Genomic DNA, 115,343 nt, shown 5'->3' with positions numbered 1-115,343 from the left:
CAGGCTGCCAGGTGTACCGCTAAAAACCTGGAAAACATAATAGGCGGGAACAGAGGTAGGCGGCGTCAGAATGATTTTTGCGGTGTTGGTTGTAGGCACAAAGGAATACCAAATATCATCCGCCAGGTTGCCGTAATCGGCGCAGGGAGGCTGGGATTGGGTCGCACCGGCCAATGTAAAATGATAGAGGGTATCGGTCTTGATCGCCTTAGCGCCTGTGGCCTCGTCATTGGAGGGAGGGGCCACGGCCGTTACATAGGTTTTTATATCGGGCATCGCTGTATTACCCCCGGCAAGATATACGCGGTAATAATACCTGGTTCCTACCGTCAGGCTGGACAGCTCTACTTCTCCGTTGGCATGGCTATCACAGGCCAGCGAGGTGAGGCTGCCGCAACTGCCCTGGAAGACCTGTACCACGACCGGAAGGCTGTCGGTGGCTGTCGCCCATATTTTATGCCGGGTGCCGGTCGCCGTAAATGTAAACCAGATATCGCTGGCAGCGGTGCCGGTGCAGGCCGGCATGGACAAGGTAGCCCCCTCAAGGGTATGCAGCGAATCATAGGACGTTCCACCGGTAGAGATGCTGATTGCTCCGGTACATTCGTCATTCACGGGTGGCAAAATAGATTTGACCTCCAGCCCAAATGGATAATAGTAGGGTATAGCATAGCTTACGCTGGCATATACCCGGATATAGTAGGTGCTGCCCGGGGTAAGACCGGTTATGAGGGAGGAGGTATCTGCGACGCAGGCCAGCGAAGTCAGATTTCCGGGCGTACCACTGAAAACCTGGAAGACATAATTGCCGGCAGCGGGAGGGGTCAGCACGACACGTGCCTCTTTGGTCTTAGGAACAAAGGAAAACCAGATATCATCCGCCAGGCTGCCGGTGTTGTTGCAGGAAGGAAGGGATTGGGTCGAGCCATACAATGATGCGTGATAGAGGGTATCCGTTTTGATCGACTTGGCTTCCGTGACTTCGTCATTGGGGGAAGGGGTCTCGGTCATCACAAAGGTTTTGATATCGGGCTGTGCGATATTCCCCCCGGCAAGATATACGCGGTAATAATAAGTATCCCCTACCGTCAGATGTGCCACCTCTGCCTCTCCGTTAGCATGGTTGTCGCAGATCAGGGAGGTGAGGCTGCCGCAACTGCCCTGGAAAACCTGTACAACAACGGGAAGGCTGTCGGTTGCTTGCGTCCATATTTTATGCAGGGTGCTGGTCGCCGTAAATTTGAACCAGATATCCCGGGCGGCGGTGCCGGTACAGGGGGTCATGGATAAAGTCGCCCTGAAAAGGGTGTACAGCGAATCGGATGTCGATCCGTTGGTAGGGATATTGATCGCCCCGGTACATTCATCATTCACCGGCTTTGCGCTTTGTCCGATCCCAGGTTCCACCTGTAACAAGCACAACAAGGTCCAGGCAAAAAGCAACACTTTTTTGTGCATACAATAGGGTTATGGCTTTGAGTATAACTTATAAAAAGTCAGCGGCCCGCTCGTCACCGCGCTCCCGTAGGAATTCCCCGGTGCCGTGAAGTAATAAAGCGCGCCCCGGCTGTCCATCCCGCAGAAATAGGTGGCGCCCACCTGCGCAAAGTTGACAAATTTGGCCCTTCCGGTCAGATTGTCCTGTGCAGCGGGAACACCGGACAGCAGCCCTTGCTCCGTACCGGCATAGCAAAAGCAGGTTTCGTTCAGGATATTGTAAGCGATCACGGAGGGGCTGCCGGCCCAAAGGAGGTTGCCGTTGGGTAGGTAGAAGGTGGTGTGCGGGGCATTACCATAGAAATTAAAGTAAACCGGAATGGTGATCGGTGTCGACCCCGCCCCTGTCGCCAGACTGGTGTCATACGATATAAACCGGTATTGGGCCTCCGCAGGGGGCGAGCTTAGGGCTACCTGCAGGTTTAAGTCATACACCGCTACATTGACAGAATAGGTCGCGTCACTGGCGGCTTTGTTGTGAACGACGGCCGTACTCCCGTCCGGGGAAATAAGCGTCTCCGTGATATCCGCAACCGGATAGCCGGGGGCATTGAAGAGTGGAGGGTTTGATGAAAGATTGGAAGGGGGTTTGTAGCTAAAGAGGGATTTGAGCTTTCCATCTGTCCCCAACCGGCAGACGTTGTCCAAGACATTTTGACTGCCTTCGAGGGAGAAGCGGGTGACGACAAAGTTGGTATACCACGAACTCATCGGAAAGAGGGTGTCCGGTACCGCGTACCCATTGGTAAAATACCAGTTGCCGTTGTAGTCGGCGCTTACAAACAATGCCACCATGTTCACCGACGCGGCCGCGCCCTCGAAGGGACCTGGTCCGGCGAGGTGGGCGGGCGCGGCCATGGGCTCCAGGGTCCGGTTGAGGGTGGTTACGGTATGCGTATTTAGATTCATCGTACAGAACCGGAATACATAGTTGCCCGCCGTGTCGGTATTGTCTTTTACTTCGGCGGAAAAGCCCAGCGTCTGCCCGTCATAAGAGATGGCGCTACCCAGTATGTGGCGGATCGTAAAGCTGCCGGAGGCATCCGATAGCTGCGTACCTCCCTGTATGACCGCCTGTGCAGCCCCCCCCTTGATGGCAAATATGCCCAGGGGATTGTCGAAGTAGACGTCCCCTGCGGCATCCACGCTTGCCCCCATGATCAATGGCGCCGACTGCGTTTGATAGTCAGCCGGGTTGGTGGGCTGCCAGGAGGCCACCTGGTCGACCCAAAGAGTGGTATCCGTACGCTCCAGCAATCCGGAGAAGGCGTGGATGGTGATGGCCGGGGCCTGGATGGTGATCCCGTTGGCCGTCACTGTCACAGGGATGTTTTTACCGATGCCCATATTCTTGGTGATGAGGAAACGGACCTGGTCGAGAGAGTCAGCCGTAGGGCCGGGCACTTTTATCTTCGATACAAACACAGGACTGACGGTGTCTACACGGATGTACCCCCCCTTGTCCAGGAACATCTTTCCTTGCATCGTCATCGTATCGCCCACATAAAAGGTGGTGCCGCTGGTCGTCACCCAGGGTTGATTGTTGACGAGATCATAGTGCTGATCTACCTTGTGACAGGCCGTTATGATCAGGCAAAACGCCGCAAAGGTTATAATAAATGGTTTCATCTGCTCTAATAATTTTTATAGACCAATACGGAAAGGCCGCCGGTCGGGGTTTCATAGTTGCCGGTGAGGGGATCCGTGTATCCGGGGGACGTGTTGACATACCCTTGCAGCGCAAACGTATACGCATGGCCGGGATCGGCCTGCAGAAAAAGACGGGCGATGACGTCGACGGAATCACCCGCCTGGTAAAAGTTGATGCGAAGGGAGTCGCTGACCGGGTTGGGATAATTGATAAAGGCGCTGTTGTGCCCATAGGCGTAGGTCGTATCAAAACCCTGCACCGACGCCGGTTTTTCATCGATAGAAAAAAATATCCGACCGGCGTCCGGGCTGAGGTCGATAAACCGGACATTGACCTGGCCGTCCTGGGTATTAAACGAATCGCGCAGGACCAGCGACCGGAAATAACCCAGGCTGTCCGTATAGTACACGCTGGTGGGCGCATTGGCGGGTAGGTTCAGGGTGTCGTGTACCCGGGGGCGAAGACCGGTATCCAGTAGGGTAAAGGTGTGTGCGCCGGGATGGAGGTGCATGTAATAAATCCAGGGGATGCTTTGCGTCTGGTTATACGCCGTGGTAGGGTACGTATACTGGGAGCCCTTGGCAAAACCCGGTCCGCTCTTTATGTTCGTCGTTGCCGACGAATCGATCACGACATAGGACGGGATGCCGGTCGACATGTCGTTGATCAATTGGGGCGAGGTACAAATAAAACTAATCAGGGCGTCATCACTGGTACTGTCCGGCTGCACCGTCTTCCGGCAGGCGGAGAGTAATAAAAATAATATCGATAGTCTGACTATTCTTTGCATGGAAGGTCTTTTTAAAAGGCGTAGGTCAACTGAAGAAGGTAATAGCGGCCTGGATTATACTTGCTGAAGAGGTCGTCGCCCTTGTAGTAATAATAAATCTTGTTCGGATCGAGGTTGCCGTTGGTGACACCGCCCTTGATGCCTACGGGCTGCTCTTTCACATACTTTTCATTGTAGTTGTAGTCTTCCGCGATCCGGAAGGGTTGCGCCAGGATATTCTGTATGCTCAACTTCAGGACCAGGGATTTGACGATGCGTTGGCTCACGGACAGATCGACCAGGTGGCGGGCCAGTTCCAGGAGGTCGGGGCGAATGCTCAGAAAATTACTGGAGTCGGCTCCAGCGACTTGTTGATTGGAATGGGGGTTGGCCACCGACTTGGCATAAATGCGGGGACCGCTGACGTTATAGGTAAGGCCGATCTTGGTTCCCCATCCCGGGTTCTCATAGAACAGGCCCGCATTGAACACATAGGGAGATTGTCCCTGGAGGGGCCGTCCCTGGACGCTGACAGCGGTATCGCGTACATACCCGTTTATGTCCAGGACGCGCTGAACGGTGGTGCTTTTGATAAGCGCCCCATTGACGAGGAGAGAAACGTTTTTGAAAAGGTTCTTTTTGACCTCCGCCTCCACCCCATAGATTCGGGCGCTGGCGGCATTGTCATAGGTGATCTGGGTAACGCTACCGGGATCGGTCAGGCCGTTGCGGGAAATGCGTAACCGTTCTATGGGGTCCTGGAGATTTTTATAAAAGACACCCGCATTCAACACTTCGTTTTGGGCGGCGCTGCGGGGGTAGAACTCCACCCGTGCATCGTAGTTGTCGATGGTCGCGCTGACCAGGCCCGGGTTTCCGGTAATGTCCTCGTTGTTTTGATAGTCGTGGTCGATGTAAGGTGTCAGCTCCCGGAATTCCGGCCGGTTCACCGTGCGCCCATACCCTGCCCGCAGCACCCACCGGGTGTCGGGTCGCCAGGTGAGGTTGACGGAGGGGAGCACCTCTGTTTTTTTATGGTCGGTCAATATAGGGACGATGTTGGCGCCCATACCGTTGTCGGAACCGCCGGCCAGCCGCTGGCGATCGTACTCCACGCGAATGCCTGCGTTCAGGGTAATGGGCTTCCCCAGCGGGTTCCAGTCCCCCATCAGGTAACCGGCGTTGTTTTGTTCGCTGGCTACATAGCTGTCCGTCACGTTGGTGACGTCATAGATGCCCAGCCCGCTGCCATCATTTGGGAAATTGGCGGGGTTCCAGATGGTATTCAGGTACTGCTGCCGGAAAAAAATGAGGTTCGGATTGTTACTGCCGTATCCCTCCGGCCATCCATTGTAGGCTTGCTCGCTGCCCGGCGGAGCCAGTGTCTCTCCCGGCTGCAAACCACCCCGGTTGACGAGGAAAATGCGGCGGCCGACTTCCCGTAACTTGAACAGCTGATAGGTACCTGCTTTCAGAGAAAAATCGTGGTGCAGACGCAGCGTATAATCCAGGGAAGCATTGTAGACATTCTCCTTTAGCTTGATAAACGTCCGGGAGATCATTCCCTGGTTGCCGTCCGCCAAAACGCCGGTGTTCGTTCCCGCAGTTATAAACCCCAGCCCGGATGGTTCCCCCTGTATCTGGTTGGGGTATTGCCCCGTATAAAAGGTGGAATTGCGCTGGTCCGGGACGTTTTGCCCGCTATACGTATAGCCTATATTCCATTGGAGCGTCTGCGCGCTGTCCTTACGGAGGAAGTGCTCGCCGGTGAGGTTGCCGAAATACAACAGCCGCTGCTGGAACGACAGGTTGATCGTGTGCTGCTCGGGAGCGCCGTACCCGGAGTCTATCTGGGGTAAGATGTTGTCATGGACATCGTTTACCGTGGTGATCACCCGGCCTTCGTTGATAAAAAAGTTTTGCAGCTCCAGGCTGTTCCGGGGGTTCCATTTCAGGGTGAGGTTCTCCAGCGCGTTGATTTTGCCGATCTCCGTGGTCTGCCAGCTCTGCATGAGCTGGTTGTTGGCGCCCAGGGCATCGGCGGCGGCGATGCCAAATACCGGTGCCAGACCGTACGCATAAGTATTGCCGGTCTGGCGGTGTATATCGTAGAAACGGGTCTCATGTCCATAGGTTATCGAGGTCAGGTCGTATAGACGGCGCTGCCCTCCCAAACGCCAGGCATTGTAATAGTTGAGGTACACCTGCATGTCCGGTGCGCTTTGTTTCTGCCCGTCATCCAGAATGGGAGAGAATCCTTTGACCATCGTTTGCTGATCGACGGCTGCCTGTTTGTTGGATTGAAAATAGCTGGGGGACCAGGATGGCAGCTTCCTGCTACCGTCGTCAAATCCCAGGAAGTCATATTTACCACCGGTGTAGCTGTTTACTTCGCTGAGGGTGGAACCCGGCCGGTGCGCCACCTGTACACCGATGTCGAGGTGTCTCACGGGCATGGCGTTTTTGGTATACACCTTGATGGCGGCTCCCGCGTAATCCGCCACCATGTCGGCTACCGGGGACTTGTACACGAGAATTCTATCGATCACGCTGCTGGGCAGGAGGTCGTAGGCAAAGGCCTTGTCGTAAAGCTCGGTGGAAGGAGCCACGTTGCCGTTCAGGTACGTCAGGTTGTAGCGCTCGTTCATTCCCCGGACGATAATAAACCGGTCGTCCACGACCGTTACCCCGGCGATCTTTTTGACGACCTCGGCCGCATTGCGGTCGGCCGTTTTACTGATCAGCTCGCTCGATATACCCGAAACCGATCCGGTGGCATTGCGGATCTCGCCGATCAGGTCCTTTTCCGTGGTGTGGGTGACCGCCCGCAAATGCCGGACACCGGCCTTCACCACGACCTCGGTGAGTACTTTACCGGCGGGCATTTTGACGTCTTCTGTTTCCGTACGGCCGCCCGTAAGCCTTACGTTCGGGAGTATCGTCTTTTGATAGCCGCTATAGCTGACGACCAAGGTTACCTTCCCCTCCTGCAAATGATTGAACACGTAGTAACCGTCTTCGTTAGAGGCGACGGTCTCCCCGGTCTCCAGGATGCTCACGGTGGCGCCAGGCAGGGGCTGTGCCGTTTCAAAATCCACGACGCGGCCTTTTAAAATAGTTTTTTGGGGGGCGCCCTCCTTTTTAGCGATGATGACGATCATGTCCCCCTTGATCACAAAATCCGCCTGGCTGCCCGCCAACAACTGACGCATGACCGTGGTCAACGAAACGTCGGTCACCTGGATATCCACTTTCCTGGACACATCCAACACGTTATCCTGGTAATTGATGGTCCAACCGGTTTTCTGCTCTATTTCCCTGAAAATATCTTTTAACGACCGTCCTTTGGCCGAGAGGGTCACCAGGGGTACGTGCATATCCTGCGCCTGGCTGAAGGTGGGCAAAAAGGTGGATAAGGTCCATAAGAACAGACCGGCAACAAACGGAACAATGCCGCGCATGGGCAATATGGTTTTAATGTTTACAATGTCTATCGACAGGCCTTGCCCGTCACTTCGATACGGTCATCTTTTTTGGTGAAATGCACTCGTCCCATAAGCGTCAACGTTTCGAGGATGTCGTCGGGGGATACGTTTTTGAACGTAGTACTATATGTACAGGACAGTACGTCCGGATCGATGATGTTGAAATGAAGGCCATACACCGTTTCCAGGTCGCCTAAGATGTCTTTCAGGCTTGCACGGTCATAGTAAAACCGGTGTTCTTTCCAGGATCCGATGGAGGCAATATCGACGGTTGATTTTCGAAGGCTGTCCCTGATCAGGCTGACCTGTTGTCCGGGCGTGGCGAATGATCGCTGGCCGCCTGCGTCGATCCTGATTTTACCCGTAGCAACGGCCACCCTGGAAATGGCTTCGCGGCTACGGGAGCGGATGTCAAAGGACGTGCCCAGCACGGTGGTGGTGAAGGAGGGTGAATGAATGACAAAAGGCCGGAGGCTGTCCCTGGCGACGTCAAAAAAAGCTTCGCCGTCGAGGTATACCTCCCTGTTGTTTGTTTTAAGCCAGCGCAGGATACTGCCGCCGTTGAGGGTGAGATGTGTCCCGTCGCCAAGCACGATGTTTTCAAAATGTCCTTCGCCGACGGCGACCGAATCGTACAACATCGCTGTGGGGTGGCCTCCGGTGTTCGCCTTATATAGAAAAAAACAAGCGGCCACGAGGGCAGCAGCCGCGCCAGCGGCGGCCAGGCGCCTGCCGGAAAACCATCTTCTGCGCAAGGGGACGACCGGCGCCTGCGGATGCAGGATCGCCTTTAATACCCTTTGCTCCACCCCTCCGGGCAGCGCCTTTTCTTCCTGGTCCCAGAATTCCCCGGCAGGAAAAAGGGTGGCCACCAGGGCGTCCTTATCGGGTTGCCCTTCGATAAATGCGCGCAACCCGGCGATTTCTCCGTGCGTTGCGTTGCCTTCCAGAACCTTTTGAACGATGACCTTTGCTTCCAGTATATCCATACAAGAGAGAAGTACAGTATACCAGGCGGCTACCCGTAATGGGTTATGTTACCAATTTATGAACAACACCACCAGGAGGATCCATTCCACCATACGGGTGCGCAGGGTCTGGAGGGCAGCGGAGATGTGTTTTTCTACCGTCCGGGGCGCAATGCCCATCTGGTCGGCAATCTCCTGGTAGGACAGGTTGTAGTCGCGGCTCAGTTGAAAGGCCTGGCGCCGCTGGGGGCTGAGTGTATCGAGGATAATCCGGTAGTGCTCCTTCTTTTGTCTTTCGGACAAATATTCTTCGACGTGGGTATACGCGGTGTCGGCACCGGGGGCTTTCTTGTCCCTGACCGACTTTTCGAGGTAATTGTATAAATGATTCCGGGTGGCCACAAAAAGATAGGCGCCGATCCCCGCAGGCAGGATGTCGTCCACCAGCAAGCTGTCTTTTCTTCGCCAGATACTGGCGAATACTTCCTGTACCAGGTCTTCCGCCACGTCTTCCCGGCGGACATGTTTTTTAAAATAATAGAAGATCCGGGGAGCGTATTCCCTGAACAATTGTGTGAATTGTTGCTCCTGCCGGGCAATGTTGCAGTCAGTCGACATCTACAGCGGTGATCATCGGTGATCCTGCAAAACTAGCCGGAAGGGCAGGAAATGACGCATTAAAAAATTGTTAGGCGAATATTTGGAGAGCCCCCCCTTAAAATGTATATTTGGTTGTATCCATATCCCTTGAAAACATGTTCCTTAAGAAACTATTTACCAAAGACGGTATTGACAACCGTGATGTCCAGCACCCTGGACATCAGCGCTTCTTCCAGGAAGCCAAAAACGACGTCCTCCCGTGGATCAAAGTGACTTACCCTTTTACCCGGGACAACTGCCGCGATTCGGTCAAACAACTCTTCCAAGGCGAGAATATGCCGGTGTTCCAGTTCTGGCTGGATGACCTGTGCATTTTTTATGCTGTGGAAAAGAACGATCGCTATGAGTTCCTCTTGCAAAAAGACCTGCCCAAGGGCATGACGGTGGAAACCTTGCACACGCTGGCGGCCAGAAACCTGGACCGGGATGTCAACTTCGAACTGGGGAGAGCCCATTTCGGAGGGTACGCCCTGATGTCCGGGGGGTACCACGAGTCTGCATCCATCTGCCTGCCGCACGTATGGGAGTGGGTCTGCGGGGAGCTCAACGACAACGTCATGGTCAGCATTCCTGCCAAAAACCAGGTCTTTATCTGCCCGGAGCATGACGTCGACAACATCGCCAACATGAAGATCCTCGTACACGAGTACTTCAAAAAGGGAGACCGGTTGCTGACACGGAATATTTTCCGTGTGGACCGCAACACCCTGGAGTGGACCGTGGAGGACACGGTGGGGATGGCGTTGACGCACTAAGCCTCGGCGGCCCGTTTAAGGAGGCGAATGGCCTCCCGGATCTCTGTGGTCGTCAGCGACGCAAACCCCATCCGAATGCCATTTTCGGCGGAACCTACCGTACGATAGGCCGACCCATCTCCTATGAGCAACCCCAGTTCCCCCGCCCGGGCGGACAGACGCGGTATCGAAAACCTTTTGGGGAACCGCGCCCAGACGGCCATTCCCCCGTCCGGTTTTTTGAAGTCGACCAGGCCGCCCAGTTGCCCGGTGAGCAGGTCGCAAAACACATCCCTGCGCTCCTTAAATAGCTTATTCGTCTTTTTGAGGTGACGGTCGATGTCGCCGTTATCGATCAGCCCCGCCAGGGCTTCTTCTACCAGGTTGTCTCCCCTGAGGTCCAGGAGACGTCGAAACCGCGCGGCTTCTTCTACAAAAACGGCGGGCGCCACCAGGAAACCGATCCGGATCGACAGCGCCAGCGATTTGGTCATCGAGCCGGTATACAACACATTGCCCCCGTGATCCCCGCTGGCCAGCGGCAGGATAGGCCCCGATGCATAATGAAAGTCATAGTCGTAGTCGTCTTCGATGACGGCGAGGTTTTGGTCCCGGATCAGCTCCAGAAGGTGCATCCTTCGCTCGGCGCTGAGGGTGACGGTGGTGGGATGGTGGTGGTGCGGGACAACATAAAGCATCCGGATCCTGGTGCGCTTGCAGACGGCGGCAACGGCCTGTACGTCGATCCCTTGCTCGTCAACGGGGACGCGGACCAGTTGGGCACCCAGTTGTTCAAAACAAAGGTCGGCGTAGTGATAATTTGTCGTACCTACGATCACCTTATCCCCCGGCCGGATGAGCAGGGCCGCCGCCAGGTAAATGCTCATCTGGGCTCCCCGGGTCACCAGTACATTTTCCGGCCCGATGGCAAGCCCCCGGGAGGCGGACAGGTGGGTAGCCAGGGCTTCCCGGAGGTGATCCGTACCGGAGGGCCTTCCATACATGAGGCGGTGGGCATAGGCCCGCGTTTGACTGACCCGCCGGCATTCCCTCAAGAGCAAGGCCAGGGGGGATTCCCGTACATCCGGGAAACCATCATTGATCACCAGCCGGAACCGCGGAGAGGCGATGAGCGGAGGAGGTTGCGTTTCCTGGTGGGTAAAATCAAACCCCGTACCACCCTTATAGGCCCCCGTCCCCTTCCCCGGCTGAAAGGTCCGGGGTTTGACTTCCGGCAGGTCCGGGGATACCAGGACGCCCTTGCGGGGGATCGTTCTGATCCAGTCCTGGCGCTCCAGCTCTTCATACGCCGCGACCACCGTTTTCCGGTGCAGCGTCAGCAGCGCCGCGAGCTCCCGGGTACCGGGCAAAAAGGCACCCGGCTGGATACGTCCTTCCTGGATGAGGCTCACCAGCCGGTGGGCCACTTGTTTGTACACGGGCAATGGGGCATTCCGGTCGATCTGGACCAGTGTAGCGTAGGGCAACATAGCTGGACTACTTGAAATAGTAAATCTGGACTATAAAGATAGACCAAGGAACCGGTAGTTTTGGGGGCGAAAAAAAACACCATGAACGAAAGAATCAGGATCAAGGAAGTCGACCCCGCCGCCTACAAGCCCATGCTGGCCCTCGAAAGCTACGTGGCCTCCGTCAAAGACGTCTCCCCTTTGCACAAAGAGATGATCCGGATCCGGGCCTCCCAGATCAACGGTTGCGCCTATTGCGTCAATATGCACACGGCAGACGCCCGCAAACTCGGCGAAACCGAACAACGTATTTACCTGATGAGCGTTTGGCGCGAGTCACCGCAGTTTAGCGAAGAAGAGCGCATTATTCTCGCGATGACCGAGGAGATCACCCTGATCCACAAAGAAGGCCTTACCGACAACACCTATGCCCGCGCCGTTGACGTCTTCGGCCCTGCGCGGACCGCTGCCATCATCATGATGATCATCACCATTAACGCGTGGAACCGGATTGGCGTATCCACCCGGATGAAACCCGAATAAAAATTATGACGATAAGACCCCTTCTCACCGACCAAGACATCCTCCTCGCCTGGCCCGCCGTCTACGCCCTGCGTCCCCACCTCCGCCACGAACATTACCTGGCCCAGGTACGGGCGCAGATGGCCGAAGACGGGTTTCGTATGATCGGCGCCGTTGTCGAAGAAAACGGCGCCGAAGTGATCGCCGCGTTTTCCGGCTTCCGGAACATGCACAAGCTGTCCTCCGGACCCGGTATCTATATCGACGACCTGAGCACCCTCCCCACCTACCGGGGCAAGGGATATGGGAGTGCCCTCCTGGATTATATCCACGCGCTTGCCAAAGCAGAGGGGAAGACCAACGTGCAATTAGACTCGGGGCATCATCGCAAGGATGCGCACCGGTTATATCTCAATAAAAAATACGTGATCAGCGCGCACCACTTCACGAGGGAGGTTTAAAGCGCCGCCGCCGGGAACTCCTCCTTCAGGCGGCCCAATATCGTCTCGCCCAGCTCCATTTTCGCAAACGGCAGGGGTGCGTCCGGCAGCTTATTGACGGCAAGCTGCATCAGGGGATGTGTATAGTTGCCCGGATTGCGCAGCCCCTTCCTATCCCGGACGGACAGCCAGGCCAGGACTTCATAGACGTAGACATATTCCTCCAGGTTGCTGAACTCGGGGGAATTGTCTTCGTTGAAATAAGCCTGGCTCAGGTGATAGTCGCAAAGGGTGGAAACCATCTTGTCGACGATCTCCGTGTCGGCCGTGTCCCAGTTGTCCAGCACATTCCGGTATACACCCATATCCTTGGGGTAGTTGAATTTGGCCGTGTCGATGGTTAGACCGAAGCCTTTGTTAGCGACCTGTACGATAAACCAGCCGGCTTTGGAAAAGTTCAGCCCGCCTTTTAAGAATTTGGTCCCCAGCTCCCGGTCGATGGCGCGGATCAGGCGGCCGCTTTCCTCATACCACCGGGCGTGCAGACAAGCGGCCAGCCAGAAGGTCATATCCGTGAACTGGATCTTGGGGGGATTCCCGGCATAGCCCTGCGCAAATACGGCCGCGATCGCGGCGGTGTAGTAGGCATTGCCGGCAAAGTTCGTTTGGTCGCCGTTCACCTTTGCCCCGGCGAGGGCGTTGTATATGAAGTGGTACCCGTACCAGGTATTCAGGGACATGAAGTCGACCAAAATGCTTTTGAGCAGCTTGGGCTCTTCCAGAACCTTTCGTACCTCGGCTACGGGTTCGTTAAAATAAAAATCCGTCGCGTTGGGTTTCTTCAGCCATTCATCGAGCTCGTGGGTGACTTCGCTTACTTTTTGTTCGGTACTGTTCATTTTCTATTTTTTTAATGATCGCCGGCGGAACCTGCGCCTTGTGGCGCCTCCACCGCATCGCCGGTTGCGTCGCCGCCCGCGCCCGTCGCATCGCCGCCGGTGCCCTCGCCTTCCGGCTTGGGCGCGTCCCAGGGCGACACCTTTATATTCCCTACGTTCCCGTTTGACCGGTCTACGTCGACACGGTGCACCTCGTAATCCACGTTGGGTGCATTCTGTATCCATCGCTGGGCCAGCTTTGCGTTGGTGGGCAGGTCCGCGGGGTTGGGGGGTACCCTGTAATACGGAGCGCCGCTGGCGGCTTTTTTCAGCCGGTCGTTGACGTACCATTCCCCGCCTTTCGCCTGGTCTGCGCTGAGCTGGGAAGTATTGGCCTTGACCTCGATACACTTGACGTCCCCGGTCTTTGAATTCCTGCCGATCACGTCCACCCCGTGCCCGGAGTTGTTCTGGATCTGCAGGATTTCGTCGTATCCTTCCTTCTTGAGCTTGTCGATGACGGCCGCTTCCCCGGCATCGCCGGTTTGCTTATCATTCAGCTCCTTATTGTCCTCAAACGCTTCTCCGTTCTTGCCCTCGGCCGGGGTTTCGGCTTGCGGCCCCTCGGTCTTCGGTGCTTCTTCCTCCGAGGGCTTATCTCCTTCCGGTTGGCCTTTGCCGCCACCGCCCTCTTCCGCGGGAGCGCTTTTCGGTTTTGTCGATTCATGGATGGGCGTCATCCACAACGCCAGACCCAAGTAGTCCGAAGCGGTACCCTGCCCCGTAAACACATTTTTGGCAGACTGAACGGTACCGGTTTCCATGCTCACGGCGCCCGAGGCGAAGTCCCCTACCCCGGCCTGCCCGGTTTCACCATAGGTGGCGGCGACATTCTGGGCACCGAGGAGCCCGCGGAGCCCGAGCCCCATGCCGGTGGCCCAGGAACTGACGACATTGCCGACGACGTTTCCGGGCAGCGACTTTACGAGCTGTAAAGCGCCCCGTCCCAAGCCCGAAACACCGCCTTCTGCGAGCGCAGCCACGCCGCCCTGTATCAGTGCGGCGCCGCCACCCACGGCAGCGCCCACCATCGCCCCTTGCAAAACACCCCCGATAAAATTGGCCGCGCCCAAGGCGACGGCCTGCCACCAGCTTTTGATGTTCGGGGCAAAGGTGATCTCCTCGTTAAAGATACTGCAAACCATCTTATGCGCACCCGTCACCGTCGGCGTCCCCAGGATTTTGAGGTTGTCTTTTTGCCCGATCCAATGCCGTGCCATGGCGGCCTTTTGCCCGCAAATCAGGCTGCCGACGACGGCGCCAAAAACGGCGCCGGCAGCACCCGCGATGGCCCCGATGGCGATCAGGGCGGCCCCCCCGGTGGCGACCACACACACCGCAATGACGGCGGCCACCAGGGCCATCAGCCACATCAGTTTCTTACACGCAAAGTCGACAAAGCTCTGGGTCGATTTGTCGTTGATCGTAATATATTTATGGCCGTCCTGTTTCCTGGCGACCAACTGGGTCGATTGCATAGGGGCGGGCATGTTCCCGCCGCTGCACTGCCAGAAGTCTTTTTCCGTGATAATTTTTGCTCCCATAGGACTAGGTTTGGCTCGTCAGGGTGTATTCCATTTTTGAAAAAACCAATTGCGGGTCCGCCACTTCCTCCTTCAGGAGGTAAGCTTCCTTCAGTCTTCCGGTCTTTGGCTCGATCGCGTATTTGCCCAGTTCCGACAACCGGGGCTGAAGCCGCTCCAGGTCTATATTCTGAAAAGCCCCATAGGCTTTTTTGATCCACGTCTTGTCCAAACGCGTCAGGGGATACCCTTTTACGTCCACGGAAACGGCGTGTACATTCCCCGCCGCGGGTAGCGGGGTGTCCGCGCCCAGGTCATATCCCCATTCCACCTTGACCTGTTGGAATTGATTCCATTTGGTCTTGGGGGGCGTCTCCCCGGGTATCCGCCGGCCATATACCTGGTTGAAGTAGAGGTCGAAAAACTCGTTGTGCTGGACGGCTTCCACGATCTTCTCCGGGCTTGTAAAAATGTCGTCGTTCATCTGAACGATCCCGCGGATGGCGTTCGATTGCTGGTCGATGGCTTCCATTTCCCGCTTCGTGGCCGCCCATTTTTTCCGGATCACCTCTTCATTCAACACCCGGATCACCTGGCCGCTCCGGTCGACGGTGACGCGGATCTCGCTGTACATGCGGGCAAAGGCCTGGTTCATCCGGGCCAGGTCGCGTAAGTAAGGGTTGTTGGTCTCGATCAGTTCGTTATCCAACGTCAGTACCTCGATCTCCGTCTCTTCTTCCTCCACCCGCAGTACGCGCAGGTCCCACCGGATCTCGGTGACGGTTTGAATAGGCAGCGACCCCGCCATCACGTCGGTGCGGATGGTCAGGGTGTATTTCTGGGAAAAGGGCTCCCGGAAAAACAATTGCTTGTCTACAGTATTCTTGATCCCAAACGTAAGCATCCGTCGCTGTTTAATTTATGAATACGTTGCCCCCGTCCAGCTTCGACTCGCCTTTGATATGGTTGTTCTTGGCCTCGACGGTGACGATTTCTCCCTTGATGGAGATGGTGCCATCCTTGTGAATCGTGATGGAACCCTTCCCGGAAGTCAGCGTGATCGTCGTGTCGGCGGTCAGGGTAATGGAATTGTCCTCGCTATGGACAAGGATGGTATTGTTCCCCGACTGGTGAAGGACGCTTTTGGCGGCCGTGAGCGACATGGCCCCTTGTTGCTCCAGGATCTGAAGGGTGTTGGCGGCGGTTGTTTGAAGGTTAAGCGCGTGGGAAGCGTCGTTAAATGTCAGGGTGCTTCCTTTCCGGGAGGTCATCGCCTTGGTATTGCTGTTGGTGAAGCCGCTGCTGTCTACGTTGTTCCCGTGATAGACGCAACCCAGTACAACCGGCCGGGCGATGTTGCCCTCTTCAAAACCAATCACGACCTGGTCGCCCACTTCGGGGACGACCATAAATCCGCGGTTACTCCCGGCGTCTCCCTTGCCGGCGTTGGGGCTGGCCACCCGCAACCATTCGGTCGGGTCGTTGCTGGTGCAGTCCCACTTGAAGGTTACTTTTACCCTGCCTTGGTTTTTCGGGTCGTTGTTGTCCAGGACGATGCCCAACTGTAGATCGGGCTCGGGTTTTTGATAGGATCGCACGGGGATGTGCTGCGTATCGGCCACGACGGCCTCAAAGCTGTTGTAATAGTGGCCCAGCCCGTCGAACTGGTGAAAGACCGTGGTCACCAGGAAGCGACCCAGGTTTTGGGTGGTAAAGTCGGCATCCTGCCGGACGCTCATGTCCACGTTGACCGTTCCCCCCAACTGGACGAGGGGATTGTTCCCGCCCCCGCTGATCCGGAGCAGGTCGCTGACCAGGGCGCTGGATTCGTTTTGCACATGGCTGTCGATGTCCGACTTGGAATCGATGCGGATGGGGGTGGGCTGGCTGTACACCTTGCTGTATACCGTGTTGCTTGCCTGCACGGCGTAACTCAAATCCGGTTGTCCTCCTTGCGGCGCGTTGCTTTCCGAGCTCAGCAACTGATCTTCCAACGGCTGGTAGGCAAACTTTTTATACTTCAGCGGCGCCACCTGCATGGCGTATTGCAACGCGTGCAGGTCCCGGCCATAGGTCAGCTGCACATCGTTCGCCTGCTGGGCAGGTTTGCCAAAGTTTAACTGGACACCGTCATAGTAAAACCATTCGAAGTATTCGGCCGAAAGCCGGTTGATAAAGTCAAAGTCGCTTTCCCTATACTGGATGATGTAGTCGATGGGGCCGGTCCTGGATGGATTCAAACTGATCCGGAGGTCGTTGGAGGGCGCGTCCTGTGTTGCCTGGCGGACAATGGTCGACAGGTCCTTGGCCAGGTAAGAACCCATATCGGGCCCGCGGTCGATCAGGATGGTCGGACTAAACCCACTGACGATGATGATCCCATGATAGCCGTGGCTTTGCGCCAGCTCCACTTTTGTCACCTTCCCCGTAAAGGTTTGCTGGGCCCCTCCCCCATCCACTCCAAACTGGATGGTGAGGTTCTTGCCCATAAATCCCTTGGAGTCCTCCAGGGTGATCATCCCCGGCTCGCCCATCTGGTCATGGTTAAACCGGAGCTCGAAATAGTGGTGCTCGTTAAACGCCTGTTTCAGGGTAAACGAGTTGAAATGCGCTATGGTGGTTCCCTCTATGCTCAGGTCTATATTCATTTTTGTATCCATGGTCGGAATTTTTTTATGTTACGGGCCATTTGGCGTAATAGCTGATCACCTTGTACGTTCCCCCAACCCGTCCAAAGACAAACCCGAAATAACCGTCGGAGTATTGCATGTACAGCTCGTACAGGTGGCTCCCGGGATCGGTCTGCCGGGCCAGTCTTTTATAATAATCCTCCTTGGTATCCGGCGCGATCTCCGCCAGGCTGTTTTCACCTGCCTTTGGCAACAGGCGGCGTACGTCCCGGTGAAAGATCGACCCATACAGCCGCGAAAAGTCAGTGGCGTGGATGACGCCGCCCGAGGTATCGGCGCTGCGGTCGCGGAGGTCGTCGTTTGTCCATTGCGGGGAGGTCAACAGCGGGAAGTGCAACAGCCCGCGGATCGCCGCGGTGTCGTTACTGGCGACGGCCGCCTGCAGGTGGCGGAAGGCCTGGCGGAAGAGGGTTTCGTCGGGGGCGGAGTGGGCGGAGACGGCGCTAGACGCTGGCGCGCCCCCCGGCGCAGCCGCAGTTGCGCTGGACGCGGGCGCAGCCGTAGCGCCGCTTGTGGCCGCGCCCTCAGGCCGCGCCTCCGGCGTCACCGCCTGGCAGGCGATTTGTCCGAGGAGCAACGCCGAAGAAACAAGGATAATATGATGATGCTTTCTCATGATCTGGGTATGCTGATCAGCCCTCTTTCTTCCATCCGCTTCAGGATTACCGCTGTTCCCATCTGCTTGCTCACGGCGTTGTCGTCGAATTTACCATCGGACACATACAGTCCCTTGGTGTAGAGGTTGGAATATCCCCAGAGATACGGGGACGGGATTTTGTGGATAGACGTATACCCAAACCCGTTGTAGGCCTCCAGCTTGCGGAGGATGACGGGGAGCGGCCACCCGGCGATCTTGTCGAACTTCATTAGTTTGAGGGCATCCACCGCGCTCTCTTCAAAGGTAAAGGGCGGCGGGTGACCTACCTGTGGCCGGTTGGCGGGGACATGGGTCGTATAGGCGGTGAGGGGGTCGCCGTTGTGCAAATGTTTTTTGAAGCTAAACCCGCATTCGCGGTAGTGGACGCAGGCGATGAAATACCAGGGGATGCGGCCGCTGGTGTTGTAGGGCGAGGGAGGGAGGCTAAAGCTTTTGCCAAAACCGGGCAGGCCCTGGGTGAGCGCGGGTAGACCAAGGCTGGAAAAACCAAAGCCCGAAGGTTCATTGAGCGCCGACCACCGGGAATCGAATGAGGGTGGGGTCGTGTGGATCACACCGGAGCCCAGGTCGGAAAGCCCGCCCGTGGACGGCGACGTCGGCGAAAACATCGGCAGCGGAGACAGCGACAGCGAAGGCGTGCCGGCCGCCGGGGCGCCCCCCACGAGCGCTGAAATATTCTGGTAGCGGGGTTTCCCCGGGATGATTTTCCCGTCGATGGTCTTATCTATTTCCGGCAGGCGTTCCTTGTGGATCTCACAGGTGTCGAAAAAATGGATGTATTCCAGATCGGTGGGCTGGGCGACGGCCGCGCGCTTGGTGAGGGGGGCGTGGACGGGGCCCTGACGGTGTATGGATCGTTTGCGTTGCATAGGAAGACGCGTGCAGGAGAAAAGGCGCCCCGGCAAAAACCGGGGTCGCCCTTTATAGGTGTAGTCAGCCAAAAACTTATTTAGGCCAGTCGTTGACGTGTTCCGCGTTGCCCATTTTGAGCTTGCGGGCGCTGATCACGAAGCTCAGCGTCATGGGATAGTTGCCCACGACATTGATACCTTCGTTGTACTGGATAACGTATGCGTCCTCGAACTGGAGTTCTTTCATCTTGGCGTCTTCCTCGCTCTTCTTAAAGACGATGCTGCCGCTGACGGGTTTGAACTGGCTGTTGACCATGCCTTCGATCACCGAAGTGTCTTCGGTGGATTCGACTTCTATATTGACGGTACCGCCGTATACACCGGAGGACGGGCGGCCTTTGGCGTCCACGTCCCTATTCAGGGAAAAGCTGGCCTGGAGAACGTCGAACTTCTTTGACCCAATGGTCAGTTGTGCTTTAAATGCCATATTGAACAGGTTTTTAAGGTAAGGGATTATTTCTGACCGGGCCAGTCGTTGACGTGTTCGGCATTACCCAGCTTGACCTTGCGGGCGCTGATCGTAAACGTGTACGTCATCGGGTCGTTGCCGCTGGCGGTGATGCCTTCGCTGTACTTGACGATGTAGGCGTCGTCGAAATTCAGCTCCTTCATTTTGGCGTCTTCTTCGCTCTTTTTGAAGGTAACGGAACCGGAAACCGGTTTGTACTGGTTGTTCACCATAGCCTCCACGACGGAGGTGTCTTCGGTAGACTCGACCTGGATGTCGATGGTGCCACCATAAACGCCCGAAGCGGGTCTGCCTTTCGGGTCCACATCCCTGTTCAGGGCATAGCTGCAGCTGAGGACATCATACTCCTTGCCGCCCATGTTTAATCTTGCTTTGAAAGCCATAAAACATAGTTTTTATGAAGTGAATAAAAAAATACGTACAGGAGGAAATTGGATCCGGAGGATCATTTTGAGGGGAGAGAGGTTAGCTAAGCGCAGATGGCGCCGTTTACTGTGATAAAAGTAAGGAATAATACCAAAGTCCTATATTAATTTACGACCAAATTCCGTCATTTTTCCTAACCATTTCTTCGCATACTCATTATCGAGCGCCTGAAGGTATCCCACCGTCGACGTCCGGACCGGCCGGAAACCGCGGTGTTCAAACACCACGCGTTTGATGGAATGATAAGCGGGGAGTTTTGTTTCCTGCCACCATTCCCACGCGGCCTTGTCCAGTACCGATACGATCCGCGCCGACTTACCCGTGAAATCATTCTCCGCGCCAAACAGCTTCTCCGGTGTAAAGAGCCGGTCGAAAAATCCCTTTAGCCGGGATGGTATCGTCTCCTGTGACACGGAGCAGAAAAACGCAACATGGTCCGCCCATCGCAACTGCTCCAACGCTCCGGCAAGGTCTTGCTCCAGGTCCATCGTCCGTGCCCCCAGCGGGGCCACGGGGCTGAATTTCAAGTCGGTGATCGTCAGGGTGCGTACGACCGCGCCGGATTCCGCCGCGCCGCTTGCATATTGACCGCCCAGTGCCCTCGTGCCTTCCTCTTCGACCGGTCCCCCATACAGTATCAGCAACTTATTCATGCCCCTAAAGATAGGGGAACCCGATCACTCGCCAACAGCGGGCGGGGCCGCACCCCTATTTCGGCTGCAACGCGTACTCCGTATTCCAGCTCGCCGTCGCGTCCTCCTCTCCTTTATGTCCGTCCAGTTTGACGATAAAGCTTTTCGCGGGGAAGTACGGGGTAATGTTGATATCCAGATGGATCCGGTCCTTTACGACTTCGTCGCGTTCGAAACGGGTGATCCGGAAACGTTCGATCAGCCGTTCGGGACCCTGGATGCTGTCCAGGAACTGCACGATCTGGCTCCGCAGGTTTTGTTCGGTTTTGGAATTCCAGTTTTCGAAGGCCCTCCGGTTGAGGAAGTCGAACAGCACCTTGGTCACATAGTCGAACACACGCACGACGGAATAGGTTTGCAAACCGATGTTATCACCACTGAAAAGGGTTTTGGCCGAAAACGCCATGACCTTCCCATATTCGTACACCATCGGGACCAAACCGATCCGTTCGAGGTGGGCGATCTCGCTTTTTTTGAGGTCGAAGCGAACGGCGTCGGCTTCGTTCATGCCGCCGTGTTTTTTACCGGCGGTCACCTGGGACATAAGGGTGTAGTACATTTTCCCCGCAAGAGCGGCAGAGCCTGGGACATAAAGCGCGTCTTTTTCCCCTGCCTCTTCCACTCGCCCCCTACCTACCAGCCAGTTGCAGGTCATGATGACGTTGGAGCGATAGGCATCGCCCCCGGTGAGGTTGGCGGTGCTGAACAGGTCGATGACGTCGTCGGGCTGGTCCAGGTTGGCAAAGTCCGTCACGAGCATCACCTTATTATTATGGGCGATCTTGGCCCAGCGTTCCACGACCTTGTTGGAGCCGAGGTACCCGGGGATGACGAGCAGGGAATAGTTGTCCCGGAGGTCGAGACGGTCGTAGTTTTGTTTGAGCTCGTCCGCCACGTGTTCGATAAAACGGGGATTGTCAAGGTCGGTCAACTGGTCCATGGATGCATTGAGAATGACCACGTTGCTCAGCTTGTCGGCCTCGGTATTTTTGTAAAACAGGTGGAGGGAACGGTAGGCCTGTTCGAGGTCTTTGGTGGCCTCCAGGGCAATACCGATATTTTTGTTGAGGGTCGTATCCACGGACTCGGTCCTCTCCTGGACATTTTCCAGGATAGCGCCCACGGAATCGGAAGACTCCACGAGCTCCTGCCACAGCCGGATCTTTCTCAGCAGGGCTTTCCGCTCGTATTGTTTGTCTTCTTCTTCGAGGAAAATCTTTTTGCGGGCCTTCCGGTCCGGGTTGAGGTTTTGAACGCCGTCGATCACGGCTTCGAGGAAGTCAAAGCCACCGGCCTTGACCAGTTTTTGCAGGCTTTCTTCGAGGGTAAGCTCCTTATCCTGGGTAAGCGCTGCGGGCTTGGCCGGTGCGGCGCCCCTTTCATTTGCGGGTGTCATAGGTTACTTTTTAAATATTGGCTTCCAGTTCCCCGGCCAGTTTGGCAAGAGCGGATGCAAAGGCTTTTTTGGTTTCGGGGTTTTCCAGCATGGCCTTCAAGGTCTTGTTGGACTTTAGCTGGCGGGCAATGGTCAGGCAGGTGTCCCGCTCGACGCTGAGGTCGCGGAGGTGGTCGCTTTGTTGAACGATCGCCTTGACACCGAAATCAGATAACTGCTGAAAATGAAGGACTTCTCCCTTAGGACTGCCATCGGCCCGTTCGTAATCCACGTGGACGGTGGGCTTGAAGTGTTCGAACACGTCCTCGACCGTTTTTAACCCCTCGGTCAGCTCGGGTCGAAGGGGTTCCCTGTCCGTAAGTTGCTGAATAAAAAGTGTTTTGTTGGGAGAAATGTCGGCAAATGCCTCGTGCACGTCGACCTTTCGTTCATTCCCTCCGATTTCATAGTTAAACATAGTGGTGCTTTAAATGAGGTATTCTTTCAACATAGCAAAAACTAGGCCTTTTTAGTAGTAATCCTCTTCATGCCCCGCGGTGACGTCATTCTTTTTCTTCACCGCCCCCGACGGCAACACAGGAAGCCCCTTCCTTCCGCCCTCCATAGACCAGTCCTGGTAAAGAACGTAATAGTAAGGAATACCGTTGGCCACGAAAAAGTCGTCCATCTGCAATTGCACCTTAAGTGCCTGGTTACAAGCCCTCAAGTAGCGAACCAGGGTTTCGAACTCCTCGGTGGACAGGTCTCCCCGGATGTCCCGGACCGTATGCCCTTTTAGAAAGGGGGCCTGTAACGGCATGCCGGACAGGGTCTCCAGGTAGGTGGCGAGGGGCATGCTTTTGATGTCTCCCCGGCTAAACCGGTGGTGCCAGAGGCTCCGGCCGGTGTTGACATAGACGTGAAAAAGCTGACGGCGGAAACTCCCCTTGTCTTGTTCGAGGTTATCCCCCGACAGACGGGAGAGCTGATCGGACAACTGCAACATCTCCTCCTGGCTCAGCAGAAGTGCGTACTGCCAGGGAGATCCTTTGGTCGCCAGGGACATAGGCGCCTTGACGTCGAGGTAAAACTTAAAGGTATTGTCGGGCAGCGCCTCTCCTAAAAAAGGTTGCAAGGGCACCGAATCCAGGCGAAGGAGGGCGTCTTCCACGGGCGGGTTGATCAATTCCCGCAACCGCCCCGCTTTCCGGAAGGCACTGTCGAGGGAACGGATGACTTCTTTATTGTCCTGGTCGACCTCCCCGACAAAACGGTTGAGGGCCGCGTCCATTTCCTTGTTGGTCTTGACCATGCCCCTGGCAGGAAAAACCACCGCCCCGGGGATCAGGCTGCCCTCGGGATAATTGAGGTAATAAGACATGGAATCGGTATACGCGGTGTTGAACTGCTGGGTGGCGGCCAACCCCTCCCCCCGGACCATGCGTTGTTTTTTCTGCTCCGCCTGTATCTGGGCGGCCTTTTCCAGGAGGTCCCTGCCCTGCAGGACGAAATTATTAAACGACGCATCGAACTTGTTGTATACCTGGAGTACCAGCAGGCGGGCGTCGGTCATCACCAAACCGCGGACGAGGTCGTAGCCTTCGGCGGAGGGGACCGCCGGGTCGTCCCCGGCGCTCCCGCAAAGGATGATGAGGTTGGTTTCCAGCTCGTGTCCTTTCAGGAGGTCGAGGGCGCCCTGTACGCCTTTGAAAAAGGGTTGCTGGTAAAGGCCACCCGTACACTGCCCGGTCACCACCGCCTGGGTGTTCAGGAAGTCGACCACCTTGCTGAAGTTGGGGCTCAGCGGAAATGAGACCAGGGGATCCGAGGTCCCGCAGCCTTGCGGATTGCGATAGACCACCGCCCCGTACCGGTATTTATACCCGGCAAACCGTCTTTGCAGGAATACCCCTTCAAAACCCTGGATGGTATTGGTCAGCCCGGCCATATAATTCCGCATGCTGCTGCCCCCGTCCACGACAAAAAGGACGTTAACCTGGCCGGACAGTTTCCGGAGCCGGAGGTACTGGGGATACGTAATGCGTGTGCCCTTTATATTAATGACCACGTCTTTGGACTTGTCAAAAACGTCTTCCGCCACCCCGGAGGTAAAAAAGCCATCCGCCGCCCGTTGCATCACGGGGAGGGAACGAAGCGTAGGATCGCTGTGCAAAGACAGGGGATCGTAAGGGTAGGACGGCGCCCGGGGACCGCCGACGTTCATGGCCCGGTTGGCATATTCCGACGCAGTGGAATCGGTGACGTCGTCTCCTCCGCGGGCGATGCCCATATACAGCCGGCTGCCCCAGGGGTGAACCACTTCCGTGGATACCCAACCCAGCACTGCCTCCCTGGCGCTGTCGGCGGTCAGTTGTGGCGCCAGGCCCACCAGGTATTTTTTCCCATCCTCAGACTTCTTGTAGATATACACAAACTGGTGGAGCCGGAGCTCGCGGTCCACCTGCTCCTGGAGGTCGGGGGAACTAAAGACGCGGATGGAATCGCTGCTGAAAAAATTCCCCGGCCGCGCAATGGGGGACCGGCCGGTGATCACGCCAATGGCCTTTTCGGGAAAAAGGGTCTGGGGATCGACCAGCGCTTTGCGCCACAACAGGAGGCGGTCCTGGGAAATCCATCCAAAGCTGACAGCCCGGGACTTGTCCTTGATCCTCCGGCCGTTGAGCAATCCGGGGTCGTACTGGATGAGCTTGACATAGTTGCCCTTGACGTCGGACACGAAAAAGGGCTGCATGTAGGCCGTTTTTTTATACACCAGCGTACCGCCCGCGCTTGTATAGGTATAGTTGTCTACACGGTCGGAAAAAACGATCCAGGGGGTCGAGGTATGGCCGCTGCTTTCGCTACCCGTTTCGAGGGTAGGGTTTTCAAAATTGGCGGGCAGGCTGCGCACCAGGTGCCCGCCGAAAAGGCCGGCCGAGGCAGGTAGATAAGCGGCCAGGCAAAGAACGATCAATGCTTTATACATAGGTTTAGTGAATGGCGTTGTCAATGGGTCGCCGTCCTGTGCTGCTGCACCGTCACCAGGTTGGCGCAGTGGGTATGGGGCACGATGGACAGGGTCACCTGGTCTATCACGATATTCCGGGTGAACGTCAGCCCTATGGTATAGGAATAGAAATCGGACCGCTTCTGTCCTGTTTCGTCGGAAGCCTGTACGGACGTCTTTTCCCCGTTACATAGGTAGTGATGCACCAGGTAATAATAATTGGTGTTAAAGTCCTGACCGGAAGCGATGGCTTGCAGGTGTACCCTGAAGTCGTTTTCGATCTTCATTTCCCCCTCTCCCGGTTCAAGGAGCTCGCCCGGATCTTTATAGGGCTCCGTCACGGTCACGATATGGTATACCGGGATGACGGACTTGTCGGTCCGTAAGGAGACCCGGTATTCCCCGGGCAGGTGATAAGCGTAGAACACTGTCGGACCGGCGGCGTCGACGCGCCCGGTTTCTCCAAAAGCCCATTGATAATCATTCGCGTCTCCATCGGCTTCAAGACGGATCTGTTCCCCCACGGCCGCGACGGAAGGACCGGTGATATGGATGGCGGTATCCCGGATGACCGCAACCGTGTCCAGGACGGTCACCGGGAACTGTTGCCGAAGGTCCCCATCAATGGTGACGCGTACGATATACCGGCCCGATTTGTGAAAGTGATACGTCCCACCGGGAGAAGCGCTCTGGTCCCCGTTTCCGAATTCCCACAACCAGGCGTGGGCGCCCGCGGTATTGTCGGTGTACACCAGGGGTTCGTTCAGGTAAATCTCCTGACGCATCAGGTGCGCCTCGATGTCGCGTTTCCGGAAGACCTGGCGGGCAAGGACCACAAGCCCGGCCAGGACGAGGATCCCCACGCCTAAGTAAATGATCACCCTGTTGAGGCTACCTGTCTTGACCGGCCGGTTTTGAATGTTTGCTTCGTTCATACCCCCTCGTTTACCGGCCCCGGCGGCCTTGGTTCATCAATGCCTCCTGCAATCCCCGCCTGGACAACTTACAATCGTCCAGGGACTGGCCAAGGGTTTCCATGTCCTTATAGTTCCCCCTCAACTCCTTACGGTCGTTGAAGAGCATTTCCAGGAACTGGGCCTGCTGCCAGAAACACTTGTAGCGCGGATCATACGCGCGTCGCTGGTACAACGCATTGATCGCACCTACCTGGTTGCGGATGTCGCTTTCCAGGAAAACTGCTTGTACCCCCGGATCGTATTGCTGTATCTTCCGGTACACGGAGTCCACGGCAGGACGGGCCTCCCCGAGCGCGGCCCGGAAAAGCTCTTCCTCCCGAATCCGCTGGGTCAGTTTGGCTTTCAGGGCGCTGGTGTCGGTCCCGTAACCGGAAAAAAGGACCCATCCAAAGAGACCTCCCACCGCCAATGTCAACAACAATAAAAGGACGAACTTCTCCCGCCTTTCCTTTACGCTTAAGCGCATACATGATTAGTTTATGCCAGACAACGTCCTGGCAGCCTCCTGGGTAGTCGTGCTGCAGGCCTTCAATTGATCCCTCAGGCTTTCGATCTGAAAGCGCGTTTGGGACAGGGAATCCTTGAGCGTTGTCAGGAGAACGACGTGGCCGGCCATCCGGCGATACAGGTCCGTGGCAGGATCTGCCAGGCTGTCGCCTTCTTCCTCCAGCATCCCCCGGATGCGCTCGTCACCGGTCTGGACGTCGTTCATGAGTACCGCCTGGTTGCTGTACTCCTGTGGGTCCGCCTTGACGTATTGCGTCAACGCGCGCAAACGCCAAAGGACGTCATCAAAACGTCCGGTGATTTCTTCCCTGTTATATTTGATCTGGTCATACTCGCGGGCTCTTTTGGAAAGCAGCTCCATTTCCCGCCTTGAGGTGGCGAAATAACTGACCGTACAAAGAATGATGATGGATAATAGCCAAAGGAAATGAGTGAGGAAGCTCAAGTAAGCGTTTTTCAGTTCACGGGTATTGACTGGTTTCATTTCAGTAGGTTATAAAAAGAACCTCAATTTTCGTTCCAATTTTGTATTATTGTTCATCCTAACGATATGAACACCACCTATTACAAACGACCCCTGGCGTTTCGCCGGTTGTTCGACCGGCAGTACCTGGAAACGTGCTCCCTGGGGATGTCGATCTCCCAACACATCGAACTGATTATCTTTACCCGTTTCGGCGAACACCGCTATGATCCTGCGTTTGGATGCGAGGTCTGGGAACTGGACTTCGAGCTGATCACCAGCCGGGCGCTTTGGGAAGATAAAATGCAACAGTCGCTGCACCGGGCGCTGGCGGAAAGGGAGCCCCGGATCTACGATATAGAAGTTACCATCGACGTGACCGATGTGGAAAAGGTCTACCCGCTTCGCCTGGTGACGGAAATCAAAAAACGCGTTGCCGTTGCTGTCCGCGCAAAGGTGACGGCCACCGGCGAACGGTATTCCTTTCAAACCTCCTTGTTCCTTAGTCCTTTATCTTCCGAATAGTTATGCAGGAACTCCGTTACCATTCTTCCAAGGAACAAATCCGCGGCCGTTTGCTCCGCCACGCGGCCGACTTTTGGAACCTGCCGTCGGCGACCGATCTGGACCCGCTGGTCCAGGTGCTGATCGAGGGGCTGGCGTCGGAATTGTATAATGTATCCGCGGACATGCAGTATACCGAGAGCCGGTTGCTGGAAAAACTGGCAGGGCTCCTGACACCGGACCTGATGACCATGCCGTTGCCGGCGCATGCGCTGGTGCAGGCACGGCCGGTCGAAAACGTGGAAATCCTGGAGGCGGGGTTTGCGCTGCGTCGCCAGACGGCCGATAAAGGCGCCGACGCCTGGTTTACCCCCGCCCGCGAAACCCCGGTGTATAACGCAGGGATCGTCCTGCTGGCCTCGGGGAATAAAGTTACCGGGCCCAGCGGCCGCCCCCTCCGCGCCCAGCCCGGAAAACGGCTGGAGCCTTATACCCTTTGGATCGGGTTGGACTTGCCGAAGGACATCGATACACTGCCGCCCCTTTCATTTTATATACATTCCCGGTATGAGGCACTAACCGAGGATTGGTACAGGCTTCTTCCGCTCAGCGGGTGGAAGATCCAGGGACATTCCCTGGACATGCGGGCGGGGTTGCCCGGCGATGATCCCGATGAATGGCTCCGGGCTTTCGATCCGCTGGCGGTACGGCTGCGCGACATCGAACGGTATTACCAGGCCCATTTTTTACACGCGACCCCGCTGCCATTGGAAGGAGGTCCCCTGCCCTACCCGCCCTCCTGGAAAGACATTTTTCTCGCGGCCGACCTGGCCACCCTCCGCGACCCGCTTTGGTGGATAGAAGTGACGTTCCCTTCCTCCATCGGTCTCCAGGGACTGGAAGAACTGGAGGTGCAACTCAATACTTTTCCCGCGGTCAACCGCAGGCTTCATAAAATCCACCACCGTTTTAAGGGGATAGGCCACATCATCCCACTGCGACCGGAACCCGGGTCTCTTTTTTTAGGGGTGCACCGGTTGACGGACAGCAAAGGCCGGGTATATGAACCCGTGCCGCTTCATCCCGAAGGCGGTCAGACCCCGGGGACATACAGCCTCCGCAGCGGGGGTGCGGAGCGCTTCGACCAACGCAACGCACGGGAAATCATCGACTACCTGTTCGAGCTCCTCCGGGATGAAAGCGCCGCCTTTTCCTCCTATGGATTCGACTTCCTGACACAGGCGCTCAAAAGCCTCCAGCAGGGGTTGACGCTGGTGGAGCAAAAAGCCCGGCAGACCTTGTCGGACATCACGGAGGGCACACGGTATATCGTGGTCAAACCGCTTGATCCCCATGAAACCATGCACCTGGAATACTGGACGACGCAGGGGTATCTGCCCTTGCAGTTGCAAAGCGGTACACCGCTTACTCAGTCCGAAGGGAGCCGTCTTCGCGCGGGCAGCATCCGTCTGGTTACCCGCCCCGTGGGCGCGCGGACCGCGCCGGGACCGGCCGACCGTCTCCAGGCCTACAAGTACGCCCTTATGACCCGGGACCGGATCGTCACCGAGGAAGACATCCGGCTTTTTCTCCGGCAGGAGCTGGGGGAACGGCTGGGAACCGTCGTGATTCGTAAAGGGGTCATGGTCTCCCAGCACCCAAAGGAAGGGTTGCGAAAAACCATAGACGTCATCCTGACGGATGCTGCGTTTTCCGATGATGAATGGCCCCACCTGTCCAGGGACCTGGCCGAAAAACTGGCGGCCAGGAGCGGAATCCAGCAATACTATAGGATCTTACTCCAATAAGGTCCACGTCTGGCGTGCCTGGGCAGGCCGGACGAGCTGTTGCTCGGCCACCACGATGTTTTCCTTCCGCTGACCGATGAATTCCAGGGAAGCCAGTTTCCGCCAAAGGGCGGACAACACCTCCAGGAAAACCCGGACCTGTTCCATGGCTTCCTGGATCCGGTAATGGCTGTAGGCGATGTCCATGGTCTTGGTGAGGAGTTCTTCAAAATTCCCGGGTGTGACATCCCTCCATTCGTAGAAATAAGTCAACACTTCTTCTTTTTCCTTTGCCCCATTCAGGTGGAGGGCCGTAAAAAAGAGGTGGGCCAGGTTGGAAAAACAGGCGGCCAGGTATATGGGCGGTTGTTGGTACCCCATATTTCTATATTCGAAGTAGGTGCGGGCGATAAAATCCAGCAGGTGGCTGCAAAGCCCCCGCACATTTCTGGGCAGGACCCCGCTGTGGTCGCGCTGGGCGATCTTTTCAAGTATTTTAAAGCTGTTGAGCTGTACTTCGTTGAGCATGCTCCCAAAGGTCTCGTAGTACCGGACCAGGGCGGGATGGCTGACGACCGCCGTGCAGGGCGGGATATAGGCGTCGTTTACGGAAAAACGCCCGTGCCGGCGAAACAGTTGTCCCACCACTAAGTGGTGGAGCCCCATATCGTCCGGGTTCATTTGGCTGGCCGGCAACACCAGGAGCTGGTACCGGGGTTCCGAAAAGGGATGCCGGGGAGGCGTTTCTTCCGCATCCGGCACGCCGGCCGGCACCCGTTCGAACGGGTCTACTTTCAGGAGAACATAATACGGCACCGGCTGGTCGTCGTCCTGGCCGGACTCATACGTATGGGTAAACACCAGTTCTTTCCCGTATTCCGCCGGTTGCCAGTCGATCCTGCTCCCCCCGGCGGTAATCGCATTGCATTGTCTCAGCCGGATGTCGACCTGGTTGGTCACCCGCTCCAGGATCTCCAACTGGTTGGACGGCCGCCCTCCGCGAAACGGGGGCAGCAGCCCAAAGTCATAGGCGTGCAGACCCAGGGCCGCCCGGTCCCTTAGGGCATCATTCACCCAGTCATCGGACTCCACAAAATGCTTCCGGGATATTTTCATGCCGTCCACCCAATGGACCGGCCGGTGTTGAACAGGGAACAACATAGGTTAATATATTTTACAGGATCACCATTCTGTCTTCTCCACCCGCTTCGGCCGTCTGGAGGACCACGCGGCGGGCATAGATCTGGTCTTTTTCCGTCACCCTATTGTCTTCTACCGACAAAGAAGGGTCCATAAACGTCCGGCGGGCAAAGAAAGATCGTTTGACGTAAAAGATCCAGCCATAGGTTTCCCCCGTTTCCGAAACGTAGTGAATCCCGCTGGACGGGAACTTTTGGTTGTAGTCGTCGATAAACTTACGGAACCAGGCGCCGAATTCCATATTGGGAGGTGCCTTCACCTTTACCTTCAGGGGGGAGGCATTTTCCGGCAATTTGTACAATTCGATTTCCAGGACCTTCATGCGGTCGAAATCCAGGTGTTCGATGTCGATCCGGGCTTCGTTTTTTGGATAATACCACACGTCATAGATCTCCGAGGGGATGGACGCCAGGGCCATGTAGGTCCACCAGAAAACCGGGGGGACCAGGAAAGCCACCACAGACGTCGCGGCCAGCCATCCATACCCCAGCCCGTTGACCCAGTTAAAGGCCAGCCGGAAAAGGTACGCGCCCAGCAAACAAGCGATCAACCCCATAAAAAAAACCAACCCTTTGCGGGCGTCCTTATAGTGAAGCGACAATTGGTGTACCGCCAGCGCCCCCAACGCCAGGTAAATGACCTCGCAGGCCAGGAAACCCCAGGGAAGGAAGAAGAAATTCAGGGCGCCCAGGAAACCGGGGATCCCCAGGCAAAGGGCAGTCAACAAGACAAAAATGATGATCCTGCGGTTGTTTAGTAAGCGGTTGCGTTTGTTCAACACGCTCATCACCACCATAGCTATGGCGGCCATCAGTGGTAGGAGGAGGTACCCTGTAAAAAGGGATGGGATATCCATGGTCAGCACTGGGCAAAATTAGGACCAAAAAGCGTCACCCGGCACTTTTTTTGTGCGGCAATCCTAACATGGATCAAGCCGACTTTAAAGCGGTGGTCATCGCCGCCGCCCTCATCGAAAACGGCGTCTCCCCCACCGACATCGTCATCCGCCCCGCCGGGGGCGGCATCCGCAATTATTCGAAGGATGTCATCAGTGTCAAACCCGCGCCCGAGGGAGACTACGTCATCATCCAGACCAGCCGGGAAGGATTATACGACATGTTGCCCGAGGGCCTTTTTCACCGGCCCGATCCCTATTCTTCCGTGACAGGCACGGATTCCATACTGGATGCGATCAAAAGGCGTAAGCAGGAGGAAAAGGAGGCTCGTCAATTTTTCCTCCCCTTCGAGTCCGAGATGTATTTCCTTCGGATCATGTCGGAGTTGTTCGAATACCGGGTCGACAAACGGAACCTCTATGCCGACCTGATCCGGTTGTTTACCCCGGAATGGGCGGTGCTGGAATATATGGAGCTCTGGCAGGCCAATGTGTTCCTCCAGTTTGTGCCCCACCTGCACAATACCCGGGGGGACCTCACTTTTCTCCAGCGGTTGCTGGAGCTGATCTTCCAGGTACCCGTACGGGTCGGGCTGCGCAAACAACGCAGCGGGTCCTTCCCTGATGCGCTTCCTTTGGGAGCGTGCCGGCTGGGGGTCGATTTTGTCGCAGGTTCGGCCTGGGATGACGGAGAGGACGAAGTATATATTGCGCTCGGGCCGTTAACCGCGTCCCAGGCAACGGGGTTGTTACCCGGGACGCGGGATGCGACCCTGCTGGATCAGCTCACGCGGTACGTCGTCCCCGCGGGGATGGACATACAGATTTCCCTGGAGCTGCCGCCGTCGGAACGGAGGATGGACTTCGGGGAGGCGCCGGTGCTCAATTACACGGCGTACCTGCCGGCCTAGCCGACCTCCTGGCTTTGAAATTTCGTAAACATCGCGCACCACGTATCATCCGATGGATAGTGGATCAAAGTAGCGCCGTCCTGGTATGGCCCGTTTTCCCTTTTGAAGGAACCCGTGCTTCCCTGGTTCATGTGGATGTTGTGGATTCCATAAGCCGGGGTAAACCCGAAAAATTGATCCGCCGTCGTATCCATGTAACAGCTCCCCAGGAAATACACCAAGGCCCCTTCGGTTTGCGCGCGTCCGAAACGCTGGTTCATAATGTCGTCCAGGTCCCGGCCGTTCGGGCCGTCCATGGGGGGAATGATGGACATCTTGCTGATGTCAAAAAGGTTTTCCTGTACGTAGTCCAGGGCGCCGGTACCGGGTTTGGACTTAAGGGTGAACAAGCCGGGCGTAAAACCTTTGACCAGTTGCAGGATGGGATGCGTGTAATTGTCGTCCATGTAGAACTGCAGGTCGGGGGGATTGTCGTCCGACAATACGTTGATCGCGGCGCGGTACAAGGCGCCGGAAACATTGACTTCCACCATGTAGTGGGGTTTGCTGTTGGGGTCTTTCTCCTGGGCAGCCACGCTGTCCATAAGCGCCGAGATCTTGCCGGTCAGAGCGCCATAAAGCTTGATGGGCATATAAAGAACGATTTTTTTAGAGGTCGGCAGTTTTTATTCTGCGAAGCATGATCCAATAAAACAGCGCCATGTACACCGCGCTCCCCAGGAGAAGCACATACACAGGCGGCGGGGAAGGCAGCTTACCCTTCAGCGCCGGTTTTAGAAACGGGAATGATAACAAGGTGTCCGATATACTTACCGGCATGTAGTCCCCGAGCTGGAACTCACCGGTATAGTGGTTGAGCGTGAGGGACAACACGTATTTGAACACGAACAGATATAAAAAGAACATCCCGATGGCCAGACCGGACCGGCGGATAAGCGTCCCCATCAACAAGGCCACCAACATATAGGTCAGCGACTCCACAAACAAATAAACCAGGCTTTGCATCCCGGCGACGGTAAAAGAAGTGCCGCCAAAAGCCCCAAACAACAACACCGATAACAGGGCCGACAGTACCGCCAGAAGCGACAGGACCACTACCCAAAGGAGTTTTACCGTAATGAACTGTGTCCGCGTCCAGCCATCCATGATGTTTTGGCGGTGGGTGCGGAAGGTGTACTCGTTGGTCACGATGGTGATGACGATCAGACCGGGGATGAACAAGAGCCAACCGGACATCCAGCAAAGCGTATTCCATACATCAGGGTAGTCGAAGGGGCCGCCCAGCAAGGCCTGGCCAACTTCTTTCCCGGTCTTTTCACTCACGGAGGCGTGTATCGCAAAGGCAATGTAATTCAGCCCGAACACGCACACGACAAAAAGCCCGGCGAGAATCCAAAACGCCCTGTAGGAGCGCACTTTCATCCATTCTATGTAGAGTATCTTTTGCATGACGGTCTAGTTTTGGGTGAGTTCAAGGAAGCGGGCCTCCAGGCTTTTGCGTTTGAGGGCCAGGTGTTCCAGGATGATCCCATGGGAAAAACAATACTCGTTGATCCTGCCAAGGGAGACCCCTGTTTCCGCAAAGACCAGCTCCAAAAGTCCATCCTGGGTCTGTACGGCCTGTACACCGGGAAAGGCGGCCAGGACGTCCCGGGCGCCGGCCGGTGCCTTGCATTCCACGATATCGCCCTGCGCCAGGATGTCGCTCACCCTGCCCGTGGTCAGCAGCTCTCCCTTTTTGAGCAGGGCCATGTGCGTACACACCTTTTCCACCTCGTCCAGCAAATGGCTCGCCATGAGGATGGTCTTGCCTTCCCTGCTGAGCGATTTGATCAGCTCCCGGATCTCCGCGATGCCGACCGGATCCAAGCCATTGGTCGGCTCGTCCAGGACCATGACCTCCGGGGACCCCAAAAGACTGGCGCCAATGGCCAGGCGTTGTTTCATCCCCAGGGAAAAAGTACTAAAGTCCGTGTCTTTCCTCGACAAAAGACCGACCCTGTCCAGCACGGCGTCGATCTCTCCAAAGCCGTGCCCCTTGATGGACGCGGTGATCTCCAGGTTCCGGCGGGCGGACAGGTAGTGGTAAAAGTTGGGGGTTTCCAGGAGACAGCCGATCCGCCGGCGGTCGTCCGCCGTAGGGACGTGGCCAAACCATTGAAACGTCCCTGCATTTGGCTTCAGGACGTCCATCAATATCCCGAGGAGCGTGGTCTTTCCACTCCCGTTGGGCCCCAGGATCCCGAAAACGGCGCCCTGCGGCACCTCGAAAGAAACATCCCTAAGGGCGGTGATGGCTCCGTAACGTTTGCTCAATCCGTTGACACTAAGAATGGTCATGCATTTCTTTTTTATACGCTTCGAGCGCCCCCACGATGGAACGATCGCCACCCTGCAACAAGGTCGTCGGGATGACGAAGGGACTGCCCGTCATGTTTTGTCGTAACCTGTAGAGCCATGACCTCACCGGGTTTTTGACCTGGTCCAGGAATTCCTGGTTGTCTGTAAGGTCCACCCGTATGTAGTTGCTGCCCCTGCCCACATGGATCAGGGCGAAACCTTCGATATTCCCCCACGTGATCCGGACCCCCTTGATGTTGTCCTGCAGCCCTTCCGGTGTCAGCTCCAGGGCGGGTTCTCCCTGCACCGCGGGCCACAACAGGCGGCGTACAAGGTAATAAAGGATCACCAGCAAAAAAAGCGTGATCACCGGAAAGGGCCAGCCTCCGCCCTCTTTTTTCCAGTAGAATGCGCACACGATGGCGGCGGCGGCCCAGAAAAAGGTTAAAAACCCGATAAGCCAGCGGTTATAGGGTATTTGGAACGTCTGCGTCATGGCTACCAGATATGGGCCCTCAGGCTGTCCGGGCGATACATCTTGTCCGACGGTTGCACGTTATAGGTAGTGTAATAAGCATTCAGGTTGGACACCGGCCCGTTGACCCTGAATTGAGGCGTCGAGTGCGGGTTGGTCATGACCTGCGTCCTCAGCACTTCGGGACGGGACTTGACCTTCCAGACCTGTGCAAACGAACGGAAGAACCGTTGATCCGGTGTCAGACCGTCGATCAGCGTGGTATCCTTTCCCTGAGCGGTCTTTTTAAAGGCACCATAGGCCAGCGACAAACCCCCGACGTCCGCGATGTTTTCGCCCAGCGTAAGGTTCCCGTTGATGTGGAACGTATCGACAGCAATAAAGCCATTGTATTGTTGCACCACCAGGTTGGCCTTTTGTTTGAACCGCGCGGCGTCTTCCGGACTCCACCAGTCTTTCAGGTTCCCGTCGGCGTCGTACAGACGGCCCTGGTCGTCAAAACCATGGGTCATCTCATGCCCGATCACCAGCCCGATCGCCCCGTAATTGAGGGCATCGTCCCCGTCCTTGTAGAAAAAAGGCGGCTGAAGGATCCCCGCCGGGAAGTTGATGTCGTTCGCCGTCGGATTATAGTACGCATCCACCGTCGGCGGTGTCATATACCATTCGGAACGGTCCACCGGCTGTCCGATCTTTTTGAGACCGCGCTGGTACTCATACTGGCCGCACTGCCGGACGTTGCCCACGGCGTCGCCCCGGTCGATGGTCACGGAAGAATAGTCCTTCCATTTATCCGGATAGCCGATCTTTTTGGTAATGGCGTTCAGCTTGACCAAGGCCTTCTTTTTGGTGGAATCCGACATCCAGTCCAGCGACTGGATGTGCTCTGCGTACGTCGCCTGGAGGTTGTTCACCAGTTCAAGCATCCGTTGCTTGGCTTCGGGCGGGAAATATTTTTGCACGTAGAGCTGTCCAAGCGCATCGCCCAACAGCCCGTCCACCAAGGACGAAGCCCTTTTCCAACGCTCCTGTTGCTGGCTCTGCCCGCTCAGGAGGTGGTTATACGCAAACTGGGCATCCTGGAATTCATGCCCCAGCACGGGTTCATAGTTATCGATCAGGTGGAAGGTCAGGTAGCTTTTCCATTCCTCCAGGGGAAGACGTTTCAGGGCCTCATTCAGCCCCTTGTAGAATTCGGGTTGCCCCACCAGCACGGTATCCGTTTTAGCCCCCAGCTCCTTCAACAGGTCGTTCCAGGGCAACCCGCCCGTCATACCCGGGAGGGCGCTGACGGCAATCCTGTTGTAGTTGGCATTCGGGTCGCGTAACTGTACCGGTGTCCGGGAGACTTTTGCCAGCGCCATTTCCGCATCCAGGACCCCGCCCGCTTTTTTTGCAGCCGTCGCCTGGTCATCCCCCGTCAGGCTAAACACTTTTTCTATATAAGTTTTGTACGCATCCCTGACCTTTTGTATAGAAGTATCCTTGTTAAAATAATAATCCCTGTTCGGAAGTCCCAGCCCACCCTGGCTGAAGTGAACCACATTCATACGGCTGTTCTTGTCATCGGCGCCGACCCCAAAAGAGAACAGCGTTCCATTGCCTTCTTTATACTCCCGGCCTGCTTCCGCCCATACTCCAGGTACGTCTTTTACCGCGTTGATCATCCCCAGCTCGTCCTTTAACGGGTCCAGCTTTTTGGCCTCGATCACCGCGGAATCCATGATACTCCCATAAAGATCCGCGACCTGCTGGGCCACCGTCCCTTTTTGCAAACCCGACACCTTCGAAAGAGAGTCCAGGATGGTGCGCATATTGCCCAGCGCCTGGTCGCTCAACGAAAAAATAGCCCCCCAGGCAGGCTGGGAAGCCGGTATTTCCGTGTGTTTGATCCATCCCCCATTGGCATACGTAAAGAAGTCGTCCTGGGGACGCACCGCCGAATCGACGGCCGTTTGATCGATGTAGGCCTTTGCGGTTCCATCCGGCTTTTGGCGACAGCCGGCGGTGAGTAAAAGTCCTCCTGCCAGGAGGCTCAGGGCAAAGCGGTGGGTTCCATTCATGGACTTGAGTGGTTTGGTAGAGGGCTAAATGTATTGTTTTTCCGGGGAAAGGAGAACAACGGGGCGGGGTTCGTGGGGAAAACGGGCCCAGCCTACACGAGTTTCGTGTATAAAATGTTGGTAATTAAGTAACTAAATGCACGATCGCACGGGTTAGCGGGATTTCTTCCGGCGTTTGAGGTTGGTTTTTACTTCGAGAATGAAGGCTTCCGGCACGCCCGCAAGGTTCGCAATCTCTTTGTCCTCGAACATTTTCAAGGCTAGAAGTTTTTTCACGACCTCACGACTTTTTTCGGCCTTGCCTAGTTCCTCCCCTTTCTGATACAAAGGGTCCGTTGTGATGTCCGTTTCTTCAAGAATGTATCTCGTGATTTCTCCCCACAACATGTTGGATGAATTTAACGATACTAATTTACGCAGTTTTGCTAAAATGCGCATTTGCTGCAAATACCTTTGCCTGTTCAAACTCCCTTCGGTTGCACCTATGACCTGACGAGCGATCTCGTTCGTAACCTCTGCAGAGTCTTGGCTCCCGAAATCTCCCAGAAGCGCCATCATTTTCTCCTCCGGCCGCGGGGACTCCAGGAACAGTCTGTAATCCACCGATAAAAGCGATAAAAGATGATACCGAAAGTAAAAATTCTCCAGGCTTAACTCCTCTGGCATGTCGAGTTTTCCCTCCGAAATGTAAATAACATATTGCTTTGCAGGCAACTTATATTTACGCCAAAGTACGATGTGGTACTCCGCCATCCGGCACACCATTTCCGGATCATTTCTGGTCTGAAACTCGATCTGAAGTATAAACGTATTTCCCTTACGATCCGTCACTTTTCTCAATACATCCGGTCTCCGCTCCCGGGTGTGTTGCACCCCGTCCGGTAACCCCTCGACGGTCTCAGGCTCTACACCAACGACGTGCTTCATAATACCCGGCAGGATTACCTCGATGTTTTCCTTGAGTACCTTGTCATACTGGTTGACCTGTTTCGGCTGCCGCCCCTCCAATCCCATCCCCACGTGTTGTATTTTCTACAAACATCGGGAAATTTTTGTTAGAAATACAAATATTTTTTTGCCCATTCTATATGCTTTTACAATTTACCATATCAGCTAAAAACCGCTAGTGGAAAAGGTTTCATCGCTTAACGCACCCCATATTTCTTCGCAATAGGCAGATACAAATCCAGCAACAGCGTAGCCTTCCCCGACCGGTCAAAAAACGACTCCCACGTACTTAACGGTTCCCAAATAAACGTACCCAATGCGTATTTCCCCGGAGCAGTGAATGCGATGTCGTTGACGACGGTCTTGAGCTGCGAGTATTCGGCCACCATCACGTATTTATGATACCGGTGCGCGAGGTCGGTCATGTTGGCCTGGAGGTCGTCGGGGGTGCCATGCCAGCGGGGATAGTAAGAAAGGCCTATGACGTCGAAGGGAACCTTTCGGGCAAGCATGTTGTCGATAAAAAAACGGGCCTCCCTGTTTTGGCCGCCTAACGCGATGTGCAGCATGATGGTGGTTGAAGGCGAGGCATCTTTGACACCCCTGATCCCGGCGTACAGCAATTGCGCCAAGCTGTCCAGGTTGGTGATGCCGCCATCTGGCCACAGCAGACCGTGGTTGATTTCGTTGCCGATTTGGACCATGTCGGGCGGGGTGCCTTGCTGTGCAAGGGCTGCTACCAAACCCTTAGTATAGGCATACACCGAATCCTTGAGGGTTGCAAAGTCAAGGCCGCTCCAAGCTGCCGGTTTGTTTTGCTGTTGCGGATCCGCCCAGTAGTCACTGTAGTGAATGTCCAGAAGAAATTTCATCCCCGCGGCCTTGATCCGCTGTGCCATAGCCGCGGTACGTCCGTAGTCGCAAAACCCTTTGCCGGGGGAATAACCCTTTGGTTGCTCCGGATGGTCGAAGACGCGGAGGCGGATATAGTTGAAGCCGTGGGCATGCATTATTTGCAACACGTCCCCGGGCTGACCGTCCTTATCGTAGAACTTCATACCCCGGGCTTCCAGTTGTGGAAGGAAAGAAATGTCGGCGCCGATGATTTTTTCTCTTATGATCGCGTTTCCCGCGATGGGCGGCCCATCCGTTACAGGATGCGGACGCCCGGGATGGATGGTATGAATTTCGGTAGAACCGGGTTGGAGGCTGTCGCCCGTGACTTTGAAGCGGACGATGCCGTTGGCTGTGCCGGCCTGGAGGACGACCCATAGCTGGCCGTTCATGAGGTGGGCAGCGGTGTCCGGACGTTGCCCGTCGACACTCCGGATTTGCGCGTCCCCCGTCAGCGAAAAACGCACCACGTTATTCGCGGCGAGGGGTGCCCCCTGCCTGTCGAGCAGGCTGATCTTCAAAAGAGCCGTATCCTTCCCACCCGCCACAATCGTGGTAGTATAGGGCGTAACGACAATCTCGGGAAGAGTGCTCCGGTTTTGCGCGGACGCGAACAAAGGGACGAGGACCGCCCCGGTCAGAAGCCTTTGTAAACACATAGTGCATCGCTGTTTTATCACCCGAAAGGTAGACAAAGACAAGACGATGCACTAGTGCTATTGTACAAATTAATGGTCCGGGCGTGCCAAAAAAAGGCAACGTTTTAGATAAACCTGTTCACCAGGTTCTCGATATACTCCTGCCGCCCGCTGGTCACCGCCGGCTCTCCGTGGGCCACCGCATACGCGCGGAGCGCCGCAAGGTCCAGCTTCCCTTGTTCAAAAGCCTTCCCATCCGCACTGTCGAAGGAAGCATACCGCGCCGCGCGCAGCTTTTGGTACTCGCCGTTCGCCAGGATACGATCGGCGACCACAAGGGCCCGGGCAAACGTATCGGCCCCGCCTATGTGGGCGTAGAACAGATCGGCAGGGTCGGTGGAGTTGCGCCGGATCTTGGCGTCGAAGTTGATGCCCCCGCCCTGGAAGCCACCGGCTTCGAGGATGATGAGCATGGCCTCGGTGAGTTCGTTGATGTTGTTGGGGAACTGGTCGGTATCCCAGCCATTCTGGTAGTCGCCGCGGTTGGCGTCCATGGAGCCTAAGAGACCGGCGTCGGCGGCGACCTGCAGTTCATGCTGGAAGGTATGGCCGGCCAGGGTGGCGTGGTTGACTTCAAGGTTGAGCTTAAAGTCGCCCAGCAGGTCATACTGTCTCAGAAAGCCGATGACCGTGGCGGCGTCATAGTCGTACTGGTGCTTGGTGGGTTCGCAGGGCTTGGGTTCGATAAAGAACGTACCCTTAAAGCCCTGTGCACGGGCATAGTCTTTGGCGGCGTGGAGGAAGCGCGCCAGGTGTTCCTGTTCACGCTTCATGTTCGTGTTGAGGAGGCTCATATAGCCTTCACGCCCGCCCCAGAATACATAGTTCTCTCCACCCAGGGCAATGGTGGCGTCCAGGGCTGCCTTGACCTGGGCCGCGGCATGGGTCAGGACGTGGAAGTCGGGGTTGGTCGCCGCGCCGTTCATATAGCGTTTGTGGCTAAACAGGTTGGCGGTGCCCCAGAGGAGCTTTGCACCGCTGGACGCCTGTTTGGCTTTTGCATAGTCCACCAGCGCCTGGAGACGGCGGTCGTTTTCGGCAATGTCGTTGCCATAATCCACGACGTCCACGTCGTGAAAGCAATAGTAGGGAAAACCGATTTTGGTGATAAACTCAAAGGCGGCGTCCATCTTATCTCGCGCCCTGGCCACAGGATCGGCCTGTGTGTCCCAGGGAAAAATATGGGTAGGTCCCCCAAACGGATCGGACCCGTTACCCACAAAAGAGTGCCAGTACGCCACCGCAAAACGCAGGTGTTCCTTCATCGTCTTCCCGCGCACGACCTTGTTCTCGTCGTACCAGCGGAAAGCCAGGGGATTGTTGGAGTCCGGGCCTTCATAGGCGATACGCCCGATGCCCTTGAAGTATTCTTGCTGCCCCAATACAATGTTTGCCATATTCGATAGTTGATATTTTTTGAGGAAAAATAGGCGCGGCGGCGCCGGCGCGTTTCGCGGATAACCCTAGGTGCCGCGGCGCGGCCGCCCCAAATGGCGCGGCCGCGCCGCCCGCTACACGACAACCTGCGGCTCCAGGAGCGCAAGCCACTCCTTATACGCCTGCTCATAGGCCCTCGCCCCCGTGGGCTTCACCTGTTTCACCGGCACCGTATGGCTAAACGCCTCCGCTTCCGTAGCAAAGGCCCCCGCCCCGATCCCCGCGCCCAGTGCCGCGCCAACGCTTCCGTCGTTGCGGTAAAGATCCACGGGCACGCCGGTGATCTCCACAAAAGCATCGGTAAAAACCTCGCTGAGGAACAGGTTGGCCATTCCAGCGCGGATGCGTGAGGGGCTCATCCCGTTTTCCCGCAGGATGTCCAGCCCATAGCGGAAGGCAAACGCAATGCCCTCCTGGCTCGCGCGGAACAAATGGGCCCGTGTGTGCTTATTGAGGTCAAGGCCTTGGATTTGGGCCCCCGGGATGCGGTTGCCCAGCATGCGTTCGGCCCCGTTGCCAAAAGGCAGGATGCGGACGCCTTCGCTCCCGACGGGAACCGAAGCCGCCTCGCGGTTGATGGCCTCGTAGGACAACCCCGCCCCCACCTGTTCGCGGACCCAACGGTTAAGGATACCCGTCCCGTTGATACACAAAAGGACGCCCAGCCGTTTGACATCAGGCAGGTAATTGACGTGGGCAAAAGTATTGACCCTCGACGCCACGTCGACCAGCAATTGATCCGTGACCCCGTAAATCACTCCGGAGGTGCCTGCGGTTGCCGCCACCTCACCGGGTTTCAAAACATTTAATGAAAGGGCGTTATTGGGTTGGTCGCCGGCCTTATAGGTCACCGGCACACCGGGCGTCAAACCCAGCAGCCTCGCTACGTCCTTACTCAAGCGTCCGTGCTCCGCAAAAACAGGCCGCACCTCTGGAATGAGCCTGGTGTCGAAACCGAAGTACCGAAAAACATCCTCGCTCAACCGGTCCTCCTTAAAATCCCAGAAGATCCCCTCCGACAATGCGGAAATGCTCGTGGTCGCCTCCCCTGTCATCCGGTAAGCAATATAATCGCCGGGCAGCATCGCCTTGTCAACGCGCGCATATACGGCCGGTTCGTTATTTTTTACCCAACCCAGCTTGGAGGCCGTAAAGTTCCCGGGGGAATTGAGCAGGTGGTTCAGCGCCCGGCCGCGCCCGATGGCCTCCAGGGCAGCATTGCCCGTTTCCACCGCCCGGCTGTCACACCAGATGATGGAGGGACGAAGAACCGCGCCGGCCTTATCCAGGATCACCAGGCCGTGCATCTGGTAGGCAATACCGATGGCCCCGATGGCCCCGGGGTCATACGCCTTTTGCGCATGGACCCGCTGGATGGCCGCGCAAACGTGGTCCCACCACATGGCGGGGTCCTGTTCAGCCCAACCCGGGGCGGGCACGTCAATGGGAGATTCGGTGTCCGGATATTTGGCCGAAGCCAGGCACTCCTGGGTGGAAGCGTCCACCACCGACACCTTAATAGAAGAAGTTCCTAAGTCGATTCCAAGTAAAAGCATACAATCGTTTCGAGGCCAGGGTGTTTATGCCAACGTTGGCATAAAGATAGCGGTTTTTGGTTTCCGGCCAAGGCTTGTGGAAAAAAACTACATTTGTCCGGAACACTGGTCTTTTTGAAAAAAGTCACCATACAGGATATTGCAGAGGCACTAAACATTTCCTTCTCGACGGTTGCCCGGGCGCTCAACGACCACCCTGCCATCAGTCCCGCCACCAAAAAGCGGGTCAGGGAGGCCGCCCGCAAAATGCACTACCGGCCCAACAAGCTGGCCTCATCCTTGCGCTCGGGAAAGACCCATGTAGTGGGCGTGATCGTCCCCAACCTGCACGTCAGCTTTTTCAGCTCTGTCGTCCACGGCATCGACACGGTGCTCAACGAACACCAGTACAGCCTGCTCCTGTACCAGTCCAACGAATCCCTGGGCCAGGAGGTGAAAGGCATTGATACCTTTCTGAGGTCCCGGGTAGACGGGATCATCGCGTCGATTACCCGGGAGACCTCGCACTATGAACATTACGACGAGATCCGAAAACGCCATGTCCCGCTCATCCTCTTCGACCGGGTCGCAGAGAGCTTGCGCGTGCCTTCCGTCCGCATCGACGACTACAAGGGAGGCTTTATGGCGACGGAACACCTGATTGCCCAGGGTTATACGAACATCGCGCACATCACGGCGGAACAAGACCTGGCCATTGCCACCGAACGGCTCAGGGGTTACCGGGATGCACTGATCCGGCACGGTTTGCCGGTTCAGGAGGAACTGATCTGCAAAGGACCCTTTTCCGCAGATTTCGGAAGGGCCTGTGTGGCAAGCCTGCTGGATAGAAAGGTGCCCTTCGACGCCCTCTTTGCGCTCGAAGACTTCACCGCTTTAGGCGCCCTGCAAGAGCTGTTGGAACGAGGCGTGCGGGTACCCGACGAAGTAGGCGTCATTGGATTTGCCAATGAATCGTTCGGAACACTGGTAACCCCCGGTTTGTCTTCCGTGGACCAGCAAACGGTCCGCATGGGAGAGATCGCAGCGGAACTTTTTCTCGGCACGGTATCCGGCAACACCCCGGCTTCGGTCATGCTCGACCCTATCCTGGTGCCCAGGGCATCCTCTCTCAGGATACGTTAGGACATTTTAACATTAACAGGAACTAACGGACTATTAGCAGGGATTAATCCCTGCCGCGCTATCATTACGGCCGATTCAACGGCTTGCCATGATACGCACAACAACACTGCTGCTCCTTGCACTTTTATGCACCGGATTTCTTCCGGCGCGCGCTCAATATGCCCGGGTCGTGCAACATCTCAAAAGAATGGGCGCGGACTACCCTGCTCTTTATGCGGAGAACCATCTGGATTCCCTGGAAAGCTTTTTAAAAGGTGAAGACGATCATTACGTGTTCATATTTGCGTTACAAAAACTGGCGGAGATCGAAGCCGGGAATTTCGCCGCAGACCGCTTGCCCTGCAATGTGCGACGGCGCCTATGCCGTCTTTCTTACTATTTCAGAGGTTTGCAAAAGGGGACGTTTGCGTTTAACATAGACGCCGGGAAGAGGGAACCTTCCGACATGACCCGGTATGTCAAACCTTTGTTCCTCCTGTCTGCACGCTGGGCAAACGACCTGCTTGCACGAAGAAACGGCCTGGATTCCACCGAGGTCTTTATGCTCCGGGTCTTCTCAGGGGATATACTAAGGCCACGCCAATTTTTGAAAGGAGACAAAGCGCTCGATTCGGTGATCCACGCGGTAGAATTACATTGCCTCTCCAGCATGCGCCGCTATCCATCAGGCCACGGGCGATATGCCTTAGAGGGAGGCTCTGGTGCCTGGATACCCATCGGGCCCCTGAGCGTAGTAGGCACGCACCCGTCACTGGACTGCCATTTCGGTGGAGGCAGGGCGACGTATGAAATTGCCATAGACTTCGGCTTCCGTTTTTTTTCAACCCCTCGCCCCTACCAGGTATTTAGGGATGATTCCTTGTGGTCGTGCACAGATTTCTTTGGCGGTCATATCGGCGCAACCTATACCCGTTATGTTTTCCGTCATCCGCACTGGGAACTTGGGCTGGTAACCGGGATTGCCTATGAAGGGTTTGACATTACCGAGAACGATACAGGTATATACAAACGGCTCGATCCTGCGGATATCAATTCGGCCGACTGGATGAATGGCCTCCGGTTCAATTGGTTTTCCCTCGGAAGATCGCATATCGGCCTGGAGGCTGTCTATCACCTCATCCACTACGACAATCCCAAGGGCACCGATCTGAGCGGCGATGCCTTTACGGTTCGGGTTCTTATAGGTGGAAACTAAAAACTGTTATCGTTATGAAACGCTTGCTTTGCATCCTCCTTGCGCTGCCGCTCCTGGCTCACGCGCAAAATCCCGCCAAGCTTACGGAGTGGGTGGTCTCCCGGCATTTCGATTCCCTTCAAATGTACCTGGAACGAGGGGGGCCGGGCTTGAACAATGCCTATCCTGAACTTTATTTCGCCTTACAAACCCTACTGGCCACGGAGAACAATACCTGGTACAAAATGGTATTCCCGCCCAGGTTTATTCAAAACCTCCTCGATTCCTATGCACGGGGGGCGTCGCCCATGCATGGTCCGTTGGCTGCATGGGCGGACAGGCTGCTCAAGGAAAAGCAGGACAGCATGGATATTTTGCAGCGGTTTTGCTGCGAGGTGTACGCGGGCCGGATCGCTTATCCCTCGGAGTATTGTAACCGTCATTCGGACCTTAGCATCCTTGTCTCGCCATCGGAGAATTCAAGGAGGCTGCGATCTTTTATGTTATGGACGGAGGAAGCCAGCCAAAAGGCGCCCCGCTGGTATGCCGAAAGACAATTCGACTCACTGGCGCATTTCATGCGGATAGACACGGACTGTCACTGCCCGGCCGTAGATACCGGATTCAACTACAATGCCGTACAGACTTCCCTGCGGATCCTATGTATGATCGAATCGAAAACTTTTTCCCCGTTTCGTTTGCCCTGTGACCTCCAATGGGTATTGTCTGCATATACGTACAGCATGGGAGACATCGACTATGAAACTTTTTTCACCTATCATCTACCGGTGGCAAAACACGTGTACCTGGATTTGACCCGGTATATGTACCCGCTATTTATCGTCGCAAGGGACTGGGCCAAAGACCTGTTGCGCCGCGAAAATCCGATGAGCCCCCTGGAGCGTTATTTGTGTAATGTCTTTGCCGGTAATGATGCGCAGTCGGTTAGGACGTGGAAAAAAACAAAAAGAAACCTTCCTGTCCTTGACACCTTGAGCGACAAATGTGCTGCCATCGAGCGAACCTATCCGAAAGGCCTTGGCAGGGTAATGATCGAGGCATCGGCCAGCGCCTGGATTCCTACCGGTCCCCTCTCCAGGCTAGGGGTGCATCCCTCCCTCGACTTTGTTATCGGCGGGGGCAACCGGAAAAATGAATATGCCTTTGCTTTTGGTTTCCGAATGCTACGAACGCCTACGCCTTACTACGTCTTACGGGACGACACCTTAAGGGCGCGTACCTACTACTCAGGCACTCACTTTGGCTTGGAATACACACGGTTTTTTGTTCACCGGACGCAATGGGAAATTGGATGGAATACGGGAATCAGTGTTGACAATTTCGCCGTTGCGCCCCTGGACACGAGCCAGGATAAAATCCTCAACCCCAAAGTGATCTCGTCGGCGGACTGGAGCAACGGCATACGCGTTAATTATTTCTATTCGAGACGCGGCCACCTGGGGCTGGAGGGCGCTTTTCACCTGTTCCATTACGCCAACCCGGGGGGAAGCAACCTGGATGGAAATGCCTTTACCCTGAGGGCATATATCGGCGGAAACTAGCTTACACCCCGAACTGCCGTAGGTGATGATCCAGGTGTTTATACATAAACATCGCCCATTCCTCCGGCGCCATCGCGCCGAAAAATGAATGCGGGTATTGGGTGCACTTGTCGCGTCCCCCCTCGAAAAACTGGCTGACCAGCGCCGTCAGGCGGTTCTTTTCTGTGGCAAAATCGGGCTCATGCAGGATGACAAAGTCCTTATCGGTCGGGCTGTTTTTGGGCCACCCGCGGTGCTCGTCGAGGATGCGTTTTTTGATCAGGGGGCCGAACAGGTAGCTTAGCCAGGGGCGGGGGTTTGGCTTTTTACCACAGGCTACTTCGAGGGCAAGGGAACAGTGGGCCAGCATCTGGGATACGGTCATCTTGCCCCATTGCCGGACGCTTTGGGGCGTCAGGCTGCCGATACGGTCCAGGATAAGGGCTACGTCCGTCCGGTTAAACAGGCTGTGCATAGGCACCATAAATTTAGCGAAAATAAAAGACCCCCCAAAGGGGGTCTTTCGCGGGGCGCGCCGCCTCTGGCGGCGCCAAAATGGAAAGCCCCCTTTCGGGGGCCTTCATTGGATGGGTTGAATGTTGCCGAAGCAAACTATTTAAGACCTACGACCAGCACCTGGAAGGACCCGGGCACGGTGTTCGGACGACGCTGACCGGGAGCCGTAGTGGCTTCGAAGTCGGCGGTAGGCGTATAGATCTTGTGCGTGGATTCGTCCACGGTACAGGTCCGCGCGCCCCGTTTGGTGGGTACATTGGCTAGGACCGTAAAGGTGGAGGCGTCCTTTTCCTGGATAACCGTGAGGGTGCCTTCCCCGTTGGAAGAGTAGACCCGGCGCAGTTTCGAGTCGAACCCGACACCGTCGCAACCATCCCCGATGGGCACCTGGGCCACGACAGTCCCCTTATCGGCATCCAGGACGATCAGGGTTTTGTTGTCACAGCCGGCAAACAGGCGGCGGGTTTTGCGGTCGATGGCCAGACCGGAAGGGGATTCACCCGGGGCGATGGACCAGCGGTTGACGACCTGGAAGGTCTTAGCGTCCACGGCGATGATCTGGGCTTTGTCTTCGATGTTGACAAAGATCTTCCCGGCCCCGTCGCTGACAGCGGTCTCGGGCTTGCCGCCCACGGGGACCGTGGCAACGACCTGGTTGGTGGCCGGGTCGATGATGGACAGGTCCTGGCTGCGGCCGTTACAGGTCACTACTTTGCCAGAGTAGTCGTCATAGAAAATGGCATCGGGGTTCTGGCCGGCCGGTATTTGCGCTTCGACGGCCAGGCTCTTCTGATCGAATACGGTGACGGTGTTGATGCGCCCGTTGCTCGTATAGCCCTTGCCGTTGGGCGCAATGGCGATACCATGGACACCGGTGGTGTTGGGGATAACCCCCAGGGAATCGCCGGTGGCCTTGTCCAGGATGTTGACCTGTGTGCCATGGGATACATAAAGGTGGTTGGATTGGGGATCCACGAATATGTAGTCCCAGCCACCGGAACTGGCGATATGGAACGTATTCAGAACGGCATAATCCGCGGGTAGGACTATGCCCGACATCGAAAGAAACAGGATTAGCTTTTTCATATCTACTGTTTTGGTTTAAAGATGAGGTGGATGAGGCTGGGGAGGACGACCAGGAGCAAGGGAAGAGCGATGATAAAACCGCCGATCACCGCGATCGCGAGGGGCTGGTGGAGCTGGGCCCCCGTACCGATCCCCAGGGCGATGGGCGCGAGCGCAATGATCGCCCCCAGGGCGGTCATGAGCTTTGGCCTCAGCCGGGTGGAAATGGAATAGATAACCGCCTGGTCCACGTCCCCGCTTTCCCGGAGGGACTCCCGGAATTGCCAGAAAGTGAAGATCGCGTTCTCGCCGATGATCCCGACGATCATGATCAGACCGGTATAGCTGCCCACGTTCAGGGGCGTGCCCGTCAGGTAGAGCGCCAGGTAACTCCCGGAAATACCCAGCACGGAGACCAGGAGGATGACAAGGGCGACGCGGAAGTCGCGGAACAGGAACAGGATGACCCCGAAAACGAGGAGACTCGCGGTGATCAGGATGATCAACAGTTCCTGGAAAGACTGTTGCTGGTCGGCATACGCCCCGCCGTAGGCGATGGAATATCCTTGCGGCAGGGAGAGTTTGGCGGACACGGCCTGCTGGATCTCTTTCATGACGCTGCCCAGGTCCCGTCCTTCGAGACGGCCGGTAACCACGCCCATGGACTGGAGGTCCTGCCGGTTGATCTCCGCATCCCCGGGGTTCAGGTGCACGTCTGCCAGGGTCGTGATCGGCTTGAGCTTACCATCGGGCAAAAACACCTGGAGCTGCCGGAGGCCGTCCACGCTCAAGGTCCGGTTGCCCGGGTACACCATGCGTACGTCCGTGAGCTGGTCGCGGTCGTAGACCGAACCGACGACGTTCCCTTCCAGGGCGGTCTGCAACTGGAATTGCAGGCTGGAGGGCGTGACACCGTATTGCGCCAGGGCCTCCGGGCGGGGCGTCACGTCGACGGAGGGGCCCGCAATGACGATCCCATCAAAGACGTCCGCCGTGCCGTCCACGTGGGAGACGATGCTGTCCACCTGCCGGGACAGCTGTTGCAAACGCGCCTGGTCCTCGCCAAAGATTTTTACTTCGATCGGTTGCACCGACGTCATCAGGTCGCCCAGCATGTCCCCGATCACCTGGCCGAAGTCCACCCGGAGCGCCGGTTGCGTCGCCTGGATCTTGTGCCGGAGGTCGGCGATGACCTCGTCGGTACTTTTATCCCGGCTTTTCTTTAAGGATATCAGGTAGTCCCCGGTATTGGGTTCCGTGATAAAGAAGCCCATCTGCGTCCCCGTCCGTCGCGAATACGCCTGGACTTCCGGGGTGGTCACGATGATCTTTTCCACCTCCCGGAGCATGCGGTCCGTTTCTTCCAGGGAGGTACCCGGAGGAGACGTATAGTCCATCACAATGCTGCCCTCGTCCATTTCCGGGAGAAAACCCGTTTCCAGTTGGGGAAAAATCAGGACGATGGAGACGATCAGCCCCGCGATGATGACGAGGCTGATGTATGGACGGCGGATAAAGAAGGCGACCCAGCGCTGACGGTGTACGGCATGCGGAGGCGGGATCTTGGTGGCTGCTTTGGCGCCGCCTTTACGCGACAGCAGCAGGTAGATCACCGGAAGGATCAGCCAGGTCACCGCAAAAGAACAGATCAGTGTGATGATCATGGTATTGGTCATCACCTTGAAATAGGCGCCCGCCACCCCTGTCATCAACACGAAGGGTAAAAAGATCACGATGGTGCTCAGCGATGACCCTACCATAGCGGGGAACAGGTAACGGATGGCCTTTTGCACCAGCGACACCGAGGCTTCATCGGGGTGTTCCTCGTGGGTCCGGTGGATCTGCTCCACCACCACGATGGCGTCGTCGATGATCAGGCCGATCGCCGCCGCGATGGCACCCAGTGTCATAATGTTAAACGTCTGGCCGGTGGCGTACAAACAGATCAGCGTCAGGCAAAGCGTAGCGGGGATGGTCAGCAGGATGACGCTGCTGGCCTTGAAAGAGCGCAGGAAAAGAATGGCCACAAAAATGGCCAGTGCCAAACCGATCCAAAGACTGTCCGTCACGCTTTTGACGGCATCCCTGACAAAATCGGCCTGGACATAAAACGGTTGTATGGACACGTCCGGCGGAAGCGTCTTGCGCAACTCCGTCAGCTTGGCGTTCATAAGATCGGACACGTCGACGAGGTTGGCATTGGGCTGTTTGATCACCGCCAACAAGATCCCCTCGTGCCCGTTGGCGTTGATCTTGACGTACTCTTTGGCCTCCTGGATCTGGACGTCGGCGATATCCCGGAGAAGGATGATCCTTTTGCCGTTGTTGCTCAGGACGATCTGGCCCAGTTGTGTTTTATCCGCCACGGACGCGTCGGTCAGGGTCAGGTAAAGCAGGCGGTAGTCGGCTAAGTAGCCATTCGACCGGACGAAGTTGGTCTGGGCCAGGATGGCGCTGACGCTGTCCGGGGTCAGGCCAAGGGTGCTCATTTTTTTGGTATCCAGGATCAGCCAGTACTCTTTTGTTTTTCCCCCGATCACGCGCACCTCGGAGACCCCGGGGACCTGCGATAAAAAGGGTTTGATCGTGTACATGGCCAGGAGCTTCATGTCTATGGGCGAACGCGTCTTGCTCTCCAGCGAGTACCCGATGACGGGTAGGATAGACGGGTTCATCCGCTCCACGGTAATCTGTACATCGGGGGGCAGGTTGCCCCGGATCTCGTTGATCTTGGATTCGATGCGCTGCAGGCTGATGTCTATATCGGCCTTCCAGTCCATAAAGGCGGATATTTCGCAGGTGCCCCGGCTCGTCGTGCTCCGGATCATCTGGAGGTCCGGTACCTGCTTGACGGCGTTTTCAAGGTCGCGGGTCACCGTAATCATCATCTTGCGCACCGGCATCTGGCCGGCGTCGGCGATAATCTTAATCTTTGGGAACGTGATCTCCGGGAAAAGGGAGGTTTGCATACGGCTGTACGCAAAACCCCCACCGAGGAGGATGATCACCAGGATAACGGTGATGGGACTTTTGTATGTGGTAAAAAAACGGTCCATTTCTTATTGGTTCGCGGTCGTGTCAACCGATACTTTTGCGGTATCGCCAAGTCCATAGTTCCCCGTCAGCAAGACATTATCGGTCGCTTTCAAAGACGGTGACAGGATTTCCACCCGGTCTGTGGTCTCCAGCCCCTTTTGGACAGGCACCTTGACCGCCGTAGCGCTGTCGATCATTTTCATGATCCAGTACTGGCTTTGGGTTTCGTCGGTAAGCACGGCTGCCTTGGGAAGCGATACCGCCCCTGTCTTTGCCTGTTTGACCAGGGTCACCTTGGCGATCAGGTTCTCCGGCAGGGATTGCCTGGTTTGCACCCGGATCACGTACGGCTGTGTCTGGCTCGCCGGGTCGACCGACGGCAATGCCTCGGATAACGTCCCCGGGATCACGGTTCCGTCCGGCAGGTGGAGCTGAAGCTGGCGGTTTTCCGACAAGTAAGGTTTTAGTTCGTAGGGCAGGTTCAGCAAAAACACAAAGCTGGTTTCATCGCTGATCACCGCCAGTTGCTCGCCGTCCTGGACATAGTCGCCGGCATGGTAGGTCAGCTGGGTGATGTACCCATCCCCAGGCGATTTGAGATGGATCGTCCCTACAAAGTGCAGCGAGGTATCCAGGGCCGTGACCGTATTCCCCAGGCTTCGGGCCTCTTTGGTCTGGAGGATAAACAGGTCTTCCCCCTTGTGCACGTACTTGCCCAGTTGCGCATTGACAGTGACCAGGTATCCCCCCGCATTGGCCTTGACATAGTACTTCAGCAGGAAGGAAGACACCGCGTTGACTTCCACGGTTTCGTCCATGCGCCCGACGGCGGGATGCGTAAGGGTCACCGGAGTGACGGCGTCGGCCGGGTTGGCGTCCGCCTCTTCGTCAGAGGCGGCATGCTTGCAGGCGGCAAGACCAAGACCAAGCGTCAGCATTACAATGTATCGTAGCCTCATTTGCGGTTCCAGTAATTGATTTGGTTAATGATTTGGAGCTTGCCCACGGTATTTTGGGTAATGACGTTCTGGGCGGCCAGGTAGTTGCCGATGGCGATGATATAGTCCGCGATCTTTACGTCCCCGGTGGCCAGCAGCTTCCGGTTCGCGTCGATGAGGGCGCGGGTATACCGGGATTGCTCGGTGGCCTGATCGATCACACCCTGGGTCGCCTGCAGTTGTTGGATCAGTTGGGCTACCTGCTGCTGGTATTGCGTCTTGAAAAAGTCCCGGTAGTTCGCCCGGGTCATTTCTTCGATGGAGACTTTGTCGTGTTGCATCTTGCGCTGCCTGCCGTCGTAGATCGGTACGGTGATGTTGACGCCCACACTGAAACCAAAGTTCTGATAAGGCGTAAATGCCAGCGAAGACACATAGCCGGCATCCGCATACAGGCTGACCTTGGCTTTATAGCCGTAGTCTATCAACGCATCACTGTTGCGCAGGACCAGGCTGTCCACCACGAATTTCCGGTAAAAGACCGTGCTCTCGGGGTCGAGCCAGCTCACGGAATCCAGGGCGGGCGCCGGGAGCTCGCCGAATGACGTATCCGCGAGTCCGCAGGTGTAATTCAGCGCGGCGAAGTCCACCTGGAATTGCACCCGGGCCTGGGTGAGCGTCAAGGCTTCCTGCTGCAGGGTCACCCGGAATGTAAGATAATCGGTCTGACGGTAGACGCCTTTTTCCGTCAGCTGTTTGAGCAACCCCTCCTCATCCGTCAGGAGTTTCAGCACATCCTGGTTGAACTGGTATTGCTGCCAGTCGCCATACGCCGTGATGTACTGGGTGGCGACCGTCTTTTTTAAGTCCTGTTCGCTGATTTTCCCCGTCACCGAGAGCGACTCGTTTTGGAGCCGGAGGGCGTCGTACTGGTTTTCAAGGTTGCTTTTTCCAACCAGGCGCTGGTTGAAGGTGATCAGTTCACTGAAATTCGCGCCGTTGGTGATGGCATTGTCGTATCCCCACCCATTGACCGTGGGTGCATAGGTATTGCTGCTCACCCCGTTGATCTGCGGTTTATACCCCGCCCGGATGCGGGCGCTGTCGATCTGGTTGGACCGGGCCTGGTTCCGGTAGTCTTTCAAAAGCGGGCTCCCCTTCAGCGCCTCGCCGACATAATAGGAAAGACCCTGATGGGGACCCTGGGCACGGGCGGTTCCCCCGACGATCAAACCCAGCCCCAGGAGCCATCGAATTTGCACACCTTTGAACATGGAGGCAAAGGTGCGGAAAGATTCTGGGGAAATTCTGTGCCCGCCGGGGGGGAGGAGCAAAAAAAAAGGCCCGCCGGAAGCGGGCCTTTGGGATGGTATTGTGCAATTATTTCGACGTGTCTTTGGTCGTGTCTTTGGTGACCTGCTTCCCGCTTTCCAGGGACGCGGCCTGTTTGGAGAACTGCGTCTTCAGACCCTGGAGCTGCGATACAATGGCCTTGGCGGTCTGGAGGTCTTCCTGGAATGCCGTGGCGTCGTTGTCGGAAAGGGAACTATAGTAGTCCACTTGCTGGCGGCAGTCGCGGATCACGGCGTCGGCTATCTGCTGACCCTTCGCGGTATCCCCGGCGAGGTAGAACGCGTAGGCGTACTGCATCGAAGTGATGTCTTCCTGGTTCCGGAAGGATACCATGCCCCAGGGAAGAGAAGCCGCCTTGATCTTGTCGTACCCGTAGTTGAGGACCTTGAGGGCGGTGTCTTTTTGGGACTTCGTCGCCAGGACCTGACCTAAGGTAGAGAAGGCGCTCCGGATGGAGAGAAGGACGCGGCGCCCGTTCTCGTCGAAGTAGACGTCGGATTTTTCCGCGCCGCCGAACTTGAACTTATCCATCAGGTTATGATACATGGTGTCCGTATTGACGGTGGGCACCCCTTGTTCGGGACGGAGGGGAACCAGGCGGTAGGCGATCCCGTCTTCCTGGACGAAATTGGTGATCCCCAACCCGTAAGGCTGCGAGAAATATACCGGTCGATTCCATTTATTGGCGGCGATGATGTTGAACTCCATAATGTCGTTCTTCAGCAGCGCATTGCCGGGGAAGGTAAAGTTGATCTTGTCGAGGATGCGGGCGCTGTCTTTCTCCACCACAGTCCCGTTGGCCAGGACGGTTGTCTTGTCTACGGGCAGGGAGAAGTTGTGCGTCGGGAAATAGTTCAACGCGCCCCCGCCCTGGGTTTGCAATTGATTTTTATCGTCTCCGATAAAGGCCATGAGGTCGTTCAGGTCCATATACCCGTCCTTCGGGAATTTGCCCTGGTCGGAATAAGGTACGTAGTTGCGGTTATCCCCCAGGTATTTATCAGGCGTCCAACTCATGGGGATGGGCGCACTTTCGTTGATCTTGCTGCGGAGCTGGTTGATCATCCAGTCCGTTCCCAAAAGGCTGGTCACGATGACACGGACGTCGGGCCGGACGTTTTCCACTTCCTGGGCGTACCAGAGCGGATAGGTATCGTTGTCACCGCCGGTGAACAGGATGGCGTTGGGCGCACAGGAGTTGAGGTAATCGGAGGCGGCGTCACGGGCCAGGGTCTTTGCGGACCGGTCGTGGGCCTTCCACTCCTGGCAGGCCATCAGCAGGGGAACCGCGGCCAGGCAAAGGACCGTGGACCCGGCGGCAGCGGAAAGACCCGCTACTTTCTGACGCTTCAACAGGTCATATACAAAAAGAACACCCAACCCGATAAAGATCGAAAACGCGTAAAACGATCCTACATAAGAATAGTCGCGTTCCCTCGGTTGCGGAAGGGCCTGGTTGAGGTAAAGGATGATGGCGATGCCGGTAAAGAAGAACAACAGGAAGACGACGACCGCATTGGTCTTGTCGCGCTTGTATTGGAATATCAACCCCAGCACACCCAAGAGCAACGGCAGCATGAACAGCGGGGCGTGGGCCTTGTTGTGTTTGAGGGACTCGGGGAGCTTGCTTTGGTCACCCAGCCTCAGGTTGTCGTAGAAGGGTATACCGGAAATCCAGTTCCCGTCCCGGACATTGCCCAACCCCTGGAGGTCGTTCTGGCGGCCGGCGAAATTCCACATGAAGTAGCGCCAGTACATCCAGTTGAACTGGCGATCCCACAGCCATTTGATATTGTCCCCGACGGTGGGCTCTTCACCGTCTGCAAGACCTGCGTAGTTCTTATAATAATCCACGTGTCCCTGGCTGTTGTCGGAATCCCACATACGCGGGAACAGGTGGATGTCAGCAGGGTCGTATTCGTATTTGAGTTTTTTGCCTACGATCTCGTAGCGTCCGGTGGTTTCATCCTTATAATAGATGTTCCCCGTTTCGGCGGAATTGATAGGCCGCGCTGTAAAGTATGCCCCCGAAAGAACAGGCCAGTCGCCGTACTGGGACCGGTCCAGGTAGGCCACGAGCTCGATCGGGTTGTTGACGTTCTGCATGTTCACCGCGGGATTCGCGTTGGCGCGGATCAGGATCACGGCATAGGAAGAATACCCCAGCAGGATAAAGATCAGGCCGTATAACCCAATCTCCAGGTAGCGCTTGCCCCGTTTGATGGACCACCGGATACCCCAGATCACCAGCCCCAGCATAAGGGCGATGAAGAAGTAGCAACCCGAGTTGAAAGGCAGACCGAAGTCGTTCACGAACATCAGCTCGAACGCCCCCATCAACTTGACGCTGTATTGGATGAGCACGACCTGGACCACGCCGGTCAGGACGCAGGCGATCAGAAATGCCAGGAGCATCCCCTTGCGGGAGAACTTATAGCGGCGGAAGTAAATCGTCATGACGATGGCGGGTATACTCAGGATCGAGAGCAGGTGGACGCCGATCGACAAACCAATGATATAGCAGATGAGGATGAGCCAGCGGTCGGAGCCGGGCTGGTCGGCCTGCTCTTCCCATTTCATGATGGCCCAGACGGTCATCGCGATAAAGAGCGGGGATACACCGAACACGATGGCTTCCACGGCAGAGAACCAAAAAGAGTCGGAAAAAGCAAAGGCCAGCGCCCCTACGGCTCCGGCCCCTAAGATGGCAATGGTTTTTTCGCGGTTGATCTCTTCCCCTTTACCGACCACCAGGCGTTTGGCCAGGTGGGTAATGGTCCAGAAAAGGAACATGACCGTAAACCCGCTGGACAGCGAACTCAGGAGGTTCACCTGGACGGCGGCGTGGGCATTGGCCACGGTGGCGTCCCAGCCACCCCCGAAAAGGATGATAAAGATGCGTCCCAGAAGGATAAACAGAGGGGCACCGGGTGCGTGTGAAATTTGCAGTTTGTAAGCGCAGGGGGTGAATTCCCCGCAGTCCCAGAAGCTCACGGTGGCCTCACGGGTCATCACAAACACGGTGCAGGCAATGGCACAGATGATCCACCCGAAGATGGTATTGGTCTTTTTAAAACTCATGCGGCAAATTAGGGAGTTTATGGGAATCCAGCGGAAATGATAGGTTTTTTTTAACGTTCTGGCGTCAGTTTCCCGGAATCGTAGGCTTTCTTGAAGTGGGCGTAGTCCCTGCGCACCTTCCCGGCATATTTGGAAGCATAGTCCGCAACGTATTTTTTCCATTCATCCGCCTTCCCGGCAAAGGCGATCAGTTCGTCAGCCGTGGCCGATCCCTGGCGCCCACCGGAGCGCAGCGCGCCCCAGGCGCAAATGGCCCCTACTTTGTCGATAAATTGGCTGCAGCGTTTGGTTTTGCCCCCGAAGTGAGCGAGGTTGAGTTTGTCTTCCATGGGTTGGAGTTCCTTGACCACAAAGTGCCGGCCGTCTATTTCCATGGTGCTGAGCAACGCCGGGGCGGCAGCCTCCACGCGTTTTTGGATTTCTACGATCCGTTCCGCCTGGGAGGTCCAGGCGGGCTGCCGGAAGTGGTGTCTCAGGAGCAGGCTGGGTGCCTGGGCTTCCTTGATATCGATCAGGGCATACCGGCCCTTGCCGGAGTGGCCTTCCACAAGAACAGCGTACCGTTCCATCCCCAGGCTGCCGGTGCCGGCTATGCGAAAAGCGATGTCCTTGATGGCAAAAAATTCGGGATTGCTCTTGTACAAGGGGGTCTTGCAAAAAGCGTCGCTTACGCGCTTCTGCTCTTCCTCACTGATGGCGATATAGTGGCCTGTCCCGGTGACCAGGCGGGGTTTCTTTTTCCCCTCTACCCTACCCGTCAGGAATTCCTTCCGGGTCCGGTTTTGCACGGTTTGAAGGAGCTGGCGGATGACCCCCACGGCTGTTTCCTTTTCCAGCACCCGGATATACCCTTTTTGCAGGGTCGTCGCAAACTGGTCCAGGAATGCCTTCACATGAAACACCGCGCCCTTGGCGTCCATGCCCAGCTCGTCCGCCCCGACATGGACGCTGCACGCAAAGCGCGTAATGTCCAGCAGACAGGGCGCCAGGGCGGCTTCATCGAAGTCATTCAGGTCGAAGTAGGCCAGGCCGTTATCGCCCTTGAAACTGCCGAGGTTCTCCAGGTGCAGGTCCCCGCAGATCCAGGTCTTTGGCGACTGCAGGATCGGGCTGTCCTTGGGGATGTCTTCGAAGAACAAATGGTCGCTGCCGCGCAAGAAACCAAAGGCATTCCTGCTCATGGCAGTGTACTTCATGGCCAGGACAGCAGGGATCCGTCCCTTGTTGTAGGCCTGGATTCTGTGGAGGAGGCTAGGCTCGGTCATCCCCTAAGATACATATTCCTACCAAAAGTAGGAATATAGCGCTGTCAGGATGACGACGATGACCGCCGCCCCGAAGGCAAAGCCCTTCGATACCCTGAACATGGATTTGTCGACGATGAGCCCTTTGTTCTGCACCCCACGCCGGTTTTGGAAGTTGGTGATGATCGCCATACCGATGATACAGAAGATGAACACCAGGCCCATCCGGTCCATGAAGGGGATTTCGTACAGGCCCTTGTTGGCATAGTTCGGCTGGTACAGACCGTAAGGCGTCAGGAAGCTCAGGTTGGCAAACATCGGCAGAAACTTCAGGACCACCGACATGATAAAGCCGCCGATGGTGGCGAACAGGGCCGCGTCGGACGTCGTTCTTTTATAGAAGAAGCCCAGCAGGAACATCGCGAGGATACCGGGAGATACGAACCCCGTGTATTCCTGGATGTAGTTAAAGCCTTGTTTGCCCTCGCCCATCAGCTTCTCACCGATGATCAGGGACATGGCGATGGCCAGGAGCATGGACACTACGACGGTCCATTTCCCCATGCGTACCAGGTGGGCTTCGTCTGCATTCTTATTGAAGGCTTTCTTATAGACGTCGAGCGTAAAGATCGTGGCGATGCTGTTGGCCTTACCCGCCAGGGAGGCGACAATCGCAGCGGTCAGGGCCGCAAAGGCAACCCCCTTGAAACCGACGGGGAGCAGGTTCATCAGGTTGGGATAGGCCTTGTTCGGGTCGACCACCCCTGCGGAACTCAGCATCTCGGTGTGGAACATACCCTTTTGCCACAGGACGTAAGCGCCAATCCCAGGGAGGACGACGATGACCGGCATGAGGAGTTTCAGGAAAGCGGCATACAGGATCCCGCTGCGCGCGGTCTTGAGGTCGGCGCCCAGGGCCCGTTGGGTGATGTATTGGTTGCAACCCCAGTAGTTCAGGTTGGTGATCCACATCCCCCCGATCAGGACCGAGAGGCCCGGAAGGCTGACGTAGTTGGGGTTGTCCTTTTTGAAGATCATGTGGAAATGGTCATTGGCCGAAGACGTGAGGATCTTAAAGCCGTTGATAAGCCCGGACGTCCCGGACTTCTCCGCTACCAGGTGGAGGGCGATGTAGGTGGCCACCAGGCCGCCTAAGATAAGGAAGAACACCTGGATGACGTCCGTATACCCGATGACTTTCATCCCCCCCAGGGTGATGATCACCGCGAAGATGGCCAGGGCAAAAATACATAAGTAGATATTCAGCCCCGAAATACTGCTGACCGCCAGGGCGCCCAGGTACAAAATAGACATGAGGTTGACGACAATATACAGCGCCAGCCAGAAAATAGCCATGATCATCGCCACTTTGTCGTTGTAGCGCTGGCTCAGGAACTGGGGCATCGTGAAAATCCTGTTCTTCAGGTATACGGGGATGAAGAATACGGCCACGATGACCAGGGTGGCGGCCGCCATCCATTCGTAGGTCGACACCGCCAGGCCCATCTGGAAGCCCGAGCCGCTCATCCCGATGAACTGTTCCGCAGAGATATTGGACGCGATCAGGGAAGCGCCGATGGCCCACCAGGTCAGGGATCCCTCCGCCAGGAAGTAATCGGCAGAAGTAGTTTGGGCTTTGCGTTTCCTGCGGTAGATCCAATACCCGTAAAAAGCCACAATGCAGAAATAGATCAGGAAGACGATGTAATCGGCTGGTTGGAGGGATTTCATTTACAAAAGCAATTCGTTCAAAAGTGAATAAGTGTGATTTTAACACTTCTAGGGTGGCCCTAAAAAAAAGAGCCTTCCTTGGAAGGAGGGCTCAATATACAAATAAATATTATAAACCAAGGTTTCCTTGTAGTCGTATGTCCCTGGAAGAGCTGCCCACGAGGAAATCAAAACGCCCAGGCTCTAACACCCACTTATGTTTGGCCTCGCTATAATATTGGAAGGCGTCTTTGTTCAGGGTAAGCGTGACGACCTTGGAGGCGCCCGGTTCCAGGTATACCTTTTCAAAGGATTTGAGCTCCTTTTCCGGCCGGTCGACGGAACACTTCTCTTCGTGGACGTAAACCTGGGCGACTTCCGACCCTGCCCTTTTACCCGTATTGCGAACGGTGAAGCGTACCGTCACCTGGTCTTTGCCGGCGGGAACGACACTCAGATCGCTATAGCCAAAGGTTGTATACGACAACCCGTGGCCGAACGGGAACAGCGGCGCCACCTTATAGGTATCATAGTAACGGTACCCAACATAAATCCCATCATTATACCGAACGGTCGTTCCGTCACCGGGATACTCTCCAAGTTTCTGAGCCGGCACGTCCTCCAGCTTACGGGGAAAGGACATAGGTAACTTGCCCGAAGGGTTGACCTCTCCAAAGAGAATCTTTGCCAGGGCCGTTCCCCCTTCCAGGCCGGGATACCAGGCCTGCAGGATGCCCGGCACCGTTGTTTCCCAGCGGGTCATGTCGATGGGGCCGCCCCCCATCAGCACCACCACCGTCCGGGGGTTGGCTTTTACCACCGCCCGGATCAGCTCGTCCTGTCCAAAGGGCATATCCATATTGGGTTTATCCACGTCCTCGGCGTCATACGCATTGTCTTTCCAGATCGCATAGTCATAGCCGTGGGTCCAGCCACCGACGATGATCGCCACATCCGCATGGGCAGCGGCTTCCGCGGCTTGTGCAATCAGGGCCGGATCGGCCTGTGCGCCCCGGGCTATGGTGTACCCCTGGGCGTACGTCAATTTTACCTGCGCCCCCACCAGGTTCTTTAGCCCTTGAAGCGGGGTGATCTCATACAGCGAACGCACCTGCGAGCTTCCGCCCCCCTGCGCGTTGAGCCGGCCGGCATTGGCACCGATCACGGCAACGGTATGTACGGTATGGGCGTCCAGCGGCAGGATGTGGGTATCGTTTTTGAGCAGCACGATCCCTTCCTCCGCGACTTTTCTGGCCACTTCCTGGTGTTCCCTGGTGTCAAAAGAACCCTTTTGCCGGCCATGGTCCATCATCCGGGTTTTAAACATGATCCTCAGGATCCGGCGCACCTTATCGTCCACCAACTCCTGGGAAACCACGCCGTTCCTCACCAGCGTGAGCACGGTGTCCCCCATGAAAAATTTATGGTAGTCCGGGTTAGGCAGCATATCCAGGTCCGTACCCATTTCCAGGTCCGTCCCGTTTTCCAGGGCCTCCATCGTGTTGTGCACAGCGCCCCAATCACTGATCACGATGCCCTTGAATCCCCACTCCTTTTTTAATATAGTGTCGATCAAATAGGCATTCTCCGTGCAAAACTGCCCCCGGAACTTATTGTAAGCCCCCATGATGGTGTTGGCGCCCCCCTCAGTGATCGCCGCCTTGAAACCGGGCAAATAGATTTCCCGCAGGGCACGTTCGCTCATTTCGACGTCGATGTGGCTCCGGTTGATCTCCTGGTTGTTGGCTAAGTAGTGTTTGACACAGGCCGAGATGCCTTGGGACTGCATCCCTTTGATCTCCCCGACCACCATCCGGGAAATCAGATAGGGATCTTCGCTCATATATTCAAAGTTGCGCCCGTTGAGCGGTGTCCGGATGATATTGATCCCGGGTCCCAACTGGACGTCTTTGCCCCGGGCATTGGACTCCGCCCCCAGGGCGCTCCCTTGCAGGAAGCCCAGGTGCGGGTTCCAGGTCGCCGCCAGGCAAACACCCACCGGGAAATAGGTGGCCGAATCGAAGACGTGTACCTGGGAGTCGTCCCAGCCCCTGCCGTGTTCGAGACGCACCCCGTGCGGTCCGTCAGAAGTCACGAGCTCCGGAATACCCAGGCGGGGAACGCCCCCGGAGGTAAAGGAGCTACTCGCATGGATCATATTGACCTTCTCTTCCAGGGTCATTTCTTTGATGAGTTGCCCGATCTTTGCCTCTGTGGCATCGGTGCCCTGGACGTGGATTGTCCGGCGGCCTTCGGCGGATGGCGCGGGCCCGTTTTGTTGGGCCACATTTTGTTGGGCCGATACGGCTCCTGAGATCGCTAACAAGGTTGCCCAAACAGCGCATTTCCTCAATCTTATCATGTTGCTGCAATTATTAGATGATGTTCCGAAAAAATTAAAAGTAGCGGCATTTGGCAGAAATGAAGCGTCCCGCAGCCCCGGAAGAAATAAATGATGTACCAAAAGTGACGATTGAAGTACCCGGGACGCAAAAATTCACCCCTACATCAACACTACATCAATGTCTTTCCCGACTATTTTTGCAGGGATATATGCGCATTTCTTTTTATACGGTGGGAAAAGGACATGAGGAATACGTCCGCGAAGGGGTCACGCTTTTCACGGATCGTGTCAACCGGTACTTTCCTTGTACCTGGAGGTTACTGCCCCCCTCCAAACATACCGACAAACGGGAAGAGGCAGCGACCATCCTCGAAGCCTTGTCGAAGGACGACTACCTCGTTCTGCTCGACGAAAGAGGAAAATCCTGGACCTCCGAACAGTTATCCGCCTTTATCGGGGCCAGGGCCGGCGATAGCTGCCGCCACCTGGTTTTCCTGATCGGCGGCGCTTTTGGCGTGGACCCCAGCGTGCGTGCGAGGGCTCAATTTATCTGGTCGCTGTCTTCCCTGGTTTTCCCCCACCAACTCGTGCGGTTGATCCTTGCCGAACAAGTGTATCGCGGGTGCACGATCCTGAGGAATGAGAAATATCACCACAGCTAAGCCCCCCGGCGCCTTCGGCGCCGGGACATAAGCGAGTTTTATCTATTTTTACCACATGACTATTACTATCGGCATTATCATCCTAACGGCCTTGATTTCGCTCACCTCGTTCAGCAATCCGAAAGCCATAGACGACCTCTCGATGTGGCCCGTGAAGATCGACCAGAAGAAGCAGTATTACCGGTTCATCACCAGCGGTTTTATCCACGGCGACCTGATGCACCTGTTCTTCAACATGTTCACCCTTTATTTTTTCGGGACCGCCCTTGAAGAAACCGGTGTATTCTCGGCCCCTGTCTTGATTCTGTTTTACCTGACAGCGATCGTTGTCTCCGATATCCCCTCCTACATCAAACATCGCCGTTCCTACGGCTACCGGAGCATCGGTGCCTCGGGAGCCGTGTCCGCCTTTCTTTTTGCCACTATCCTTTTCGACCCCTGGATGAAGATCGGCATCTTCGGTATCATACCGGTGCCGGGTATCCTCTATGCCGTTTTATATACGGCTTATTGCGTATACTCCAGCCGCCGGCGGGCGGACAATATAAACCACGACGCCCACCTTTGGGGAGGGCTCTACGGGTGGGTTTTTGTCATCATCCTCGTAAGGGGTGTTGTTCCCTTCTTCCTGAATCAGTTGATGCACCCGCCGATTTAGGGCTTTGCCCATACCATTTTAGGGTTGCGTCCATTCCAGCCGCAGGGCGTGGGTGGTGCCCGCCGTTACCTTGAACCGGTCATCGATGCGGTGGCCGACCACCCACAGGATCCGGCCGCCGGATTCGAGGACCCAGACTTTCTCTTTGTCCGCCAATGACAGCTTGTTGTCGATAAAGAAACGCGCGAGCTTCTTTTTTTTGGCCATACCCAGGGGGTAAAAGTAGTCGCCTGCCTTCCACCGCCGGAGCAGCAGGGGGAAGGTGACGCGGGCGGCGTCGAGGAGGGCCAGGGGCTCGCTTGCGCGTGGGGCGTGGGCACGCCCGGCGGGAGGGCCCGCGGCGGGCGGGCCCGCGGCGGCGAGCGACGCGGCGGCAGCGGGCGGCGCGGCAGCCGCAGCGGGTGCGGCCTCCATGGCGATGGTGATCACGCCCTCCGTGAACGCCACCTGCGTCTGCCCTTCCTCTATCGCCACTTGCGAAACGCCCTGACCGGCGGGGGCGCAGATGATGAGGAACCGCCGGTCGCGGATGACGCGGTGCGTGGCCGAGGCCACGAAGTGTCCGGAGGTGGTGTGCAGGAGCGCCAGCGCCTCTCCGGCCTGGGCAGGGGAAAAGCCAAAGGGTTTGAGCAGCTCGAAAAGAAGGGTCTCCAACGGGCGGGCCTTTTCCAGTTTGGCAACGGCGATGCGCCACTCCCCCCGTCCATGCGGTTCGAGGAGGTCTTCGACGTGACGGGTGACCGCCTGGCGATAGAGGTCCTCCAGGTCGCGGAACCGGGTAAGGTTGGCGGCCAGGTTCTGCCGGACGTCGGGGTATCGTTCTTCGATGAGGGGGATGACTTTATGACGGAAAAAATTACGGGTATACTTATCGGAAGCGTTGCTGCTGTCTTCCACGTGTTGGAGGCCTTCAGCGGCGGCATACGTTTCGAGCTCCTCTCGTGTGGCAAAAAGGAGGGGGCGGACGATCTGTTCCTGGAACGGGAGCATCCCGCGGAGGCCGCTGGCGCCGGTACCCTTGAACAGGTTCATCAACATCGTCTCGATATTGTCGTCCAGGTGGTGGGCGGTAGCGATCGCCGTGAGCCGCGGGGCGGGGGCCGCGGCGGCGGGCGGAGCGGCGGTGGACGGAGCGGCGGTGGACGGAGCGGCGGTGGTCGGAGCGGCGGCGATGCCGGCGCCGGACGCAGCCGGGGCGGCGCCGAGCAACTGCCGGAACCAGGTGTAGCGCAACTCACGCGCGGCGACCTGGATCGACACCTTGTGGGACGCGGCGTAAGCGGCGGTGTCGAAGCGGGCAACCTGGAACGCCCGGCCGTAGCGTTCCGCAAGCGCGCGGACGAAGGCTTCGTCGCGGTCGCTTTCGGCACCGCGTAGTTGGAAGTTGCAATGGACGAGGGGACCTTCGATCCCGGCCAGGACACAAAGGTGGGCAAGGACGACGGAGTCGAGACCGCCGCTGACGGCAAGGAGCCAGCTGTCGCCGGGTCGCAGGAGGTGCTCCTTGTGCAAAAAAGCGGTAAAACGGGTCAGAAGGGGTGCTTCCATATTTATAAAAACTACATCGTCAATTCTTCATACGCGGACCGGAGTTCTCCCAGGGCCTTGCGGTCGCCGGAGGCGCGGGCGGCGTCCATGCCCCGCTCATAAACAGCGATGGCTTCATCAGTGTGGCCGGTGCGTTCGAGGAGCTTTGCCAGGTGGTAATAGCTGCCTACGTAAGTGGGGTCTTTGGACAAAAGGCGTTCGAAGCTCGCCCTGGCGCCTTCGTCGTCGCCCATTTTGACGAGTTCAAGGGCGAGGGCGTGTTGCAAAAAAGGGTCGTCGGGGCTTGTTTCCAAATGTTGTTTGAGTAAAGCAATTCTATCCATAAAAAACCCCTATCTTTAAAAAGTCATCTTAGTTGCATAAACAACTTTCCATATGAAGATACTCGTCTGTATCAGTAAAACACCTGACACCACGGCAAAAATAGCCTTCACGGACAACAATACGAAATTCGCCGAAGCCGGGGTGCAGTTCATTATCAATCCCTATGACGAATGGTATGCGCTGGTCCGCGCGATCGAGCTGAAAGAAGCGGATCCCTCGTCGGTGATCCACCTGGTGACGGTGGGGGGCGCGGACGTGGAGCCGGTGATCCGCAAGGCCCTGGCGCTCGGCGGGGATGAAGCGATCCGGGTCAACGCCGACGCATCAGACAGCTTTGTCATTGCTTCCCAGATTGCTTCGGTGGCCACCGGAGGAGGGTACGACCTGATTCTTTTGGGTAAAGAGACGATCGACTACAATGGTTCCGCCATAGGGGCCATGGTGGCGGAATTGCTCAATCTGCCGTACATCGCCCTGGCCACCAAGGTAGACGTACAGGGAGCTACGGTCACGGTCACCCGGGAAATCGAAGGAGGGGAAGAGGTCGCCGAAGTAGCACTCCCGGTGGCGATCAGTTGCCAGAAGGGCGTGGCGGAACAACGCATCCCGAACATGAAGGGCATCATGTCCGCCAGGACAAAACCGCTGAAGGTGGTGGAGCCCGTCGCGGTTGAAGCCCTTACGGCCATCCATCATTTCGAACTTCCGCCCGCAAAGGCCGGTGTGAAACTCGTTAGCCCCGACAACGCAGGGGAACTGGTCCGTCTATTACATGAAGAAGCAAAAGTCATTTAAACATGTCTGTCATCATATTTGCCGACCAATCCGAAGGTCATATCAAAAAAGCGGCGCTGGAAGCCCTTAGCTATGGGGCGGCCCTCGCCCGTTCGCTGCAAACCACGGCCACTGCGGTGGTCTTGGGACCCATAAGTAACGACGTCGCCGCCGGTCTGGGTAAGTTTGGCGTATCGAAAGTACTGTTGGCGTCCTCCGATGCCTTTACACACCTCGACGGCCAGGTGTTTGCCGAGGCCATCGCCCAGGCCGCTACCGCGGAAAACGCGCAGGTGGTTGTTTTCCCGCACAATCCTGACGGTAAGTCGGTGGCGCCCAGGGTCGCCGTCCGTCTCAAGGCCGGGCTTGTCACCGGCGCGATCGACCTGCCTGATCTTTCGGGTGGTGGATTCGTTGTGCGGAAAAATGTTTTTTCCGGAAAGGCCTTTGCCTACGTGACCATTAAGTCTCCTATCAAAGTCATTTCATTGAACCCGAACTCCTTCCACGTACAGGAGGGAGACGGGAAAGCGGAAGTCGTGGCGTTCCAACCCACGGTCGCCGCCCCCCGTGTAAAGGTAACGGCCGTGAATAAGGTCTCGGGCGAAGTTCCACTGTCAGAGGCGGAAATCGTCGTCAGCGGCGGAAGGGGGCTCAAGGGTCCCGAGAACTGGGGCCTGGTGGAAGACCTGGCAAAAGTGCTGGGGGCTGCGACGGCGTGTAGCCGGCCCGTGGCGGATGCGCACTGGCGTCCTCACCACGAACACGTGGGACAAACGGGTTTGACGATACGCCCCAACCTGTACATCGCCATCGGTATCTCCGGTGCCATCCAGCACCTGGCCGGTGTCAACGGTTCTAAAGTGATCGTGGTCATCAACAAGGATCCGGAGGCCCCGTTTTTCAAGGCGGCGGACTATGGCATTGTCGGCGACGCCTTCGAGGTCGTGCCGAAGTTCACCGAGGCCGTCAAAAAGCTTAAAGGAATATAAGATATTCAATACCTTTTACCCGAGGCTGTCCCTTGAATTTTTAGGGACAGCCTCTTTATTTTGTTATTTTTGGGGCTATATTGCACTATTCACCGCCCACCCTGGGGCAGAAGAATGGAATATGAAGAAAATTGAATTGGAAATTGTAGCCCTCTCCCATAGTATTACACAAACGCATTCGTACGCAGTAGTACTGGGTGAAGTGAACGGACTGCGGCGCCTGCCGATCGTGATCGGGGGGTTCGAGGCCCAGGCTATTGCCGTGGCCCTCGAACGTATGCAACCGAGCCGGCCGCTTACCCATGACCTGATGAAAAACTTTATGATGGCCTTTAACGTGGAATTGCACGAGGTCATCATCAATGACCTCCAGGAAGGCATCTTTTATTCAAAGCTGGTTTGTTCTTCTGAAAGCGATACGGTGGAAATCGATTCACGCACCTCGGACGCCCTTGCGTTGGCGGTGCGTTTTGGTTGCCCCATCTATACCTTTGAACACATCCTCGAAAGCGCCGGCATCCTTATGGAGGATACCCACAAGGTCAAAGGCAAAACAGAGCTGGCTTCTACGACGACGACCACCACCGGTGGCAACGACGACCTTAAAAACCTGACCCTCGAAGAACTGAACCATCTCCTGGGTGAAGTGCTCGAACAGGAAGACTATATAAGGGCCATCGCTATCCGGGACGAGATCAACAGCCGGAAAAAATGATCCTTTTCCCCCCGTGTAAGATCAACATCGGTTTACGGATTCTCCGCAAAAGATCGGACGGTTTTCATGACCTGGAAACATTGTTCTGGCCCGTCCCCCTTCGGGATGCACTGGAAATGCTGCCTTCCGACACCACCCGTCTTCACGTGACAGGTGCCGACATACCCGGGGCGCCTTCCACCAATCTTTGCGTAAGGGCGCACGCCCTGCTGGCGGCCGATTTCCCGGCCGTCCGCCCGGTGGATATCTACCTCCACAAATCCATCCCGATGGGTGCCGGTCTTGGCGGGGGATCTGCCGACGGGGCGTTGGCGCTTGTCCTTGTCAACCGTCTTTTCCGCCTGGGGCTCACCCGGGAGGACCTTCTCCCCTACGCGCTTCAGTTGGGCAGCGACTGTCCGTTTTTTTTGTACGATGGCCCTTGCTGGGCGTCGGGGCGAGGCGAAATCCTGCAACCTGCGGCACTCGACCTGTCGGACTACCGGCTGGTGCTGGTGAACCCGGGGATACACGTGCCAACGGGGTGGGCGTTTGCGCAACTGGGGTTGGGCGCTGCGCGCAGCGAAAGTAGGGCGCAAAGCAGCGGCGCCGAAGGCGCGGACGCGCAACGCCGCGGGGAGCCGGACGCCGCGGCCCTGCGGGCCATCCCCCCGGTGTCGTCCTGGCGCGACATCTTCCACAACGACTTCGAACCCGCGGTCTTCGCCGCCTACCCGGCCATAAAGGCGATTAAAGAGACCTTATATGCCACGGGCGCCGTGTACGCCTCCATGAGCGGGAGCGGGAGCACCGTGTACGCGTTGTACCCCGAAGGGCAAATGCCGCGATTGTCTTTTCCAAAGGATTATTGGGTCTACATGGGGTGATTTTCGTAACTTGCTATCAGAATGAGCCTCCATTTCCTCGATCAGAACCTTGATTTTCTCGACCACCACCCGTTGAGATAAACGCGCACGCCCCCGCGAGGGACGTGCGGGCACCGCTATTATTTTTCCTCATTCTTATTATCCTTTTTTTTATGCAATTGACCGGCGCATTATCCGTCCGCGCGCAGCATTTCCTGGAGCTGGAAGAAAAATATGGGGCACACAACTATCACCCCTTGCCCGTGGTACTGACCAGGGGGGAAGGCGTTTTTGTGTGGGACGTGGATGGCAAAAGATATTTTGATTTCCTCAGCGGGTATTCGGCGGTGAACCAGGGGCATTGTCACCCGCGGATCGTCCAAAGCCTGGTGGAACAGGCGGGGCGGCTGACGCTGACGTCGAGGGCCTTTCACAGCGACCTGTTGGGAGAGTACGCGGCCTTTGTTACGGACCTTTTTGGTTATGACAAGGTACTTCCGATGAATACGGGCGTGGAAGCGGTGGAGACGGCGATCAAGTTGTGCCGGCGCTGGGGGTATGACGTCAAGGGCATCCCGGAAAACAAGGCGCAGATCATCGTGTGCGAGGGGACGTTTAACGGTCGTACGACGGGGGTCATCTCTTTCAGTTCCGACCCGTCGGCGCGGTCGGGCTTTGGTCCCTTTTTGCCGGGCTTCAGGGTGATCCCGTATAATGACCTGGGGGCGCTGGCGCTGGCGCTGGAGGACAAAAACGTGGCGGGCTTCCTGGTGGAACCGATCCAGGGGGAAGCGGGGGTCGTGGTGCCGGACGACGGTTACCTGGCCAAGGCGCAAAAGGCGTGCGAAGACGCGGGCGTCTTGTTTATGGCGGACGAGATACAGACAGGTTTGGGCCGGACGGGCCGCATGCTGGCGTGTGACCACGAGGGGGTGCGGCCGGATATCCTCATCCTTGGCAAGGCCCTGAGCGGGGGTTTGCTGCCGGTCAGTGCGGTGCTGGCGGACGACGAAATTATGCTGACCATAAAAGCGGGCGAACACGGGTCCACCTACGGAGGAAATCCGCTGGCCTGCCGGGTAGCGATGACGGCGCTGCAGGTGCTCCAGGACGAAGGTATGATCGCCCACGCGGCGTCCATGGGCGTCCTGCTGAGAAATGGGTTGATGGACATCGATTCTCCCCATATCGAACTGGTGCGGGGCAGGGGTCTGCTGAACGCCGTGGTGATCAGTCATCCGGACCTGGACGCGGCCTGGGAGCTTTGTCTGCGGCTGAAGGACCTGGGGATGCTGGCGAAGCCGACGCACGGGGACAAGATCCGCCTGGCGCCGCCGCTGGTCATCACCGAGGCGCAGGTCAGGGAGTGCATCGAACTATTCGCCGAAGGTTTAAGAGAGCTGGACTAATCATTTACTGAGGGTTTGCCAAAAGTGGAATAATATTATCTTGCAGCATGGCAAATACCCACGCGCCCGGCGCCCCTCACCAGGAACACCACAATTCCAGTTCGGACTTCATCAAAGACGTGGTCATCGGCATGAGCGATGGTCTTACGGTTCCATTTGCCCTTGCGGCCGGTTTGAGCGGAGCGGTCTCGTCCACCAGCCTGATCGTGCTGGCGGGGCTGGCGGAAATCACCGCGGGGTCGATTGCCATGGGCCTGGGGGGTTACCTGGCAGGGAAAACGGAATTGGATTTTTACAACAGCGAGCTGAAACGCGAATACGAGGAGGTGGATACGGTGCCGGATGAGGAAAAACGCGAGGTGAAGGAGTTTTTCCGGGAGCTGGGGTTGAGCAGCGACGTACAGGACAAGGCGGTAGAGGAGATCACCCGGGACAAGAAAAAATGGGTGGATTTCATGATGAAGTACGAACTCAACCTGGACGAGCCGGATCCAAAACGCGCCCGGAACAGTGCTTTCAATATCGGTGGTTCCTATATCGTAGGCGGGCTTATTCCGCTAAGCCCCTATTTTTTCATACAACATCCGACCGATGCCCTTAAATGGTCGGTGGTCGTCACCCTGGTTTGCCTGTTCATCTTCGGTTTCTTCAAAAGCCGCGTCACCGGCATCAACCCCTGGTGGGGCGCGGTTCGCGTGACCCTCATCGGGGCCGCCGCGGCGGCGGCGGCGTTCTTCGTGGCCAAGGTGTTCCAATAGGGCGAGGCGGCGCAGTTTTCGTATCTTTGGGGGTATGACTGAAGAAAAGAGCCTCAACTTCCTGGAAGAGATTATTGAACAGGATATTAAAGACGGGAAACACCCGCAGATCCATACTCGTTTTCCCCCGGAACCCAACGGTTACCTTCATATAGGACATTCCAAAAGCATCTGCCTGAACTTTGGCCTGGCGGCGAGGTATGGGGGACAAACCAACCTGCGCTTTGACGATACGAACCCGACGACGGAAGAAACGGAGTACGTGGACAGCATCAAGGACGACATCCGTTGGCTGGGTTTCCAGTGGGACAACGAAAGGTATGCTTCCGATTATTTCGAAGAACTATACCGGATGGCGGTAACCCTGATCAAAAAGGGGCTGGCCTATGTAGACGACAGCACGGCGGAACAGATTGCCCTGTCCAAGGGCACACCGACGGAGCAGGGGAGACCGGGGCCGAACCGGGACCGGAGCGTGGAAGAAAACCTGGAATTGTTTGAGGCGATGCGGGCGGGCAAGTTCCCGGACGGGAGCCGCACCCTGCGGGCGAAGATCGACCTGGCTTCCCCGAATATGCACATGCGGGACCCGATCCTGTACAGAATTAAACACGCACACCACCACCGCACGGGGGATGCCTGGTGTATTTACCCGATGTATGATTTTGCGCACGGTCAAAGCGATTCGATCGAACACATCACGCACTCGATCTGTACGCTGGAGTTTATACCGCACCGCCCGCTGTACGACTGGTTTATCGAAAAGCTGGACATCTTCCCCTCCCACCAGTACGAGTTTGCCCGGCTCAACCTGAACTATACGGTGATGAGCAAACGCAAGCTCCTGCAACTGGTCAACGAGGGTTTTGTGAGCGGCTGGGACGATCCGCGCATGCCGACGATCAGCGGTCTGAGGCGTAGGGGCTATACCCCGGAAAGCATCCGTGACTTCTGCGACCGGGTGGGGATCGCCAAGCGGGAGAACATCATCGACGTGAGCCTGCTGGAATTTTGCATACGGGAACACCTCAATAAGATCGCCCTCCGGCGGATGGCGGTCCTGGACCCGATTAAACTTATCCTGACGAACTACCCCGAAGGCGAAGTGGAGATCATGGAGGGGGAAAACAACCCGGAAGATCCCAACGCAGGGACGCGTCCCGTCCCTTTTTCCAGGGAACTTTGGATCGAACGCGAGGACTTTATGGAGGTGCCGTCCAAAAAATGGTTCCGGCTGGCCCCGGGAGCCGTGGTCCGGTTGAAGAATGCCTATATCGTCCGGTGTGACGACTTTACAAAGGATGACGAGGGCAATGTTACCGAGGTCCGGGCAACCTACCTCCCGGAGAGCCGGAGCGGGGAAGAAGGGAGCAGCGTTAAGGTGAAAGGGACGATCCATTGGATAAGCGCGGCGCATGCGATTACGGCGGAGATCCGTCTGTATGACCGTCTTTTCCGGTCGGAAAACCCGGCCGCGGAGGAAGGCGACTTTAAAGACGACCTGAACCCGGAAAGCCTGACTGTCATCCCGGCAGCGTACCTGGAACCGGGTATGGCGGACGCGGACCCGGCTACAAAATACCAGTTTATCCGCAAGGGGTACTTTGTATTGGACAAGGACAGTCGCCCCGGAAAACTTGTTTTCAATCAAACAGTTACGCTAAAGGATACGTGGGCGAAGGAGGTGAAAAAAGAAGGGGCCTGAGGTGTGGTCTTTTTAAACATTTCTTTAACACCAAAACCCCTGATTTTGTGGATGAGCGGATGCAACCTTGCCCGAATATTGCCGTCTTATATATCAATAAACTAAGGTTATATATGAAACCGAGCAAAATGTCTTTATTGTTTACCTTGCCGCTCTTCGTGCTGTGCAGTCTGACGAGCAGTGCCTCCGGCGCGCAGGATAATAAAGGATCATATGCGTGGCCATACCTGATCGTTTCCGGTGGTGACTCCATCTGGTTATACCAGCCTCAGGCAACTTCCTTGAGCGGTCAAACCCTTCAAGGTTCCCAGTCCGTATCGATTCACTCCCAGGGGGAGACCCAGAACCGGTACGGGGTGGTCTATTTCCAGGCGAACACCAATGACGCCGGGAATGGACGTGTCACGCTCAGCAACTATACGATTACCCGTCAGAATTTCCCGAGCCTGACCGACAACGGGCAGAGCCTGGTCCAGACCATTACGGCCAACGCCGGCGCTTTGCCGGTCGTGAGCCAGCGCAAGCTGCAGGACGACGTCGCCCTTGCCGGTAAAAAACTGGGTACGGGTTCGGGTGTTGCCGTAAAGAACGACCCGCCCGCCATCATCCATTCGAGCGATCCCGCCCTGCTGGTGATCATCGACGGACAGCCCCACATGACACAGGTACAGGGGACCTCCTATCAACGGATCATGAACACGAACTTTATGATCCTGTATGACGGCACCAATTACTATACCCCGATCGGCGACCAGTGGGCGGTGACCTCGGACCTGGCCAACACAAACTGGACCATCGCCCCGGCGAGCGACGCCCTGAACGATGCAAAGGCAAAGCTGCAGGCAGATAAGAGCCTCAACCTCTCGATCCCGGACAACAATTCGGACGAGGTAGCGGCCGCCGCCCAGAACGGGACGCTCCCCCTGTTGTATGTCTCCGAACGTCCCGCCGAATTGCTGGTGACCAACGGCAATCCTGACTACCAACCGATCTCCGGTACGAACCTGACATATGCCCAGAACGCTAAGGGGGACCTGTTCCAGGATAGCGATGACGGCAGGACCTATACGCTGATTTCCGGACGCTGGTACAGCGCTCCTTCCATAGACGGTCCCTGGACCTGGGTGGATCCTACCCAACTGCCGGCGGACTTTTCCAAGATTCCCCAGGACAACCCCGAAGCCCGGGTACTGGTATCGGTGCCCAACACCAGCCAGTCCCAGGAGGCGGTCATGGCCAACGATATTCCCCAGACGGCGACGGTGGACCGTTCGCAGGCTTCCTTCAAAGCCAACTACGATGGGGATCCCAAGTTCAAAGCGATTTCCAATACGGACCTGGAATACGCGACCAACGCCTCCGCCCCGGTGATCCGGGACGGGGACGAGTTCTATGCCTGTGACAAGGCGGTCTGGTTCCAGTCCGCAAGCCCCTATGGTCCCTGGACGGTAGCGGTACACGTCCCGGACGAGATTTACGCGATCCCGAGCAACTCTCCCGTTTACAACGTTACCTACGTAAAGGTCTATGACTATGACCAGGCGGATGACGACGTGACCTTTGGGTATACCCCCGGTTATTTTGGGGTGTATGACTCTTACTGGGGATGCCCCGTCTTCGGTACCGGTTGGTGGTACCGGCCCTGGATCGGTTCCTACTGGTATGGCTATCCTTATTCCTTCGGGTACGGGGCTGGCTTTGGCTGGGGTCCGGCTTGGGGTTTTGGCGCCTACTTCAACTTCGGCTTCGGGTTTTACAGCCCCTGTTATCGCCCCTGGTGGGGTCCCTGGGGTTGGTATCATCCCTTCTATGGTGGTTACGGCCACTGGGGTGGTCCCGTCTTTATCAACCGGGTCAATATCTATAATTCCTGGGGCCGCGGTGGTTTTGTCCACGTCAACAGGGGCCCGATCTCCGGTGCACCCGGACGCGTGATGCGGAACAGCATTGCTCCCGGTGGCGGGCGGATCGGTACCATGCCGGGCAACCGGATCAACTCGTTCGCTTCCAGGGGATCCATCTACGGCCGGAACCAGGTAAACGGCGGCTTTAGCCGGCCGGCGGCCATGAACAGCCGCGTGGCGACCAACGGGTTTGCCCAAAACCGGTCGTTCCAGCCGCAGGCGCAAAACAGGAGCTTCCAACCGCAAGCGCAAAACCGGACGTTCCAGCCACAGGCACAAAACCGGACGTTCCAGCCGCAGGCCCAGTCCCAAAACCGGACGTTCCAGCAACAACCCCAACAACGGACCTTCCAGCAGCCCCAGCGGGCCGCTGCCCCGGCCCGTACGTACTCGGCCCCGGCCTTCCGTGGCGGCGGAGGCGGTGGTGGTTATCGCGGTGGCGGCGGCGGATTTGGCGGCGGTAGCCGTGGTGGCGGAGGCGGCGGTGGCCGCGGCGGACGGCACTAAGCGCAATGCGAAGCGCTCTGCGCAAAACGCACACAAGAAAGGGTTTAAACGATATAAATGGCTAAGGGACGTCTTCGGACGTCCCTTTTTTTATCTCCAATTTGGGCAGAAAAGACATCACCAGGATGCCCAGCGCCAGGATGAACATGAGGTACAAAGAGGGAAGCCGTTCGGGACATTCCCCTTCCCGGCAGATGCTCAGGATGATGAAGTTTTTCAGGGCCCAGGCCAGGTTCATGGTCGTGAAGAATATGTTGGCGCGCTTTGCCCAGAGCCGGGGGATGGCAAAAAATAGCAGCGCAAAGCCACAACAAAAAATATTGAACAGGGCAGGTTTGCCAAAAAGGGTGCCCCCGGCGTCCATGCCTTTGACGAATACATGGAGGGAGGGGATGTAGATCCAGGGGAGGAAGGCGACGACGCCAAAAGCCAGGACGAGCACAATGCCGATCGATTGGGAATACTTCATTGTGCAAATAAAAAACTTAACATTGTAAACTTCGGATTCTGCATTAAATTTACGTTACCTTTTTATTAACTAATCGAACTATATGCTATCCAAGAAAGAAGTACGTCATCAAATTGCCGCTAAACTTGAAACCGCCCTTGCTGATTTTAAACCTGGTATGAGTGAAAAAAAGTTCAAAAGCCGGATAAAAAAAGCCAGCAAGCTGTTTAGTGACGCTGCCCCTAAAACCGCTTCTACCGCCAAGCCGAAAAAGGCTGTTAAAAAACAGGCCCCCAGGAAAAAGGCTGCGGAACCAGTTAAACCTTAGGCAAAATCCCGGATCTTAGCAGGGAATCCAAACCGAATTCCCGCATGCAACCTATCATAAAGATCAGCCTGATCGGCCTGCTTTTCGCGCAGGTATGTTTTACCGCAAGCGCCCAGGAAAAGGACGACGTGATCATTGCCCAGGCTCCGGGCGGATTTTCGCTTCATGGGCGTGTCTACCACAAACACTTTAAGGATGAAGTCCCCCCTGCCTCAGGGTACGTGACGGATTGGGAAAACCTCTTTACCGATGCACAGGAGGCACACATCGATTCGATGGTGGCCGATTTTAGCCGTCAGACCGGTATCCAGATCGCCGTGGTCACGGTAGATTCCTCTATGTCCAGCAAGGATGGCTTCGATTCGGTCATTCTCCGGTTGGGCAATACCTGGGGAGTGGGCCAGGATTCCAGCAAAGGCATTGTTGTAGGCATCTCCAACAGCCTGGGTATCATGCGCATACAAAATGGTGTAGGGGTGGCTGCCACCCTTTCCGATGCGGATACCCAGCAGATCGTAGACGCCGCCTTCCTGCCGGAATTTGAAAAAGGAGACTACTACCTGGGCACGTTGATCGGCCTGGCGGCCATCATGCAAAAGCTTCAGGGCGTAAGCCGGTAGCGCTGGGGAAGGACAACGTGAAACTCCGCGCCCTCCCCTTCCCGTCCATACGCAAATATTTCTCCCCGGTGCTGGTGGGCGATCTTCCGGCAAATGGCGAGGCCTATGCCCGTCCCGGGAAAGTGTTCGTCCTGATGCAGGCGTTGGAAAATGGCGAAGATCTTTTCCGTAAAGGCTGGGTTAAACCCGATTCCATTGTCCTTTACAACAATCCGGTAGTACGATTCCCCTTGCGCCAGACCGGGATAACCGGTCACTTCTTCCGGGCCCAGGAGCTGGGCGGAAACGTGCAGCAGGGGCGTGGTGTCCGGACGCCGGAACTTGAGCGCGTTCCCGAGCAGGTTGCAAAACAATTGGTTCATCTGTAACGGCACGGCGTCTATGGTAGGCAGGGGCAATATGTGTACCGTGGCCCCGGTCTCCTCGATGCGGAGGTCAAAATCCCTGAGGGCGGCCAGGACGACGGAATGGAGGTCGGTCGGCACGAAGGGATGGCCTTCCTGACCCACACGGGAATAGCTCAACAGGTCCCTGATCAACTGGGCCATGCGGTCGGCGGAGCTGCGGATCCGGTCCAGGGCATGGTAGCGGTCCTTTTCCAATTCCTGGAGAAGGAGCATATCCACAAAAACCCTGATTTTCCGCAAGGGCTCCTGGAGGTCGTGGGAAGTGACATAGGCAAACTGTTCCAGTTCAGCATTGCGCTGGCGGAGTAGGGCGTTGGCGTGCCGCAGGTCGTGAATTTCAGAAAGGTTTACATCAGACTTCGGGGTGGCGTCCATTGGAATCCGTCTCTCTGGCAACCAAGCGCGAAAATTTCATGCCATACCGTGCGAATCCCCTAATTTGGGTAATGGAATTCTCTAACCAATTTATCCACCACGTTTTTTTCTGGCTCCATCAGCCCGACAATATACAGGACCGGGACAGGCTTATCCAGGGCCTTCGCACCCTGGTCGCCATACCCGGCATCCAGCGGGCGCACATTGGCGTCCCCGCCGGAACCACCCGGGACGTCGTCGATGCCTCCTATGCGGTATCCTGGCTGGCGGTTTTTGACGACCGGGCGGCCCAGGACGCCTACCAGGTAGACCCGGTTCACCTGGCATTCGTGGAAGCATGTGGCCATTTATGGACCAGGGTCGTTGTCACCGATAGCATCACCGCCTAGCGTCCAAAGGGCGTCTGGTCCGCGCACCCGACGTTCTCCCCCGGGCTTACGTGCAGATAGGCGCAGAAATACCGGTAAAACTGATACCGGTGCAGGGTTCGCTCCTGGTCCTGGCCGGTTCCACATTCTACCCCTCCGTTGATGATGTTGACCGTGGCGCCAAAGCCCGGGACGCGCCCTTTGGCCCGGTCCTCCGGATTGGGCGTCCATTCCCCGGACATCACCTGGTGACAGGAGGGTTTGGGCGCCTGGGGGGTCATCCAAAACCAAACCGCGGACGCCATGGCCAGCTCCGGGTCCCGTTCCATCCGACCGGGATCCTTGAGCAAAACGTCTTTATCGCCGAAGAAGGCCTGGCTGAACTGCCCATAGTTGTAGTTCCAACTGAGCTGCACGGGTCCCCGGCCATAGTATGCCTGTCCGGGGGCGGGAGGGTAAGCGGGCTTGGTGGTGTCCGCATACGTCCCTTTCCCTTCCGAAACAAAGTACAACCCCCATGCGCAATATCCTCCCGGCGCCTTGTCCCAGCCACCGCTCGTTTCCTGGGAAACGTTGGCAAGAAAAGCGGCGAGCTCCCTCCGGCGAAGGGTGTCGTCGGTTTCCGACAGGAATCCCGGGAAGCGGGCAGCGGCGGATTGGAAGGCCTGGAAAGTGTATAAGGCGTTGCGATGGGGAAACAAATGATCCCAATCGGCGCTGTTGATCAGGACGGGTAGTAGAAGAAAAATCCAACTCATACCAGCAAAATTGAGAAAAATACTTACATTCAAAAAAAACCTCAAACGATTGCTCATGAATGAAACAACCGTTGTCCTCAAGGACAATTCCGCAAATCCCGCTCCACTCGGCCTGTTTGCTTTCGGTATGACGACCGTCCTGCTCAACCTGCACAACGCCGGCCTGTATGACCTGGACTCAATGATCCTGGCGATGGGCATCTTTTACGGCGGGCTGGCCCAGGTCATCGCGGGGATCATGGAGGCGCGCAAAAAAAATACCTTCGGCTTTACAGCCTTTCTCTCTTACGGTTTCTTCTGGCTGACCCTGGTCACCCTTCTGGTCCTGCCAAAGCTTGGCTGGGCCGCGGCCATCACAGGCAAATCGTTGGGCTGCTACCTGTTGCTTTGGGGCATCTTCACCTTCCTGTTGTTCCTGGGCACCCTCCGGATCAGCCGCGCCCTGCAGGTGGTATTCGCCACGCTGACCATCCTTTTCCTGTTGCTGGCCTTCAGCGAATTTTCAGGCAACAAAAACCTTGGTATGATTGCCGGGGGCGAAGGGATCCTCTGCGGGGCCACTGCCATATACACCGCTACGGCAACCCTCCTCAACGATGTCTATGGAAAGACCGTGTTGCCGCTGGGTATCAAGTCCTAGCATTACGGTCGTATATTTGGAGGCATGAAAGACCTCCAGGTCACAGGAACGGTTGCACCGTCCGCCCTGCAAGCCAAACAGATAGCGGAGCGGACGGTGTATTCCGTGCTCGTGATGATCAGCATCTCCCACCTGCTCAACGACACCATCCAGTCGCTGATTCCCTCGATCTACCCTTTGCTCAAACAATCGCTGCACGTCAGCTTTGGGCAGCTCGGGATGATCACCTTTACCTTTCAACTGACCGCGAGCCTTCTCCAGCCCATGGTCGGCTTTTTTACCGACAAACGACCGCAGCCCTGGTCGCTGGCAGCGGGGATGACCTTTTCCCTGGGGGGCCTGGTGTGTTTATCGATGGCGCATACATACGCCATGGTCCTGGTGTCGGTGGCCCTGGTCGGCATCGGCTCCTCGATCTTCCACCCCGAATCTTCCCGGGTGGCCTTTCTGGCCTCGGGTGGCAAAAGGGGGCTGGCGCAATCCGTTTTCCAGTTGGGGGGTAACGCCGGCAGTTCGCTGGGCCCCTTGCTGGCTGCCTGGATCGTCGTTCCCCACGGACAGCGATATATTGCCTGGTTCAGCCTGGCGGCGGTTGCCGCCATCGTGGTATTGCTCCGGGTGGGCGCATGGTACCGGGTACGCGCCGGTCGTACCGTCCAGGCCTCGCGCGCGGCTTCCGGTCCTCCCCTGCCGGCGCGTACCGTGATCGTATCGCTGGGCATCCTGCTGGCCCTCATTTTCTCCAAATATTTCTACCTGGCGAGTATGTCCAGCTATTATACCTTCTACCTGATGAGTAAGTTCGGCGTCTCGGTACAGAATGCGCAGATACACTTGTTCATCTTTTTGTTTGCGGTGGCGGCCGGCACCCTGATCGGGGGACCGGTGGGGGACCGGTACGGGCGCAAATACGTGATCTGGTTTTCGATCCTGGGGGTGGCGCCCTTCACCCTAATGCTGCCTTATGCCAGCCTCTTCTGGACCACCGTGCTGACGGTTTTTATCGGGGTCATCCTGGCCTCCGCATTTTCGGCTATCCTGGTATACGCCCAGGAATTGGTGCCGGGCAAACTGGGGATGATTGCCGGTTTGTTTTTCGGGCTGGCTTTTGGGATGGGCGGGCTGGGGTCCGCCGTCCTCGGCAACCTGGCCGACCACACCAGCATCCGTTTTGTGTACAAGGTATGCTCCTTCCTGCCGTTGATCGGTCTTCTGACAGGATTCCTTCCTAATATTGAGTTGCGGCGGCAGCCTAAGCGGACAATTTAGGCTGCCGCCGCAACACCGCTAATTATGGCCCTTCGGGCAGGACGCCTGTGGCGCCCTTTGGAGAAGAGACGCGCCGGAACAGCCTGAAGAATTCCCAGATGGCTTCGTTCGCATCCAGGTTGCGGCTGGTGATGCCGATGATCGCCTTGGGCAGGTAGGGCCATCCGCCGGGCCAGGTGTGGCCGCCGTCTTCAACAGTGATACCCACGACCTGGATGCCCGTTTGCCTGTTGGTGTAGGTTTGTTTGGTGATGGTGGTGCCGTCATGTGCGCTGTCCGGCCGGGTCACGACCACCGGCGCCGGATCGCAACCATCGATGGCCACCCAGCGGTCCAAGGTCTCCTGGTGGGACAAAATGGTGCCGCCCCTGATGGCGCCGCCCTTGAAGGGAACAAGGGGATCCTTGGTTCCCTGGAGGTATAATACGGGAAGCGGAATCGTCGCAGGCTTTTCGTCTTTGTCGACGGAAGCCGCTACCACAGCGATGGCGGCAATGCGTTTTGTCAGCTCATCCCCCAGCCTGGAGGTCATAAACCCGCCGTTGGACATCCCGGTAACGTATACCCTCGTGGAGTCTACCGGGTAGTGCGCCGCCATATAGTCGATGGTCCGGTTGATAAAATCCACATCGTCCACCCCCTTTTTATACGCCGGGGAAGAGGTCCGTCCATCGTTCCAGCTCCGGTCGATGCCGTCGGGGTAAACGAGGATCACGCCTTCCCGGTCGGCAATGGGCCTGAAGTCTGCCAGCCGCACCATCCCTGAACCCGTCCCCAGCCGTCCGTGGAGCACGAGGATCAACGGATGGGCGCCGGAAGTGATGCGCTTCGGGACGTATACCAGGAAGTCTCGTGTCCCCAGGTGAACGGCGTTTTGGGCGCCCCCCTGAAGTGCCAGGAACAGGGCAAGGATCGTATAGCAAAAACGCATACGGCAGTTTTTTTCGTTCCCGTATAAACGGGGGACGGGCGTATATAAGTATATTACAGTACAAAGAACCCTCATGTCGACAGTAGCTTTTTTCGATTTTGTCACGGCCATCAACGCCCGTGACGCCGAACGGTTGCATTCGCTCATGACCCCGGACCACGTTTTCTTAGACGCCATCGGCAACCGGGTGAACGGGGCAGACGCGGCCAGGGACGGGTGGATCAAATACTTTCATTGGTTCCCGGACTATGCCATCGAGCTCACGGACGCGCTGGAAACCGCCCATACCGTCCTGGCCACCGGTTTTGCGATGGGGACATACCTGGGTATCCCGGGGGAAAACCATTGGAGGATCCCGGCCGCCTGGAAGGCCCAGATACTGGGAGACCAGATCAGCCATTGGCAAGTATACGCGGATACAAAAATCCCATTCGACATCATTGACCGGCACGCGGCAGTTTCGCCCGATGGCGCCCGGGTTACCTCCATCGGGGGTGTCTTTTTCAAGTGCCGGGAACCGGAAAAACTAAAGGAATGGTACACCCGTCACCTCGGGCTCCGCACCGACGCGTACGGGACAAGTTTTGCCTGGAGACAATGGGACGGTCGCCGGAAAGGCTTTACCGCCTGGAGCCCCTTCCCCCCGGATACCAATTACTTTGCCCCCTCGGACAAGGATTTTATGTTTAATTATCGCGTGGTCCACATCGAATCCCTCGTCGCCCAATTGCGCGAGGAAGGGGTCGTCGTGCTGGACGAGATCGAGGCCTATCCTTATGGGAAATTCGTCCACATCCTCGATCCGGAAAACAACAAGATCGAACTCTGGGAATCGGATGATGAGGCGTATTCGAAGATACTGGGGGCAGTGACGCGCTAACGCACCGCGTCCTGCCACTGTTTGCCCGACACCGGTTTTAACGGACAATGCGGGTCGACCGTGACGGTACCGCGCATCTCGCTCGTCCATGTCTCACTGAACAACGATCGTTCCGCATCGCAATATTCAATCGTCAGTTCCGGACCGTTGACGGTCAACACCGCGTAGCCATTCCATCCCAGCGGATCTCCCTTTGGCGCCCCCACCCCCGGGCGAACCCGGTCGTCTACCATGACCAGGCGATCGTAGCCTTTATTACCGGGCTTGCGCGCATCGGTCTTTATTTCGATCGGCATACCCCCATGACCGATACAACGGCCATAAGCTGTGAGGCCGTTTTTCATCGAGAACTTTTCATACAACGAAAACCGGTGCTCGTGCCCCCATATCCAGATCACCGGACGGTCTTCCCCGATGAGTTCGGCAAGCTGGCGCGCCGGTACCGTGTATTCGGGTTCGTTAAATGCACTGATATACTGGTGGTGGGTCATCAGCACAAGTCCCCTTTGATCCTCCCCTACCCGCACGACATTCTTTAGCCACTGCACAAGGGTATCGTCCAGGCGGCAGTCGGGCTGGAACCGGGGCAACAGCTCCAGGATCGGTTTGCCGATCGAGTGATAGCCGGTGTCGAGGCCCAGGAGGCGCCAGTGGGCGTTTTCGAGGCAGAAGTAGCCGGCGCGCTGGCCGAGGAGCGCCCGGCCGGGCGCGGCGGCGGGTCCCATCGTCGGCAGCAGGTTCTCAAAAAACGCACTCCCTTTCGCATACATCTCATGATTCCCCAGCACGGCAAAACTTCCCAGCGGCCCGCGGTACCAGGGCGAACCGGGATCGAGGAAATTGGCGGCAATTTCTTTTGGTTCCCCCACATAATAGGTGTCGCCTAAGTGGATGGTGTAGTCGGGTTCGTGGGAACGCATCCGGTCGGCGATCTGGCGGGACTCGGCCGTATTCGTGCCCCAGTCGGCGCAAACAGCCAGGCGGACGCCGTTGCGCCCGGGTAAGGGATACACGCCCCGGTCGCCCGTTTCAGGATAGGTGGGATACGGATGGGGTTTGCCAAAACGGCTGTCCAGGTAGTAATAGATCCAGCTCCAGAAATGACGCGCGATAAAAGCAGTGATCTGGTTCAGCACCGGGGCGCCCTTTGACTTTTTTCGCTCGGTCCTGAAGTGGTTTTCAATAACGGTCCGGCCCAGGTGGAGATAGTCTGATTGATCCCGCTTGCTCATAACCATTTTTTGAAATAGATGTCCGCGAGCTTTCCCGCAAAAAACCGGGAGAAGGCCGTCATGGCCCTGGCCTTTTCGCCCAGCGAAGAGGCGTGAACGACCTCCATGGTCGTCATCTGCAGGGCGAAGTCTACGGGAGCGATCTTGAGGATGCCTTTGGCCAGGACAGGTGCGCCGGCGTCGGTACCATCATATATGGTGCTGTACAAAACGGTAGTGTCCTTCCAAAGCCGAAGCCCCTGGTCGTCGTCGACCTCCTTATAGCCGTAAAAGAAAAAGGTCCGGCCCTCGTGCGTATGCAATTGCATCTGGTATTTCATTTTGAGGTGGGCGGGATCCGGGTCGGCTTCAAAAAGGTTGAAGACACCGCCGCTGATGGTCATGGGCTGGTCCGAAAGCGCTGGAGCGGTCAGGGTTCCGGACATGGTGCCCGGGTGAGCCGGGTCTGCTGCCATTTTTGATATGTCACCCGTCCGGACGGTGAGCGTAAACAAACATGCAGAGCCATCCGCCTTGCCTTTGTCATAGCCCGCCTGGAAATCAGTCTTTTCTCCGGTGGAAACAAACCCCTTCATGGTTTCGGTGAATTGCACGGCCACCGGGTATTCCACGCCCGGCGGCGTCTGGGGCGGGTGATCCGTATAGTCGATGGAGCGACCATACCGGGCGGCGATCATCGGCGCGGCCCTTTCGGCCAGGGCGGAAATGGTAAAGAGTGGATTGGTACCCAGGGGTACGGGTACGACAGACCCGTCCAATACATACAAACCGGGCCAGGTATCTTTTTCCGTTTTAAAAACACCGCCACTGTGATCCGTGACCCCGGTTTCTGCGTCCTCGCCCATGCAACAACCACCCAGCGGATGTACGGTGACGAGTTCGTAGTGAAAGAATTTGTTCCATACGACGTCCCGGATAAATTCGCCCTGTAAAGCCTCCGTCGATGTTTTCAACGCGTCGTTTACTTTTTGGAAAATGGGTTGCTGCCCCACACCCGGCCATGAAATAGCCAGCCGGTTGTCCCTTAGCGTCATGGTCCCATTGCCGTCGTCGTGGGTCATGACGAGATAGGTCTGCATCCGGTTCGTCGCGCCCTTATACGGACCCTCCAGCAAGCTGATGGCCTCCTGCTTCTTCTCCCGGAACCAGTCGTGCCGCGGATCCAACCCCGCCAGCCCAAGCATTGCAGTATTGACGACCGAGGCGATCGGCGCCGGGATACTGCCCTCTTCAAAGGTCATGCCGTCGGTCAGCACCTCCCGGTGCCGCATATCGACAAGGCTCGTGATACAAGGCCCTACGGGTTCTCCCTCGTGGTTGCCCAGGCCGATTCCATTGATGGGCTCCTTACAATTGTAGGAAAAACCCAGTACGTCACCGTTGCCGGTAAAGTGTGTTCCGAGGGTATCGCTCAGTTGTAGCCCTTTTTCCCTGCTGCGGAGCAGGATTTCGGTGCTGCCCAGCGTGCCCGCGGAGACGATGACGACGCGTGCCCGTGTAAAGAGCGGCGGGGCGTGGAAGAGGTCGCGGCCGGTGTTGAAGACGTCGTAGTAGACGGTCCAGGCGTCCGCCGTGCCGGCGGCGGGCGGCACAATATGCGACACCGCGACCCCGCAAAAGATCTCCGCGCCGTGGTTGTAGGCATCGGGCAGGTAGTTCATGAGCAAGGTATTCTTGGCCCCGTGATTACACCCGGTGACGCAGTCCCCGCAATTGGTGCACGCGCTTTGCGGAACACCGGCCGTGTTGACATGGTCTGCAAAAGTCACGTTGATGTCAGGATACCTGAACGGGAACCCCAGCGCTCCCGCGGAGGTCTTCATCGCCCGTGCCTTGGCCAGTTCCGGGTAACCCTCCGCCCCTTCGGGATAAGGCGACGGAGACAACATAGACCTTGCCCGCTCATACCCCAGGTTCAGGCTGTCCATGTCGTCCCGGATGGCCTTTGGCCAGCGCGGGTTCTCAAAAACGCGTTCCTCCGGTTTTATGGAGACGTTGGCGTTGACGAGGGAAGTGCCCCCCAGCCCGCAACCCTTGAACACGCTGATGTCGGCACCGAAGTGGAATTCGTACAGCCCGTTCGTCTCCGCCGGTTTGTCCGGGGCGTGCACCTGCATCTCTTCGCCGGCGGCGGCCAGGTCCGACGGGTATTGGCCCGGTTGAAATTCCTTGCCTTTTTCCAGGAGACCGACGCGGAAACCCGCCCTCGACAGGCGGGAGGCGGCAATGCTACCCCCATAGCCGCTGCCGATGATGAGGACGTCGTAAAAAGGCTTGATATCGGAAAGGGGAAGGGCGAGTTGTTTCATATCTATGGTGCTATAGGTTTTTGGGTGAAAATAGCCTTTAGTTGCTGCCGCGCTTTTATCCGGGCAAACACCCCGTCTACCCCGATGACATACGCGAACCACCGGTTGCGCAGGCGCTGTCCGAAGGATTGATAAAGCTGTGCGCTACCAGCCACCTGCCGGTCCTTCCAAAGCGTTACAGAAGCGGACGACAAGGCCCTCATGTTCAGATGGACCTCGACGGTGTATTCCTGCCCGTCTACGAGACAGCGAAAAGAGAGGGCACACTGCCCCGGCGCCGGGATGCTCGCGGTGACGTCAAAACCCGACACCGTCTTGTCTTTGTCCCACACCAGCGACCCAAAAAGCTGGGGCCCCGTGGGCCGCAGAAAAAAGCCCAGGTTGACCTGCCGCTCCCGCCCCGCGAGCCGCCCGCGAAACTGCTGCCGGAAGTGAAGGGCGGGGCCGGGTTCGCGCATGGCCGTGGACGCGGCGTAGACCGCGGGATTGCCGCGCTGCGCGCCCGTCAGGGCCCGCGGGTGCGCAAGGTATCGCTTCGCCTCCGCGTACCCCATATTGATCAGCGTATCCGCATCGATCTTGCCGGTAACGAAGTCCGGGTCGAGCGGAAGCGCATACTCGGGCGCAAGGACGTGTATGCGGAAAGCCCGCCCCTCGCGGGCCGCGCGGGCGAAGAGCTGGTCCATTTCCTCGAAAAGGGCGCCGTTCGCGGCGATCTCGATCATGTGGACGTACTGATGGAAAAGGCCGGAACGGTAGGTGGGGGTATTGCCGATGCACCAGACAAGCCAGACTTCCTCGGCCCCGCGGTTATAGGCCTCCGTGAGGTTGGCGTCCTTGATCCAGACACCGTCGAGGAAGGACTCCCCCGCGATGGGAACGGCGGGCATAAAGAGCGGAAGAGAAATACCGGCGACGAGATAGTCGACGGTTACTTCCGGCCCTGGGATGGACTGGAGGACCTTTTGGGTGAAGTTGCAGACGTTAAAGGTAAAATCCGCGTCTTCGTTGGAACGGATGCGGTCGGGTGAGATACCAAGCTCCGGGAATATTTTATCACGCACGCCGGTAGCGCTGCCGAGGGCCGGGAGGGCGCCCCAGCGGAGGTAGTCCCAGAAAGGCAGCGGTTTCATAAAGCCGCCGAGGTGGAGACGTCTCCAGTGCCGGGCGGCGTCGGTGGGGGTGATGCCGCTGGCGAGCATGGCGGTACCGAAAATCCCGCCGGAAGTTCCATCGACGTGCCGGAAGGTAAGCCCCGCTTCCTCCAGGGCAAGGAGCACCCCGGCGTGGTAGGCCACGCGGATGCCGCCCCCGGCCAGGACGAGGGAGCGACGATAAGGAGCGTTGGGGTCGAGGAGGGACATGAGGTGCGCGTTAGGGGATGGTTCGGGCCCGGCGGACGGCCCACCAGTAGCCGAGAATGAGTATGGCCGACAGGCCGTCGAAAGAGGCTACTGCCGCGGCGAGGCCGCCGAAAACGCCGTGATAGATGCCGACGAACACGGCGACGCTGGCGCCGACTTTTTGGAGGCCGCACCAAAAGACGCTGGGCAAGAAGGCCGTGGAGGAGCCTCCGCTGAGGGGAGCCGCGGCGCGGGGCGAAGGCCGCAGAGGCTCGCCGGCAGCGGAGCCGCCCGGCGCGGCTGGGCCGCGAGGGCTCGCACCGACAAGGCTCTGTATCAGCAATCCCCCAAAAAGCACCATAAAAAACCCCACAATGGCAAACGACTGCGTCGCCGTCGCAGACGTCTCCGCGTGGACGAGACGCAGGATAAAGGCGGGAGCCACGGTCTGGACGGCGCCGGATAGGACGGTTACAACCCCGATGGCGATATTGATATAACGGAGTGCGGGGGACATCAGGGATTATTTTTCCTTACCAAACAAAAGAAGAGGCAGCCCAGCCACATGACCGTGGTAATGGCCATGCGGACGTTGTTGAGCATCATCCAGCGCTCCAAAAGCGTCGTGAGGGTTTGCTGGTCGGCGACGCCGGCGGCGACGGTCTTGTTGATGGGGATGATGAGGAGCTGACCGACGAGAGTGGCGCCGAGGATGCCGGCGGTCATGACCCAGGTGGTCCAGGCGGTGGGCTTTTTCCATTCGGTGATGATCAGGATGATGCAACAGACCATCATGATGGGGACGAGGATGGTGAAAAAGGACGTGGCGCGGCTGGTGGGGCCTACAAAGGCGTCCTGGACGCTTCCTAAGTTGAGGTATTGCCAGCTGGGATACCAGAAGAAGTGAAGGGCCCACATCACGCCCATGTATATGGAGGCGGTGAAAAAGGAAAAGCCGATGAGTATATTTTTCATGCGTACCTAAATTTTAAAGCGGGCGTAATCGGTGATGGAGGGTGCGGGCAGCCATTGTTCGCCGAGGCCGAGGTAGATGACGCTTTCCATGCCTTCGGGTGTAACGGAGGTGGGGGGCGTGTCGTAGGTCATGAACCAACACTGGAAGTGGTCGTCAAGCACGCCGGTGGCGTCGGGCATAAAAAGAGTGAAAAAGGGGTCGCCTTCGAGGCCGATGTCGCGCATGAAGGCGGTGCGGGCGTGTTCCCCGATATAGATGCTGCCCCTGGCTTTTTTACCAAAACGGATACCGGCCCCGGCGTTGAAATAGATGTACGAGGCCATGAGCATGTTGCGGAAGTGGCTGTAGTTGGTGGCCATAATGTTGAGGGGGAACCGGGCGGTCTTGGGGCGCTCGATCTCGATCCGGAAGGCAAACTCACCGGCGTCTTCGTATTGCGCGGAGACGAGGTCGTCTGTTACATTGAAGTCGAGGCTGGCGCGGTGTTTGGGCATGCCCCAGATGCCCTTGCCTCCCTTTACGGATATTTCGGTGCTGACGGGGAGGTCGAGGATGAACTGGCCGGTATGATAGGTGCTCATAAAAACGGCGGGCAACATGGGCGGAGCGGGACGGGCGCCGCGGGTGACGGCCAGCGCCAGGCTGTATTCGATGTATTTGCCGATGGTGGTGTTGATATAGTTGACAACCGTGACCATAAATACGGCCTTTCCGTTCCAGAGGCGCAGGGGATGGAGCTGGATGCCGGGCAGCAACGCGGCAGCCTTTTGATAGTCGCAAAAGAAACCGGCCATAAAGGCCTGGGCGTTGACGGTGCGCACGGGCATCGTAAACGGGATGCCGTCAACCAGCGCGTACCGGCCTGTATAGGCTTTGATTCGATTTGGAATACTCATAGGTAATTGAAGGGTTTTTATTGTTGGAGTTCCCTGATGATATCGCGGAAGATGTCCCGGCTGGCGTGTTCGCCCAGGAATATGTCCAGGTGGCTGTACCGCTCATATTCATACAGGCGGTGAAAGCCGGGCCGGCGGAGGTTGAAGTATTCAAAACTTTTTTCCTGGCTGGCGTGGAGGAAACACCGGTTCTTTTTACCGGTCAGAAACACAAACCGGGCCGCGGTCTTGGGTGTCTGGTCGGCATACCGGACGGAATCATCGGCGCTGACGAGCTGACCGGCGGCCACGCACTTGCGGATGTGTTCGAAAAATGAGACGGGCACTTTTCCAAATTCGGTCTTTATCCAATCCATCACGACGCGGGACAGGTTGGCGAGCTCCCACAAAGCTGGGTGTCCGCTTCCGTAAGTAAAGCTGACGAACTTTCCGACTTCCGTATCTTTTTCCCAGTGGGTGAGGTCTACCCAGCGTTTTAGCCAGCGGGCCACGGCGTCATCGGGCTCGTCGCCCCAACGGGGGTTCAGAAAGGGCGTAACGGATTGGATCAGGGGCAGGGCGCCTTCCAGCTTGACCCGGGAGAACCAGGGCACCACGGGGTGCAGCGAAACGGCATTGGTCACGACCGTGGTCACCTGTGGGACGAGCCCTTTGACCGCGGAGATCATAAAGCTGGTGGAGCCCTGACAATGGATGATGGCTTTCAGGTTGGCGGCGCCCGTGAGACGGCATACTTCGCGGACGGCAACGGGATGGTCGTTTTCCGCAGCCTGGTCGAGGTCCCACTGGTTGGCCGGACAGGCGATGCTGCCTCTCCAGTTCTCCAGCCAGACGTCAAACCCGGCGATCGAAAGGGCGTCGATGATGTTGCGGGGGGTGGGCGGGTTGAAGATGTTTCCGCTGACACCCGCGCCGTGCACCAGCAGCACCGGTCCTTCCGGGGAAGCCTCCTCTTTGATCAAGCGCCATAAGCTGCAAGGGAACCCGTCCAGGGCGGTAAAGAGGTATTCTTCAAAGCGCTGTTCTGGCATAGCGAATGTCCAAGGTCGGAGGGTAAGATAATAAATGACTTTCACTATCTTAACGTATATTTACGCAATATATCCATGGGGCGATGGTGTCCGCCCCGGTAACCGCCCTTGCGGGGCTGATGACGCCTACAAAATATTAAGTGTTAATATTGTAGGAGTTATGCGCCCAAAAACGAAGTTCGAACAGCTTTTTGTCGTTACCCATTTATTCCGCTGGACCCTTTTGGTCATTCCTATTGCGCTCGTCGCGGGCTCGCTGGTAGCCTTATTTCTCTGGCTGCTGGACTGGAGTGTCCGTTTCCGCTTTGCGCACGACTGGTTATTGTTCCTCCTGCCGGTGGCGGGTGTCGTCATTTATGGGTTATACCGATACTTAGGTAAAAATGCGGAAGCCGGGAACAACCTGATCATGGACGAAATCCACGAGCCCGGAGGCGGGGTACCTGCCCGGATGGCGCCCCTGGTGCTGGTGACCACCGTCATGACACACTTGTTCGGGGGCTCGGCGGGGCGGGAAGGCACGGCGGTGCAGATCGGGGGAAGCGTGGCGCAATTTTTCGCACGGCTGTTCCGGCTGACCCCCGGGGATGTGCGCATCGTGCTCACGACGGGCATCGCCGCGGGTTTTGGTGCCGTCTTCGGAACGCCGGTCGCCGGCGCCGTCTTTGCCCTGGAGGTGCTGACCCTTGGCCGTATCCGGTTTGATGCCCTTTTGCCCTGCCTGATGGCGAGTGTCCTGGCCGACGTCACCTGTCGCGCCTGGGGAATACACCACACCGCCTACCACATCGGTACGGCTTTTCACTTCGATTTCTTCTTATTGGTCAAAGTCATCGGCTCGGGTGTCGCGTTCGGGCTGGCGGGGTTTGCTTTTGCGGAGACCTGTCACACGATCAAAAATGCCGGTAAGAAGTGGATACGCCCGGCGTGGGCAATACCCGTTGCCGGCGGCCTGCTCATCATCGGGTTGACCTACCTCTTAGGTACGGAAGACTACCTAAGCCTCGGCGTAATGGGTAAGTATGCCCATTCGGTTACCATACCTTCCTGTTTCCTGGCCGGGGGCGCGACGCCGTGGAGCTGGCTGTGGAAATTGCTTTTTACCGCGATTACCCTGGGCACGGGTTTCAAGGGTGGCGAAGTGACGCCCCTGTTCTTTATCGGGGCGGCGCTGGGCAACACCCTCGCCACGCTTTGCGGCGCACCGGTCGACCTGATGGCGGGACTGGGTTTTATCGCGGTCTTTGCGGGGGCCACCAATACCCCGATCGCCTGCACCCTCATGGGGGTGGAACTCTTTGGTGCGGATAACGTCCTGTATTATGCGATCGTTTGTTTCACGGCGTATTATTTCAGCGGTCATTCGGGTATCTATCATTCCCAGCGGGTGGGCGTTTCGAAAGTTGAGCGGCTACGCCACGACAAGGGCAAAACACTAAAGGAAATCAGGGAAAACCGTTAATTTTATTTTCAAACGACTGCACCAGTGCCCTCCGACATGACAGAACTAACGCTCCGGCTGCGACAAAGCGATGAAAGGGCTTTTCACGAGCTCTTCGTTTTGTACGGTTCCCGACTGACGTGTTTTGTGCAGTACTTTCTCAAGGACAAGGCCCCCAGCGAGGACGTGGTTCAGGAAGCATTCCTCGCGGTCTGGCAGCACCGGGAAGGCCTGGACGAGCGGCAATCTTTGGAAGCCTATCTTTTCAGGACTGCCAAAAACTTAACGCTGAACGCTTTACGAAAACAAACCCATGGGCTTAACGCCCGGCGGCGTTTTTTCCAGCGGTTACAGCAGCACTGCAACGACACAGAGCACACCATCCTACACAACGACCTCCGCCGGCACACCGAACAGGTGTTGCTCACCCTGCCTCCCCAACAACAACAGGTTTTCCGGCTCAGCCGTTTTGAGGGATTGACCTTTGACCAGATCTCCGAACGGATGCACATTTCTCCCCACACCGTCAAGAACCACCTCCTCGCGGCGCTAAAGATGATGCGCAAAAATTTTTTACACCACTAGTCCTAAACCTCCCGTTGAGGTGTATACCCTGTAAACCATCCCGACTTTGGACCGGAACAGACTGAACTATTTGTTACAATCCCTGGCGCATGGCTTGCTTACCCCCGGCGAATACGATGAGCTGATGGACCTGGTCCATAGGAAGGAGGCGGAGGGCGACCTCTTGGAAGGTATGGAGGGGCTCCTGGAGGAGGCCCCTTCCGGGGAGGTGGATGAGGGGTTGTACCGGAGAATTTGGGAGGCCGCAGCCGGCGGCGATGCCGCGGGGCAGGGCCTCGCGGCGTTGCGCGAGCGGGCGCCAGCCTCCGGCGTTGCGGCGCCGGTTCACCAATTAAGGCGCGCCTATTGGATCGCCGCCGCCAGCGTACTCCTGCTGGCCGGCCTCGCCCTATGGTGGCGCTACGCGACCCGGCCGGAAAAAACCCCGGCCCTGTCCTATGCCACAGCCAAAGGCGAACGAAAGGACCTCTACCTTCCGGACAGCACGCACGTCTGGCTGAACGCCGGAAGCCGGTTGTCCTATAGCACGGGCCCGATCCGCGAGGTACACCTGGAAGGGGAAGCCTTTTTCGAGGTCCGCAAGGACCCGCAAAAACCGTTTGTCGTGCGGACCGGTGATTTGAGCACCCAGGTGTTGGGAACTGCCTTCGACGTGGAAGCATACACGGCAAAAACGGTCACGATCACGGTTGCAGAAGGAGTGGTGCGTGTGGATAGCGGGGACAAGGCGCTGGGGCGTTTGACAAAAGACCGGCAACTCCGGTGGTACAACGGTATGGTCACCCTGGAAGACGTAAGCGGCACCGAACTGTCGGCCTGGACAAACGGGGAACTGATCTTTAACAATATATCGATGAAGGAGGCCGCCGAAAGGATCGAACGATGGTTTGGGATGCCGGTAAGGCTGGACACCGCCGTCAGCAACGCCCGGTTTACCGTGTCCTTTAAAAAAGGAGCGCCAATAAAAGACGTGATGGACGTCGTTTGTATGTTGAACGGCTGCACCTACCGGATGGAAAAAGGAGAAGTCCTGATCAGGTAAGATTATTTTTATTCACCCGCTAAAACGATTATGCTTATGCCAAAGCACACTACTATCCTACCACCATAAAAGGGAAAAAAATTGGCCGCAGGCATTCGCGGTGCACAGCGGCCGGTGGATCGTAAACCTTTCTTGTCACAGCTTACAATCTTTCTAAAGGTATGCTTTTTCCAAAAACTCGGCCCCAGGGCCCGAGCGGTACTTCTTTTGTACCCACCAAAACAGTCGCCAAAACACTGCTGACGCTTTTCTCGCTCCTTCTTTCCTCAAGTCTCCTACTGGCCAGCGGGCTGGAGGGACAAGACCTGCAAAAAGCAAAAATCAGCCTGGACATACACGCCAAAAGCCTGGAATTTGTCTTCCGGGAGATCGAAAAGGAAACGGACTTCCGTTTCGCCTACCGTCCCGAAGAGCTCGCGGGTTTTACGGACGTCACCATCCGGGCGAACCACCGGAGCTTGGAGGAGGTGCTGCACGAGTTGCTCACGCCCAGGGGGCTTGGGTTCCAGCAAAAAAACAATTACATCCTGGTGGGGTTGCTGCCTGCGGGCGGCGCCCCGGAGCACGCGGACGTACGGATCACGGGCACGGTCCACGACCAGCTCAATACGCCCCTGGCAGGGGTCACCGTCCAGAACCTCCGGACCGGTAAAGCCACGGCCACCAACGCCAAGGGCACTTTCGTCATAGAAGGCAGCCCGGGGGATTCCTTACGTTTTACGTCGGTGGGTTATGGGGCATTGACCCAGGTCCTTCGGGAGTCCCTAGTGTTGGACATTACCCTGACGCCCTCGGCCGGTAACCTGGAGGAGGTGGTCATGGTGGCGTATGGCAAACAAAAAAAGATCAGCCTCGTGGGCGCCCAAAGCACGGTCGACGTGGGCGAGCTCAAGCAACCGGTGGCCAATGTGGGCACCATGCTGGCGGGCCGGATTGCGGGGATCGTCCAGGTCCAGCGCAGCGGGCAGCCGGGCGCGGACGGGGCGGACATCTGGATCCGGGGGCTGGCCACGTTTGCAGCCAACGGGGCCACCCCCCTGGTATTGATCGACGGGGTGGAACGCGCGATCGACAACATCGATCCCCAGGACATTGCGTCCTTTTCGGTGTTGAAGGACGCGGTGTCGACCTCGGTGTATGGGTTGCGGGGCGCCAACGGCGTCATCCTGATCAAAACCAAGTCCGGGGTGGCGGGCAAAACCAAAATAGACGTAAACTATAACGAAGGCGTCACGGCGTTTACCCGGTTACCGCAAATGGTCGACGGGATCACCTATATGAACCTGGCCAACGAAGCAAACGTCACCCGCGGCGGTACGGCCTTGTATTCTGCCCAGACGATCGCCAATACACAGGACAACAAGGACCCCCTCCTCTACCCAAACGTCAACTGGTTTAAGGCGGTGTTCAACCCCACGGCGTCGAACCGGCGACTGAACCTGAGCGCCACGGGGGGCTCTGCCAATGCGCGCTACTATACGTCGGTGGCCTATTATGACGAATCTGGTTTTTTTAAAACCGACGGGCTGGAGCAATACAACGCCACCACGCGCTATCAGCGGTATAATTTTACCAGCAACCTGGACCTCTCCGTCACCAAGACGACAAAGGTGGAGCTGGGGGTTCAGGGCTATATCTCCAACGTCAACTACCCGGGGAATTCCCCTTCGGACATCTTCGGCCAGGCGGTCACGGTGTCCCCGGTGGCCTACCCCATCATGTATCCCGGGGGTTTCGTGCCCGGCCGCAACCCCAACGGCGGGGAGCAAAATCCTTACGCGATGGCCACGCAAAGCGGGTACGTCAATACGTTTAACAACCAGGTGTACTCGAACATCCGGGCGACCCAGGACCTGGGCTTCTGGCTGAGGGGGTTGAGTTTTACGAGCATGTTTTCGTTCGACGTATTCAACCAGCAGCAAATCTCGCGCACCAAACGCAAAAGCACCTACATCATCGACCCCAACAACCCCTATAACCCCGACGGAACCCCCAACCTGAACCTGGTGTACCAGTCGCCCAACACGTCTTTGGGCTTCTCGAATGCCAACGCGGGGAACCGGCGCATCTATACGGAGACGGCGCTCAACTATGAACGCCTTTTTGCAGACAAGCATGACGTCAGCGCCATGCTTTTGTACAACCAGAGCGACTACGACAATGCGTTCCCAGGCGACTTTACGAGCTCGATCCCCTATCGCTCCCGGGGGCTGGCGGGCCGCGCCACGTATGGGTACCTGTCGCGGTATTTTGCGGAATTCGACTTTGGGTATAACGGGTCGGAAAACTTCGCCCCCGCGCGGCGGTACGGCTTTTTTCCTTCCTATGGAGTGGGCTGGGTCGTCTCCAACGAACACTTTTTCAAACCCCTGTCGGGCGCCCTCTCCTACCTGAAGTTCCGCTGGTCGGACGGGTTGCTGGGTGACCAGGGCGGCATCAACCGCTTTGCCTACCTGACCATCCTCAACAACCAGAACCAGCCGGGATATACCTATGGGAACAACGGGCAAAACGGCATCGGGGGCACGGAGGTGACGACCTACGGGGTCAACGTCGGCTGGGCAAAATCCCGGAAAATGGACCTGGGCATGGAGCTCCGTACGTTCAAGTCGATGGTTTCCCTGACCGTGGACCTGTTCAAGGAACACCGGACCGACATTTTCCTTCAACGGCAATCCGTCCCGGACTTCGTCGGGTTGTATAACAATCCGTACGGGAACCTGGGCATCGTCGACAACAAGGGCATTGATGCGACGGTGGAGGTCCCCGACATTGCCATCGGGAAAGTACACCTCAACCTGCGGGGCACAGCGACCTACGCCGCCAACAAGGTCATCGAAAACGACCAGCCCAACCAGCCGTATCCCTGGCTGAACCAAAGGGGGGCGAGCGTGCTGGCCCAATGGGGCTATGTCGCCGAGGGCTTGTTTACCAGCCAGGACGAGATCAACAAGTCCGCGGTTCCCTTTGACAAAAGCACGGTCATGCCCGGGGACATCAAGTACAAGGATATGAACGGAGACGGCACCATCAACGCCTATGACATGGTCAAGATCAGCGACGGGGATGTCCCTTACCTGACCTGGGGCGGGGGGTTCAACCTGACCTGGAAACAGTTCAACTTAGGTTCGTTTTTTGAAGGCACCGGGCACGCCAGCCGCATCATCAACGGAACCGGGATCATTCCCTTTAACGCCGACGGGGGGGTGGACAATGTGTACGCCGACGCGACCAACCGGTGGACGGAGGCCAACCCCAACCCGAACGCGGCCTATCCGCGCCTGGCTTATGGCTCGGACAAAAACCAGAACAACGCCCTGTACAGCACCTACTGGAAACGCGACGTGGGCTTTATCCGGTTGAAAACCGCGGAGCTGGGCTATACCCTTCCCAGGGGAACGCTAAAGCGCTTCGGGGTGACCAACGCCCGGATCTATTTCAACGGGGTGAACCTGCTCACCTTTAGCAAGTTCAAGCTCTGGGACCCGGAACTAAATACGGGTAACGGGACCAACTATCCCATCGTCAAGACATACTCTTTGGGTGCAAACCTGTCTTTTTAAACGCTTGTGTCATGAAAAAATTTGTCTATACCGCCCTTCTATGTTGCCTCGGCCTGTCCTGTAAAAAAGGTTTCCTGGACCAGGTGCCGAACGACCGGCTCACCCTCGACCAGGTTTTTGCCAACCGGACCAACACCGAATCCTTTTTAGCCGACATCTACGCAGAGATCCCGGACGAAGCCTGCCAGCGCTTTGTCAACTCCGGCCAGGGTCATGGTAACTCGGGTCCCTGGACCGGTGCCTCCGATGAAGCCGAATACGACTGGAGCTTTGTCACCAGCAACGACTACAACATCGGGAACTGGAACGCCAGCAGCGCCTGGGTGGAAACGTTCTGGAGAAACTACTACCAGGGTATCCGGAACGCCACCTACCTGATCCAGAACGTCAACGACTGCAAGGAATGCGGGGTTCAACTCAATACGCGCTACACGGCGGAGGCCCGGGCGCTGAGGGCCATGTTTTACTTCTACCTGATGCGCATGTTCGGCCCCGTGGTGATGCTCGGCGACCAGTCCATCGCCCCCGACGCTTCCTTAGGGGACATACAACTCCCACGCACCGGCTTCGACTCCTGCGTAAGCTGGGTGACCTCGGAACTCGACAAGGCCGCTGCCGATCTGCCCGTCTCCTACAACAACGATGAGATTGCGCGGATTACCAAGGGGATTGCCCTGGCCTTCAAGCAGGAAGTGCTTTTTATGGCGGCGCGCCCTTTGTACAACGGGAACAGCGACTATGCAGCCATGGTAGGGGCGGATGGAAAACCCCTTATCAACCAGACCTACGACGCCAACAAATGGACGCTGGCCGCGGCTTCCGCAAAGGCTTTTATCACTCAGTTCGTGCCCACGACGTACGACCTCTTTACGGAAAACGATGCCAACGGAAACTTTAGCGCCTTCCTGTCCTGCCGGGATGTGATGCTCACCGACTGGAACAAGGAATGGATCCTCGCCCGCCCTGCCAACGCCAATTCGTGCAGTACCCGGCAATACGAAACCACGCCTTACCACAATGGGGCCCAGGCCGAAGACCGCGGCAGCGGTGGGCTGGCGGTGACCCAGACGATGGTGGATGCTTTCTTTATGGCCAACGGGCTGCCCATCACCGATCCCAATTCCGGTTACCAGACCGGCGGGTTTACCGATTACCAGGCGCCCGACGACGACACCCTCCGGCCCACCTACAACCAATGGATCAACCGGGAGCCCCGTTTTTACGTAGACGTCACCTATACCGGCAGGCTTTGGCTCAACCGGAATTCCGGCGACGTGGTCACGTATACAAACTATACGGGAAACTCCGGTCTCCAGATCGGCGGCAACGACTATTCGCGCACGGGTTATATTGTAAGGAAAAATATGGCCCTCGGCGACTGGCGCAATGGCGGCCGGGGTTGGATCCTTTACCGTTTGGCCAATGTCTACCTCAACTACATAGAAGCGCTCAACGAATCCAATCCTTCGGACCCCGACATCCTCAAATACCTCAACCTGATCCGGCAACGCGCAGGCGTGCCTTTGTACGGGTCCGCCGGTCTCCCCGTGCCCCCCAGCCAGGACGCCATGCGTACCGCCATCCGCATGGAACGGCGGGTGGAGCTCGCCTTCGAAAACGTCCGCTTTTTCGACACCCGCCAGTGGAAAATCGCCACGACCACCGACAACGGTCCCTTTTATGGACTGAACATCACCCAGGACCCACCGGGTTTTTACACGGTGACATCCTTTGAAAACCGGGTGTTCCAACAAAAACACTACCTGTTCCCCATACCGCAAAACGAGATCAATATCGATAAAAACCTAGTGCAGAATTCCGGTTGGTAAACAGCCGGTTGGTTTCGGTGCCCCGCCTTTTGGCGGGGCTTTTTGTTATCTTCGCGGGATGACGCGCAGGTACCTACTTATTGCTTTTGCTTTTTGGAGCTGCCATTCTGCTTCGGCACCCCCTTCTTTGAGCGATACCCTCGAAACGACCACCCACCGGGGCGACAGCCTTTTCCTCGAAAGCGGCTCCCTGGCGCGCCGCACGGTCGTCTTACCTGACACGACATTGGCCGTTTTAAACCCGGGTACGCTGGTCGTGTATGCCCGGCACGGGGTTCGGTTGGACGGGGATGCATTTTTCGACGCGCCGCGGCCGTTCACCGTGCGGACCCGCAACCTCGTGATGAAGGGGACGGGCGGCTGGCGGGTCAGTGCTTTTGCAAAGGATGAAGGGGAGAGCGCGGAAATATTACGGGGCTCGATCGTTGCCGTTAAAGCCTATACATCCCCCGATAGTGAGTCCGATACGTTGGTTTCCGGGAATATGGTCATGATCAACCGGTCCATCGATTTGATGGAAAAAGAAACATACGACACCACCGAGCTGTCCACCTGGCGCGCCGGCACGCTGGAGTTCCGGCATACGCCCTTCGATTCCGCGGTGCGGCGGATAGAGGATTGGTTCGGCGTCACCGTGGAGGTGCGCGGGGACGAGACGAAGGCCTCGGCCATTACAGGGAGCTTCGCTCAGGCGCGCCTTGATGAGGTGATGCGGGCGCTGGCGCTGGCGTTGCCTTGCAAGTACAGTATTAAGAAGTACGCGGTCACGATAGAGCTGTAGCTCGCCGCGCAGCGGCGGCGCGAGCGCGCGGCACGCGCGTGTTGTGGCGCGCGGCGCGGCACGGTGGGCGCGCGGCGCCGCGCCTTCGGGCGCCTAGCCCACCAACTCCCGATCCGGCGTCGCCATATCCGTCAGGGGCACCTTGCCCCGCTCCTTGCGGACGATCCGCGAAAACAGCGATATTTCCCGGTCGAAAAGAAAACGGAAGAAAAGAAGCGTCCAGGATTTGTGGGCGTGCAGGCTGTTGTAGTACGAAGGCGCGCCCGCCTTGATGAGGGGCAGCTTGTTCCACGGGACGGAGGGGAAGTCGTGGTGTTCGTTGTGGTACCCCACATTAAAGGCCACGGTGTTCAGCACACCATAGTAGCTGTAGGTCTCCTGTTCTTCGTCTTCGACAAGGTAGTGCTCCTGGATCCAGCGGGCCCCCAGGGGGTGAAGACCGATGGAAAAGAAAAAGCTTGCCACGATGAACACGAGCGCCTTGGGTCCCAGAAACCACCAGATGGCGGCCATCGCGACGATCTGTATGCCCAGGTTGAGGATGTTCCAGCCGTCCACCGGTTTGATTTCTTTCAGACGGCCGATACGCAACAACTGCACCAGGGGATATAACAAAAGCCAGAGGGCTTTTCCGACAAAAAAGTTGTTGATCAGTTTGGCCTCCCAGTGGTTGGGAAGGTCGGCGTCGAGTTCGTGGACGCCCTGGAAGGTGTGGTGTTTGAGGTGATACCGCTCAAAACCGACGGAGCTGGGGAATACGAGTGGAATATTGGCCAACATACCCGCCAGGCGGTTGGGCACGCGCCCCTTGAAGATCAGGGCGTGGGCGCATTCATGGATCATGACGAAAAGGGCGTGATCGGCAAACGCACCCACGAGGTAAGCCGCCGCAATGACAAGCCACCACGACTGGTGCGCCAGGAGAGCGGCCAGAACGATCTGGAAGGCAACGATGCCTAAGATGACCCAAAAGGTGAGCGGGTTTTTGCCGATCAGTTTGCGTATATCGGGATAGTCCTTCAGGATGCGCTTGGTGCGGATACGGTGCGGCTCGCCCTGGGTCGAGTACACAAAATCTCTTTTCATCCCTGAAAGCTAGTCATTTTAGCGGAATTCGAGCACGCCGCCTTTTTGTAGCTCCGCGTGAGAGAGGCTAAAGGAAGGATGCGGCTGTCCGTTGAGCACAAGGGTGTACTGCGGTCCTGCTGTACGCACGATGATCCTGAACGTCTTCCCGCCCGGCAGGTGCAGCGTGGCCGCGCGGACCAGCGGCAGACACACCGCATAGTCGCCGGAAGCGGGGTCTACGGGATACAATCCCAAGGCGCCCAGCACATACCAGGCACTGATTTCCCCTTCGTCGTCGTTCCCGCAAAGCCCACCGGGCCGGTTGGCATATTCTTCTTCCAGGATCGTGTGTACCCGTTGCGAGGAACGATAAGGATGGTCGGTATAATTATACAGGAAGGGTGTTTGCTGGTCGGGTTCATTGCCGTGCCAGTATTGTCCTTTGTCAAACAACGAGTCCAGCGCTGCCTCCAATTTTTCGGGTCCGCCCAGCAATCCGGTCAGCCCCGGCATGTCCTGGGGGACGTAGAAAGTATACTGGCGAGGGGTACCCTCGGTGACGAAGTACAACCGGGCGTCCGGGTCCTTCAGCGGATAAAAGCTGCCGTCCGCATGGCGGCCATTCATAAAGCCGGTTCTTTTGTCGAAGACGTGGACATAGTTGCGGGACCGTGCCATCAGGGTGTCGTAGTCCTGTTGCTTTTTTAATGTCTTTGCGATTTGTGCGATGCAGTAGTCATCGTACGCGTATTCGAGGGTCCTCGACGTTTGCTCGTTTTTGTGAAAGGCTTCGGATACCTCGTCCTCCAACGGATAATAACCTAATGCAAGGTAAGAGGCCAGAGACCGGCGGCCCCTGCCGTCTTTGTAGGCTGCGGCATCGGGTATGTCGAACGCGTCTTTGCGCATGTACCGATACGCCGTTTCCAGGTCCACGGGTATGCCCCGGGCGGCGGCAGAGGCGATCAATGCGTTGGCATGGTTCCCGACCATTTCGGCGGTATAGTTGTTCCAGCAGGGGAAGTCGGGCAACCAGCCGCCCTGTTCCGCCTTGAGCAGGATCGAATGCACGAGGTCGCCCGCCAGCGCGGGGCGCAGGATCTCTATCAGCGGGATCTGGGCGCGGTAGATGTCCCACATCGAGAAGTCGTCGTAGTAGGCGCCGCCGACGGCTGGCGGCGCGGCGGCGGTGCGACGGGCGGCCATGGCGTGCGCCAGCCGCGCGTTCTTGTACGACGTTGCGAACATAGGATAAGTGCCATCCACATCGCTATACAACCGCGGCTGCTGCATCGCATGATACATCGCGGTATAGAATATCCGGCGCACGGAGTCGGCCATGACTTCGAGGGTGACGCGGGACAACTCCTGTTCCCATACGCGCCGGGCGGCGGAAACCACCGCGTCGAAATTCCAGCCCGGTATTTCGGCGGTCAGGTTGCGGGCGGCGCCTGCTTCGGAGGTGAAAGACGTACCGATTTTTAGTTGGATGGTTTGTCCTGCTTTTTCCCAAAATCCCACATACGCCACCACCCCACCGGCGACAGGCACAATTTTCACGGAAGAGGTAACCCCCGGGAAGCGCACGGCAAAGCAACCGTCAAAACCCGCGGGTTGGCCGCCGCCCTGGTAGAGGCGGTATACGGGATTGCGTCCGCTGACGAGGTTGCCGTCCACCTGCAGGGTGGCCAGGCCGCGGTCGCTGTTGGGGTGTATGAGGATGTAGACGGAATCGTCGCGGAGTGCGGTAAAACGGATAAAACCGCAGCGGGCGGTGGCGGTGACCTCTGCCCGGAGACCACGTTGCGGCAGGTCCACCCGGTAGTAAGCGGGCGTCGCCGTTTCCGCGGCGTGGGTAAACGCTGTACCCGGATCGTCGAGTCTGAGGGTGCCGGTGATGGCGGTCACGGTCACGCTCCCATAGTCTTGCATACAGCTGCCGCTGATCCAGTGAGAGCCCCGGAAACCGGAGAAAAGGCTGTCCCCATAATAGTAAGGAGCCACGCATTTGGTTTCGGAAAAACGGGTCTGGGCGACCCACTGGGTCATCCCGAATGGATAGGTGACGGACGGGATCGTGTTGGCGAGGGCCTCGGTCCCCTGGCCGTGTGCCAGCGTGGCTTTGGTGGCGCTGGGGGCGGTTCCGATCAGGGGGTTGACATAGGGAAGAAGGGGATGCTGCATTTGGGCGTGGAGCGCCAGGGGAGCAAGGGCCAGCAAAACCGTTTTTCTAATGGACATGGGGCAAACATAAGACATTTAAAGAAGGCGCGGCGGCGTCGCGCCGCGCCTTCTCTGTCTATTGGTTCACCAGGAAATCCTCCCACCCCTGGGCGATCGTCCTGTTGCAGGTCATGGATTGCGTCCCGTTCTCACTGGAGACAAAGCAATTGTTGTTCCCTTCCAGCGAAATGGAGCCATCCGCGTTGCTGATCCAGGTGAATTCTTCCCAGGTACTGTAGCTGACGCGGTTACAGGTGATGGGGTTGACACCGTTTTCGGAAGAGACATAGTCCCCGTTGTTGCCCTGAAGGGCGACTTTGCCGTTTCCGGCGTCGACAACGGTAAAGTGTTCCCAGGCCGAGGCGGTCGTACGGTTGCAGGTCATGGGTATCTGACCGTTTTCGCTGGAGACATAGTCCCCGTTGTCGCCCTTGAGGGTGATCGACTGACCGATGGGGGGCGCGTTTACGGCCTTGTACACGCGGACGTAATCCACATACATGGAGGCGGGCAGGACACTGTTGTCGACCGTCTGGCCGGGGAAGTTACCCCCCACCGCCATGTTGAGGATGATGAAAAAGGGATTCTGAAAGGCCCCGGTATTGTTGATGTTGTTAGTAATATTGGCCGAGGCATACAGGTTGTTGTCGACATACCAGTTGATGCCCTGGGGCGTCCATTCCACGGCATAGAGGTGGTAGTCCGTGGGAGTCGTCTGTGTGTTGCCCCCGTATTGCGTGGCGCCGTTGTCGTACCAGTGGATGGTACCATAAATGGTGTTGTCGGTGTTGACGTGCTCCATGATGTCGGTTTCGCCGCACTGGGGCCAGCCCACGGACCCGATATTGGTCCCCAGCATCCAGAAGGCGGGCCAGAGACCCTGACCCAGCGGGAGTTTGATACTGGCTTCGATACGGCCGTATTGCACGGATACCTTGCCGTTGGTATTCATCCGGCCGGAGGTATAGTTCTGGCCGGCCGCGCTTTGTTGCTGGGCGGTGATCACCAGGTTGCCCCCGGTCACGGTAATATTATTCGCCTCATAAGCTTCCTCCTCGCTGTTGACACCGGGGTTCCCGGTCTCGATGTTCCAGTTGGCCGTGTTGAGGCTGGTACCGTTGAATTCATCCGACCAGACGAGCTGCCAGGCCGTGGCGGCCCTGGGGGTGGTGGGCCCGGACGCCTGGGGGGTTAGGATGTTTTTCGCACAGGACGCGGAAAGCAGGGCCAGACCAAGCAGGCCATAGTAGTGTTTCTTTATCATAGCAAACAATTTGGTTAGGGCTAAAATTGGTCTTGGAAAGTTCGTGATCCAAATAAAGGGGTACGTCAAAACCCCTACAAGACATAAAAACGGGTACATCATCACCCCTACCAACTTCCCGGTAGGGAGAAATACCGGTTATACGGTATTGATAGACAGGCGGGATCCGGTTACTTTCGTCCTCAAACCTCTGCACTATGAAACAGACGATGGCCGTAGTCCTCCTCTCGATATTCCTGGGATGCCAAAAAAGCGGGTCCGGCAACAACAATAACAATAACAACAACGGGCTGGCCAACCAGCCCACCGCCCAGGCCACTTTCGACAGCCAAAGCGGCGGGGTCTACAAAGGATCCCTGACGGGGTCGAGCGGCTATTTTGTGGTCAACCTCCAGGCGACAAAACCCTTTATCATATATCAATGGACGACTCCCTCCGGGAATATCGACAGCCTTTTTACCAGCTCCCTGGGTAGTTGGACCAGCGGGCAGGCCATCACAAAAGCGGTTTTCACCGGGTCGGATGGATCGGTCTTTTGGTTTTCAGTCGGGGCTAATGGCTCCGGCGCTTCGATCGACTCCGTATTCATCCCCGGACATACGGGACCGGTGTATGCCGCCATCGGCAAAGAATTAAGCACCAGCCAGATCAAAATATTCCAGGGAACGGGGACGACCTCCGGCGCCGGTTGTTACAATGGGATCGTAAATTTGTGGATGAATAGTACCACAGGTGCGTATGCCTATCTGGGCACCTCCGGCGACTTCGGGAGCGGTCCATTGTCCGTCAGCGGTAACACCGTCACGACAGGAAACGGGGGCAACAACTCTGAAAACGGCACCCTGACCATCAGCAGCGACGGCATGAGCATTTCCGGAACCGTTTCCAACAAGAGTTGCACGCACGCGATATCGGCAACACGGATATTGTAGGCGCTGGTGAATTTTAGTACATTGATGATTGATGCGCTACCTCTTTTGCCTCTGGTTGTGTTTATGGTGCGCTACCGTGCTCTCCCAGGACGCCGACAGCCTCAGGGCCCGTTATGTCCGGGCGGGCGCATTCCTACAGGTCGGCCGCCGGGATTATCCGGGCGCCCTTGCTTACTACCAGCAGATGCTGGCCCTGGATAAGGCTCGTCAGGACTATTCGCATACGATAGACGATTACAACTCCATCCTCAACCTCTATTTCTATATGGGGGACTATCCCAACGCCATGAAGACCACGCTGGAAGGGCTGGCCCTGGTGGAGGGAAAAGGCGACTCCCTCCAGATGGCACGGTACAACAACATCCTTGGATTTATTTACGAGAAAACGGGGGACACCAGCCAGTCGGCCTACTATTACAACCTGTACCTGCGGCAGTCGGAGCGGGCGCAGAACAAGCTTTTTACCGCCGATGCCTTTGACGACATCGGCGGGTTGCAAGTCGCAGGTGGACATTACCAGGACGCCCTGGCCTCCCTGTCCAAGGCGTATGCCCTCTATGGCCAGGTGAAGGACACGGACAGGCTGGTCTATACGGCCTGTAAAATCAGCCAGGCTTACGAAGGCATGGGGAATTACCGCCAGGCGCTCGTCTATGCCAAGCGCACGCTGGTTTTTGTGACCAACGAAAATGAATACGACCAGGCAGGTTATTATATCAATATAGGGGACATTTACCGGGGTCTGTCGGATTTAGGACATGCGGAAGAGATGACCCGGAAAGGACTCGCGCTTTCCCAATCCATCCAACACCGCGGGAATGTCATGGCTGCCCTGCTGTCGTTGTCCGATATTTTTGCGTTGCAAGGCCGGTACGACAGTGCCTTTTCCTACTACAGACAATACGATTCCCTGCGCGACTCGCTGGGCAATGCCGAGTCCCGGCGGCAGATCGCGGAGATGCACGAACGTTATGCGGTAGACAAAAAAGACAGGGAAATACAACTCCAAAAGGAACAACTCGCCCGGAAAAGCCAGGAACGGAACGTCTTTCTTTTCTCCACCCTTTTCCTGGTGGCCATCATCCTCCTGCTGTACAGCCGCAGACGCCTGAAACTCCGGGCGGAACGGGAAGCCAGACTGAACCGCCAGAAGAGCGAGCTGTTCGGGACCATCATGTCCGTCCAGGACGGGGAACGCAAACGCATCGCCCAGGACATTCACGATACACTCGGGTCGATCTTGTCCGCGGCCAAGCTGAGCCTGTCGCGGTTGGACAAAACCAGTTTCACGCCTTCGCAGGTGCAAGCCTACCAAACCAGCCTGGAACTCCTTGACCAGGCGGCGGCAGAACTCCGCAACATCGCCCGGAACATCATGCCGGCCGGGCTTTCCAAGATCGGGCTGCCCGCCGCGGTCAAGGGCCTTCTCGATACACTGGGCAGCGGGCCCGGGTTGAGCATCAACTTCAATACCCACGGCCTGGAGGAACGTTTGCCCGAAGCCCTGGAGATCAGCCTGTACAGGGTTATCCTGGAGCTGATCAACAACGTCATCAAACACGCCCGTGCCACGCGGCTGACGGTACAGCTGATCCGGCATCCCACCTACATCAACATCGTCGTAGAGGACGACGGCATCGGACTGGACCCCCAGCCCGGAGCCGTAAAAGGGATTGGATTGAACAGCATCATTTCCAGGATCAGCTATCTCAAAGGGACCATCGATATCGATTCCAAACGAGGAGCGGGGACCACCGTTCTGATAGACATACCTTGCCCTTGACTATGACTGCGCCCATACGACTCCTGATTGCGGACGATCACAAGATTGTCCTCGACGGCCTTGTCGCCTTGCTGGAGACCGAACCGGACTTTTGCATTGCCGCCACGGCCCACGACGGGAACGAGGTCCTGGACCTGGTTCAACGCATGCCCTTCGATATATGTCTCCTGGACATCAATATGCCCGGACCCGATGGCATAGAAATTACCCGTGTGATCCGGGCGGAGTATCCGGACTACCGGATCATCATCCTGACCACCTACGGGGAAAAAGAGATCATCATCCGGTTATTACAACTGGGCGTAGCGGGCTACCTGCTCAAGAATTCCACCCGGCAGGAACTGACCGCCGCGATCAAAAAGGTGGCGGCGGGCGGGTATTATTTCAGCGACGAAGTCCAGGCATCGATTGCTCAGGACTATACTGAGCCCCCCGCCCAACAGGGCGTGGCCCTGACCCAACGGGAGCGGGAAGTGCTGGAGCTCCTGTCCAGGGAATACACCAACGACGAGATCGCGGAGGAACTGCACATCAGTTTCCGTACCGTGGAGACCCACCGGAAGAATATGATGCAAAAAACGGGGGCGAGTAACCTGGCGGGGTTGCTGCGCTATGCGTATGGGCAGGGGTTACTAAAGTAGCCAACGCGCCGGCGACGGCGCCACTGACCGTCGCTCGCGCCGCAAGGACCGCCGCCGGCCGCCGTTCGGCCTATAGGCGCCGCTCGACCCGCTTTTGGCCCGCTCTTCATGCATTATATAGTACTTTGTTTTGCATAGTATTATGTTTAATCCATGAAGACAATTATCCTTTTCCTCCTGCTCCTGGCCCCCGCCGCCGGCCTTTTCGCCCAGGATGATGCCACCGTCACGGCGCTCATCCTCCATAAGGACAGCCTGTTCTGGCAAGACTACAATACGTGCAATGTGACGGACATACGGCAATTTTTTTCCGACGACATCGAATTCTACCACGATAAGGGCGGGGTCACCATCGGCCTGGACACGTTTATGACCGCCATCCGTCATGGGTTATGCCGCGATCCGGCGCATTACCTGTTGAGACGGGAAGCGGTCAAAGGCACCGTTCAGGTATATCCCCTGCACAAAGACGGCGTGGTGTATGGGGCGGTCATCAGCGGTCAGCACGTGTTTTATGTCAATGAATCGGGTAAGAGCGAGTACCTGGACGGGCTGGCGCGGTTTACCCACCTCTGGTTGTTGAAAAACGGGGAATGGAAAATGGCCCGGGTGCTCAGCTATGACCATGGGCCGGCGCCTTATGTCAACAACCGGCATGAGATCAGTCTCCCTGCCGACGTACTGCAGACGTATAAAGGTCATTATGCAGGACCTCAAAATACGGTGGATATCAGCGTGGAAAACGGGCAGTTGCTCTTAGTGATACACGACAGCCGGATGGTGCTTTGGGCCGAATCCAAAGATCATTTCTTTTCAAAAGAACGGGACCTGACGTTTACGTTCTTGCCGGACGGCAAACTCGTTGTCCGCGAGCACGGCGCTGTCACCGAAGAGCTGGGGCGGCAATAAGCCCCTGCCCGGTGCGGCAATGAAATGTCGTACATTGTGGGACCTATGTCTGACAAAAAAGTATTGGCCATCTGCGGTAGCACGAGGGCACAGTCTTCGAATAAACGATATATAGAGGCGATGGCAAGGCTGGGGGGGGCCACCTGGAAGGTGACACTTTTCGATGGATTGGCCGGTTTGCCCGCGTTCAATCCGGACCTTGATCCACCGTCCTCCGTACAAGACTTCCTGATGCTGATGGCGCAGGCCGACGGCATCCTGATCTGCACCCCGGAATACGCCATGGGTGTACCCGGGTCACTCAAAAACGCGATCGACTGGACGGTGGGTGTGAGCGCTTTTTCCGGGAAACCCACGGCCCTGGTGACCGCTTCCCTGGCGGGTCAGAAAGGGCACGCCTCGCTGATGGAAACCCTCCGCGTCATCGAAGCCCGGGTCACGGATGAGACGCAACTGGTCATCGGTCACGCCCAAACGAAGATTGACGTCGCTTCCGTAATCACGGACCCGGACACGCTGGAGCGGGTGACGCAATTGGTCAGGGCCTTTGACGACATGTTATGGCACGCATCTTCATAACCGGCTCCACCGATGGACTCGGGCAAACGGCGGCCCGTTTGCTGCTCTCGACAGGACACCGGGTTGTCGTACATGCGCGGAACGCATCCCGGGCGTTGGACGTATTACCGGGGGCCGATGCTGTGGTGACCGGTGATCTCTCCTCTATCAAAGAGACCATAGCGCTGGCAGCAGCGGTCAACCGCCTGGGGGCTTTCGACGCCGTCATCCACAACGCGGGTGTCTATCTCACCTCCGGCCGGAGCGGCACGGTGGATGGGCTGCCGACGGTTTTTGCCGTCAACAGCCTTGCACCCTATATCCTCACCTGCCTGATCGACCGGCCGGCGCGGTTGGTGTACCTCAGCTCCGGTTTGCACAAAAACGGGGACCCCTCCATGGAAGACCTGACCTGGGAAAAGCGCCGCTGGAGCGCTTCCGGTGCTTATGCCGACAGCAAGCTGCACGATGTGCTGCTGGCTTTTGCGGTGGCCAGACGATGGCCGGGGGTATACGCCAATGCGGTGGATCCCGGTTGGGTGGCGACAAAGATGGGCGGAACGGGCGCCCCGGACAGCCGCGAACAAGGGGCGGATACACCGGTGTGGCTGGCGACCAGCGACAATGCTTTGGTCAGCGGCCAGTATTTTTATCACAGACACGCCCGGACGCCGCACACCTCCACGGCTTTAGTGCCCGTTCAGGAGGATTTTCTGCTTGCCTGTCAACGCTTATCGGGCGTGGCTTTCCCCACTGGAGGCGTATAAACCTGGTTGGTAATGGGCGGCGTCACCGGGATCTGTATGACGTTGAATTCATGTTTGGTCGCCAGGTGACAATTGTTACACGTGCTGGTGAGCAACACAAAGGCACTTTTAAAGCCGGCCACATGCTGCCGTCCAATAGCAGCATTGACGCTGTCCAGGGCTGGATCGATCATCGGCAACTGCGTGATCTCGGGCCGGTCCGTGCAATATTTCCGGACGTCGTCCAGGGTCTCTTTGATCTCCCCGGTTTCGAACGCGGCCAGTTTCCAATTGCCGGATGTGCCGGCGAACCACAGCTTGGCGTGGTGTTCCTGTATCCCCATCATGAATTCGCCCAGGCCCGGTGCGTAAGCATTGTCCAGCTTGCTTTGCAAACTGTCTATCCTTGACTGAAGAATGGAATTGTCGGTCGAGGGTTGGGCACACCCGGCCCCTACAAGGACCAAGGTTGCCAGGATCAGGCGTCTCATAACTAAATTTAACACTTTTCCTTTGTGTAATTTCCCGCTCGCGTGCACCTCAGTAGAAAAAGGGTGTATGAAAAATAAGATCGGGGGCCTCGTCCTCTTTTGCCTCCTTTGTATGGGGGCCAACGCCGGAAATTCCAGCGAACCGCTTAACGCGAACGCAGTACTGACCTCGGTGATGGTGTACCGTTCCGGGGCGGAGATGAACCATGCGGTCTCGGCTACGCTACCGGCCGGCACTGTCGAACTGGCCGTGGACCGTTTGAGCACGGATATAGACAAAAACAGCGTGCAGATCCGCGTCCCATCTACGGTGACCCTGCTGGGGTTTACCTATATCAATGATTATATGGCGGAAAAGCCAAACACCGCGCGTCAACAACTGCTGGAAGACTCCCTGGACCGGGTAACCGAAGCCCAGGATAAAGTACAGTTATCGTTAACCAATAACGACGCGCTGTTGGGTGTGCTGCAAAAAAACCAGGAACTGAAAGGGGTGAACGCGGTGGACCTGCAAAAACTGATGGAGTATTACAAGGCAACTTCGGCGGACCTGGAGGAGAAGCAGTACGACCTCAAAAAGCGTTTTGCCCGCCTGGGTAAGGAGATCGACCGGCTAAAGGCACAGATCCAGGAGGAAGCCTCCCAAAACACCAAGGAGTCCGGCCGTTTGGTGCTTCGACTTTCGGTCCGCAACGCGGGGAGCTATGATTTCACGCTCTCGTATATCACGCATAAGGCCTCATGGTCACCCTCTTATGAAATACAAGTCGGGGATGCGCAGGATTCCTCCGTCAAAGTGATCTATAAGGCCAGCATCAACCAGACCACGGGGATCGACTGGAAACAGGTGAAGATGGCGTTGTCCACCTCAACACCGGGGAACTGGAACATAGCGCCGGAGCTGAATCCCTGGTTTGTTGGCTTCCGGCAGACCGCGCCGGTCACCGCTTATGGGATGACCGTCCGGCGTCCGGCACCAACGCAATTGGATGAAGTTGTGGTAGCGAAGAGTAAAGTGGTGATCCGGGGAGATGGAAACGACAACGAGGACGCCACGCCCATGTACATCGTCGACGGACAAATCTGGTCTTCAGATGCCATCAGAAAAATCGATCCGGCGATGATTGCCTCGACAGACATCCTCAAAGGAGACGAAGCGACTTCCATGTATGGCAGCAAGGCCGCCGCCGGCGCCATCGTGATCACCCTGAAAAAAGACCTCTCCGACTACACCGACGTAGACCAGCAACGCCTCAACACCGTCTACAACATCGACCTGCCCTACGACCTCCCGTCCACCGGCAAGGACCAGACGGCCAACTTACAAGTGACAAAGGTGAAAGCGTTATTCACGTACCTTGCCGTGCCCAAGGTATCGGACGACGTATACCTGCTGGCGGACATCCCCGACTGGGGCAAGCTTAACCTGCTCCCGGGCAAGGCCAACATCGTCCTTGACGGCACTTATGTCGGGCTTACCGACATCAACCCCTCTTCTACCCAGGACACCCTGCACCTGACGGTGGGCAAAGACAAGCGGATCACCCTCCAGCGCCGGAAAGTCACCGACTTCAGCTCCGAGAAGTTCCTGGGCGCCAACCGTTACCAGAAATACGTATTTGAGATCAGCGCCCGCAACAACAAAAACCAGGATGTCCAGCTTTCTGTCCTGGACCAGATCCCCCTGTCCACGAACAAGGACATAGAGGTCACGCTCAACGATCCGGGGAGCGCCCAGGTCAATGCGGATAAAGGAGAATTGCGGTGGACGCTGTCGCTGAAGGCAGGGGAAAGCACGAAGGTGCACTTTGGGTACACCCTGAAATATCCTAAGGGAACGGTACTGGATGCCCTGGCGCGGCAGTGAAGTTAACCCGGGTGAACGGCTTCGTCGTCCGCGGGTAGGAAATTTGTGCCCATGAACACGACATTTCTTCTGGCGCCCGCCCTTTTGAGCACGGGCGTCGTCTACGGCACGGACGTATTTTTTGCGATCGCAGGGAAAAAGGCGGCGGCGGCGAGCAGGGATGCTTCCGTCGCCGACCTGTTGGGGCATACCCATAGGGTGGCCGACAAACGCATGCCGTTTATCGGGGTGACCAGCCTGGTGACCACGCTGTTGTACGCCCTGACCTCCGGGCGCCTGTTGTGGCCGGGGGTTGCGCTGGTCCTGCTCCTGGGACACCTGGCGCTTTACCTGTCCATTGCAAAGCCCATTAACGCACGGTTGACATCTGCCGCCGTGCAGGGCACCACGCCGACCGACACCCGGGCGCTGCAGGTGCGGTGGGATGGGATCATCGGGTATAGGGCGGTGTTGCTGACGCTGGCGATGCTGGCGTTGATCGGGGAAGCGCTGGCGCGATGAGGAGCCACGCCCGATCCCGTATCTTTACCCCATGGGATCGGTCCTCACCGCCATACGGCAATACATCCAACTGGAAGACAACGAAGAAGTCCTCATAGCGGGTTTGTTCCACGAGCGCCACTTCGCCGCCGGCGAGCACTTTCTGGCCGAAGGCGACGTTTGCCGGCACGTGGCGTTTATTGAAACGGGGTTGATGCGGTATTACCTCAACGACGACGGGCAGGAAAGGACCATCTTTTTCAGCCAGGAGAACGAGTTTGTCTGTAACTACCAGAGCTTTTTGCCACGAAGCTCCTCCCGGGTCGCGATACAGGCGCTGGAAGACACCACATTGTCCCTGATCGGGTTTGACGACCTGCAAATCTTGTATGCGCGGGTCAGACAAGGGGAACGGTTTGGGCGATTGGCCATCGAGCATGTTTTTGTCAGCGCCCTGGAACAATTGCGGTCGCTGTATACCGATCCCCCGGAGGTCCGCTACCGGCGGTTCCTTGACGGGTTTCCCGGGTTGGCGCAGCGGGTTCCGCAATATTATATCGCTTCGTATGTCGGCATCCAGCCGCAATCATTATCGAGGATCCGGCGACGGATGACGGACAAGGGCTAGTGTCCCGTGATATTGGCCATCACCGCGTCGAGCGCCGCGTTGACGTCGGCTGGTTTTTCCACCATGGGGAAGTGACCGGTATCCTTGATATACATCACTTCGTGGGGAACGTGCGCCGCGGTGAGGGCGGCGGTATCGGTGGGCGTATAGTCGCTGTTGATCAGGTAGAGGGGCTTCCCGAAGGCCTGTAGGTTTTTGCGCTCCTCAAAGTTGTCGTTGCCTTGCAGGGCGGCGATGGCGACGGCGGAGTCGGCGTTGGCGACGTCTGTCAGGATGCGCCGTTGGATGGTATCGGCTGTTTTGTAAAAAAGGTCGCCCTGGAAGTATTGAAACGCGGCCTTTGTAAAACCTTCTTTCAAGACCGTGTATGTCCGGGCGTCGTCTGCTTTTTGGGTGGGTGTCTCGGGGTTGATGCTTTTGAAATTGTCGATACCCACCAGGGCAATCACCCGGTCGGGTGCGTGGAGGGCGGCCTCCAGGCAGAGGTCCCCGCCCATCGAATGCCCCACCAGCACCACCTTGTTCAGGTGCAGTTGGGACATCACGCTGTCGATGTCGCGTCCGTAGTTCTCCGTTGTCCATTCGGTGCGTTCCTTACCAGACTCCCCAAAACCGGGGAGGTCGATGGCAACGACATGGTACCGGTCTTTGAAGTGGTCCATCTGGTTCGACCAGTAGCCCTTGTTCAGACACCATCCATGGACGAAAAGAAGAGCGGTATCCCCTTGGCCGGCATCGACATAAGCGATCTTTACGCCCTGGTCGTCGACGGTCTTGACAGATTTTCCGCAGGAAGAAAGGAGGATCGCGAGGATCCCTGCATACAAGCAACGCATATCGTGAAGGTTATGGGGGTAATTTAGATAAAAAGTTACCTTTATCAAAAAGAACTATGATCGCATTTCTGGGCATGGGCCTTCTTGGGGAAAACTTTACACGCGCGTTGCTGAAAAAGGGGAACCAGGTCCAGGTCTGGAACCGGACGTTCTCCAAAGCCGCCGCCCTGGAGCCTTTGGGAGCAAAGGCTTTTGCCGGCGTGGCAGACGCCGTCCGGGGCGCGGACGTCGTTCATCTTACCCTCAAGGACGACGAGGCCGTGGATGAAGTGTTGGCCGCCGCCTTTCCCGGGCTGGCCGCCGGTACCGTGCTCATCGACCATACCACGACGTCTGTGCCTGGCGCGATCGAACGCACACGGGTCTGGAAGGAACACGGGTTCACCTATCTTCACGCACCGGTTTTTATGGGGCCTCAAAATGCACTGGACAGCACCGGCACCATGATGGTCTCGGGTGACCAGGACGTCATCGCGCGCCAGGAGCCTGCCCTGTCGGGAATGACGGGCAAGGTCCTCAATTTCGGACCAGAAACGGGCCGGGCGGCTGCGATCAAACTGCTGGGGAATTCCTTTCTCGTCACCTTCACGGCAGGCATCGCCGATATGCTTTCCCTTGCAAAAGCCCTCCAGGTTCCCTTGAGCGATGTGTCTACCCTTTTCGATACCTGGAATCCGGGTGCTTTGTTGCCGGCGCGGCTCAAAAGGCTCACCTCGGGCGTGTACACCCAGCCGTCATGGACGCTGAACATGGCCCGTAAGGATACAGGGCTCTTCATGGAAGCCGCCCGCCAGGGAGGCATACCGCTGGCCGTCATCCCCTCGATCGCCATTGAAATGGACAAATGGATCGGGAAAGGACACGGGGGCGACGACTGGACCGTCATCGCAAAAGACGCCGTATCCTAGGCGATCCGTTCCACGCGGACCGCAGTCCCGTAACAAAGCACTTCAGTAATACCGTTCATGACCTCGTTGGCGTCATAACGCATCCCGACGATGCCGTTGGCCCCTTTTTGTTCGGCGTGTTCCGTCATGAGGTCAAAGGCTTCCTGCCTTGCTTTTTCACAAAGGTCAACATAGATCGAAAGCTGTCCGCCGAAAAGCGATTGGAAGGCGCCCGCCACATTACCCAGGGCGCTCCGGGAGCGGACGGTGATTCCCCGGATCACGCCCAGGTGTTGGACGACACGGTATCCCTCCAGTTCAAAGCTGGTCGTAATCAAGTTATGGTCTATCATTTTTTACGTATTTTTACGGTACCCTTATGGATGGTGGATCTGATTATAATGTAGACCTTTTTTTTGAATTATCCGCAGACCTTCTGTGCATTGCCGGCTTTGACGGCTATTTCAAACGCATCAATCCCGCGGTCTCCAAAGTCCTGGGTTATTCCATAGAAGAACTGATGTCGCGTCCCATCAACGACTTTGTTTACCAAGAGGACAAGGCCATCACGGACAAACACCGGGACAACCTGAGAAGAGACATCCCCCTGCTGAATTTCGAAAACCGCTACGTGACTAAAAGCGGTGAGATCGTATGGCTCTCGTGGACGTCGATGCCGTTGGAAAAAGAAAAGCTGGTCTACGCCATTGCCAAGAATATAACACACAAGAAAAAACAGGAAGAAGACCGGAACCACCTCATCGCCCAGCTTTCGCAGGCCTCCGAGGAATTGAAACACCAGTCCTACAGAACATCCCATGACCTGCGGTATCCGGTGAACAACCTGCTCTCCATCCTGACGCTGCTGGACGGATCGAAGATACAGGACGGGGAAACCCTGGAATTTATAGGCCTGCTCAATGCCACGGCCCAGGACCTTCAACGGACCCTGAATGAACAGGTGGAGCGGCTTGGCCGGAAGGAGGACGGGAGTGCAACATTGGAAACCTTGTCCCTGGAAACCGTGCTCGGTGGCGTGACGTCTTCCCTTCGAACGCTGCTGGAAGGCGCGCGGGCGACGCTTCACATCAATTTTTCCGCGGCGCCGGCCGTCCGGCTCAACAAAGCCTACCTGGAAAGCATTTTTCTAAACCTCCTGACGAACTCCATCAAATACGCCCACCCCGAACGGCCACCGGTGATCACCATGGTCTCCCAAAAAACAGGAGGCAGGGACCAGCTGATTTTTTCAGACAACGGCCTGGGGATCGACCTGGACAAGGTCGGCGACAAGGTCTTCGGCTTTCGCCAGCATTTCCACGAACATAAGGACAGTAAGGGGATCGGGCTATACCTGGTGCACAACTACCTTACCTCGCTGGGCGGGCAGATCAGCGTGGAGAGCCGGGTCAACGAGGGGACGACGTTTGCGATCACGTTCCCCTAAGGCGCTTTATACACCAGCACCATCCGGTCCTCGCCCGGCGGCCGGACCTTCTCCATGTATTGGAACC

General features: G+C 57.1%; 104 protein-coding genes and 1 riboswitch (2 of these 105 only partly in view). Of the genes, 42 read left to right on the top strand and 62 right to left on the bottom strand.

Features of this window, described 5'->3' with window-relative positions:
• The 6 genes in view from EDB95_RS23050 to EDB95_RS23025 are tightly spaced (at most 48 nt apart) and all read right to left on the bottom strand, a layout consistent with a single transcriptional unit that may run on beyond the window.
• A protein-coding gene (locus EDB95_RS23050) for a T9SS type A sorting domain-containing protein (protein ID WP_133997957.1) crosses the window boundary here: on the bottom strand, positions 1 to 1,458 show its start. 2,004 nt of this gene lie to the left of the window's left edge; the window shows 1,458 of its 3,462 coding nt (coding positions 1-1,458); the start codon lies at positions 1,456 to 1,458; its stop codon lies off the left edge, out of view.
• Positions 1,459 to 1,467: 9 nt separating this feature from the next.
• Positions 1,468 to 3,126: a hypothetical protein gene (locus EDB95_RS23045; RefSeq protein WP_133997954.1), complete on the bottom strand. Its 1,659-nt coding sequence runs from the start codon at positions 3,124 to 3,126 to the stop codon at positions 1,468 to 1,470.
• Positions 3,127 to 3,131: 5 nt separating this feature from the next.
• The gene (locus tag EDB95_RS23040; protein ID WP_133997951.1) at positions 3,132 to 3,938 is read right to left on the bottom strand and encodes a DUF4397 domain-containing protein; all 807 of its coding nucleotides are present in this window, start codon (positions 3,936 to 3,938) and stop codon (positions 3,132 to 3,134) included.
• 11 nt (positions 3,939 to 3,949) lie between these two features.
• Positions 3,950 to 7,378, bottom strand: coding sequence for a TonB-dependent receptor (locus EDB95_RS23035; protein ID WP_133997949.1), 3,429 nt, complete (start codon positions 7,376 to 7,378; stop codon positions 3,950 to 3,952).
• A gap of 29 nt (positions 7,379 to 7,407) precedes the next feature.
• Positions 7,408 to 8,391 (bottom strand): FecR family protein, encoded by a 984-nt coding sequence (locus tag EDB95_RS23030; RefSeq protein WP_133997946.1) that lies wholly within the window; start codon positions 8,389 to 8,391, stop codon positions 7,408 to 7,410.
• A gap of 48 nt (positions 8,392 to 8,439) precedes the next feature.
• A complete protein-coding gene (locus EDB95_RS23025; protein ID WP_133997943.1) occupies positions 8,440 to 8,988 on the bottom strand; it encodes a sigma-70 family RNA polymerase sigma factor in 549 nt (182 codons plus the stop codon).
• A 137-nt stretch (positions 8,989 to 9,125) separates the two neighbouring features.
• Between EDB95_RS23025 and EDB95_RS23020 the strand changes: the two genes are divergently transcribed.
• Entirely contained in the window at positions 9,126 to 9,785 is a 660-nt protein-coding gene (locus EDB95_RS23020; protein ID WP_133997940.1) for a hypothetical protein, read from the top strand.
• On the opposite strand, the gene EDB95_RS23015 is transcribed toward EDB95_RS23020, so the two are convergent.
• The gene (locus EDB95_RS23015; RefSeq protein ID WP_133997937.1) at positions 9,782 to 11,254 is read right to left on the bottom strand and encodes an aminotransferase-like domain-containing protein; all 1,473 of its coding nucleotides are present in this window, start codon (positions 11,252 to 11,254) and stop codon (positions 9,782 to 9,784) included. The genes EDB95_RS23020 and EDB95_RS23015 overlap by 4 nt on opposite strands.
• An 81-nt stretch (positions 11,255 to 11,335) precedes the next feature.
• On the opposite strand from EDB95_RS23015, the gene EDB95_RS23010 reads away from it, so the two are divergent.
• The gene (locus EDB95_RS23010) at positions 11,336 to 11,776 is read left to right on the top strand and encodes a carboxymuconolactone decarboxylase family protein (protein ID WP_133997934.1); all 441 of its coding nucleotides are present in this window, start codon (positions 11,336 to 11,338) and stop codon (positions 11,774 to 11,776) included.
• Between the two features lie 5 nt (positions 11,777 to 11,781).
• Positions 11,782 to 12,216 carry a GNAT family N-acetyltransferase gene (locus EDB95_RS23005; RefSeq protein ID WP_133997931.1) on the top strand — a complete coding sequence of 145 codons (435 nt, stop codon included), beginning with the start codon at positions 11,782 to 11,784 and terminating at the stop codon, positions 12,214 to 12,216.
• Here the strand turns inward: EDB95_RS23005 and EDB95_RS23000 are convergent.
• From EDB95_RS23000 to EDB95_RS22930, 15 genes are all read right to left on the bottom strand, one after another.
• Positions 12,213 to 13,094, bottom strand: a complete 882-nt coding sequence (locus tag EDB95_RS23000) for a hypothetical protein (RefSeq protein WP_133997928.1) — start codon at positions 13,092 to 13,094, stop codon at positions 12,213 to 12,215. The two genes, EDB95_RS23005 and EDB95_RS23000, sit on opposite strands and share 4 nt — an antisense overlap.
• A gap of 11 nt (positions 13,095 to 13,105) precedes the next feature.
• Positions 13,106 to 14,677 carry a hypothetical protein gene (locus EDB95_RS22995; RefSeq protein ID WP_133997925.1) on the bottom strand — a complete coding sequence of 524 codons (1,572 nt, stop codon included), beginning with the start codon at positions 14,675 to 14,677 and terminating at the stop codon, positions 13,106 to 13,108.
• A gap of 4 nt (positions 14,678 to 14,681) precedes the next feature.
• The gene (locus EDB95_RS22990) at positions 14,682 to 15,560 is read right to left on the bottom strand and encodes a hypothetical protein (protein WP_133997922.1); all 879 of its coding nucleotides are present in this window, start codon (positions 15,558 to 15,560) and stop codon (positions 14,682 to 14,684) included.
• Positions 15,561 to 15,570: 10 nt separating this feature from the next.
• Positions 15,571 to 17,316, bottom strand: coding sequence for a type VI secretion system Vgr family protein (locus EDB95_RS22985; protein WP_133997920.1), 1,746 nt, complete (start codon positions 17,314 to 17,316; stop codon positions 15,571 to 15,573).
• 13 nt (positions 17,317 to 17,329) lie between these two features.
• Positions 17,330 to 17,962: a hypothetical protein gene (locus EDB95_RS22980; protein WP_133997917.1), complete on the bottom strand. Its 633-nt coding sequence runs from the start codon at positions 17,960 to 17,962 to the stop codon at positions 17,330 to 17,332.
• On the bottom strand, positions 17,959 to 18,873 hold the full coding sequence (locus EDB95_RS22975) for a hypothetical protein (protein ID WP_133997914.1): 915 nt from the start codon (positions 18,871 to 18,873) through the stop codon (positions 17,959 to 17,961). The genes EDB95_RS22980 and EDB95_RS22975 overlap by 4 nt, the downstream gene beginning before the upstream one ends.
• A 76-nt stretch (positions 18,874 to 18,949) precedes the next feature.
• Positions 18,950 to 19,342: a type VI secretion system tube protein TssD gene (tssD, locus tag EDB95_RS22970; protein ID WP_133997911.1), complete on the bottom strand. Its 393-nt coding sequence runs from the start codon at positions 19,340 to 19,342 to the stop codon at positions 18,950 to 18,952.
• Between the two features lie 26 nt (positions 19,343 to 19,368).
• Complete coding sequence (gene tssD / locus EDB95_RS22965; protein ID WP_133997908.1) at positions 19,369 to 19,767, bottom strand: type VI secretion system tube protein TssD; 399 nt, start codon at positions 19,765 to 19,767, stop codon at positions 19,369 to 19,371.
• Between the two features lie 141 nt (positions 19,768 to 19,908).
• Positions 19,909 to 20,463: an NAD(P)H-dependent oxidoreductase gene (locus tag EDB95_RS22960; RefSeq protein WP_133997905.1), complete on the bottom strand. Its 555-nt coding sequence runs from the start codon at positions 20,461 to 20,463 to the stop codon at positions 19,909 to 19,911.
• 55 nt (positions 20,464 to 20,518) lie between these two features.
• Positions 20,519 to 21,898 carry a DUF5458 family protein gene (locus tag EDB95_RS22955; RefSeq protein ID WP_133997902.1) on the bottom strand — a complete coding sequence of 460 codons (1,380 nt, stop codon included), beginning with the start codon at positions 21,896 to 21,898 and terminating at the stop codon, positions 20,519 to 20,521.
• A gap of 10 nt (positions 21,899 to 21,908) precedes the next feature.
• Positions 21,909 to 22,355, bottom strand: coding sequence for a type VI secretion system contractile sheath small subunit (locus EDB95_RS22950; RefSeq protein ID WP_133997901.1), 447 nt, complete (start codon positions 22,353 to 22,355; stop codon positions 21,909 to 21,911).
• Positions 22,356 to 22,406: 51 nt separating this feature from the next.
• Positions 22,407 to 24,863, bottom strand: coding sequence for a type VI secretion system protein TssR domain-containing protein (gene tssR / locus EDB95_RS22945; RefSeq protein ID WP_133997898.1), 2,457 nt, complete (start codon positions 24,861 to 24,863; stop codon positions 22,407 to 22,409).
• A gap of 20 nt (positions 24,864 to 24,883) precedes the next feature.
• Complete coding sequence (locus EDB95_RS22940; RefSeq protein ID WP_133997895.1) at positions 24,884 to 25,819, bottom strand: PKD domain-containing protein; 936 nt, start codon at positions 25,817 to 25,819, stop codon at positions 24,884 to 24,886.
• 10 nt (positions 25,820 to 25,829) lie between these two features.
• Positions 25,830 to 26,327, bottom strand: a complete 498-nt coding sequence (gene tssO, locus EDB95_RS22935) for a type VI secretion system TssO (protein WP_133997892.1) — start codon at positions 26,325 to 26,327, stop codon at positions 25,830 to 25,832.
• 6 nt (positions 26,328 to 26,333) lie between these two features.
• A complete protein-coding gene (locus EDB95_RS22930) occupies positions 26,334 to 26,852 on the bottom strand; it encodes a hypothetical protein (RefSeq protein WP_133997890.1) in 519 nt (172 codons plus the stop codon).
• A gap of 66 nt (positions 26,853 to 26,918) precedes the next feature.
• On the opposite strand from EDB95_RS22930, the gene EDB95_RS22925 reads away from it, so the two are divergent.
• Together EDB95_RS22925 and EDB95_RS22920 are read left to right on the top strand one after the other, a co-directional pair.
• A complete protein-coding gene (locus tag EDB95_RS22925) occupies positions 26,919 to 27,356 on the top strand; it encodes a GPW/gp25 family protein (RefSeq protein WP_133997887.1) in 438 nt (145 codons plus the stop codon).
• A gap of 2 nt (positions 27,357 to 27,358) precedes the next feature.
• On the top strand, positions 27,359 to 29,143 hold the full coding sequence (locus EDB95_RS22920; RefSeq protein WP_133997884.1) for a type VI secretion system baseplate subunit TssF: 1,785 nt from the start codon (positions 27,359 to 27,361) through the stop codon (positions 29,141 to 29,143).
• Here the strand turns inward: EDB95_RS22920 and EDB95_RS22915 are convergent.
• Both EDB95_RS22915 and EDB95_RS22910 read right to left on the bottom strand, forming a co-directional pair.
• The gene (locus EDB95_RS22915) at positions 29,132 to 30,283 is read right to left on the bottom strand and encodes a hypothetical protein (protein WP_133997882.1); all 1,152 of its coding nucleotides are present in this window, start codon (positions 30,281 to 30,283) and stop codon (positions 29,132 to 29,134) included. The two genes, EDB95_RS22920 and EDB95_RS22915, sit on opposite strands and share 12 nt — an antisense overlap.
• A gap of 13 nt (positions 30,284 to 30,296) precedes the next feature.
• Entirely contained in the window at positions 30,297 to 31,178 is an 882-nt protein-coding gene (locus EDB95_RS22910) for a TssN family type VI secretion system protein (RefSeq protein WP_133997879.1), read from the bottom strand.
• A gap of 68 nt (positions 31,179 to 31,246) precedes the next feature.
• On the opposite strand from EDB95_RS22910, the gene EDB95_RS22905 reads away from it, so the two are divergent.
• Entirely contained in the window at positions 31,247 to 32,128 is an 882-nt protein-coding gene (locus EDB95_RS22905) for a type VI secretion system baseplate subunit TssG (RefSeq protein ID WP_162852748.1), read from the top strand.
• Here EDB95_RS22905 and EDB95_RS22900 read toward each other — a convergent pair.
• The 9 genes from EDB95_RS22900 to EDB95_RS22860 all read right to left on the bottom strand — a co-directional run bounded on the left by EDB95_RS22900 (position 32,125) and on the right by EDB95_RS22860 (position 42,539).
• Complete coding sequence (locus tag EDB95_RS22900; RefSeq protein WP_133997873.1) at positions 32,125 to 32,760, bottom strand: YukJ family protein; 636 nt, start codon at positions 32,758 to 32,760, stop codon at positions 32,125 to 32,127. The genes EDB95_RS22905 and EDB95_RS22900 overlap by 4 nt on opposite strands.
• Before the next feature lie 16 nt (positions 32,761 to 32,776).
• Positions 32,777 to 33,577, bottom strand: coding sequence for an ABC transporter permease (locus EDB95_RS22895; RefSeq protein ID WP_133997870.1), 801 nt, complete (start codon positions 33,575 to 33,577; stop codon positions 32,777 to 32,779).
• Positions 33,578 to 33,583: 6 nt separating this feature from the next.
• Positions 33,584 to 34,468, bottom strand: coding sequence for an ABC transporter ATP-binding protein (locus tag EDB95_RS22890; RefSeq protein WP_133997867.1), 885 nt, complete (start codon positions 34,466 to 34,468; stop codon positions 33,584 to 33,586).
• Positions 34,455 to 34,964, bottom strand: a complete 510-nt coding sequence (locus EDB95_RS22885; RefSeq protein ID WP_133997864.1) for an STM3941 family protein — start codon at positions 34,962 to 34,964, stop codon at positions 34,455 to 34,457. Before EDB95_RS22885 ends, EDB95_RS22890 begins: the two co-directional genes overlap by 14 nt.
• Before the next feature lie 2 nt (positions 34,965 to 34,966).
• Positions 34,967 to 37,006 (bottom strand): M13 family metallopeptidase, encoded by a 2,040-nt coding sequence (locus EDB95_RS22880; RefSeq protein WP_133997861.1) that lies wholly within the window; start codon positions 37,004 to 37,006, stop codon positions 34,967 to 34,969.
• Positions 37,007 to 37,159: 153 nt separating this feature from the next.
• Complete coding sequence (locus tag EDB95_RS22875) at positions 37,160 to 38,026, bottom strand: RpnC/YadD family protein (protein ID WP_133997858.1); 867 nt, start codon at positions 38,024 to 38,026, stop codon at positions 37,160 to 37,162.
• A 125-nt stretch (positions 38,027 to 38,151) separates the two neighbouring features.
• Entirely contained in the window at positions 38,152 to 39,507 is a 1,356-nt protein-coding gene (locus EDB95_RS22870) for a glycosyl hydrolase 53 family protein (protein WP_133997855.1), read from the bottom strand.
• A 104-nt stretch (positions 39,508 to 39,611) separates the two neighbouring features.
• Positions 39,612 to 40,943 (bottom strand): xylose isomerase, encoded by a 1,332-nt coding sequence (xylA, locus tag EDB95_RS22865; RefSeq protein WP_133997852.1) that lies wholly within the window; start codon positions 40,941 to 40,943, stop codon positions 39,612 to 39,614.
• A 114-nt stretch (positions 40,944 to 41,057) separates the two neighbouring features.
• Complete coding sequence (locus EDB95_RS22860; RefSeq protein ID WP_133997850.1) at positions 41,058 to 42,539, bottom strand: xylulokinase; 1,482 nt, start codon at positions 42,537 to 42,539, stop codon at positions 41,058 to 41,060.
• 114 nt (positions 42,540 to 42,653) lie between these two features.
• On the opposite strand from EDB95_RS22860, the gene EDB95_RS22855 reads away from it, so the two are divergent.
• From EDB95_RS22855 to EDB95_RS22845, 3 genes are all read left to right on the top strand, one after another.
• Positions 42,654 to 43,661, top strand: coding sequence for a LacI family DNA-binding transcriptional regulator (locus EDB95_RS22855; RefSeq protein ID WP_133997847.1), 1,008 nt, complete (start codon positions 42,654 to 42,656; stop codon positions 43,659 to 43,661).
• Positions 43,662 to 43,830: 169 nt separating this feature from the next.
• The gene (locus tag EDB95_RS22850) at positions 43,831 to 44,856 is read left to right on the top strand and encodes a hypothetical protein (protein ID WP_133997844.1); all 1,026 of its coding nucleotides are present in this window, start codon (positions 43,831 to 43,833) and stop codon (positions 44,854 to 44,856) included.
• 14 nt (positions 44,857 to 44,870) lie between these two features.
• Positions 44,871 to 46,397: a hypothetical protein gene (locus EDB95_RS22845; RefSeq protein ID WP_133997841.1), complete on the top strand. Its 1,527-nt coding sequence runs from the start codon at positions 44,871 to 44,873 to the stop codon at positions 46,395 to 46,397.
• 1 nt (position 46,398) lies between these two features.
• Here the strand turns inward: EDB95_RS22845 and EDB95_RS22840 are convergent, their stop codons facing one another.
• The 9 genes from EDB95_RS22840 to EDB95_RS22800 form a co-directional block, all read right to left on the bottom strand.
• Entirely contained in the window at positions 46,399 to 46,851 is a 453-nt protein-coding gene (locus EDB95_RS22840; RefSeq protein ID WP_162852747.1) for a DUF1569 domain-containing protein, read from the bottom strand.
• A 137-nt stretch (positions 46,852 to 46,988) separates the two neighbouring features.
• Complete coding sequence (locus tag EDB95_RS22835; RefSeq protein WP_133997835.1) at positions 46,989 to 47,978, bottom strand: YncE family protein; 990 nt, start codon at positions 47,976 to 47,978, stop codon at positions 46,989 to 46,991.
• Between the two features lie 2 nt (positions 47,979 to 47,980).
• Positions 47,981 to 51,013 carry an efflux RND transporter permease subunit gene (locus EDB95_RS22830; RefSeq protein ID WP_133997832.1) on the bottom strand — a complete coding sequence of 1,011 codons (3,033 nt, stop codon included), beginning with the start codon at positions 51,011 to 51,013 and terminating at the stop codon, positions 47,981 to 47,983.
• A gap of 3 nt (positions 51,014 to 51,016) precedes the next feature.
• On the bottom strand, positions 51,017 to 51,952 hold the full coding sequence (locus EDB95_RS22825; protein WP_133997829.1) for an efflux RND transporter periplasmic adaptor subunit: 936 nt from the start codon (positions 51,950 to 51,952) through the stop codon (positions 51,017 to 51,019).
• On the bottom strand, positions 51,949 to 53,205 hold the full coding sequence (locus EDB95_RS22820) for a TolC family protein (RefSeq protein ID WP_133997826.1): 1,257 nt from the start codon (positions 53,203 to 53,205) through the stop codon (positions 51,949 to 51,951). Before EDB95_RS22820 ends, EDB95_RS22825 begins: the two co-directional genes overlap by 4 nt.
• A gap of 106 nt (positions 53,206 to 53,311) precedes the next feature.
• The gene (locus tag EDB95_RS22815) at positions 53,312 to 56,365 is read right to left on the bottom strand and encodes a glycosyltransferase family 117 protein (RefSeq protein WP_162852746.1); all 3,054 of its coding nucleotides are present in this window, start codon (positions 56,363 to 56,365) and stop codon (positions 53,312 to 53,314) included.
• A gap of 50 nt (positions 56,366 to 56,415) precedes the next feature.
• A complete protein-coding gene (locus tag EDB95_RS22810; RefSeq protein ID WP_133997820.1) occupies positions 56,416 to 57,630 on the bottom strand; it encodes a DUF2252 domain-containing protein in 1,215 nt (404 codons plus the stop codon).
• Between the two features lie 18 nt (positions 57,631 to 57,648).
• Positions 57,649 to 59,340 (bottom strand): sodium:solute symporter family transporter, encoded by a 1,692-nt coding sequence (locus tag EDB95_RS22805; protein ID WP_133997817.1) that lies wholly within the window; start codon positions 59,338 to 59,340, stop codon positions 57,649 to 57,651.
• Between the two features lie 109 nt (positions 59,341 to 59,449).
• Positions 59,450 to 61,606 carry a glycoside hydrolase family 3 C-terminal domain-containing protein gene (locus tag EDB95_RS22800; protein WP_211352185.1) on the bottom strand — a complete coding sequence of 719 codons (2,157 nt, stop codon included), beginning with the start codon at positions 61,604 to 61,606 and terminating at the stop codon, positions 59,450 to 59,452.
• A 266-nt stretch (positions 61,607 to 61,872) separates the two neighbouring features.
• Here EDB95_RS22800 and EDB95_RS22795 point away from each other — a divergent pair, with 266 nt between their 5' ends.
• Together EDB95_RS22795 and EDB95_RS22790 are read left to right on the top strand one after the other, a co-directional pair.
• Positions 61,873 to 62,325 carry a 23S rRNA (pseudouridine(1915)-N(3))-methyltransferase RlmH gene (locus EDB95_RS22795; RefSeq protein WP_133997811.1) on the top strand — a complete coding sequence of 151 codons (453 nt, stop codon included), beginning with the start codon at positions 61,873 to 61,875 and terminating at the stop codon, positions 62,323 to 62,325.
• Between the two features lie 55 nt (positions 62,326 to 62,380).
• Complete coding sequence (locus EDB95_RS22790) at positions 62,381 to 62,983, top strand: rhomboid family intramembrane serine protease (protein WP_133997808.1); 603 nt, start codon at positions 62,381 to 62,383, stop codon at positions 62,981 to 62,983.
• Between the two features lie 18 nt (positions 62,984 to 63,001).
• On the opposite strand, the gene tilS is transcribed toward EDB95_RS22790, so the two are convergent.
• A complete protein-coding gene (tilS, locus tag EDB95_RS22785; RefSeq protein WP_133997805.1) occupies positions 63,002 to 64,531 on the bottom strand; it encodes a tRNA lysidine(34) synthetase TilS in 1,530 nt (509 codons plus the stop codon).
• An 11-nt stretch (positions 64,532 to 64,542) separates the two neighbouring features.
• A complete protein-coding gene (locus EDB95_RS22780; RefSeq protein ID WP_133997802.1) occupies positions 64,543 to 64,854 on the bottom strand; it encodes a tetratricopeptide repeat protein in 312 nt (103 codons plus the stop codon).
• A gap of 52 nt (positions 64,855 to 64,906) precedes the next feature.
• Here EDB95_RS22780 and EDB95_RS22775 point away from each other — a divergent pair, with 52 nt between their 5' ends.
• From EDB95_RS22775 to EDB95_RS27580, 8 genes are all read left to right on the top strand, one after another.
• Positions 64,907 to 65,650, top strand: coding sequence for an electron transfer flavoprotein subunit beta/FixA family protein (locus EDB95_RS22775; RefSeq protein WP_133997799.1), 744 nt, complete (start codon positions 64,907 to 64,909; stop codon positions 65,648 to 65,650).
• A 2-nt stretch (positions 65,651 to 65,652) separates the two neighbouring features.
• Positions 65,653 to 66,621, top strand: a complete 969-nt coding sequence (locus EDB95_RS22770; protein ID WP_133997797.1) for an electron transfer flavoprotein subunit alpha/FixB family protein — start codon at positions 65,653 to 65,655, stop codon at positions 66,619 to 66,621.
• 121 nt (positions 66,622 to 66,742) lie between these two features.
• Positions 66,743 to 67,336 carry a bifunctional nuclease family protein gene (locus EDB95_RS22765; protein WP_133997794.1) on the top strand — a complete coding sequence of 198 codons (594 nt, stop codon included), beginning with the start codon at positions 66,743 to 66,745 and terminating at the stop codon, positions 67,334 to 67,336.
• Positions 67,333 to 68,202 carry a 4-(cytidine 5'-diphospho)-2-C-methyl-D-erythritol kinase gene (ispE, locus tag EDB95_RS22760; RefSeq protein WP_133997791.1) on the top strand — a complete coding sequence of 290 codons (870 nt, stop codon included), beginning with the start codon at positions 67,333 to 67,335 and terminating at the stop codon, positions 68,200 to 68,202. The genes EDB95_RS22765 and ispE overlap by 4 nt, the downstream gene beginning before the upstream one ends.
• Positions 68,203 to 68,354: 152 nt before the next feature.
• The gene (rocD, locus tag EDB95_RS22755; protein WP_133997788.1) at positions 68,355 to 69,590 is read left to right on the top strand and encodes an ornithine--oxo-acid transaminase; all 1,236 of its coding nucleotides are present in this window, start codon (positions 68,355 to 68,357) and stop codon (positions 69,588 to 69,590) included.
• 47 nt (positions 69,591 to 69,637) lie between these two features.
• Complete coding sequence (locus EDB95_RS22750) at positions 69,638 to 70,348, top strand: VIT1/CCC1 transporter family protein (RefSeq protein WP_133997785.1); 711 nt, start codon at positions 69,638 to 69,640, stop codon at positions 70,346 to 70,348.
• 34 nt (positions 70,349 to 70,382) lie between these two features.
• Positions 70,383 to 72,053, top strand: a complete 1,671-nt coding sequence (locus EDB95_RS22745) for a glutamine--tRNA ligase/YqeY domain fusion protein (RefSeq protein WP_133997782.1) — start codon at positions 70,383 to 70,385, stop codon at positions 72,051 to 72,053.
• A gap of 113 nt (positions 72,054 to 72,166) precedes the next feature.
• On the top strand, positions 72,167 to 74,464 hold the full coding sequence (locus EDB95_RS27580) for a hypothetical protein (RefSeq protein WP_211352184.1): 2,298 nt from the start codon (positions 72,167 to 72,169) through the stop codon (positions 74,462 to 74,464).
• Positions 74,465 to 74,525: 61 nt separating this feature from the next.
• Here the strand turns inward: EDB95_RS27580 and EDB95_RS22735 are convergent, their stop codons facing one another.
• A complete protein-coding gene (locus EDB95_RS22735) occupies positions 74,526 to 74,933 on the bottom strand; it encodes a hypothetical protein (RefSeq protein WP_133997779.1) in 408 nt (135 codons plus the stop codon).
• Between the two features lie 82 nt (positions 74,934 to 75,015).
• Here EDB95_RS22735 and EDB95_RS22730 point away from each other — a divergent pair, with 82 nt between their 5' ends.
• Both EDB95_RS22730 and EDB95_RS22725 read left to right on the top strand, forming a co-directional pair.
• Positions 75,016 to 75,240 carry a hypothetical protein gene (locus tag EDB95_RS22730; RefSeq protein ID WP_133997776.1) on the top strand — a complete coding sequence of 75 codons (225 nt, stop codon included), beginning with the start codon at positions 75,016 to 75,018 and terminating at the stop codon, positions 75,238 to 75,240.
• A gap of 44 nt (positions 75,241 to 75,284) precedes the next feature.
• Positions 75,285 to 75,860 carry a TPM domain-containing protein gene (locus tag EDB95_RS22725; RefSeq protein WP_133997773.1) on the top strand — a complete coding sequence of 192 codons (576 nt, stop codon included), beginning with the start codon at positions 75,285 to 75,287 and terminating at the stop codon, positions 75,858 to 75,860.
• Here the strand turns inward: EDB95_RS22725 and EDB95_RS22720 are convergent.
• Positions 75,842 to 76,663, bottom strand: a complete 822-nt coding sequence (locus EDB95_RS22720; protein ID WP_133997770.1) for a sensor histidine kinase — start codon at positions 76,661 to 76,663, stop codon at positions 75,842 to 75,844. The genes EDB95_RS22725 and EDB95_RS22720 overlap by 19 nt on opposite strands.
• A gap of 50 nt (positions 76,664 to 76,713) precedes the next feature.
• Between EDB95_RS22720 and EDB95_RS22715 the strand changes: the two genes are divergently transcribed.
• On the top strand, positions 76,714 to 77,031 hold the full coding sequence (locus EDB95_RS22715; protein WP_211352182.1) for a Dabb family protein: 318 nt from the start codon (positions 76,714 to 76,716) through the stop codon (positions 77,029 to 77,031).
• Here EDB95_RS22715 and EDB95_RS22710 read toward each other — a convergent pair.
• Complete coding sequence (locus tag EDB95_RS22710; protein ID WP_246073768.1) at positions 77,028 to 77,768, bottom strand: chitinase; 741 nt, start codon at positions 77,766 to 77,768, stop codon at positions 77,028 to 77,030. The two genes, EDB95_RS22715 and EDB95_RS22710, sit on opposite strands and share 4 nt — an antisense overlap.
• Before the next feature lie 55 nt (positions 77,769 to 77,823).
• On the opposite strand from EDB95_RS22710, the gene EDB95_RS22705 reads away from it, so the two are divergent.
• Together EDB95_RS22705 and EDB95_RS22700 are read left to right on the top strand one after the other, a co-directional pair.
• The gene (locus EDB95_RS22705) at positions 77,824 to 78,408 is read left to right on the top strand and encodes an acetate uptake transporter (RefSeq protein WP_133997762.1); all 585 of its coding nucleotides are present in this window, start codon (positions 77,824 to 77,826) and stop codon (positions 78,406 to 78,408) included.
• A 24-nt stretch (positions 78,409 to 78,432) separates the two neighbouring features.
• A complete protein-coding gene (locus tag EDB95_RS22700; RefSeq protein ID WP_133997759.1) occupies positions 78,433 to 79,677 on the top strand; it encodes an MFS transporter in 1,245 nt (414 codons plus the stop codon).
• 22 nt (positions 79,678 to 79,699) lie between these two features.
• Here EDB95_RS22700 and EDB95_RS22695 read toward each other — a convergent pair whose 3' ends face one another.
• Positions 79,700 to 80,608 carry an alpha/beta hydrolase family esterase gene (locus EDB95_RS22695; RefSeq protein WP_162852745.1) on the bottom strand — a complete coding sequence of 303 codons (909 nt, stop codon included), beginning with the start codon at positions 80,606 to 80,608 and terminating at the stop codon, positions 79,700 to 79,702.
• 73 nt (positions 80,609 to 80,681) lie between these two features.
• Here EDB95_RS22695 and EDB95_RS22690 point away from each other — a divergent pair, with 73 nt between their 5' ends.
• A complete protein-coding gene (locus EDB95_RS22690) occupies positions 80,682 to 81,488 on the top strand; it encodes a nuclear transport factor 2 family protein (protein ID WP_133997754.1) in 807 nt (268 codons plus the stop codon).
• On the opposite strand, the gene EDB95_RS22685 is transcribed toward EDB95_RS22690, so the two are convergent.
• From EDB95_RS22685 to EDB95_RS22655, 7 genes are read right to left on the bottom strand one after another with little or no spacing between them, the layout of a single operon-like run.
• Positions 81,485 to 82,720 (bottom strand): metallophosphoesterase family protein, encoded by a 1,236-nt coding sequence (locus EDB95_RS22685; RefSeq protein ID WP_162852744.1) that lies wholly within the window; start codon positions 82,718 to 82,720, stop codon positions 81,485 to 81,487. The genes EDB95_RS22690 and EDB95_RS22685 overlap by 4 nt on opposite strands.
• The gene (locus EDB95_RS22680) at positions 82,717 to 85,029 is read right to left on the bottom strand and encodes a GMC family oxidoreductase N-terminal domain-containing protein (protein WP_133997748.1); all 2,313 of its coding nucleotides are present in this window, start codon (positions 85,027 to 85,029) and stop codon (positions 82,717 to 82,719) included. The genes EDB95_RS22685 and EDB95_RS22680 overlap by 4 nt, the downstream gene beginning before the upstream one ends.
• Before the next feature lie 2 nt (positions 85,030 to 85,031).
• A complete protein-coding gene (locus EDB95_RS22675; protein ID WP_133997745.1) occupies positions 85,032 to 86,393 on the bottom strand; it encodes a patatin-like phospholipase family protein in 1,362 nt (453 codons plus the stop codon).
• A gap of 10 nt (positions 86,394 to 86,403) precedes the next feature.
• A complete protein-coding gene (locus tag EDB95_RS22670) occupies positions 86,404 to 86,889 on the bottom strand; it encodes a hypothetical protein (RefSeq protein ID WP_133997742.1) in 486 nt (161 codons plus the stop codon).
• The gene (locus EDB95_RS22665; protein ID WP_133997740.1) at positions 86,889 to 87,347 is read right to left on the bottom strand and encodes an anthrone oxygenase family protein; all 459 of its coding nucleotides are present in this window, start codon (positions 87,345 to 87,347) and stop codon (positions 86,889 to 86,891) included. Before EDB95_RS22665 ends, EDB95_RS22670 begins: the two co-directional genes overlap by 1 nt.
• A gap of 6 nt (positions 87,348 to 87,353) precedes the next feature.
• Entirely contained in the window at positions 87,354 to 88,244 is an 891-nt protein-coding gene (locus EDB95_RS22660) for an acetoacetate decarboxylase family protein (protein WP_133997737.1), read from the bottom strand.
• Positions 88,245 to 88,261: 17 nt separating this feature from the next.
• On the bottom strand, positions 88,262 to 89,275 hold the full coding sequence (locus EDB95_RS22655; RefSeq protein ID WP_133997734.1) for an alpha/beta hydrolase family protein: 1,014 nt from the start codon (positions 89,273 to 89,275) through the stop codon (positions 88,262 to 88,264).
• A 70-nt stretch (positions 89,276 to 89,345) separates the two neighbouring features.
• A riboswitch (Fluoride riboswitch) is annotated at positions 89,346 to 89,411 on the top strand.
• 24 nt (positions 89,412 to 89,435) lie between these two features.
• Between EDB95_RS22655 and EDB95_RS22650 the strand changes: the two genes are divergently transcribed.
• From EDB95_RS22650 to EDB95_RS22625, 6 genes are all read left to right on the top strand, one after another.
• Positions 89,436 to 90,737, top strand: coding sequence for a voltage-gated chloride channel family protein (locus tag EDB95_RS22650; RefSeq protein ID WP_133997732.1), 1,302 nt, complete (start codon positions 89,436 to 89,438; stop codon positions 90,735 to 90,737).
• Between the two features lie 36 nt (positions 90,738 to 90,773).
• Positions 90,774 to 91,301, top strand: coding sequence for an RNA polymerase sigma-70 factor (locus tag EDB95_RS22645; protein WP_133997729.1), 528 nt, complete (start codon positions 90,774 to 90,776; stop codon positions 91,299 to 91,301).
• Between the two features lie 46 nt (positions 91,302 to 91,347).
• Positions 91,348 to 92,343, top strand: coding sequence for a FecR family protein (locus EDB95_RS22640; RefSeq protein ID WP_133997726.1), 996 nt, complete (start codon positions 91,348 to 91,350; stop codon positions 92,341 to 92,343).
• Between the two features lie 161 nt (positions 92,344 to 92,504).
• Complete coding sequence (locus EDB95_RS22635; protein ID WP_133997723.1) at positions 92,505 to 95,906, top strand: TonB-dependent receptor; 3,402 nt, start codon at positions 92,505 to 92,507, stop codon at positions 95,904 to 95,906.
• Positions 95,907 to 95,917: 11 nt separating this feature from the next.
• The gene (locus EDB95_RS22630; protein WP_133997720.1) at positions 95,918 to 97,735 is read left to right on the top strand and encodes a RagB/SusD family nutrient uptake outer membrane protein; all 1,818 of its coding nucleotides are present in this window, start codon (positions 95,918 to 95,920) and stop codon (positions 97,733 to 97,735) included.
• Between the two features lie 58 nt (positions 97,736 to 97,793).
• A complete protein-coding gene (locus EDB95_RS22625) occupies positions 97,794 to 98,516 on the top strand; it encodes a FecR family protein (RefSeq protein ID WP_133997717.1) in 723 nt (240 codons plus the stop codon).
• Between the two features lie 93 nt (positions 98,517 to 98,609).
• On the opposite strand, the gene EDB95_RS22620 is transcribed toward EDB95_RS22625, so the two are convergent.
• From EDB95_RS22620 to EDB95_RS22610, 3 genes are read right to left on the bottom strand one after another with little or no spacing between them, the layout of a single operon-like run.
• The gene (locus EDB95_RS22620) at positions 98,610 to 99,602 is read right to left on the bottom strand and encodes a fatty acid desaturase (protein ID WP_133997714.1); all 993 of its coding nucleotides are present in this window, start codon (positions 99,600 to 99,602) and stop codon (positions 98,610 to 98,612) included.
• 18 nt (positions 99,603 to 99,620) lie between these two features.
• Positions 99,621 to 101,825 (bottom strand): GH92 family glycosyl hydrolase, encoded by a 2,205-nt coding sequence (locus tag EDB95_RS22615; RefSeq protein WP_133997712.1) that lies wholly within the window; start codon positions 101,823 to 101,825, stop codon positions 99,621 to 99,623.
• Between the two features lie 58 nt (positions 101,826 to 101,883).
• Positions 101,884 to 103,071: a family 16 glycosylhydrolase gene (locus EDB95_RS22610; RefSeq protein WP_133997709.1), complete on the bottom strand. Its 1,188-nt coding sequence runs from the start codon at positions 103,069 to 103,071 to the stop codon at positions 101,884 to 101,886.
• Positions 103,072 to 103,268: 197 nt separating this feature from the next.
• Here EDB95_RS22610 and EDB95_RS22605 point away from each other — a divergent pair, with 197 nt between their 5' ends.
• The 6 genes from EDB95_RS22605 to EDB95_RS22580 all read left to right on the top strand — a co-directional run bounded on the left by EDB95_RS22605 (position 103,269) and on the right by EDB95_RS22580 (position 108,661).
• Complete coding sequence (locus EDB95_RS22605) at positions 103,269 to 104,003, top strand: hypothetical protein (RefSeq protein ID WP_133997706.1); 735 nt, start codon at positions 103,269 to 103,271, stop codon at positions 104,001 to 104,003.
• 1,240 nt (positions 104,004 to 105,243) lie between these two features.
• Positions 105,244 to 105,786 (top strand): sensor histidine kinase, encoded by a 543-nt coding sequence (locus EDB95_RS28035; RefSeq protein WP_394346396.1) that lies wholly within the window; start codon positions 105,244 to 105,246, stop codon positions 105,784 to 105,786.
• A 2-nt stretch (positions 105,787 to 105,788) separates the two neighbouring features.
• Complete coding sequence (locus tag EDB95_RS22595) at positions 105,789 to 106,427, top strand: response regulator (protein ID WP_133997701.1); 639 nt, start codon at positions 105,789 to 105,791, stop codon at positions 106,425 to 106,427.
• Positions 106,428 to 106,580: 153 nt separating this feature from the next.
• Entirely contained in the window at positions 106,581 to 107,336 is a 756-nt protein-coding gene (locus EDB95_RS22590; RefSeq protein ID WP_133997698.1) for a nuclear transport factor 2 family protein, read from the top strand.
• Between the two features lie 45 nt (positions 107,337 to 107,381).
• The gene (locus tag EDB95_RS22585) at positions 107,382 to 107,915 is read left to right on the top strand and encodes an NADPH-dependent FMN reductase (RefSeq protein WP_133997695.1); all 534 of its coding nucleotides are present in this window, start codon (positions 107,382 to 107,384) and stop codon (positions 107,913 to 107,915) included.
• On the top strand, positions 107,897 to 108,661 hold the full coding sequence (locus EDB95_RS22580; RefSeq protein WP_133997692.1) for an SDR family NAD(P)-dependent oxidoreductase: 765 nt from the start codon (positions 107,897 to 107,899) through the stop codon (positions 108,659 to 108,661). Before EDB95_RS22585 ends, EDB95_RS22580 begins: the two co-directional genes overlap by 19 nt.
• On the opposite strand, the gene EDB95_RS22575 is transcribed toward EDB95_RS22580, so the two are convergent.
• Positions 108,619 to 109,131, bottom strand: a complete 513-nt coding sequence (locus EDB95_RS22575; RefSeq protein ID WP_133997689.1) for a hypothetical protein — start codon at positions 109,129 to 109,131, stop codon at positions 108,619 to 108,621. The two genes, EDB95_RS22580 and EDB95_RS22575, sit on opposite strands and share 43 nt — an antisense overlap.
• A 67-nt stretch (positions 109,132 to 109,198) precedes the next feature.
• On the opposite strand from EDB95_RS22575, the gene EDB95_RS22570 reads away from it, so the two are divergent.
• The 3 genes from EDB95_RS22570 to EDB95_RS22560 are packed head-to-tail and all read left to right on the top strand — an operon-like array spanning position 109,199 to position 112,106.
• Entirely contained in the window at positions 109,199 to 110,998 is a 1,800-nt protein-coding gene (locus EDB95_RS22570; RefSeq protein ID WP_162852743.1) for a DUF4139 domain-containing protein, read from the top strand.
• 51 nt (positions 110,999 to 111,049) lie between these two features.
• A complete protein-coding gene (locus EDB95_RS22565; RefSeq protein WP_133997683.1) occupies positions 111,050 to 111,499 on the top strand; it encodes a DUF1772 domain-containing protein in 450 nt (149 codons plus the stop codon).
• 31 nt (positions 111,500 to 111,530) lie between these two features.
• Positions 111,531 to 112,106 (top strand): Crp/Fnr family transcriptional regulator, encoded by a 576-nt coding sequence (locus EDB95_RS22560; protein ID WP_133997680.1) that lies wholly within the window; start codon positions 111,531 to 111,533, stop codon positions 112,104 to 112,106.
• Here EDB95_RS22560 and EDB95_RS22555 read toward each other — a convergent pair.
• Positions 112,103 to 112,942, bottom strand: coding sequence for an alpha/beta fold hydrolase (locus EDB95_RS22555; RefSeq protein ID WP_133997677.1), 840 nt, complete (start codon positions 112,940 to 112,942; stop codon positions 112,103 to 112,105). The two genes, EDB95_RS22560 and EDB95_RS22555, sit on opposite strands and share 4 nt — an antisense overlap.
• A gap of 56 nt (positions 112,943 to 112,998) precedes the next feature.
• Between EDB95_RS22555 and EDB95_RS22550 the strand changes: the two genes are divergently transcribed.
• The gene (locus EDB95_RS22550) at positions 112,999 to 113,850 is read left to right on the top strand and encodes an NAD(P)-dependent oxidoreductase (protein ID WP_133997675.1); all 852 of its coding nucleotides are present in this window, start codon (positions 112,999 to 113,001) and stop codon (positions 113,848 to 113,850) included.
• On the opposite strand, the gene EDB95_RS22545 is transcribed toward EDB95_RS22550, so the two are convergent.
• A complete protein-coding gene (locus tag EDB95_RS22545) occupies positions 113,847 to 114,182 on the bottom strand; it encodes a YbjQ family protein (protein WP_133997672.1) in 336 nt (111 codons plus the stop codon). The genes EDB95_RS22550 and EDB95_RS22545 overlap by 4 nt on opposite strands.
• Positions 114,183 to 114,208: 26 nt before the next feature.
• Here EDB95_RS22545 and EDB95_RS22540 point away from each other — a divergent pair, with 26 nt between their 5' ends.
• Positions 114,209 to 115,276 (top strand): sensor histidine kinase, encoded by a 1,068-nt coding sequence (locus tag EDB95_RS22540; RefSeq protein ID WP_133997669.1) that lies wholly within the window; start codon positions 114,209 to 114,211, stop codon positions 115,274 to 115,276.
• On the opposite strand, the gene EDB95_RS22535 is transcribed toward EDB95_RS22540, so the two are convergent.
• A protein-coding gene (locus tag EDB95_RS22535) for a GNAT family N-acetyltransferase (RefSeq protein ID WP_162852742.1) crosses the window boundary here: on the bottom strand, positions 115,273 to 115,343 show its 3' end. 433 nt of this gene lie beyond the right edge of the window; only the last 71 of its 504 coding nucleotides appear in the window; its start codon lies off the right edge, out of view; its stop codon occupies positions 115,273 to 115,275. The two genes, EDB95_RS22540 and EDB95_RS22535, sit on opposite strands and share 4 nt — an antisense overlap.

Source organism: Dinghuibacter silviterrae, from assembly GCF_004366355.1.
In the GTDB taxonomy this organism is placed as follows: domain Bacteria; phylum Bacteroidota; class Bacteroidia; order Chitinophagales; family Chitinophagaceae; genus Dinghuibacter; species Dinghuibacter silviterrae.
The sequence above is the reverse complement of the archived record's forward strand: the minus strand, read 5'-3'. Positions and strand labels throughout refer to the sequence as shown.

Bases quoted from the DNA above. Each gene is read 5' to 3' on its own strand.
- EDB95_RS23045 (WP_133997954.1), bottom strand. From the start codon at position 3,126: ATGAAACCATTTATTATAACCTTTGCGGCGTTTTGCCTGATCATAACG.
- EDB95_RS23040 (WP_133997951.1), bottom strand. From the start codon at position 3,938: ATGCAAAGAATAGTCAGACTATCGATATTATTTTTATTACTCTCCGCC.
- EDB95_RS23035 (WP_133997949.1), bottom strand. From the start codon at position 7,378: ATGCGCGGCATTGTTCCGTTTGTTGCCGGTCTGTTCTTATGGACCTTA.
- EDB95_RS23030 (WP_133997946.1), bottom strand. From the start codon at position 8,391: ATGGATATACTGGAAGCAAAGGTCATCGTTCAAAAGGTTCTGGAAGGC.
- EDB95_RS23025 (WP_133997943.1), bottom strand. From the start codon at position 8,988: ATGTCGACTGACTGCAACATTGCCCGGCAGGAGCAACAATTCACACAA.
- EDB95_RS23020 (WP_133997940.1), top strand. From the start codon at position 9,126: ATGTTCCTTAAGAAACTATTTACCAAAGACGGTATTGACAACCGTGAT.
- EDB95_RS23015 (WP_133997937.1), bottom strand. From the start codon at position 11,254: ATGTTGCCCTACGCTACACTGGTCCAGATCGACCGGAATGCCCCATTG.
- EDB95_RS23010 (WP_133997934.1), top strand. From the start codon at position 11,336: ATGAACGAAAGAATCAGGATCAAGGAAGTCGACCCCGCCGCCTACAAG.
- EDB95_RS23005 (WP_133997931.1), top strand. From the start codon at position 11,782: ATGACGATAAGACCCCTTCTCACCGACCAAGACATCCTCCTCGCCTGG.
- EDB95_RS23000 (WP_133997928.1), bottom strand. From the start codon at position 13,094: ATGAACAGTACCGAACAAAAAGTAAGCGAAGTCACCCACGAGCTCGAT.
- EDB95_RS22995 (WP_133997925.1), bottom strand. From the start codon at position 14,677: ATGGGAGCAAAAATTATCACGGAAAAAGACTTCTGGCAGTGCAGCGGC.
- EDB95_RS22990 (WP_133997922.1), bottom strand. From the start codon at position 15,560: ATGCTTACGTTTGGGATCAAGAATACTGTAGACAAGCAATTGTTTTTC.
- EDB95_RS22985 (WP_133997920.1), bottom strand. From the start codon at position 17,316: ATGGATACAAAAATGAATATAGACCTGAGCATAGAGGGAACCACCATA.
- EDB95_RS22980 (WP_133997917.1), bottom strand. From the start codon at position 17,962: ATGAGAAAGCATCATCATATTATCCTTGTTTCTTCGGCGTTGCTCCTC.
- EDB95_RS22975 (WP_133997914.1), bottom strand. From the start codon at position 18,873: ATGCAACGCAAACGATCCATACACCGTCAGGGCCCCGTCCACGCCCCC.
- tssD (WP_133997911.1), bottom strand. From the start codon at position 19,342: ATGGCATTTAAAGCACAACTGACCATTGGGTCAAAGAAGTTCGACGTT.
- tssD (WP_133997908.1), bottom strand. From the start codon at position 19,767: ATGGCTTTCAAAGCAAGATTAAACATGGGCGGCAAGGAGTATGATGTC.
- EDB95_RS22960 (WP_133997905.1), bottom strand. From the start codon at position 20,463: ATGAATAAGTTGCTGATACTGTATGGGGGACCGGTCGAAGAGGAAGGC.
- EDB95_RS22955 (WP_133997902.1), bottom strand. From the start codon at position 21,898: ATGACACCCGCAAATGAAAGGGGCGCCGCACCGGCCAAGCCCGCAGCG.
- EDB95_RS22950 (WP_133997901.1), bottom strand. From the start codon at position 22,355: ATGTTTAACTATGAAATCGGAGGGAATGAACGAAAGGTCGACGTGCAC.
- tssR (WP_133997898.1), bottom strand. From the start codon at position 24,863: ATGTATAAAGCATTGATCGTTCTTTGCCTGGCCGCTTATCTACCTGCC.
- EDB95_RS22940 (WP_133997895.1), bottom strand. From the start codon at position 25,819: ATGAACGAAGCAAACATTCAAAACCGGCCGGTCAAGACAGGTAGCCTC.
- tssO (WP_133997892.1), bottom strand. From the start codon at position 26,327: ATGCGCTTAAGCGTAAAGGAAAGGCGGGAGAAGTTCGTCCTTTTATTG.
- EDB95_RS22930 (WP_133997890.1), bottom strand. From the start codon at position 26,852: ATGAAACCAGTCAATACCCGTGAACTGAAAAACGCTTACTTGAGCTTC.
- EDB95_RS22925 (WP_133997887.1), top strand. From the start codon at position 26,919: ATGAACACCACCTATTACAAACGACCCCTGGCGTTTCGCCGGTTGTTC.
- EDB95_RS22920 (WP_133997884.1), top strand. From the start codon at position 27,359: ATGCAGGAACTCCGTTACCATTCTTCCAAGGAACAAATCCGCGGCCGT.
- EDB95_RS22915 (WP_133997882.1), bottom strand. From the start codon at position 30,283: ATGTTGTTCCCTGTTCAACACCGGCCGGTCCATTGGGTGGACGGCATG.
- EDB95_RS22910 (WP_133997879.1), bottom strand. From the start codon at position 31,178: ATGGATATCCCATCCCTTTTTACAGGGTACCTCCTCCTACCACTGATG.
- EDB95_RS22905 (WP_162852748.1), top strand. From the start codon at position 31,247: ATGGATCAAGCCGACTTTAAAGCGGTGGTCATCGCCGCCGCCCTCATC.
- EDB95_RS22900 (WP_133997873.1), bottom strand. From the start codon at position 32,760: ATGCCCATCAAGCTTTATGGCGCTCTGACCGGCAAGATCTCGGCGCTT.
- EDB95_RS22895 (WP_133997870.1), bottom strand. From the start codon at position 33,577: ATGCAAAAGATACTCTACATAGAATGGATGAAAGTGCGCTCCTACAGG.
- EDB95_RS22890 (WP_133997867.1), bottom strand. From the start codon at position 34,468: ATGACCATTCTTAGTGTCAACGGATTGAGCAAACGTTACGGAGCCATC.
- EDB95_RS22885 (WP_133997864.1), bottom strand. From the start codon at position 34,964: ATGACGCAGACGTTCCAAATACCCTATAACCGCTGGCTTATCGGGTTT.
- EDB95_RS22880 (WP_133997861.1), bottom strand. From the start codon at position 37,006: ATGAATGGAACCCACCGCTTTGCCCTGAGCCTCCTGGCAGGAGGACTT.
- EDB95_RS22870 (WP_133997855.1), bottom strand. From the start codon at position 39,507: ATGTGTTTACAAAGGCTTCTGACCGGGGCGGTCCTCGTCCCTTTGTTC.
- xylA (WP_133997852.1), bottom strand. From the start codon at position 40,943: ATGGCAAACATTGTATTGGGGCAGCAAGAATACTTCAAGGGCATCGGG.
- EDB95_RS22860 (WP_133997850.1), bottom strand. From the start codon at position 42,539: ATGCTTTTACTTGGAATCGACTTAGGAACTTCTTCTATTAAGGTGTCG.
- EDB95_RS22845 (WP_133997841.1), top strand. From the start codon at position 44,871: ATGAAACGCTTGCTTTGCATCCTCCTTGCGCTGCCGCTCCTGGCTCAC.
- EDB95_RS22840 (WP_162852747.1), bottom strand. From the start codon at position 46,851: ATGCACAGCCTGTTTAACCGGACGGACGTAGCCCTTATCCTGGACCGT.
- EDB95_RS22835 (WP_133997835.1), bottom strand. From the start codon at position 47,978: ATGAAAAAGCTAATCCTGTTTCTTTCGATGTCGGGCATAGTCCTACCC.
- EDB95_RS22830 (WP_133997832.1), bottom strand. From the start codon at position 51,013: ATGGACCGTTTTTTTACCACATACAAAAGTCCCATCACCGTTATCCTG.
- EDB95_RS22825 (WP_133997829.1), bottom strand. From the start codon at position 51,952: ATGAGGCTACGATACATTGTAATGCTGACGCTTGGTCTTGGTCTTGCC.
- EDB95_RS22820 (WP_133997826.1), bottom strand. From the start codon at position 53,205: ATGTTCAAAGGTGTGCAAATTCGATGGCTCCTGGGGCTGGGTTTGATC.
- EDB95_RS22815 (WP_162852746.1), bottom strand. From the start codon at position 56,365: ATGAGTTTTAAAAAGACCAATACCATCTTCGGGTGGATCATCTGTGCC.
- EDB95_RS22810 (WP_133997820.1), bottom strand. From the start codon at position 57,630: ATGACCGAGCCTAGCCTCCTCCACAGAATCCAGGCCTACAACAAGGGA.
- EDB95_RS22805 (WP_133997817.1), bottom strand. From the start codon at position 59,340: ATGAAATCCCTCCAACCAGCCGATTACATCGTCTTCCTGATCTATTTC.
- EDB95_RS22795 (WP_133997811.1), top strand. From the start codon at position 61,873: ATGCGCATTTCTTTTTATACGGTGGGAAAAGGACATGAGGAATACGTC.
- EDB95_RS22790 (WP_133997808.1), top strand. From the start codon at position 62,381: ATGACTATTACTATCGGCATTATCATCCTAACGGCCTTGATTTCGCTC.
- tilS (WP_133997805.1), bottom strand. From the start codon at position 64,531: ATGGAAGCACCCCTTCTGACCCGTTTTACCGCTTTTTTGCACAAGGAG.
- EDB95_RS22780 (WP_133997802.1), bottom strand. From the start codon at position 64,854: ATGGATAGAATTGCTTTACTCAAACAACATTTGGAAACAAGCCCCGAC.
- EDB95_RS22775 (WP_133997799.1), top strand. From the start codon at position 64,907: ATGAAGATACTCGTCTGTATCAGTAAAACACCTGACACCACGGCAAAA.
- EDB95_RS22770 (WP_133997797.1), top strand. From the start codon at position 65,653: ATGTCTGTCATCATATTTGCCGACCAATCCGAAGGTCATATCAAAAAA.
- EDB95_RS22765 (WP_133997794.1), top strand. From the start codon at position 66,743: ATGAAGAAAATTGAATTGGAAATTGTAGCCCTCTCCCATAGTATTACA.
- ispE (WP_133997791.1), top strand. From the start codon at position 67,333: ATGATCCTTTTCCCCCCGTGTAAGATCAACATCGGTTTACGGATTCTC.
- rocD (WP_133997788.1), top strand. From the start codon at position 68,355: ATGCAATTGACCGGCGCATTATCCGTCCGCGCGCAGCATTTCCTGGAG.
- EDB95_RS22750 (WP_133997785.1), top strand. From the start codon at position 69,638: ATGGCAAATACCCACGCGCCCGGCGCCCCTCACCAGGAACACCACAAT.
- EDB95_RS22745 (WP_133997782.1), top strand. From the start codon at position 70,383: ATGACTGAAGAAAAGAGCCTCAACTTCCTGGAAGAGATTATTGAACAG.
- EDB95_RS27580 (WP_211352184.1), top strand. From the start codon at position 72,167: ATGAAACCGAGCAAAATGTCTTTATTGTTTACCTTGCCGCTCTTCGTG.
- EDB95_RS22735 (WP_133997779.1), bottom strand. From the start codon at position 74,933: ATGAAGTATTCCCAATCGATCGGCATTGTGCTCGTCCTGGCTTTTGGC.
- EDB95_RS22730 (WP_133997776.1), top strand. From the start codon at position 75,016: ATGCTATCCAAGAAAGAAGTACGTCATCAAATTGCCGCTAAACTTGAA.
- EDB95_RS22725 (WP_133997773.1), top strand. From the start codon at position 75,285: ATGCAACCTATCATAAAGATCAGCCTGATCGGCCTGCTTTTCGCGCAG.
- EDB95_RS22715 (WP_211352182.1), top strand. From the start codon at position 76,714: ATGGAATTCTCTAACCAATTTATCCACCACGTTTTTTTCTGGCTCCAT.
- EDB95_RS22710 (WP_246073768.1), bottom strand. From the start codon at position 77,768: ATGAGTTGGATTTTTCTTCTACTACCCGTCCTGATCAACAGCGCCGAT.
- EDB95_RS22705 (WP_133997762.1), top strand. From the start codon at position 77,824: ATGAATGAAACAACCGTTGTCCTCAAGGACAATTCCGCAAATCCCGCT.
- EDB95_RS22700 (WP_133997759.1), top strand. From the start codon at position 78,433: ATGAAAGACCTCCAGGTCACAGGAACGGTTGCACCGTCCGCCCTGCAA.
- EDB95_RS22695 (WP_162852745.1), bottom strand. From the start codon at position 80,608: ATGCGTTTTTGCTATACGATCCTTGCCCTGTTCCTGGCACTTCAGGGG.
- EDB95_RS22690 (WP_133997754.1), top strand. From the start codon at position 80,682: ATGTCGACAGTAGCTTTTTTCGATTTTGTCACGGCCATCAACGCCCGT.
- EDB95_RS22685 (WP_162852744.1), bottom strand. From the start codon at position 82,720: ATGAGCAAGCGGGATCAATCAGACTATCTCCACCTGGGCCGGACCGTT.
- EDB95_RS22680 (WP_133997748.1), bottom strand. From the start codon at position 85,029: ATGAAACAACTCGCCCTTCCCCTTTCCGATATCAAGCCTTTTTACGAC.
- EDB95_RS22675 (WP_133997745.1), bottom strand. From the start codon at position 86,393: ATGTCCCTCCTCGACCCCAACGCTCCTTATCGTCGCTCCCTCGTCCTG.
- EDB95_RS22670 (WP_133997742.1), bottom strand. From the start codon at position 86,889: ATGTCCCCCGCACTCCGTTATATCAATATCGCCATCGGGGTTGTAACC.
- EDB95_RS22665 (WP_133997740.1), bottom strand. From the start codon at position 87,347: ATGAAAAATATACTCATCGGCTTTTCCTTTTTCACCGCCTCCATATAC.
- EDB95_RS22660 (WP_133997737.1), bottom strand. From the start codon at position 88,244: ATGAGTATTCCAAATCGAATCAAAGCCTATACAGGCCGGTACGCGCTG.
- EDB95_RS22655 (WP_133997734.1), bottom strand. From the start codon at position 89,275: ATGCCAGAACAGCGCTTTGAAGAATACCTCTTTACCGCCCTGGACGGG.
- EDB95_RS22650 (WP_133997732.1), top strand. From the start codon at position 89,436: ATGCGCCCAAAAACGAAGTTCGAACAGCTTTTTGTCGTTACCCATTTA.
- EDB95_RS22645 (WP_133997729.1), top strand. From the start codon at position 90,774: ATGACAGAACTAACGCTCCGGCTGCGACAAAGCGATGAAAGGGCTTTT.
- EDB95_RS22635 (WP_133997723.1), top strand. From the start codon at position 92,505: ATGCTTTTTCCAAAAACTCGGCCCCAGGGCCCGAGCGGTACTTCTTTT.
- EDB95_RS22630 (WP_133997720.1), top strand. From the start codon at position 95,918: ATGAAAAAATTTGTCTATACCGCCCTTCTATGTTGCCTCGGCCTGTCC.
- EDB95_RS22625 (WP_133997717.1), top strand. From the start codon at position 97,794: ATGACGCGCAGGTACCTACTTATTGCTTTTGCTTTTTGGAGCTGCCAT.
- EDB95_RS22620 (WP_133997714.1), bottom strand. From the start codon at position 99,602: ATGAAAAGAGATTTTGTGTACTCGACCCAGGGCGAGCCGCACCGTATC.
- EDB95_RS22615 (WP_133997712.1), bottom strand. From the start codon at position 101,825: ATGTCCATTAGAAAAACGGTTTTGCTGGCCCTTGCTCCCCTGGCGCTC.
- EDB95_RS22610 (WP_133997709.1), bottom strand. From the start codon at position 103,071: ATGATAAAGAAACACTACTATGGCCTGCTTGGTCTGGCCCTGCTTTCC.
- EDB95_RS22605 (WP_133997706.1), top strand. From the start codon at position 103,269: ATGAAACAGACGATGGCCGTAGTCCTCCTCTCGATATTCCTGGGATGC.
- EDB95_RS22595 (WP_133997701.1), top strand. From the start codon at position 105,789: ATGACTGCGCCCATACGACTCCTGATTGCGGACGATCACAAGATTGTC.
- EDB95_RS22590 (WP_133997698.1), top strand. From the start codon at position 106,581: ATGAAGACAATTATCCTTTTCCTCCTGCTCCTGGCCCCCGCCGCCGGC.
- EDB95_RS22585 (WP_133997695.1), top strand. From the start codon at position 107,382: ATGTCTGACAAAAAAGTATTGGCCATCTGCGGTAGCACGAGGGCACAG.
- EDB95_RS22580 (WP_133997692.1), top strand. From the start codon at position 107,897: ATGGCACGCATCTTCATAACCGGCTCCACCGATGGACTCGGGCAAACG.
- EDB95_RS22575 (WP_133997689.1), bottom strand. From the start codon at position 109,131: ATGAGACGCCTGATCCTGGCAACCTTGGTCCTTGTAGGGGCCGGGTGT.
- EDB95_RS22570 (WP_162852743.1), top strand. From the start codon at position 109,199: ATGAAAAATAAGATCGGGGGCCTCGTCCTCTTTTGCCTCCTTTGTATG.
- EDB95_RS22565 (WP_133997683.1), top strand. From the start codon at position 111,050: ATGAACACGACATTTCTTCTGGCGCCCGCCCTTTTGAGCACGGGCGTC.
- EDB95_RS22560 (WP_133997680.1), top strand. From the start codon at position 111,531: ATGGGATCGGTCCTCACCGCCATACGGCAATACATCCAACTGGAAGAC.
- EDB95_RS22555 (WP_133997677.1), bottom strand. From the start codon at position 112,942: ATGCGTTGCTTGTATGCAGGGATCCTCGCGATCCTCCTTTCTTCCTGC.
- EDB95_RS22550 (WP_133997675.1), top strand. From the start codon at position 112,999: ATGATCGCATTTCTGGGCATGGGCCTTCTTGGGGAAAACTTTACACGC.
- EDB95_RS22545 (WP_133997672.1), bottom strand. From the start codon at position 114,182: ATGATAGACCATAACTTGATTACGACCAGCTTTGAACTGGAGGGATAC.
- EDB95_RS22540 (WP_133997669.1), top strand. From the start codon at position 114,209: ATGGATGGTGGATCTGATTATAATGTAGACCTTTTTTTTGAATTATCC.